Source organism: Demequina sp. (genome assembly GCF_047975725.1).
Taxonomy (GTDB): Bacteria; Actinomycetota; Actinomycetes; order Actinomycetales; family Demequinaceae; genus Demequina.
Genome location: NZ_JBKEED010000031.1, coordinates 1 through 109186 on the forward strand (window position 1 = coordinate 1; position 109186 = coordinate 109186).

General features: G+C 67.1%; 90 protein-coding genes and 2 tRNA genes. 40 read left to right on the top strand and 52 right to left on the bottom strand.

Going from position 1 to position 109186, the window contains the following annotated elements; translation table 11 throughout:
- Window positions 1-104 precede the first annotated feature (104 nt).
- Together ACK5NO_RS11390 and ACK5NO_RS11395 are read left to right on the top strand one after the other, a co-directional pair.
- Window positions 105-175, top strand: a tRNA-Cys gene (locus ACK5NO_RS11390).
- Between the two features lies 1 nt (window position 176).
- A tRNA-Val gene (locus ACK5NO_RS11395) sits at window positions 177-251 on the top strand.
- A gap of 61 nt (window positions 252-312) precedes the next feature.
- On the opposite strand, the gene ACK5NO_RS11400 is transcribed toward ACK5NO_RS11395, so the two are convergent.
- The gene (locus tag ACK5NO_RS11400; protein WP_416812797.1) at window positions 313-906 is read right to left on the bottom strand and encodes a DUF1684 domain-containing protein; all 594 of its coding nucleotides are present in this window, start codon (window positions 904-906) and stop codon (window positions 313-315) included.
- 162 nt (window positions 907-1068) lie between these two features.
- On the opposite strand from ACK5NO_RS11400, the gene treY reads away from it, so the two are divergent.
- Together treY and treZ are read left to right on the top strand one after the other, a co-directional pair.
- Window positions 1069-3582, top strand: a complete 2514-nt coding sequence (gene treY / locus ACK5NO_RS11405; protein WP_416812798.1) for a malto-oligosyltrehalose synthase — start codon at window positions 1069-1071, stop codon at window positions 3580-3582.
- Window positions 3582-5321, top strand: coding sequence for a malto-oligosyltrehalose trehalohydrolase (gene treZ / locus ACK5NO_RS11410; protein WP_416812799.1), 1740 nt, complete (start codon window positions 3582-3584; stop codon window positions 5319-5321). Before treY ends, treZ begins: the two co-directional genes overlap by 1 nt.
- A gap of 7 nt (window positions 5322-5328) precedes the next feature.
- Here the strand turns inward: treZ and ACK5NO_RS11415 are convergent, their stop codons facing one another.
- Genes ACK5NO_RS11415 through gndA form a run of 4 tightly spaced genes read right to left on the bottom strand, consistent with a single transcriptional unit; the run spans window position 5329 to window position 9600 of the window.
- The gene (locus ACK5NO_RS11415; RefSeq protein WP_416812800.1) at window positions 5329-5853 is read right to left on the bottom strand and encodes a class I SAM-dependent methyltransferase; all 525 of its coding nucleotides are present in this window, start codon (window positions 5851-5853) and stop codon (window positions 5329-5331) included.
- A 9-nt stretch (window positions 5854-5862) separates the two neighbouring features.
- The gene (gene zapE, locus ACK5NO_RS11420) at window positions 5863-6858 is read right to left on the bottom strand and encodes a cell division protein ZapE (protein ID WP_416812801.1); all 996 of its coding nucleotides are present in this window, start codon (window positions 6856-6858) and stop codon (window positions 5863-5865) included.
- Between the two features lie 43 nt (window positions 6859-6901).
- Window positions 6902-8143 (bottom strand): carboxylate--amine ligase, encoded by a 1242-nt coding sequence (locus ACK5NO_RS11425; protein ID WP_416812802.1) that lies wholly within the window; start codon window positions 8141-8143, stop codon window positions 6902-6904.
- 20 nt (window positions 8144-8163) lie between these two features.
- Complete coding sequence (gene gndA, locus ACK5NO_RS11430; RefSeq protein WP_416812803.1) at window positions 8164-9600, bottom strand: NADP-dependent phosphogluconate dehydrogenase; 1437 nt, start codon at window positions 9598-9600, stop codon at window positions 8164-8166.
- 105 nt (window positions 9601-9705) lie between these two features.
- Here gndA and ACK5NO_RS11435 point away from each other — a divergent pair, with 105 nt between their 5' ends.
- Complete coding sequence (locus tag ACK5NO_RS11435) at window positions 9706-10266, top strand: DUF3000 domain-containing protein (RefSeq protein WP_416812804.1); 561 nt, start codon at window positions 9706-9708, stop codon at window positions 10264-10266.
- Complete coding sequence (locus tag ACK5NO_RS11440; RefSeq protein WP_416812805.1) at window positions 10263-11510, top strand: HRDC domain-containing protein; 1248 nt, start codon at window positions 10263-10265, stop codon at window positions 11508-11510. Before ACK5NO_RS11435 ends, ACK5NO_RS11440 begins: the two co-directional genes overlap by 4 nt.
- A gap of 32 nt (window positions 11511-11542) precedes the next feature.
- On the opposite strand, the gene ACK5NO_RS11445 is transcribed toward ACK5NO_RS11440, so the two are convergent.
- The 5 genes from ACK5NO_RS11445 to ACK5NO_RS11465 form a co-directional block, all read right to left on the bottom strand.
- Entirely contained in the window at window positions 11543-13516 is a 1974-nt protein-coding gene (locus ACK5NO_RS11445) for a hypothetical protein (RefSeq protein WP_416812806.1), read from the bottom strand.
- A 132-nt stretch (window positions 13517-13648) separates the two neighbouring features.
- Window positions 13649-15505, bottom strand: coding sequence for a 1-deoxy-D-xylulose-5-phosphate synthase (dxs, locus tag ACK5NO_RS11450; protein WP_416812807.1), 1857 nt, complete (start codon window positions 15503-15505; stop codon window positions 13649-13651).
- A gap of 81 nt (window positions 15506-15586) precedes the next feature.
- Window positions 15587-18400, bottom strand: coding sequence for an aconitate hydratase (locus ACK5NO_RS11455; protein ID WP_416812808.1), 2814 nt, complete (start codon window positions 18398-18400; stop codon window positions 15587-15589).
- Window positions 18401-18465: 65 nt separating this feature from the next.
- Entirely contained in the window at window positions 18466-19665 is a 1200-nt protein-coding gene (locus ACK5NO_RS11460; RefSeq protein ID WP_416812809.1) for a class I SAM-dependent RNA methyltransferase, read from the bottom strand.
- A complete protein-coding gene (locus tag ACK5NO_RS11465) occupies window positions 19662-21563 on the bottom strand; it encodes an APC family permease (protein WP_416812810.1) in 1902 nt (633 codons plus the stop codon). The genes ACK5NO_RS11460 and ACK5NO_RS11465 overlap by 4 nt, the downstream gene beginning before the upstream one ends.
- Window positions 21564-21603: 40 nt before the next feature.
- Between ACK5NO_RS11465 and ACK5NO_RS11470 the strand changes: the two genes are divergently transcribed.
- Both ACK5NO_RS11470 and ACK5NO_RS11475 read left to right on the top strand, forming a co-directional pair.
- Entirely contained in the window at window positions 21604-22269 is a 666-nt protein-coding gene (locus ACK5NO_RS11470; protein WP_416812811.1) for a potassium channel family protein, read from the top strand.
- Window positions 22266-22952 (top strand): potassium channel family protein, encoded by a 687-nt coding sequence (locus ACK5NO_RS11475; protein ID WP_416812812.1) that lies wholly within the window; start codon window positions 22266-22268, stop codon window positions 22950-22952. Before ACK5NO_RS11470 ends, ACK5NO_RS11475 begins: the two co-directional genes overlap by 4 nt.
- On the opposite strand, the gene ACK5NO_RS11480 is transcribed toward ACK5NO_RS11475, so the two are convergent.
- From ACK5NO_RS11480 to ACK5NO_RS11500, 5 genes are all read right to left on the bottom strand, one after another.
- The gene (locus tag ACK5NO_RS11480; RefSeq protein ID WP_416812813.1) at window positions 22870-23571 is read right to left on the bottom strand and encodes a DUF3159 domain-containing protein; all 702 of its coding nucleotides are present in this window, start codon (window positions 23569-23571) and stop codon (window positions 22870-22872) included. The genes ACK5NO_RS11475 and ACK5NO_RS11480 overlap by 83 nt on opposite strands.
- Window positions 23568-23837: an OB-fold nucleic acid binding domain-containing protein gene (locus ACK5NO_RS11485; RefSeq protein WP_416812814.1), complete on the bottom strand. Its 270-nt coding sequence runs from the start codon at window positions 23835-23837 to the stop codon at window positions 23568-23570. The genes ACK5NO_RS11480 and ACK5NO_RS11485 overlap by 4 nt, the downstream gene beginning before the upstream one ends.
- Entirely contained in the window at window positions 23834-24280 is a 447-nt protein-coding gene (gene dut, locus ACK5NO_RS11490; RefSeq protein WP_416812815.1) for a dUTP diphosphatase, read from the bottom strand. The genes ACK5NO_RS11485 and dut overlap by 4 nt, the downstream gene beginning before the upstream one ends.
- 12 nt (window positions 24281-24292) lie before the next feature.
- Window positions 24293-24592, bottom strand: a complete 300-nt coding sequence (locus ACK5NO_RS11495; protein ID WP_416812816.1) for a DUF4193 domain-containing protein — start codon at window positions 24590-24592, stop codon at window positions 24293-24295.
- Between the two features lie 108 nt (window positions 24593-24700).
- On the bottom strand, window positions 24701-25525 hold the full coding sequence (locus tag ACK5NO_RS11500) for an inositol monophosphatase family protein (protein ID WP_416812817.1): 825 nt from the start codon (window positions 25523-25525) through the stop codon (window positions 24701-24703).
- A 98-nt stretch (window positions 25526-25623) separates the two neighbouring features.
- Here ACK5NO_RS11500 and sepH point away from each other — a divergent pair, with 98 nt between their 5' ends.
- A complete protein-coding gene (gene sepH / locus ACK5NO_RS11505) occupies window positions 25624-26652 on the top strand; it encodes a septation protein SepH (protein ID WP_416812818.1) in 1029 nt (342 codons plus the stop codon).
- Here sepH and ACK5NO_RS11510 read toward each other — a convergent pair.
- Genes ACK5NO_RS11510 through ACK5NO_RS11520 form a run of 3 tightly spaced genes read right to left on the bottom strand, consistent with a single transcriptional unit; the run spans window position 26649 to window position 28987 of the window.
- Window positions 26649-27218 carry an RBBP9/YdeN family alpha/beta hydrolase gene (locus tag ACK5NO_RS11510; RefSeq protein WP_416812819.1) on the bottom strand — a complete coding sequence of 190 codons (570 nt, stop codon included), beginning with the start codon at window positions 27216-27218 and terminating at the stop codon, window positions 26649-26651. The genes sepH and ACK5NO_RS11510 overlap by 4 nt on opposite strands.
- Window positions 27219-27260: 42 nt before the next feature.
- Complete coding sequence (locus ACK5NO_RS11515) at window positions 27261-28424, bottom strand: alkaline phosphatase family protein (protein WP_416812820.1); 1164 nt, start codon at window positions 28422-28424, stop codon at window positions 27261-27263.
- The gene (locus ACK5NO_RS11520) at window positions 28421-28987 is read right to left on the bottom strand and encodes a DUF5998 family protein (RefSeq protein ID WP_416812821.1); all 567 of its coding nucleotides are present in this window, start codon (window positions 28985-28987) and stop codon (window positions 28421-28423) included. Before ACK5NO_RS11520 ends, ACK5NO_RS11515 begins: the two co-directional genes overlap by 4 nt.
- Window positions 28988-29107: 120 nt before the next feature.
- On the opposite strand from ACK5NO_RS11520, the gene ACK5NO_RS11525 reads away from it, so the two are divergent.
- A complete protein-coding gene (locus ACK5NO_RS11525; protein WP_416812822.1) occupies window positions 29108-31552 on the top strand; it encodes a DNA gyrase/topoisomerase IV subunit A in 2445 nt (814 codons plus the stop codon).
- Window positions 31552-31965: a GNAT family N-acetyltransferase gene (locus tag ACK5NO_RS11530; RefSeq protein ID WP_416812823.1), complete on the top strand. Its 414-nt coding sequence runs from the start codon at window positions 31552-31554 to the stop codon at window positions 31963-31965. Before ACK5NO_RS11525 ends, ACK5NO_RS11530 begins: the two co-directional genes overlap by 1 nt.
- Window positions 31966-32049: 84 nt before the next feature.
- On the opposite strand, the gene ACK5NO_RS11535 is transcribed toward ACK5NO_RS11530, so the two are convergent.
- Genes ACK5NO_RS11535 through ACK5NO_RS11550 form a run of 4 tightly spaced genes read right to left on the bottom strand, consistent with a single transcriptional unit; the run spans window position 32050 to window position 38678 of the window.
- Window positions 32050-34737: a phosphoenolpyruvate carboxylase gene (locus tag ACK5NO_RS11535; protein WP_416812824.1), complete on the bottom strand. Its 2688-nt coding sequence runs from the start codon at window positions 34735-34737 to the stop codon at window positions 32050-32052.
- Window positions 34738-34785: 48 nt separating this feature from the next.
- Window positions 34786-36099, bottom strand: coding sequence for a threonine/serine ThrE exporter family protein (locus tag ACK5NO_RS11540; protein ID WP_416812825.1), 1314 nt, complete (start codon window positions 36097-36099; stop codon window positions 34786-34788).
- A gap of 46 nt (window positions 36100-36145) precedes the next feature.
- Window positions 36146-36568 carry a hypothetical protein gene (locus ACK5NO_RS11545; RefSeq protein WP_416812826.1) on the bottom strand — a complete coding sequence of 141 codons (423 nt, stop codon included), beginning with the start codon at window positions 36566-36568 and terminating at the stop codon, window positions 36146-36148.
- 10 nt (window positions 36569-36578) lie between these two features.
- Complete coding sequence (locus ACK5NO_RS11550; protein WP_416812827.1) at window positions 36579-38678, bottom strand: DNA gyrase/topoisomerase IV subunit B; 2100 nt, start codon at window positions 38676-38678, stop codon at window positions 36579-36581.
- Window positions 38679-38779: 101 nt separating this feature from the next.
- Here ACK5NO_RS11550 and ACK5NO_RS11555 point away from each other — a divergent pair, with 101 nt between their 5' ends.
- Window positions 38780-39616, top strand: coding sequence for a TspO/MBR family protein (locus ACK5NO_RS11555; RefSeq protein WP_416812828.1), 837 nt, complete (start codon window positions 38780-38782; stop codon window positions 39614-39616).
- A 9-nt stretch (window positions 39617-39625) separates the two neighbouring features.
- On the opposite strand, the gene ACK5NO_RS11560 is transcribed toward ACK5NO_RS11555, so the two are convergent.
- Window positions 39626-40120: a GNAT family N-acetyltransferase gene (locus ACK5NO_RS11560; RefSeq protein ID WP_416812829.1), complete on the bottom strand. Its 495-nt coding sequence runs from the start codon at window positions 40118-40120 to the stop codon at window positions 39626-39628.
- 1 nt (window position 40121) lies between these two features.
- Window positions 40122-40469 carry a hypothetical protein gene (locus tag ACK5NO_RS11565; RefSeq protein WP_416812830.1) on the bottom strand — a complete coding sequence of 116 codons (348 nt, stop codon included), beginning with the start codon at window positions 40467-40469 and terminating at the stop codon, window positions 40122-40124.
- A 115-nt stretch (window positions 40470-40584) separates the two neighbouring features.
- Between ACK5NO_RS11565 and ACK5NO_RS11570 the strand changes: the two genes are divergently transcribed.
- Both ACK5NO_RS11570 and ACK5NO_RS11575 read left to right on the top strand, forming a co-directional pair.
- On the top strand, window positions 40585-42039 hold the full coding sequence (locus ACK5NO_RS11570) for an alanine/glycine:cation symporter family protein (protein WP_416812831.1): 1455 nt from the start codon (window positions 40585-40587) through the stop codon (window positions 42037-42039).
- 388 nt (window positions 42040-42427) lie between these two features.
- Window positions 42428-42574 carry a hypothetical protein gene (locus ACK5NO_RS11575; protein ID WP_416812832.1) on the top strand — a complete coding sequence of 49 codons (147 nt, stop codon included), beginning with the start codon at window positions 42428-42430 and terminating at the stop codon, window positions 42572-42574.
- 551 nt (window positions 42575-43125) lie between these two features.
- Here ACK5NO_RS11575 and ACK5NO_RS11580 read toward each other — a convergent pair.
- The 4 genes from ACK5NO_RS11580 to ACK5NO_RS11595 form a co-directional block, all read right to left on the bottom strand.
- A complete protein-coding gene (locus ACK5NO_RS11580) occupies window positions 43126-44070 on the bottom strand; it encodes an HNH endonuclease (RefSeq protein WP_416812833.1) in 945 nt (314 codons plus the stop codon).
- 764 nt (window positions 44071-44834) lie between these two features.
- Window positions 44835-45119 carry a hypothetical protein gene (locus tag ACK5NO_RS11585; protein WP_416812834.1) on the bottom strand — a complete coding sequence of 95 codons (285 nt, stop codon included), beginning with the start codon at window positions 45117-45119 and terminating at the stop codon, window positions 44835-44837.
- A 139-nt stretch (window positions 45120-45258) separates the two neighbouring features.
- Window positions 45259-46623: an RNA polymerase sigma factor gene (locus tag ACK5NO_RS11590; protein ID WP_416812835.1), complete on the bottom strand. Its 1365-nt coding sequence runs from the start codon at window positions 46621-46623 to the stop codon at window positions 45259-45261.
- A gap of 131 nt (window positions 46624-46754) precedes the next feature.
- The gene (locus tag ACK5NO_RS11595; protein WP_416812836.1) at window positions 46755-47783 is read right to left on the bottom strand and encodes a DUF4192 family protein; all 1029 of its coding nucleotides are present in this window, start codon (window positions 47781-47783) and stop codon (window positions 46755-46757) included.
- A gap of 123 nt (window positions 47784-47906) precedes the next feature.
- Here ACK5NO_RS11595 and ACK5NO_RS11600 point away from each other — a divergent pair, with 123 nt between their 5' ends.
- Complete coding sequence (locus ACK5NO_RS11600) at window positions 47907-48998, top strand: polyprenyl synthetase family protein (RefSeq protein WP_416812837.1); 1092 nt, start codon at window positions 47907-47909, stop codon at window positions 48996-48998.
- Between the two features lie 30 nt (window positions 48999-49028).
- Here the strand turns inward: ACK5NO_RS11600 and ACK5NO_RS11605 are convergent, their stop codons facing one another.
- Complete coding sequence (locus ACK5NO_RS11605; RefSeq protein WP_416812838.1) at window positions 49029-49379, bottom strand: Rv2175c family DNA-binding protein; 351 nt, start codon at window positions 49377-49379, stop codon at window positions 49029-49031.
- A gap of 135 nt (window positions 49380-49514) precedes the next feature.
- On the opposite strand from ACK5NO_RS11605, the gene ACK5NO_RS11610 reads away from it, so the two are divergent.
- Both ACK5NO_RS11610 and pknB read left to right on the top strand, forming a co-directional pair.
- The gene (locus ACK5NO_RS11610) at window positions 49515-50858 is read left to right on the top strand and encodes a LysM peptidoglycan-binding domain-containing protein (RefSeq protein WP_416812839.1); all 1344 of its coding nucleotides are present in this window, start codon (window positions 49515-49517) and stop codon (window positions 50856-50858) included.
- Between the two features lie 61 nt (window positions 50859-50919).
- Entirely contained in the window at window positions 50920-52884 is a 1965-nt protein-coding gene (gene pknB / locus ACK5NO_RS11615; RefSeq protein ID WP_416812840.1) for a Stk1 family PASTA domain-containing Ser/Thr kinase, read from the top strand.
- Between the two features lie 82 nt (window positions 52885-52966).
- Here pknB and ACK5NO_RS11620 read toward each other — a convergent pair whose 3' ends face one another.
- The 4 genes from ACK5NO_RS11620 to ACK5NO_RS11635 form a co-directional block, all read right to left on the bottom strand.
- Window positions 52967-54313, bottom strand: coding sequence for a class II 3-deoxy-7-phosphoheptulonate synthase (locus tag ACK5NO_RS11620; RefSeq protein WP_416812841.1), 1347 nt, complete (start codon window positions 54311-54313; stop codon window positions 52967-52969).
- A 4-nt stretch (window positions 54314-54317) separates the two neighbouring features.
- Complete coding sequence (locus ACK5NO_RS11625; protein WP_416812842.1) at window positions 54318-55517, bottom strand: pyrophosphate--fructose-6-phosphate 1-phosphotransferase; 1200 nt, start codon at window positions 55515-55517, stop codon at window positions 54318-54320.
- A 70-nt stretch (window positions 55518-55587) separates the two neighbouring features.
- A complete protein-coding gene (locus ACK5NO_RS11630; protein ID WP_416812843.1) occupies window positions 55588-56289 on the bottom strand; it encodes a lysophospholipid acyltransferase family protein in 702 nt (233 codons plus the stop codon).
- Between the two features lie 32 nt (window positions 56290-56321).
- Entirely contained in the window at window positions 56322-57287 is a 966-nt protein-coding gene (locus ACK5NO_RS11635) for an ROK family glucokinase (protein ID WP_416812844.1), read from the bottom strand.
- Between the two features lie 88 nt (window positions 57288-57375).
- On the opposite strand from ACK5NO_RS11635, the gene ACK5NO_RS11640 reads away from it, so the two are divergent.
- The gene (locus ACK5NO_RS11640) at window positions 57376-59172 is read left to right on the top strand and encodes an AMP-dependent synthetase/ligase (RefSeq protein ID WP_416812845.1); all 1797 of its coding nucleotides are present in this window, start codon (window positions 57376-57378) and stop codon (window positions 59170-59172) included.
- 42 nt (window positions 59173-59214) lie between these two features.
- Here the strand turns inward: ACK5NO_RS11640 and ACK5NO_RS11645 are convergent, their stop codons facing one another.
- Window positions 59215-59409 (bottom strand): hypothetical protein, encoded by a 195-nt coding sequence (locus tag ACK5NO_RS11645; RefSeq protein ID WP_416812846.1) that lies wholly within the window; start codon window positions 59407-59409, stop codon window positions 59215-59217.
- Window positions 59410-59499: 90 nt separating this feature from the next.
- Here ACK5NO_RS11645 and ACK5NO_RS11650 point away from each other — a divergent pair, with 90 nt between their 5' ends.
- Entirely contained in the window at window positions 59500-61194 is a 1695-nt protein-coding gene (locus tag ACK5NO_RS11650; protein WP_416812847.1) for a DEDD exonuclease domain-containing protein, read from the top strand.
- 11 nt (window positions 61195-61205) lie between these two features.
- Here the strand turns inward: ACK5NO_RS11650 and trpD are convergent, their stop codons facing one another.
- Both trpD and ACK5NO_RS11660 read right to left on the bottom strand, forming a co-directional pair.
- The gene (gene trpD / locus ACK5NO_RS11655) at window positions 61206-62246 is read right to left on the bottom strand and encodes an anthranilate phosphoribosyltransferase (protein ID WP_416812848.1); all 1041 of its coding nucleotides are present in this window, start codon (window positions 62244-62246) and stop codon (window positions 61206-61208) included.
- A 29-nt stretch (window positions 62247-62275) separates the two neighbouring features.
- Window positions 62276-62713, bottom strand: coding sequence for a hypothetical protein (locus ACK5NO_RS11660; protein WP_416812849.1), 438 nt, complete (start codon window positions 62711-62713; stop codon window positions 62276-62278).
- Between the two features lie 109 nt (window positions 62714-62822).
- On the opposite strand from ACK5NO_RS11660, the gene ACK5NO_RS11665 reads away from it, so the two are divergent.
- The 6 genes from ACK5NO_RS11665 to ACK5NO_RS11690 all read left to right on the top strand — a co-directional run bounded on the left by ACK5NO_RS11665 (window position 62823) and on the right by ACK5NO_RS11690 (window position 68899).
- Complete coding sequence (locus tag ACK5NO_RS11665; protein WP_416812850.1) at window positions 62823-63455, top strand: cytochrome c oxidase subunit 3; 633 nt, start codon at window positions 62823-62825, stop codon at window positions 63453-63455.
- Between the two features lie 13 nt (window positions 63456-63468).
- Window positions 63469-64254, top strand: a complete 786-nt coding sequence (locus tag ACK5NO_RS11670; protein ID WP_416812851.1) for a c-type cytochrome — start codon at window positions 63469-63471, stop codon at window positions 64252-64254.
- The gene (locus ACK5NO_RS11675) at window positions 64251-65333 is read left to right on the top strand and encodes a Rieske 2Fe-2S domain-containing protein (RefSeq protein WP_416812852.1); all 1083 of its coding nucleotides are present in this window, start codon (window positions 64251-64253) and stop codon (window positions 65331-65333) included. The genes ACK5NO_RS11670 and ACK5NO_RS11675 overlap by 4 nt, the downstream gene beginning before the upstream one ends.
- The gene (locus ACK5NO_RS11680) at window positions 65333-67042 is read left to right on the top strand and encodes a cytochrome b (RefSeq protein ID WP_416812853.1); all 1710 of its coding nucleotides are present in this window, start codon (window positions 65333-65335) and stop codon (window positions 67040-67042) included. The genes ACK5NO_RS11675 and ACK5NO_RS11680 overlap by 1 nt, the downstream gene beginning before the upstream one ends.
- A gap of 387 nt (window positions 67043-67429) precedes the next feature.
- Window positions 67430-68050: a superoxide dismutase gene (locus tag ACK5NO_RS11685; RefSeq protein ID WP_416812854.1), complete on the top strand. Its 621-nt coding sequence runs from the start codon at window positions 67430-67432 to the stop codon at window positions 68048-68050.
- A 129-nt stretch (window positions 68051-68179) separates the two neighbouring features.
- Complete coding sequence (locus ACK5NO_RS11690) at window positions 68180-68899, top strand: potassium channel family protein (RefSeq protein ID WP_416812855.1); 720 nt, start codon at window positions 68180-68182, stop codon at window positions 68897-68899.
- Window positions 68900-69071: 172 nt separating this feature from the next.
- Here ACK5NO_RS11690 and ACK5NO_RS11695 read toward each other — a convergent pair whose 3' ends face one another.
- Genes ACK5NO_RS11695 through coxB form a run of 3 tightly spaced genes read right to left on the bottom strand, consistent with a single transcriptional unit; the run spans window position 69072 to window position 72058 of the window.
- On the bottom strand, window positions 69072-69473 hold the full coding sequence (locus ACK5NO_RS11695; RefSeq protein WP_416812856.1) for a cytochrome c oxidase subunit 4: 402 nt from the start codon (window positions 69471-69473) through the stop codon (window positions 69072-69074).
- Window positions 69474-69476: 3 nt separating this feature from the next.
- Window positions 69477-71162 carry a cytochrome c oxidase subunit I gene (ctaD, locus tag ACK5NO_RS11700; protein WP_416812886.1) on the bottom strand — a complete coding sequence of 562 codons (1686 nt, stop codon included), beginning with the start codon at window positions 71160-71162 and terminating at the stop codon, window positions 69477-69479.
- 50 nt (window positions 71163-71212) lie between these two features.
- A complete protein-coding gene (gene coxB / locus ACK5NO_RS11705; RefSeq protein ID WP_416812857.1) occupies window positions 71213-72058 on the bottom strand; it encodes a cytochrome c oxidase subunit II in 846 nt (281 codons plus the stop codon).
- Between the two features lie 56 nt (window positions 72059-72114).
- Here coxB and ACK5NO_RS11710 point away from each other — a divergent pair, with 56 nt between their 5' ends.
- Window positions 72115-73230 carry an aminotransferase class V-fold PLP-dependent enzyme gene (locus ACK5NO_RS11710; RefSeq protein WP_416812858.1) on the top strand — a complete coding sequence of 372 codons (1116 nt, stop codon included), beginning with the start codon at window positions 72115-72117 and terminating at the stop codon, window positions 73228-73230.
- A 77-nt stretch (window positions 73231-73307) separates the two neighbouring features.
- Here ACK5NO_RS11710 and erpA read toward each other — a convergent pair whose 3' ends face one another.
- Together erpA and ACK5NO_RS11720 are read right to left on the bottom strand one after the other, a co-directional pair.
- On the bottom strand, window positions 73308-73661 hold the full coding sequence (erpA, locus tag ACK5NO_RS11715; protein WP_416812859.1) for an iron-sulfur cluster insertion protein ErpA: 354 nt from the start codon (window positions 73659-73661) through the stop codon (window positions 73308-73310).
- A 78-nt stretch (window positions 73662-73739) separates the two neighbouring features.
- A complete protein-coding gene (locus ACK5NO_RS11720) occupies window positions 73740-74738 on the bottom strand; it encodes a glycerate kinase (RefSeq protein WP_416812860.1) in 999 nt (332 codons plus the stop codon).
- Window positions 74739-74778: 40 nt separating this feature from the next.
- Between ACK5NO_RS11720 and nadA the strand changes: the two genes are divergently transcribed.
- The 4 genes from nadA to ACK5NO_RS11740 are packed head-to-tail and all read left to right on the top strand — an operon-like array spanning window position 74779 to window position 78749.
- Complete coding sequence (gene nadA / locus ACK5NO_RS11725) at window positions 74779-75984, top strand: quinolinate synthase NadA (protein ID WP_416812861.1); 1206 nt, start codon at window positions 74779-74781, stop codon at window positions 75982-75984.
- Window positions 75985-76015: 31 nt separating this feature from the next.
- Entirely contained in the window at window positions 76016-76618 is a 603-nt protein-coding gene (locus tag ACK5NO_RS11730) for a DUF3043 domain-containing protein (protein ID WP_416812862.1), read from the top strand.
- A 27-nt stretch (window positions 76619-76645) separates the two neighbouring features.
- On the top strand, window positions 76646-77653 hold the full coding sequence (locus ACK5NO_RS11735; RefSeq protein ID WP_416812863.1) for an aldo/keto reductase family protein: 1008 nt from the start codon (window positions 76646-76648) through the stop codon (window positions 77651-77653).
- A gap of 25 nt (window positions 77654-77678) precedes the next feature.
- The gene (locus ACK5NO_RS11740; RefSeq protein ID WP_416812864.1) at window positions 77679-78749 is read left to right on the top strand and encodes a phosphoribosyltransferase; all 1071 of its coding nucleotides are present in this window, start codon (window positions 77679-77681) and stop codon (window positions 78747-78749) included.
- On the opposite strand, the gene ACK5NO_RS11745 is transcribed toward ACK5NO_RS11740, so the two are convergent.
- Window positions 78746-79756, bottom strand: a complete 1011-nt coding sequence (locus ACK5NO_RS11745) for a quinone-dependent dihydroorotate dehydrogenase (protein ID WP_416812865.1) — start codon at window positions 79754-79756, stop codon at window positions 78746-78748. The two genes, ACK5NO_RS11740 and ACK5NO_RS11745, sit on opposite strands and share 4 nt — an antisense overlap.
- A gap of 32 nt (window positions 79757-79788) precedes the next feature.
- Between ACK5NO_RS11745 and ACK5NO_RS11750 the strand changes: the two genes are divergently transcribed.
- Window positions 79789-81225 carry a leucyl aminopeptidase gene (locus ACK5NO_RS11750; protein WP_416812866.1) on the top strand — a complete coding sequence of 479 codons (1437 nt, stop codon included), beginning with the start codon at window positions 79789-79791 and terminating at the stop codon, window positions 81223-81225.
- A 408-nt stretch (window positions 81226-81633) separates the two neighbouring features.
- Here ACK5NO_RS11750 and ACK5NO_RS11755 read toward each other — a convergent pair whose 3' ends face one another.
- On the bottom strand, window positions 81634-81972 hold the full coding sequence (locus ACK5NO_RS11755; RefSeq protein ID WP_416812867.1) for an oxidoreductase: 339 nt from the start codon (window positions 81970-81972) through the stop codon (window positions 81634-81636).
- Between the two features lie 89 nt (window positions 81973-82061).
- Between ACK5NO_RS11755 and lpdA the strand changes: the two genes are divergently transcribed.
- Genes lpdA through ACK5NO_RS11770 form a run of 3 tightly spaced genes read left to right on the top strand, consistent with a single transcriptional unit; the run spans window position 82062 to window position 86199 of the window.
- The gene (gene lpdA / locus ACK5NO_RS11760; protein ID WP_416812868.1) at window positions 82062-83447 is read left to right on the top strand and encodes a dihydrolipoyl dehydrogenase; all 1386 of its coding nucleotides are present in this window, start codon (window positions 82062-82064) and stop codon (window positions 83445-83447) included.
- A 20-nt stretch (window positions 83448-83467) separates the two neighbouring features.
- Window positions 83468-85306: a 2-oxoglutarate dehydrogenase, E2 component, dihydrolipoamide succinyltransferase gene (gene sucB, locus ACK5NO_RS11765; RefSeq protein ID WP_416812869.1), complete on the top strand. Its 1839-nt coding sequence runs from the start codon at window positions 83468-83470 to the stop codon at window positions 85304-85306.
- A gap of 2 nt (window positions 85307-85308) precedes the next feature.
- Window positions 85309-86199 carry a TIGR01777 family oxidoreductase gene (locus ACK5NO_RS11770; protein ID WP_416812870.1) on the top strand — a complete coding sequence of 297 codons (891 nt, stop codon included), beginning with the start codon at window positions 85309-85311 and terminating at the stop codon, window positions 86197-86199.
- Here the strand turns inward: ACK5NO_RS11770 and ACK5NO_RS11775 are convergent.
- The gene (locus tag ACK5NO_RS11775; protein ID WP_416812871.1) at window positions 86183-87508 is read right to left on the bottom strand and encodes a protein kinase domain-containing protein; all 1326 of its coding nucleotides are present in this window, start codon (window positions 87506-87508) and stop codon (window positions 86183-86185) included. The two genes, ACK5NO_RS11770 and ACK5NO_RS11775, sit on opposite strands and share 17 nt — an antisense overlap.
- Before the next feature lie 48 nt (window positions 87509-87556).
- A complete protein-coding gene (locus ACK5NO_RS11780) occupies window positions 87557-89743 on the bottom strand; it encodes an MMPL family transporter (RefSeq protein WP_416812872.1) in 2187 nt (728 codons plus the stop codon).
- A gap of 62 nt (window positions 89744-89805) precedes the next feature.
- On the opposite strand from ACK5NO_RS11780, the gene lipB reads away from it, so the two are divergent.
- From lipB to ACK5NO_RS11795, 3 genes are read left to right on the top strand one after another with little or no spacing between them, the layout of a single operon-like run.
- Window positions 89806-90513, top strand: coding sequence for a lipoyl(octanoyl) transferase LipB (lipB, locus tag ACK5NO_RS11785; RefSeq protein ID WP_416812873.1), 708 nt, complete (start codon window positions 89806-89808; stop codon window positions 90511-90513).
- Window positions 90510-91529: a lipoyl synthase gene (lipA, locus tag ACK5NO_RS11790; protein ID WP_416812874.1), complete on the top strand. Its 1020-nt coding sequence runs from the start codon at window positions 90510-90512 to the stop codon at window positions 91527-91529. The genes lipB and lipA overlap by 4 nt, the downstream gene beginning before the upstream one ends.
- Window positions 91530-91586: 57 nt before the next feature.
- Window positions 91587-92279 (top strand): DUF4191 domain-containing protein, encoded by a 693-nt coding sequence (locus ACK5NO_RS11795; RefSeq protein WP_416812875.1) that lies wholly within the window; start codon window positions 91587-91589, stop codon window positions 92277-92279.
- Between the two features lie 16 nt (window positions 92280-92295).
- On the opposite strand, the gene ACK5NO_RS11800 is transcribed toward ACK5NO_RS11795, so the two are convergent.
- Window positions 92296-92940 carry an HAD-IA family hydrolase gene (locus tag ACK5NO_RS11800; RefSeq protein ID WP_416812876.1) on the bottom strand — a complete coding sequence of 215 codons (645 nt, stop codon included), beginning with the start codon at window positions 92938-92940 and terminating at the stop codon, window positions 92296-92298.
- Window positions 92933-93373 (bottom strand): RDD family protein, encoded by a 441-nt coding sequence (locus ACK5NO_RS11805; RefSeq protein WP_416812877.1) that lies wholly within the window; start codon window positions 93371-93373, stop codon window positions 92933-92935. Before ACK5NO_RS11805 ends, ACK5NO_RS11800 begins: the two co-directional genes overlap by 8 nt.
- Window positions 93374-93561: 188 nt before the next feature.
- On the opposite strand from ACK5NO_RS11805, the gene glnA reads away from it, so the two are divergent.
- Both glnA and ACK5NO_RS11815 read left to right on the top strand, forming a co-directional pair.
- Window positions 93562-94992 carry a type I glutamate--ammonia ligase gene (gene glnA, locus ACK5NO_RS11810; protein ID WP_416812878.1) on the top strand — a complete coding sequence of 477 codons (1431 nt, stop codon included), beginning with the start codon at window positions 93562-93564 and terminating at the stop codon, window positions 94990-94992.
- Between the two features lie 682 nt (window positions 94993-95674).
- Window positions 95675-98956: a SpaA isopeptide-forming pilin-related protein gene (locus tag ACK5NO_RS11815; RefSeq protein ID WP_416812879.1), complete on the top strand. Its 3282-nt coding sequence runs from the start codon at window positions 95675-95677 to the stop codon at window positions 98954-98956.
- Window positions 98957-99117: 161 nt separating this feature from the next.
- Here the strand turns inward: ACK5NO_RS11815 and ACK5NO_RS11820 are convergent, their stop codons facing one another.
- The 5 genes from ACK5NO_RS11820 to ACK5NO_RS11840 all read right to left on the bottom strand — a co-directional run bounded on the left by ACK5NO_RS11820 (window position 99118) and on the right by ACK5NO_RS11840 (window position 108821).
- A complete protein-coding gene (locus ACK5NO_RS11820; protein ID WP_416812880.1) occupies window positions 99118-103890 on the bottom strand; it encodes a PQQ-dependent sugar dehydrogenase in 4773 nt (1590 codons plus the stop codon).
- 86 nt (window positions 103891-103976) lie between these two features.
- Window positions 103977-104654, bottom strand: coding sequence for a helix-turn-helix transcriptional regulator (locus tag ACK5NO_RS11825; protein WP_416812881.1), 678 nt, complete (start codon window positions 104652-104654; stop codon window positions 103977-103979).
- Between the two features lie 4 nt (window positions 104655-104658).
- Window positions 104659-105012, bottom strand: coding sequence for a DUF2249 domain-containing protein (locus ACK5NO_RS11830; RefSeq protein ID WP_416812882.1), 354 nt, complete (start codon window positions 105010-105012; stop codon window positions 104659-104661).
- 42 nt (window positions 105013-105054) lie between these two features.
- A complete protein-coding gene (locus ACK5NO_RS11835) occupies window positions 105055-107700 on the bottom strand; it encodes a multicopper oxidase domain-containing protein (RefSeq protein ID WP_416812883.1) in 2646 nt (881 codons plus the stop codon).
- Window positions 107697-108821, bottom strand: a complete 1125-nt coding sequence (locus tag ACK5NO_RS11840) for a hypothetical protein (protein ID WP_416812884.1) — start codon at window positions 108819-108821, stop codon at window positions 107697-107699. Before ACK5NO_RS11840 ends, ACK5NO_RS11835 begins: the two co-directional genes overlap by 4 nt.
- Before the next feature lie 87 nt (window positions 108822-108908).
- On the opposite strand from ACK5NO_RS11840, the gene ACK5NO_RS11845 reads away from it, so the two are divergent.
- On the top strand, window positions 108909-109186 hold a 278-nt coding region (locus ACK5NO_RS11845), incomplete at its 3' end, for an alpha-amylase family glycosyl hydrolase (protein WP_416812885.1).

The window sequence follows — 109186 nt, forward strand, 5'->3', positions numbered from 1 at the left end:
GACGTGGCTCAGTTGGTAGAGCATCACCTTGCCAAGGTGAGGGTCGCGGGTTCGAGTCCCGTCGTCCGCTCGTAGGTTCCTTGCCAGCTTCAGTTGGCGACCACGGTGGGTTGGCCGAGAGGCGAGGCAGCGGCCTGCAAAGCCGTATACACGGGTTCGAATCCCGTACCCACCTCGGGCGATTGGCGCAGCGGTAGCGCGCTTCCCTGACACGGAAGAGGTCACTGGTTCGATCCCAGTATCGCCCACCAGACACGAGGCCGGCCCGGAAGGGCCGGCCTTTCGTGCATGCTGGCGGCAGGCGCATCGGCGCTACGACGGCATCAACTCCCCCACGGCCACCTCGGCGTCAAGTCGGTTGCCGGAGCCGGGAAGCGGACACACCCATTCGCTCGAGTACGCGCATGACGGCTGGTACGAGAAGTTCAGGTCGACGACGAGTTCCCGTCCAGTGCCGCCAAGGTCCGCCCCCTTCACGGTGTCGAGCACGTAGCGGCCGCCACCGTACGTCACCGCGCCAGCGCCACCGTCGCGCAGCGGCAAGAAGATGCCTCCGCCGTACGAGTCGAGCCACCACACGTCGAGGGTGCCGAGGCCGGGAAGTTCCACCTTGCCGATGCGCTCGAAGGGCACCAGGCCGTCCGTCGGCGTGGGCACCTCGCGCCTGTGCACGGGCGCCGGCTGCACCTCGACGACAAACCGGTAGGCCGGATCGTAAGTGGCCACGCGAGCACGAAAGCCATCCCGTTGGCCGAGAGGCACCGGGGATGCAGCGTGGCCCGCCAGAAGCGCGTCACGGCCCGCTATCCAGCGCCGATGCGCCTGCTCGGGTGCGCTCAAGGCGCGCACCTCGCGGTAGAGCTCGGCGACGCGCAGTCGCCAGTCGCGGACATCCCAGGTATCCATCTCACGACCCTAGTCGCGGCCGCGCGAAGGCGACGCGCGGGAATATCGACGTGGACACCGAGGTCTCTACCGCCTGACAGGGGCGGACGCCGCGGATCGGAGACCGCGGGACCGCCATCTGAGAGGATGAAGCGAAAACGCAACGATTGGGGCGGATACTCGATGACGGATGCCAGCCATGAACGTGCACGCAGAAGGGGTCACCGGGTAGACGCGCCGGTTCCCGGCTCGACCTACCGGTTGCAGCTCAGTGCAGACTTCACCTTCGCCGATGCGGCGGCCAGGCTGGACTACTTCGCTCGCCTGGGGGTGACGCACCTGTACCTCTCCCCCATCCTCGAGGCCGCTCCAGGCTCCACCCATTATTACGACGTGGTCGACCACTCGAAGGTCGCGCAGTCGCTCGGTGGCGAGGACGCGTTGCGCGACCTGTCGTGGAAGGCTGGCGAGCGCGGCATCGGGCTCATCGCCGACCTGGTGCCCAACCACATGGCCGTTCCTACCCCCGCCTTCCATAACCGTGCTCTGTGGGACGTGCTCACGCACGGGGAGGACTCCGACCACTCACATTGGTTCGACGTCGACTGGTCCAGCGGAGACCCGGTGCTCATGCCCGTGCTCGGACAGCGCATCGGCACCGTTCTGGCCGCGGGCGAACTGTCGATCGAAACCATGGTCGTACCCGGGTGCGAAGACGCCGGTGAGGTGCCCGTGCTGCGGTACTACGAGCACGTGTTCCCCATCAAGGAAGGCACTGAGAACCTGCCGCTCGCCGACCTGGTCGATCAGCAGCATTACCGCCTGGCCTACTGGCGGGTCGCCAACGAGGAACTCAACTACCGCCGCTTTTTCGATGTGGGTTCGCTCGTGGCCGTCCGCGTCGAGGACGAGGACGTCTTTGATGCCACGCACCGCGTGATCGTCAACCTCGTCAAGGACGGCACGCTCCAGGGCTTGAGGATTGACCACCCCGACGGCCTCGCGGATCCCGCTGGCTACCTGCAACGCCTGCACGACGCGACGGACGGTGCGTGGGTGGTCGTAGAGAAGATTCTCGAGGGAGACGAGCAGCTTCCCGGGTCGTGGCGCACCGCGGGCACCACCGGCTACGACGCTGCATGGCGGGTGGGGGCCCTGCTGCGCGACCCCTCAGGCTCGTCGCCCTTGGCCGCGACGCTGCACCGCGTGACGGGTGACGCCATGGGCACCTTGCCCGACCTCATCGCTGAGGCCAAGCGCGAGATTGTCAAGGAATCGCTGTCGAGCGAGGTGCACCGCCTCACCACCATCGCTCACCAGATCTGCCACTCCGATGTGCGCCTGCGTGACCACACGTGGCGTGCGCTGTACGACTGCCTGCGCACGCTCTTGGTGACCTTTGACCGCTACCGCGCCTACGTAGTCGCGGGCGTGACGCCCAAGCAGCCGTCGCTGGATGCCATCGACCACGCCGCCGAGCGTGCGCGTGGCGTGCTCGACGACGAGCGCCACGAGACTCTTGACGTGGTCGTCGACCTACTCAAGGGCGCCGAGGTGGGCTCCGCAGGGCGCACGGGCGACGCCAACCGGCGAGAGCTCATCACGCGCTTCCAGCAGGCGTGCGGCGCCGTGATGGCCAAGGGTGTCGAGGACACGACCTATTACCGCTGGACGCATCTTCTGTCGCTGTGCGAGGTGGGTTCGCCCGCAGGGCGCTTCTCGCTGCCGCCCGCTGGCTTCCATGCCTGGGCGGATGAACAGCAAGTGGTCTTCCCGCATGCCATGACGTGCCTGACTACCCATGACACCAAGCGCTCCGAGGACGTGCGGGCGCGACTGTCGGTGCTATCGGAGGCCGCTGAGGAGTGGGACGCGACGGTGGTCAGCCTGCAAGAGGCGACCGCACGCATTCGCCCGTCGCTCCTGGATGGCCGCACGGAGAACCTGTGGTGGCAGACCCTCGTGGGCACCTCCGACTCCCAAGGATTCATGGAGTGGGACCGTCTTGAGGGCTATCTCATCAAGGCCATGCGCGAGGCCAAGACCACCACAACCTGGACGGCGGTGGACGCCGACTACGAGTCCGCAGTGCTGTGGTTTGCCCAGTCCACCCACGCGGACCCCGAGGTGCGCACGATCGTGCGCGCCTGGCACAAGGAGACGGCAGCGGGTGTCCGGTCGGCGACCCTCGCGATGAAGCTCATTCAGTTGACGATGCCTGGCGTGCCAGACGTCTATCAGGGCACCGAGATGGTGGCGCCCTCGTTGGTTGACCCTGACAACCGTCGCGCGGTGGACTTCGAGACGTACGCGACCGCCCTGACGCGGCTCGACACCCGCGCCAAGCCGCGCACCTTGGCCGAAGAGAAACTCCTGGTCACGTCCCGTGCGCTGCGAGTGCGCAGGGACCACCCTGAGGCCTTCGTGGGCGACGAGTGCGACTACCACCCCCTGCCGTCGAGTTCGGGCCATGCGGTGGTCTTCTCACGCACGGCAGCAGGCATTCCCTTGGCCATCACGGTCGCCACTCGCTTGGGGCTCGACCTCGAGCGGCTGGGCGGATGGCGGGATCACACGGTGACGCTGCCCGAGGGAACCTGGATGGACACGCTGTCGGGGCGCACCTTTGAGGGCGGTGCGGTGGCGCTGTCCGACCTGCTCGCGGGCCTGCCGGTCGCGCTACTGGTGGCCGCCTGATGCGCCTGGCAGTCTGGGCCCCGACGGCCAATGCGGTGGTGGCCGTGATCGGTCCCGCCGACGGCGAGCGGGTCAAGGCCCGTATGGAGCGCGGCGACGACGGGTGGTGGCGGGGGCCGGACGTGCCTCACGGCACCGATTACGCCTACGAAGTCGAAGGGGATGGCCCCTGGCCCGACCCCCGTTCCGCCTGGCAGCCCGCGGGCGTGCACGGACCGTCCCGCACCTTTGACGCCTCACGGCACGCCTGGCGTGACGGTGACTGGACCGGCGTGGACGCGTTGGGTGCGGTGTTCTACGAACTACACGTGGGCACGCTCACGCCGACCGGCACCCTCGATGCCGCCATCGCACAGCTGGCGGACCTCAAGGCCATCGGCGTCGACATCGTCGAACTCATGCCCGTTGCCCCGTTCCCCGGCCGACACGGCTGGGGCTACGACGGCGTCTCGCTCTACGGCGTCCACGAGGCCTACGGCGGCCCCGAGGCCCTCCAGCGCTTTGTCGATGCCGCCCACCGTCGCGGCCTGGGCGTCTGCCTTGACGTGGTCTACAACCACCTGGGGCCCGACGGCAACTACCTGTCGAAGTTTGGCCCGTACTTCACAGACGCGCACGACACCCCCTGGGGTTGGGCCGTCAACGTTGACCAAGCCGACTCCGAGGGCATGCGCCGGTTCATCTGCGACAACGCCCTGCGCTGGTTCGAAGACTTCCACATTGACTGCCTGCGCCTGGATGCCGTCCACGAGATCCGCGACGACTCCGACCGGCACATCCTCGCGCAACTGTCAGACGAGACTGCCCACCTGAGCGAGCGACTGGGCCGCCCGCTATCGCTCGTGGCCGAATCCGACCTCAACGACGCGCGCATGGTCACCCCCACAGCCGAGGGTGGCCTGGGGATGACCGCCCAGTGGAACGACGACGTGCACCACGCCCTGCACGCCTACCTCACCGGCGAGCGGCACGGCTACTACGTGGACTTTGGCCCCATCGAGGTGCTCGACAAGACCTTCCGCGAGGTGTTCTGGCACAACGGCACCCACTCCCCCTTCAGGGGCAAGACATGGGGCGCTCCCGTGGCGCCAGAGGTCGACCGTCGCCGGTTTGTTGTGTGCGCCTCCAACCACGATCAGGTGGGCAACCGTGCCATCGGAGATCGCCCCGCCTCTACGCTCTCGCCTGGTGCCCAGGCCGCCTCGCTCGCCCTCGTGCTGCTGTCGCCCTTCACACCCATGATCTTTATGGGCGAGGAGTACGGCGAGACCCGCCCGTTCATGTTCTTCACCGACCACGACGAGCCGCTCGGCAGCGCCGTGTCTGAGGGACGCATGACCGAGTTCGCAGGCCACGGCTGGGAGGCGTTGTACCGCGGCGACGTGCAGGTGCCCGATCCCCAGGATCGGCTCACGTTCCTGCGTTCCAAGCTCGGCTCTGGGCTGGGCGCGACGACAGCCACGAACGACGTCATTGCGGCGTGGTTCTCAGAGCTGATCGCGTTGCGCGGCCGCATTGCGCCCCGTGCGGCCTGGCAGGCTCATCCCGCCGGTGTCGCAGAACTCGCGCCACGCGTGCTCGCCATGAACGGCCCACTTCGGGTCATCGCGAACCTGACGGAGCAGCCGTTCGAGGTGGAAGTCGGCCAGGTCCTCGCCGTGTTTGGCGAGTCGAGCGACACCTCGGGGAGCGTGCGACTCGCACCAGACACGGTGGTCGTCACCGAGCCGTTGCCCTGACCCGCTCTCAGGGGCGAGCCGTCACCGCGTAGCTCCACGGGGCGACGCGCGCTCCCCCACGGGCGATGTGCACCTCGGCGTAGTCGGCGAACAGGTGTCGCAGCCCATGTTCCGTGAAGCGCCAGAAGTCGATGGGCTCGTCGTGGAGCGGGTAGATGAACGGCACGGTCACCAGCGTGACGCCACCGGGCCGCAACGCCCGCGCAATCCCCGCAACCGCCGCGGCTGGCTCCGCCACGTGCTCGAGCACGTTGGCACACAGCACCGCGTCGAACTCACCGTCGTACTCCATGGCCGTCACGTCGACGACGGCATGGCCGAACGCAGGGTTGAAGTCTGACCTCACGACGTCACACGACGGATCAAAGAGCTCGGCACTGGAGTACGGGTACGCACCGTTGACCTGCTTGCCCGAACCAATCTCAAGGACCCGAGCGCCACGCAGCTCGCTCGCAAACTCGGCGATCCAGCGCCGTTGCCGTGCCCGGCCTCGCGTCACCGCATGAACCACGTGCCTTCCGAGCGTCTTCACGCTCACACGCTAGCGGTGCTCGGGCTCCCCCGCCACCATCGATAGCAGGCGTGACAGCGCACGGTAGTACTTCTTGCGGTAGCCACCACGGAGCATGTCTTGCGAAAAGATCTCGCCCAGCGAATGCCCAGACGCCACGATGCGCACGTCTCGGTCATACAGCCGGTCCACGAGCGCCACGACTCGGAGCGCCTGCGCCTGGTCGGACAGCGGCGCCACCCCTCGTAGCCCGAGCACACCGATCCCGTCGACGTACGGACCAAACCGGCTGGGGTGCACGTGCGTCAGGTCCGCCATCAGCGCAGCCCAGTCCTCACACGCACCGTCGGGCCCACCGGTCGCCTCAAGCACCCGATCCACCGTCGCCGGCGCAGGGAACGTCAGCGCCCCACGGCCGCGGTAGTCCGGGCCATCGATCGTGATGACCTCGAACACGCCCGACAACGCCTGAATCTCGCGCTTGAAGTCGTCGGCGGCAAAGCGCCCTTGCCCCAACGACCCCGGCACGGTGTTGGAGGTCGCTGCCAAGGCGACACCCGCATCGGCTAGTTCCCGCATGAGCCGCGCCATGAGCACGGTGTCGCCCGGGTCATCGAGCTCGAACTCGTCGATGCACACCAGGGAGAACTCCTGCAGCGCAGCCCTCGTGGCCTGGAAGCCCAGTGCCCCGACCAGGTGCGTGTACTCGACGAACGTGCCAAAGGCGGCCCGCTGTCCCACCTCGCGCGCGAGCGAGGCGAGCAAGTGCGTCTTGCCCACCCCAAAGCCGCCGTCGAGGTAGACGCCCCTGCCTCCGCTGGATCGCCGCAGCGCGCCAAGGCCCTTGCGCCCCACGCCCTTGCCGAACGCGCGCATCGCGGCCTGGGCCGCCTCTTGACTGGGGAAGTCCGGGTCCGGCACGTACGTGTCGAAAGAGGCGTCGGCAAAGTGCGGCGGTGGCGTGAGCGCCGCAATCAGTTCTTGCGGTTCCACACGGGGGCGCCGTCCGACAAGTCTCGACGTCATGCCCGCGTACTTCCGCTCAGAGTGCCCCTGCACCACACAGCGACTAGTGGCCCGTCGCCGTCGGCTCGGGGTAGTACTCGCGGTACTTGCGGCGGTAGTTGAACGTGAGCAACGCGATCGTCACGCGCCGCTTGAACGACGAGTCCGCGGGGTTGTGCAGCGGACGCGCCACTGAACGCTTGGCAGCCGCGATCACCCGCGCACGCAAGTCCGCGTCAGGCAAGTAGCGAGTCAGCAGTCCCAGCGGCACCACCGAGTAGAGCACCTCGCGCGTGGAACGCACCTTCTGAATGGGAGTGCCATCGAGGTCCGCCGCGACGTGATCGGCGGGGTTGGCTCCAGCAGCGGTGACGTACCAGTTGTTACGGCCAATACGCGGGTTGACCTCGAAGAACACGTGCTCGCCCGTGCGCGGATCGCGCTTGTAGTCGGCATTGGCAAAGCCCCGGTAGCCGATGCGCTCAAGGTAGCGCTCCATCGCATCCATCGCGTCCGTGTAGGGCTCCGTCAGGATGGCAGCGGGGACTCCAAGCGTGCCAGGGGTGTGTTCCTCGAGCAGCACTCGACCGGTGCTGAGCAGCGTCACCTCGCCCTTGGCATTGCGGTAAGCCGTCAGCGAGCGCATCTGGGTCTCATCGCCGGGGATGAAGTCCTGCAGTAGGTACGTGCCCGCATAGCCACTCGCGGCGATGTTTGCCAGCAGCGTCTGCACCTCGGCCTTGGTGGTCAGGTGCTGAACCTTCTTCTTGCCCGGGTACTCCACGCGGTAGTGCTCGGAGGACGAATTGGCTTTGCCGACCACGGGATACGTCAACGAGTCCAGGCTGCCGTCAGGGACAGCAGCGCCGTCCTCGAAACGCACCACGATCGTCCGAGGGACAGGAATCCCCAGGGCCTCACAGTCCGCTTGGAAGGCCGCCTTGGACTCGACACGGGCGAAGACCTCCGCCGAGCACATCGGGATCTCGTAGTGGGGCTCCAGTTGCGCCCGGCGAGCGATGATCGACTCGACGTACCAATCGGCGTTCGACAGCAACACCAAACGCTCGCCTGCGCGCTCCTTGGCGAGGTCGACCAACGCGGTGACGAGCGCATCGGCGTTGTCAACGTCAGCAATACGGACGTCCGCGATGCGCGTGTCAGCGAAAGCACGGGTCTGGAGCTTGGCGACCACCACACCACGCACGCCCGAGCGCTCGTGGAAGGCGCGCAGCAGCGCGTACGCGCCGATGTCGCCTCCCACGAGGACAGGAACCATGGGCTTGGCCTGGTTGTGCTCCCCCACGTGACTCTCCTCGCGTGCGCTCAGGCCTCGACCTCGGAGCGGTCATCCGACCACAGCGTGTGGAAGGTGCCCTCGACGTCGATCCGCTTGTAGGTGTGCGCGCCAAAGAAGTCACGCTGACCCTGGATGACTGCGGCAGGCAGGCGCTCGGCGCGCAGCGAGTCGTAGTACGACAGCGACGAGCCGAAGGCCGGCACGGGCACGCCCGCCAGGGCGGCCTGCGAGACCACCCGACGCCACGCGGACACGCCGTTGGCGACGGCACCCTGGAAGTACTCGTCCACCAGCAGGGTGGGCAGCTCGGGGTTGCGGTCGTAGGCCTCGGTAATGCGGTCAAGGAAGCGAGCACGAATGATGCAGCCCTCACGCCAGATCTTGGCCATGTCACCGCGGTTGATGTCCCAGCCGAACTCCTCCGAGGCCGCCTGAATCTGGTCAAATCCCTGCGCGTAAGCGACCACCTTCGAGGCGTACAGCGCCAGACGAACGTCCTCGATGAACCCGCTCTTGTCGCGGATGTGGAACTCGCCTGCATTCGCGGCAAGGACGCCACGGGCGGCCTCACGCTGCGCGGTCTGCGAAGAGATGGCGCGGGCAAACGTGGCCTCGGCGATTCCGGTGACCGGAACGCCGAGGTCGAGCGCGGACTGCACGGTCCAGCGGCCGGTGCCCTTCTGGCCGGCCTGGTCGAGGATGACGTCCACGAGTGCGTGGCCCGTACGGGCGTCCTCGTGACGGAGCACCTCTGCGGTGATCTCGATCAGGAAGGACTCGAGGTCGCCTTCGTTCCAGTCGGCAAAAATGTTGCCGATCTGCGCGGGAGTCAGGTCGAGGCCCGCACGCAACAGGTCGTAGGCCTCACCGATGAGCTGCATGTCGGCGTACTCGATGCCGTTGTGCACCATCTTGACAAAGTGGCCCGCACCGTCGGGGCCCACGTGCACGCAGCAAGGGGTGCCGTCCTCCGCCTTCGCGGCGATCTTCTCGAGGATGGGGCCAAGCGTGACGTACGACTCGGCGGGGCCACCGGGCATGATCGAGGGGCCCAGCAGGGCGCCCTCTTCACCGCCGGAGACGCCGGAGCCCACAAAGTGAAGGCCCTGCTCGCGCAGCGCGGCCTCGCGGCGGCGGGTGTCCGCGTAGTGCGCGTTGCCAGCGTCGACAATGATGTCGCCCTGGTCCAGCAGCGGGATCAGTGCGTCAATGACGGCGTCCGTGGGGCCGCCCGCCTGAACCATGATGACGACCTTGCGGGGCTTCTCCAGCGCCGCGACAAAGTCCTCGAGTGACTCGGCACCAATGAAGGCGCCCTCGTCGCCGTGCTCCTCGATCAGCGAGTGCATCTTCTGGGGGGAGCGGTTGTGAACCGCCACCGTGAACCCATTGCGAGCGAAGTTGCGAGCCAGGTTGCGGCCCATCACCGCGAGTCCTGTCACACCGATCTGAGCAAGCGCCATTATCGCGTCCTTATACATGCGGGGTCGGGGTACGCGGCCTAGCCTAGTGGCCGCAAACCGCGTGGCGAACCGTGGCGCACGGGGTCACGGCCATAGGCTCGACGCATGGCCCACGATGCTGCGCAGGCACCGCCTGTCTTCCTGGAGGCGCTCGCGTCCCTGGGACGCGCTCGCACACGGGGCGACGTCACCCTCGTGGAGACCGCCGCGCCGGGGCGCATCGCGCCCTATGCGGCAGCCATCGACGGCGAAGTGATCTCTGACGAGGGAAGCGCCTCAGGGAGGTTCGTGTTGTTGCACGACCCCGACGGGCAAGAAGCATGGGAAGGCGACTTCAGAATCGTGACAGTGGTGCGAGCACAAGTGGATGTGGAAGTGGGCGGAGACGACCTCTGGTCGGACGTGGCATGGTCGTGGCTCACCGATTCCCTTGAGGACACCCCTGCCCGCGCTGTCGCGGGGACCGTGACCAAGACTCACTCGCGCTCCTTCGGGGCTCTCGCCGAGCGTCCAGAAGAAGTCCAGGTGGAGATGCGCGTCTCGTGGACACCCCATGACAACGATCTCGAGCCTCACATTGTCGCGTGGGCCAACCTGCTCGCGATGTCCGCAGGGCTACCACCGGTGCCCCACGGCGTCTCGATGCTGCCGGGAGCGGCCCAGTGAGCGAGGCGGAGGAGTCCGTCGTCGCGCCCACCCCCCTCGTGGAACCGGCAGGAGGCGTACCTCCAGTCATCGCCGACCATGCCGCGCTCGAACAGATGGCTGCGGCGTTCGCAGCAGGACACGGGCCCGTTGCGGCGGATGCCGAGCGTGCGTCGGGCTTCCGCTACGGCCAGGCGACCTACCTCGCACAGTTCAAGCGTGCGGGCGCGGGGATTGCTCTGATCGACACCGACGCCCTCCCCGACCTCTCGATTCTCAATGAGGCCTTTGGTGACGCCGAGTGGGTCTTCCACGCAGCAAGCCAGGACCTTCCCGGCATGCACGACCTGGGCCTGACTCCCGCGCGGATCTTCGACACCGAGCTCGCGGCCCGTCTGCTCGGCTGGCCCAAGGTGGGGCTCGCGGCCGTGGTCGAACGTGAGTTGGGCCTGGCACTGGCGAAGGAGCACTCCGCTCAGGACTGGTCCACACGTCCTCTGCCTCACGAGTGGCTCGTCTATGCGGCGCTCGACGTCGAGGTGCTCATCGAGGTCAGGGACGGCCTTCACGGCCACCTGGTGGAGGCCGGCAAGCTCGAGTGGGCCCTCGAAGAGTTCGAGGCGGTGCGCAACGCCCCGCCTGCTGAGCCCCGAGTCGACCCCTGGCGACGCACTTCCGGCTCGCACCAGATCCGCGACCAGCGCGGCCTCGCCATCGTGAAGTCCTTGTGGGAGGCCCGCGACAGGGAGGCCCAGCGCCGCGACACCTCTCCCGGCAGAGTGCTGCGTGACGCCGCGATGGTGTCTGCCGCACAGGCCAAGCCCGCGAACCTGGACGCGCTTCTCCAGGTGCGCGAATGGCAGTCCAAGGGAACGCGCAGGCGCGCGTCGTTCTGGTACCCCGCCATCGAGGCCGCCATGTCGGCTCCCGAGTCGCAGCTGCCGCCCAAGCGTGGCCCGCAGGGCGACGGTCCGCCGCAGCCGCGCATGTGGAAGGACAAGCGCCCTGAAGCGGCCGCTCGTTTGGCTGCGGCCAAGGACGTCATCACTTCCCTGGTGGACGCGCACGAGATTCCCGCGGAGAACCTCCTCCAGCCCGATGCCCTGCGCCGATGCTGTTGGGAGTATCGCGATGGCGGTGAGGAGTGGATTCGTGGCTTCCTGACCGGCCGCGGCGCGCGCGCGTGGCAGGTGAACCTCGTCTCTGGACTACTGGCGCAGGCCTTCGAATCGGCCAGCGCGGCGCCGGCCGAGGACGCCAGCTAGGTCGACCCCCGCGCGCGCATGATGCGGCTCGTCTAGGACTCCAGGGAGAGCAGTTCGTTGCCTTCGACGATCATCAGGTGTGAGCCAAACGGGCTGACGCTCTGATCCTCATCGAGGTCCATTGCCCAGTTCTCTGACAGGTCGTCGAAGCCCACCGAGATGAACTCGTCTCCATCCAGAGCAAACAGCATCGACTTTCCGAGCCACACCCCCTCGACAGTGGCCCTGAACGAGTCGACGATCTCGCCGCTGCTCATCGAGACCTTGAGAATCTCGCCGTCACCGGAGATGTAGGCATAGCCGTCCTGCACGCCGCTCACGCCGGAGTGCTCCGCGTCGAGGTCCTTCTCCCACACCGGTTCGCCGGTGCGCAGGTCGATGTGGTTCATGCTCTCGTAGAACCAACCGTCGTTGCCGTCACCCACCCACAAGTAGCCATCGGTCGTCGACAGACTCTCGGCCTTGACGGGGCTGTCCCACGCGTCCTTGCCCTCGGCGTCGATCGCCATGATTTCGGCAGGGTCCTCGTCGTCGTACTCGATGCGCACCAGGACGCCTGACAGCTCGATCACCGTGGTGTTGTCATCGAGCTGTCGCGAAAAGGCCGTCGGCTCTCCTGTGACCCGGTCGAGTGCCACGTACTCGTCACCACGGACGGTGAGGAAGTCAGGCTCGAAGCCCACGTAGGCGTAGCCGTCGACGTCGACCTCCCACGACGGGTCGCCAGCGATGTTGGTGATGTCGTAGCGCGCGACCGTCGTCGATGTGCCGTCCGGATCCTCCTCGACGAGGTAGAACTCTCCACTGTCCACGTCGGCCCGCGCCAAGCCGCCATCGACCTTGACGGAGCCCACGATCGTGCCCTTGTCCACGTCCACCACGACGAACTCGTCGTACGGCTCGGCTCCCGCGACGGCCATCGAGACCACTGCATGCCTACCGTCACCCGCGTCGACGACCTCGAGGTCCACTGCGTCGCCGCCCCAGAGGTCGGCCAGCGACAGCGACCAGCGCTCCTGACCGGTCACCAGATCGACCATCGCGACGGTGGGTTCAAAGTCCGGCGAGACGGGCTTCGACAGTCGGTTCTCGCCGTACTCGAAGCCGCTTCGAGCATCGTTGTAGCCGTCAATCATGCCGCCGTCAGTGGCCGCATCCGGAGACCACACGTCCGACTCGCCGGGCCAGAACTCCTCTTCGTCCGGGTACTCGACTTCCCAGGTCGTGTCGTTGCTCCAGGCGTCGTACGCCTGCTCGTAGGCCAGTCCGGCATCCCACCCTGTGTCGTATTCGGCCTCGTAAGTGGACGTCCATGTCACGTCGTAGTTCCAGTACGGGAGCGAGGCGGTGTCCGCCTCAAAGGTCACAAAGTCGAAGTTGGGTGCCACGAGGACGCGGTCGTCCCCGACCACCGCGTACGACACGTATCCGGCGTAGCCCGGTTCGATCCCGAGCGCCATGTCGAAGGTCCACCCCACGGCGGGCTCCGTCGCCATGTCCGCCACTCGCAGTCCCGTGTCACGCTCCGCGCTGCGCCCACCAAGCAGGTGCATGCCGGCAAAGATCCCGACACCGAGAATCACCACCACACCCGCAGCGACACCAGCAATGAGCGCGGGCTTGCGTGCCGCTCCCGGCACCCGCGGCGCGCTCGGCGTTGCCACATCGGCGACCTCCGCATCTCGCGGTCCATGGCCCAGCCCGGCCGATGCGGCGGTTGAGCCCCACGCCCCTGTGTCCGGGGCGATCGGGGGCACGGTGGTCACAGCCGGTGGCACGTAGGAGCCGTCGGGTGCTTGCACCCATTCCTGGAAGGTCCCGTCAGGCAAGCGCCGGAAGTACGCAGGCGCTGCGGCCTCGCGCGGGACAAAGTAGCCGAAGGCACCGTCGGGGAGCTGCTGGAAGTAGAGCACCGACCCGTCCGGTTGGCGCTGCTCGCACAGGTAGCTGCCGTCCGGCTGGAGGATGTACTCCCCCGCACCCGCTCCGTTGCCACTTTCCGTCATCACGGACGACCCCCTCAAGTCGTATGCCGAGCGCACCCATCGGCCAGGCTCGTGGTGCGCAATCGCATAGGAACCTATCGGTGCATCACTGGGATGAGCAATGTGCGATATCCCACATCGTCCCTGGTGCCGCTACGACAATGCGCCCAGCGCGTCCTGAGCAATCACGGAAGCCTCGAGTCCAACGGCTTCGATGATCTGATCGCGTGAGGCGTGGTCGAGGAACTGCCGGGGAATTCCCCGGTGGAGCCACTTGGCGTCGACTCCAGCGAGGCGCGCGTACGCTGCCCACTCTTCGCCCATGCCCGCGTCGGTGAGTCCGTCCTCGACAGTGACCACGAGCTCGGCATCGCCGATGACCTCGAGCAGCGCCTGCGGCACGGGATGCACCCACGTGGCTGTCGCTGCGAGCGTCTCCACTCCCTCAGCGGAGATCTTCTCAGCCGTATCGATCGCCGTCGCGGCCATCGAGCCCAGGCCAAACACCACCACGCGAGGCTGGTCGCCATGACGTGCGAGCACGTCGATGTCCTGATGCGACTCGACCGCGACGAGGTCCTCGCCCACGGGCCCCTTGGGGTAGCGCACCACGGTGGGCGCGTCGCTGACGTCGACGGCCTCGCGGAACGCGCGGCGCAGGGTGCTCGCGTCGCGGGGTGCGGCCAGACGCAGGCCGGGCACGTGCCTGAGCAAGGCCATGTCCCACATGCCGTTGTGGCTGGGGCCGTCGTCACCCGTAATACCGGCTCTGTCGAGCATGAACGTCACGCCCGCGCCATGCAACGCCACGTCCATGAGCACCTGGTCGAAGGCCCTGTTCAAGAAGGTGGCGTAGACGGCGAACACGGGGTGGAGACCGGAGAACGCAAGGCCCGCCGCGCTGGTGACCGCGTGCTGCTCGGCGATCCCCACGTCGAGCACCCGATCGGGGAACTCTTGGGCCATGGGCTGGAGCCCCACGGGAGCGAGCATGGCCGCGGTCATGGCCACCACATCGTCGCGTTCGCGCGCAACCTCGAGCATCTCTTCGGCGAACACCTTGGTCCACCCGAACCGGCTCGGCTCGACAGGCAGCCCCGTCTCGGGGTGGATCTTGCCCACGGCGTGGAAACGGTCTGCCACGTCTTCCTCTGCAGGAACGTAGCCCCGACCCTTCTGGGTGAGCACATGGACGATCACGGGGCCGCCGTATTCGTGCGCGTGGCGCAGCGCGGCCTCCACCTGAGGCAAGTCATGACCGTCGACCGGACCCACGTACTTGAGTCCCAGGTCTTCGAACAGCCCCTGCTCGGCGATCAGACCTTTGAGGGCTCGCTTGCCGTGCAGGACTGACTGGTAGGTGAAGTGACGCAAGCGGCCGCGGTTTTCGAAGTTGCGCTTGCCCCAACCCAAGACCTGTTCGTAGCGGGGGTCAGTGCGGATGCCGTCCAACCTGCGGGCAAGACCGCCGATGGTCGGTGCGTAGGAACGGCCGTTGTCGTTCACCACGATGACCACGCGGTCCGACGTCTCGGCCACAGAGTTCAGCGCCTCCCACGCCATACCGCCTGTCAGCGCGCCATCGCCGATCACGGCCACCGTGGTGCGGTCGCGCTCTCCCCTCAGCGTGCGGCCACGAGCAATACCAGCGGCCCAGGAAACGGCCGTGGACGCGTGCGAGTTTTCGACCACGTCGTGCTCGGATTCGCTGCGCTGCGGGTAGCCCGCGAGTCCTCCGCGCTTGCGCAGGTCAGCGAAGTCACGCCTGCCGGTGAGCAACTTGTGGACGTACGACTGATGGCCCGTGTCGAACACGATCGTGTCGTGCGGCGAGTCGAACACTCGGTGCACACCGATGGTGAGCTCGACGACACCCAGATTGGGACCCAGATGTCCACCCGTCTTGGAGACCGAGGCCACCAGGTACTGCCGGATATCTTGGGCGAGTTCGGTCAACTCCGCGGCGCTCAGCCCGCGCAGGTCTCGCGGCGATTCAATGCGCTCGAGCACGGACCCTCCTTCGCGATCTGGTCTGTCCACTGTACGAGCATCAAGGCGGTGGGCGGTGCGGACACCGCCCACCACGCCTGGTCAGGCGACCAGCGACCTCAACACGTACTGGAGGATTCCACCGTTGCGGAAGTAGTCCGCCTCGCCAGGAGTATCGATACGGACAACCGCGTCGAACTCGACGACCGACCCATCGGTCTTGGTGGCCTTGACCGGCAGCGTGCGCGGGTGCTCCCCTGCGCTGAAGGCAGCCACGCCCACAATGTCGAAGGTCTCTGTGCCATCAAGTCCCAGCGAGGCCGCGCTCTGGCCCGTGGGGAACTGCAGCGGGAGCACGCCCATACCGATCAGGTTGGAGCGGTGAATGCGCTCGAAGCTCTCCGTGATGACCGCGCGCACGCCCAGCAGGCTCGTGCCCTTGGCGGCCCAGTCACGAGACGAGCCCGAACCGTATTCCTTGCCCGCGAGCACCACGAGCGGGGTGCCCTGTGCCGCATAGTCCTGCGCGGCGTCGTAGATCGTGTCTTGCTCGCCCTTGATGAAGTTGAAGGTGTAGCCACCCTCGACGCCGTCGAGCAGCAGGTTCTTGAGGCGAATGTTGGCGAAAGTGCCGCGGATCATGACCTCGTGGTTGCCACGGCGCGAACCGTAGGAGTTGAAGTCGCGACGCTCGACGCCGTTGTCGGCAAGGTACACGCCAGCGGGGCTGTCGGCCTTGATCGAGCCTGCGGGCGAGATGTGGTCGGTCGTGACGGAGTCGCCCAGCAGCGCGAGAACGCGGGCACCGGCGATGTCCTCGACGGGCGCGGGCTCCATCTCGAGGCCCTCGAAGTACGGGGGCTTGCGCACGTAGGTCGAGTCCGCCTCCCATTCGAACGTCTTGCCATCCGGAGTGGGCAGGCCCTTCCAACGGGAATCTCCTGCGAACACATCGGCGTAGTCCTTGGCGAACATTTCCTCGGTGATCGAAGACTGCACCACCGACTCCACCTCTGCGGCGTCGGGCCAGATGTCCGCGAGGAACACGTCGTGACCGTCCGCGTCCTGGCCGAGCACATCGGTCTCGAAGTCAAAGTCCATCGTGCCGGCAAGCGCGTAGGCGATGACGAGCGGCGGCGATGCGAGGTAGTTCATCTTCACATCGGGGTTGATGCGGCCCTCGAAGTTGCGGTTTCCGGAGAGGACGGACACGACTGCGAGGTCGTGCTCGTTCACCGTGTCCGAGACCTCCTGCGGCAGCGGACCGGAGTTTCCGATGCAGGTGGTGCAGCCGTAGCCCACCAGGTGGAAGCCGAGCGCCTCGAGGTCGGGCCACAGCCCGGCCTTCTCGTAGTAGTCGGTGACGACCTGCGAACCAGGCGCCATCGAGGTTTTCACCCACGGCTTGACGCTTAGGCCACGACGGTTGGCGTTGCGCGCCAGCAGCGCCGCGGCGAGCATCACCGAGGGGTTCGACGTGTTGGTGCACGAGGTGATCGAGGCGATCACGACTGCGCCGTGGTCAAGCTCCGTGACAGTGCCATCGGCGAGCGTGAACGGCACCTTCTTGGTGGGCCGGCTCGCCACCACTGCGGCCGATGCGGGCTGCGGCTCGGGCTCGTCTCCCGCGTGGGCCTCGGCGGCGATGGGGTCGGACGCGGGGAACGTCTCCTCGACGGACTCGTCGAGCCCGTGCAGTTCGTGCTCCTCGTGGCTCGCGTAGTCGAGGATCGAGCGGCCAAAGGACTCCTTGGCCACGGACAGCTCGATGCGGTCCTGCGGGCGCTTGGGGCCCGCGATCGAAGGCACCACGGTCGAGAGATCGAGCTCGAGGTACTCCGAGAACACGGGCTCGATGTAGCCCTCGGCGGCGGGGTCGTGCCACATGCCCTGGGCCTTGGTGTAGGCCTCGACGAGTGCCACCTGCTCCTCGGAACGGCCCGTGAGCTTGAGGTAGTCAATGGTGACGCCGTCGATCGGGAAGATCGCGGCGGTCGAGCCGAACTCAGGCGACATGTTGCCGATCGTGGCGCGGTTGGCCAGAGGCACAGCGCCCACGCCCTCGCCGTAGAACTCGACGAACTTGCCCACCACGCCGTGCTGGCGCAGCATCTGGGTAATGGTGAGCACCACGTCGGTCGCGGTCGCCCCCGCAGGGATGGCACCGGTGAGCTTGAAGCCCACGACCTTGGGGATCAGCATCGACACGGGCTGGCCGAGCATCGCGGCCTCGGCCTCAATGCCACCCACACCCCAGCCGAGCACGCCCAGTCCGTTGATCATCGTGGTGTGCGAGTCGGTGCCCACGCACGAGTCGGGGTAGGCCTGGACGGCGCCGTCGACGTCGCGCGTCATCACGCCGCGTGCCAGGTACTCGAGGTTGACCTGGTGCACGATTCCGGTGCCCGGGGGCACCACCTTGAAGTTGTCGAAGGCGGTCTGGCCCCAGCGAAGGAACTGGTAGCGCTCACGGTTGCGCTCGTACTCGAGGTCCGTGTTGCGCTCGAGCGCGTCGGAGCGTCCGAACACGTCGATCACGACGGAGTGGTCGATGACCATCTCGGCGGGCGCGAGCGGGTTGATGACGGACGGGTCGCCGCCGAGGTCGACCACGGCCTCACGCATGGTGGCGAGGTCCACGACACACGGCACACCGGTGAAGTCCTGCATCACCACGCGGGCGGGCGTGAACTGAATCTCGGTGTCAGGCTCCGCCTGCGGATCCCACGCGGCGAGCGCCTTCACATGGTCGGCGGTGATGTTCGCGCCATCCTCGGTGCGCAGGAGCGCCTCAGCAAGAACCTTGAGCGAGTACGGGAGCCGCTCCAGTCCGGGAACCGCGTCCAGGCGGTAGATCTCGTACTCCCGGCCCACCACGTCCAGTGTGGCCTTCGCTCCCAAGGTGTTCTCGCTCATGCACTCTCCTCCGTAGCAGTCCGCCGCCCATCCTATCGGCCCGCAAGGACCGTTCGATGCGGGGGTCAGGACAGCGTGAAGGTCGCGACAGTCTCGACGTGGTGAGTCATGGGGAACAGATCGAAGGCCTGGGCATCCACGAGCCGGTATCCGTGCTCTGCCAGCAGCGATGTGTCCCGAGCGAGGGCAACGGGATCGCACGCCACGTAGACGATGCGCTCGGTCCGCGTCCCGGCGAGTGCGTCGATCGTGCGCTTGCCTGCGCCCGAGCGCGGCGGGTCGAGCACGACAGCGTCCTGCTGGCCGATGCCCGACTCGAGCGCGCGGCGCGCGTCACCGTGGACGATGCTCGCGTTGGCGTGGCCGTGAAGGTTGCGCTTGGCCGCACGAGACGCGCCGCGATCGGTCTCGACGGACACCACCTCGCGCCCCGTCGCGGCGAGCGGGAGTGTGAACAGCCCCGCGCCTGCGTACAGGTCCGCGACCCGGCGGGCATCACCCACGCGTGCCAGCACCTCACCCGCGAGCACGCCGGGCGCGGCCCGGTGCACCTGCCAGAACCCGTCAGCGTCGACCTTGAAATCAAAATCCTCGCCGTCGAGCGTCACCCGCTCGTGCACCGAACGTGCCGCGTTGGGGCGTTGGTCGACCTTGCCGGCCCGCCAGGGCCGGCCATCGACGGTGACCCGTACGCCACCGTCACTTCCCTGCGCCACGCCAATACGCGCATCGGCCGGATACCGCGTGCCCAGCAGAGCCGCTTCCACCTCAGGCACCGCGAGCGGCATGGCGTTGAGCGCCAGCAAGCGCTGGGACCTGAACACATACATCGCTGCCCTGCCCTGCACATCCGCGGTGGCGGTCACTCGGGTGCGGTAGCCCAGCCCTCCGGTCTCGTCGTCCCCCGGTGCGGCCTTCACCGTGCCAGGAAACTCCTGCCGCGCAAAGCGCTCGAAGGCCTCGCGCAGCACCGCGAGTTTCCAGGCGCGCTGCGCGGGCAGCGCCACGTGTGACAACTCAGCGCCACCCACTCCCCCGGGACCGGCCAGCGGCCATGCCGGCTCGACCCGGTCGGTCGACGGCTCGAGGATCTCGACGGCATCCGCACGCCAGAACCGAGCATCGTCGCCACCCTCAGTGACCACGGCCTCGACCACTTCGCCAGGCAGCGCGTGCCGCACGAACACGGCGCGGCCGTCGTAGCGAGCGATGCAATGCCCGCCGTGTGCGGGCGCGCCAATCTCCAGGCGGATCGTGTGACTCACGGCAGTTCCTCATTCGGGGTGGGGGGCACCTCTTCCACAGCGGTGGCCTCACGCGCCGATTCCAGGTGCCATGGAACGGCGCTCACGACGACGGAGTTCAGCCCCAAGAGTTGGCCGCGCAGGCGTTCCGTGGACTTGTTGTGCAGCGACCGCTCCCACCAGCGGCCGACGATGTACTCGGGGACGTACACGACCACCACGTCGCGGGGACTGCGCCGGTGAATCGACCGGACGTACTCCATCACGGGCTCCACCAGGTCACGGTAAGGAGAGTCGAGAATCACGAGCGGAATCCCGGAATCCATCGTGCCCCAGGTGCGCTGGAGCTCCCTGGCCGCCTCGGGGTCCATGCGCACGCCCACCGCTTCGAGGGTCGAGTGGCGAGCCGCCTTCGCGTAGGCGATGGCGCGCATCGCGGGGCGGTGAAGTTGTGCCACGAGCACCACGCCGTGGGTAGCGCTCGGTAGCGCGACGTCGAGGTCACGCGGCTGGAGGGTGACGTCTGCACGCACCGCGGCGTAGTGACGGTTGATCGCGTGCATGATCGACACCAGGCAAGCGATCAGCACGATCGCGACCCACGCGCCGTAGACGAAGTTGAAGATCGCCACGATGAGCAGTACGGCAGCGGCGACCACTGCCGCCGTGCCGTGCAGGACGCGCTCGAGGGCGAGACTGCGCAAGACCTTGCGTTCGGTCGCCAACTGAAGCTTGTCGGTGCAGCGGTGCACCATCGCCACCTGACTGAGCACGATGGCGGTGAAGGCTCCCACCACGTACATGTGGATGAGTTGTTCGATATTCGCACCAGTGACAGCGACCACGATTGACGCCGCGACGGCCACCGTCAGGATGCCGCCGCGCACGACGATGCGGTCGTTCTTCATCGACAACTGGCGGGGCAAATACGCATCCTTCGCAAGTGCCGAGGCAAGCGTCGAGAAGCGCCGGAACACGGCCGATGCGGCGGCCCAGAGAATCGCACCCGCGGCGAGCGCGACGAACCACAGCCAGTACGGCTCGCGCACGATCCGCTCAGCCGTCTGCAACAAGATGGGCCCGTCTGCCCAGCCCGTGATGCGGTACGACCACGCGAGCATCGAGACGGCCATGAATCCCACGGCGGAGGTGATGACGGCAATCAGCAGGGTTCTGCCTGCACGCTTGCCCTGCGGCTCGGCGTGATTCGGGGCCGCCGAGGCGAGGTGCTCGATACCCGTGACCATCACGGCGCCGGAGGCGATCGCACCCGCGTAGGCGATGAGTACGGTGAGGGTGGTCGGCGGGTCTGCAGGAATGGGCGCCGAGGCGTCAGCGCCCTGGCGCGCGATGCCGAGCACCACCAGCAGGCCAAGCATGACCACAAAGCCGAACCACACGATGATCAGGACGCGTGCCCGGTCGCGCATCACGCGCAGGCTCACGAGCGTCATGAGCCCCAGGATCCCTACGCCGATGAGGGAGGCCCAGTCCTGCAGGGATGGCACCAAGAACAGGATCAGTTGCGTCAGCGCCGCCACCGAGACGGCAACGGTGAAGAGATAGTCGATCAGCAGCGAGGCGCCGGTGACCACACCCGCACGCCTGCCGAGGATGTCGCGCACGGTGCCGTAGTCCCCGAGCCCGTCGGGTCGCGCACGGACGTTCGCCCGGTAGGCGAAGCCCAGCAAGAGCATGATGAGCACCACGCCCGCCGCCATGTAGGGGATCGCTCCCTGCTGGCTGCCCCGGCGCAGGGCGTCCACCACGGCATCTGGCGCATAGGCCACCGCAGACAGCATGCCCGCCCCGAACACTGGCAGCGCCAGGCGCGTGCGCAGAGTGACAGGCGTCAGCGCATCGGTCGCGATGGGGTCGCCGAGGACCAACCTCCGCAGACCCAGCAGAATACGTCGCACGTCGCACCATCCTAGGCCGGCGGGTATAGCGTGGGGTCTCGTGCACATCGTGATCATGGGCTGTGGCCGTACCGGCGCCGCCCTCGCCTCTGAGTTCGAGGCTCGCGGCCACACGGTCGCCGTCATCGACCAACTCGGGGATGCCTTCCGCCGACTACCCTCCGATTTCCAGGGCCAGCGCATCACCGGCCTCGGTTTCGACCGCGACACCCTCGTGTCCGCCGGGGTCGAAGACGCCTACGCCTTTGCGGCCGTGTCGTCGGGAGACAACTCGAACATTCTGGCCGCGCGTGTCGTGCGCGAGACCTACGGAGTCGAGAACGTCGTCGCCCGCATTTCGGACCCCGGCCGCGCCGAGGTTTACGACCGGCTCGGTATCCGCACGGTCGCCCCCGTGCCATGGACCACCGCGCAGATCGTTTCTCACCTCCTGCCGGGCGGCACCGACGCCAAGTTCGTCGATGAGGCAGCCGGTGTGACGTTGAGGTCGTTCGGCTACAACGAAGGTTGGCTGGGCGCCACTGTCGAGCAGCTCGAGAAGGCCACCGGGGCCCGGGTGGCCTACGTTCAGCGCTTCTCCGAAGGAGTGATCCCCACGTCCGCTACCGTGCTGCAGCCTGGCGACGGACTGCACCTCATGATGTCGTCCGACGCCAGGGATGCGGTCACCCGCGTCCTGTCCAAGGCCCCCGGGACGCGCGCATGAAGGTCTTGATTGCAGGCGCGGGCTCCGTGGGCCGCTCGATTGCGCGCGACCTCCTCGACCACGGTCACGAGGTTGTCCTGATGGACAACAACCCCACCGGTATGCGGATCGCGCAAGTGTCCGAAGCAGAGTGGATGCTCGCCGACGCATGCGAGATGACTGCCCTTGCCGAGGCCCGTACCGAGACCATGGACGTCGTGGTGGCAGCGACGGGCGACGACAAGGTCAACCTCGTCGTGTCCTTCCTGGCCAAGACGGAGTTCGGCGTGCCGCGCACGGTCGCGCGCGTCAACAACCCCCGCAACGAGTGGATGTACGACGCTCAATGGGGCGTTGACGTCGCCGTCTCGACCCCGCGCATCATGACCGCCATGGTGGAAGAGGCCGTCGCCATCGGAGACCTGGTGAAGGTCTTCACGTTCCACCAGTCGGGAGCGTCCATCATCGAGGTCACGCTGCCCGCCGACGCCCCGGTCGTGGGTGCGATGGTGCGTCAGATCCACTGGCCCGCCGAGATCGTCCTGTCGTGCATCGTGCGTGCCGACCGCACCATTGCGCCCAGCCCTAACGACACACTCGAGGCGCACGACGAACTGCTGTTTATTGTGTCGGCTGAGGCGGATCCTGAGGAGCTGAATCAGGTACTGCGTTCCGTACCAGGAGCCACACCACCCACAACGTGAGCGCGAAGAGCGGCACCCCCATGATGAGCTTCGCCGTCCCCAGGGCGGCAACCGCATCGGCAAAGTAGAGCGGTGCCTGCACGGCCAGTCGCATCACGTACATCGCCGCGAACACGGCCGTGCCCAGTTGCATCGCGCGCATCGACCCAGGGTGGCGGCGCCACTCCATGCCAGTGCCCTTGAGCAATCCCACGACGACACCGACGAGCGGCCACCGCACGATCATTGACAGCACCAGGCCCAGTGCATAGGCGGCGTTGAGCCACAGCCCCGGCACAAAGTAGGCCCCGGCGTCCCCGGCGCGCCACGCCCAGATGGCTCCGATTCCCACGCCCACCACGCCCGACAGCGCCTGTTGGGTGCTCGAACGCTGAATCAGACGCACCACCACGAGCACGGCGACGGTCGCCACGGAGGCGATCACGGGTGCCCGGAACCCTCCCCAGATGAGGAAGGCGACGACGAACACCACGCCGGGGGCGACGGACTCGGCGAAGCCGCGCCAACCACCCATCGCCTCGGCGATGGAAAAGTCCTCCGACTGAGCCAGTTGGCTCATGCCCTCACGCGAGGTGCCCGGCTGGTCGTGAGGCGCGGTGCCGGGCGCGTCCTCGCTCATCGCAGCTCGAATGACGGGTTGTACAGGCACAACGAGGTCTCGGTCTCGCTGACCCGACCGGTGACGCTCACCCGGGCGCCGGGCTCGATGCCCGCGATCTCGCGACGGCCCATGAAGACCGCGTCGAGACGGCCCGTGCCGTCGTCGATGCGCGCGGTGAGTTGCGGCGCCGCGTCGCGCGGCTCCACGGTGATTGACACGATGCGTCCCTCAACGGTGCCGATCTCGCGCACCGCGAGGGAATCGATGGGGGTCGCCGTCTTCACTGCGACACTCCCGTCGAGCCGAACCCGCCCTCTCCCCTGTGTGAACCGGGGAGCGTGTCGACCTGGATGAAGGTCGCCCGCTCGACTCGCTGGAATACCAACTGAGCAATACGATCGCCGCGCTTGAAACGCACGGTCTCACGCGCATCGGTGTTCAGCAGGGTGACGGCGATCTCGCCGCGGTAGCCCGCGTCCACAGTGCCGGGCGCGTTCACCACGGTGATGCCGTGGCGCGCCGCCAGCCCCGAGCGGGGATGGACGAGCGCCACGTAGCCGTCAGGCAACGCCACCGAGAGACCCGTGGGGACGGTCATCCGCTCGCCGGGAGCGAGCTCCACGTCGATACGGGTGGTGATGTCCGCTCCCGCGTCTCCCGGATGGGAGTACGCGGGCAGCGGTACATCAGGGTCAGTCGTGCTGATGAGCACGTCTACGGAGGTCACGTCACCAGGCTCCTAGGCCGCGCACTCCGAGCAGATGGGCTGGTCCTTGTCGAAGGACGCGAGCTGGCTCCGGTGGTGCACGAGGAAGCAAGACATGCAGGTGAACTCGTCCTGCTGTGCGGGAAGCACGCGCACGGACAGCTCTTCACCAGACAGGTCAGCACCCGGGAGCTCGAAGCCCTCGGCCGCTTCCGTCTCGTCCTCATCGACCACCCCGGAGGCCTTGTCGTTGCGACGAGCCTTGAGCTCCTCGATGGAGTCCGCAGAGATCTCGTCGTCAGTCTTGCGAGGTGCGTCGTAGTCGGTTGCCATGTGGCATTGATCCCTTCACCGAACGTGTGTGAGTACTGAATGCACGTCACTGGGGTTTTGTTCCCCCGAGCGCAGGCATTGTGCCCCAAAAATCCGGCGAGCGCGACTCTAGAGGTTCGGCGGGTCCCATGTGCGGTCGGCGCCCGCTGAGACAAGGGCGTCGCGAAGCTCTTGCCACACCTCGGGCATGGCCGCAATCACCAGGCGTTCGTCCGGCGGTCCGCCGTCGATGTTGGCCACTCGCACCCCTGCTTCTTGCGCGATGAGGGCGCCCGCGGCGAAGTCCCACGCGTTGAGCCCGTGCTCGTAGTACGCATCCAGGTGCCCCGCTGCCACGAGGCACAAATCGACGGCCGCGGCGCCAAGCCGGCGGATGTCGCGCACCTGGTCGAGCATCGCGGCGGCGATCTGGCCTTGGCGTGCGCGGCGTTCGGGAACGTACTGGAAGCCCGTCGCGAGCAGCGTGCCTGCGAGCGCAGGCCCTTGCGTGCGGGTCAGCGGCTCGCCATCCTTGAAGGCGCCCAGCCCCGCTCCCGCTGACCACACGGTGCCGGTGCCGTCACACACCGCACCCGCTAACGCAGTCCACTGCCCTGACTGGGGCGGCCCAGACACGGCAGCCACTGACACTGCGAAGTGCGGCAGGCCGTACAGGTAGTTCACCGTGCCATCAATCGGATCCAGCACCCAGGTGATGCCAGAGGTACCCGGGGCGAAGTCGCCTTCCTCACCCAGGATCGCGTCGCCGGGGCGCAACGCGGCGAGCCGCTCCCGCAGCAGCTTCTCGGCCGCAAGGTCCATCTGGGTCACGATGTCGCTGTCGGAGGACTTCGTGTCGTGAACGGCGGCATTCGCACGGCCGTCGATGATGAGTTGGCCTGTCTCGCGCGCGAGAGCGCGTGCCGTGGTGAGTAGCGCGGTGGTGTCGGTCATGCTCACCATCGTGCCGCATCGGCGCTACGGCCCGTGAGGTGTCCGGCACGCCGGGGCCGTAGCGGGCGAAGCAGGGACCACCGTGGCACCCTGGGGGCATGACTCGAGTGTCCCTGGTGCGTGCCGCTGATGACGGCGAACACCTCATCCTGTCGACCGAGGACGGCGAGCAGTTCGAACTCGAACTCACCGACGACTTGCGCCGCACGGTCGCTCTGACGCGACCCCGCGTGGTGCAGGAGTCGGATGACCCCACGAAGTCGAGCCTCACGCCGCGCGAGATTCAGCAGCGCATTCGCGGCGGCCTGAACGCGCAGGAACTGTCCGAGCTCACCGGGGAGCCTTTCGAGGCCCTCGAGCGCTATGAGGCGCCCGTGCTCGCGGAACGCGCCTACATCGCAGAACTCGCTCGCTCGACGCGCATTGGGCGCGACGCTGGCGCCCCCGTGTTGTCTGATTTGGTGACGGACCGCCTCGCGAGCCGCGGCGTGGACCCCGAATCGGTGGTGTGGGACGCGTGGCGCGAGCCCGACGAGCCGTGGAAGGTGGCCGCGGACTATCGCGTCGAGGGGCGCAACGTGCGCGCTCTGTGGGTATTCGACCACTCTGCGCGAGCAGTGACGGCGCAGGATGACGAGTCCCGGTGGCTCACCGAAACTGAACTCCTCGACGTCCCGATCCCCAAGCGTCACTTGAGCGCCGTCAAGGCCGTCGCGGACGACGCCCCCCTCGACCAGTCGCGTCCGCTGATGCCTGTCGCGAACGATGCCGAGGACACGCCACCCACCGAGCCGTCTGCGACCGAGCTCCTGCTCGAAGACCTCCACGTGCGCCGCGGTCAGCGCGAGCGGATCGACGAGGACGACTTCGACTTGGACGAGGACGACGACGACGAGGAGTTCGAGGGCTTTGGCCCCGCACAGCGCGTGCGCGAAGCGGAAGTCGCCTTTGGAGAGCGCTCCTCCGGTGCCTCCATGCCGCACCCTGCGGGTTCAGCGCGTCGCGATGGCGCGGCCAACGACGACCAAGCGAAGGACGAACCCAAGGATGAGGCCCGCCCGGCCCGTCGAGGGCGCGCCTCCGTGCCGAGCTGGGACGAGATCGTCTTCGGGGCCAAGCAGGACTAAGCCCGGGCGAGTTCCTCGAGGAACGTCAGCCCCTGTGCCCACTCCCCCAGGCCCGAGTCAGCGTTGATATGCCCGGCCGCGCCCACACTGTGGAGCCTGACACCGAGTAACTCGGCGACGTGCTCGGCATGGGAGTACTCACCGTAGGGGTCGTCCTGACTCGCGATCAGGGTCGCCGGAACGCTCAGTGGTCCGCGCACCGCATCGGCAAAGGGCTTGATGACAGCGGGCGCCTGTGCACGCCCGGCGTCGGGCGGCGCGACGAGCAGCGCCGCTCGCGCCCCCGTGGGATGCACCGTCATCCAGGCCGAGGCCACGATGGTCCCCAGGCTATGCGCCACCAGGATCGGCGGCTCGTCGACCGCTCGTACTTCGCGGTCTAGCGCGGCAAGCCAATCGTCGAGCGAGGGGCGGTCCCAACTCGCGGGCGCGAATCGTGACGCCCGCGGGTGTGCGGCCTCCCACCTGGTCTGCCAGTGACCTTCCCCCGAGCCGCCGAGCCCAGGGACGATCACCAGTCGAGCATCCGCCGTGGCGACGCCAAAGGACACTGAGGATTCAGCCATGGCGCGAGTGTAAGACCCACTCGGCCCTGGCAGAAGAGCTGCCTAGTCGGCCAGCAGCAAGGGAACCTCGAGCTCCTCAGGGGTGAGGGAGCCGTGCATCCCCACGAGTTGAAGCGATTGCGGGGTCTGAGTGCGGGAATCGACCACCGTCGCACGTCCCGCCATCGCCACCACCACATCGCCGATGCGCGGCTCGAGTTCCGGGAGGATCTCGCCAAACAGCCCCAGTGCCTTGGCCTCGTCCCTGGTCCACACCGCCGCATGCCCCTCGAGGCGCTCACGCCAGCGGCTTGCCACTGCGACCGGGTCCGCACCCGGTTCAAGGTGGACGTGAACGGCCCGTGGCTCGCCCGCGATGATCTCGACATCGCGGCACAGAGCCGGGTCGGTCGCCACGTCCCAGCGGGGGGCGCCGGGAACGTCCACCATGCCGTGGTCGGCCGTGACCACCATGATGGCGCCCTTCGGAAGCGAGGCCGCGAGTCTGCGCAACTCACGGTCAGCGTCCTCGAGAGCGGCCACCCACTCGTGGGAGCCCCAGCCATGATGGTGCCCCGCCGCGTCGATCTCACCCCAGTAGCAGTACGAGACACCCGGCTTCGATGCGGCAGCAACGGCCACGTCGATGCGGTCGGCCAACCGCTCAGCGCCTATGAACTGGCCGCCGCGCAGCACCGCCTGGGTGAGCCCCGACCCCTGGAACCGGCGCTTGCCGAGCGTCGTCACTTGAAATCCCGATGCAGCGGCTCGCTCGAGCAACGACGGCTGCGGCTGCCATTCGAGCGCGGGATCGGCGCCCTCCCACGACACGAGATTGGCGAGTTGTCCCGTGCGGGGATTGCGCGCCGTGTAGCCCGTCATGCCCGTGCGACCGCTGGTCTGGCCCGTGCCAAACAGCGCCAAAGATGCGGCGGTGGTCGTGGGGTAGCCCGCGGTGATCGTGCCTTGCTCGGCGTTGCGCAAGAAGGGCGCATGGCCGCGCCTGGCCTCAAGGTTGTGATGCCCGACCCCGTCAAGCAACACCACGACGACGTGGCGCGCACGGGGAATGCCCAAGCGCACGCGGTCTTCGTCGGCGCGCCGGCCCGGTACCACGTGCGCCGCGCCCACGGCGGCCAGCGCGGCGGGCAGCACGGCGCCAAGTTCGCGCCCGCCGTAATCAGGCAGACGGAGCCCTAACGCGCTGAGCTCAGCCAGGGAGGTCACCCACGCGGCCCGATCGAGCGCTGCAAGACGGCAGCGAAGTCCTGCAGTGCGCGCACCGAGTCCTGGCCGTCTGCGATGGCGCTCACGCGCACCAGCGTGTCGTCCCCCGTGATGCCGCCCGTGTAGCCGTGGTCGGCCTCGCAGTTCTCGTCTCCGCAGCCCGCGGGTTCGAGCTCGATCCGCGAATGCACGCCCCAGCCCACGGCGAGCACCAACTCGGCAGGAACGTCGTTGTCGGCGAAGCGCTCCGGGTGATGCACCACGTGTGTCATGGCGAGGTTGGAGATGCCGCTCAGCAATGCGGTCTCCACCGTCGCCGACGCCTCGTGAGTGCCCTCTGCGCCGTGTCCAGCGCCGTCGTCCATGTGGACGCGCAGCAGGCGCGTGTCCGTGATCACCAGAATGGTCATGTGGCGGCGCACCGCGCGGTCGTCGAAAGTGGTCTCGGCGTGCACAAAGTGAGCCTTGACGGACTCGTCCGCGATCGCGTGGCGGAGCACTGACGTGGCCAGTGCGGGGTAGTATCCAGCGACCGCGACGGCCTGATCCAGCGTGTGAGACATGGTGGCCATTGTTCCACCTCACACGTGGGGTGACCACCCGCGCCGCGTGGCACCCCTGGGGTGTCAGCGTCTGGCGAGACAATGGCCCGCAGCTTTGACCGACCATCCTGAAGGAGAGACATGGCGGACGCCACCGACGGGCAGATCGTCGACATCGACGTCAGCGCCGAGATGGAGGCCTCGTTCCTCGAGTACGCCTACTCGGTGATCTACTCACGGGCGCTTCCTGACGCCCGTGACGGGCTCAAGCCCGTGCAGCGACGCATCGTGTACTCGATGGGCGAGATGGGCTTGCGCCCCGACCGCGCGCACGTGAAGTCTTCCCGCGTGGTGGGCGACGTGATGGGTAAGCTCCACCCCCACGGCGACTCCGCGATCTACGACGCCCTGGTGCGCATGGCGCAGCACTTCTCGTTGCGCCTGCCACTCGTGGATGGACACGGTAACTTCGGCTCGCTTGACGATGGCCCCGCTGCGTCTCGTTACACCGAGGCCCGCCTCGCCTCGGGAGCGATCGCCATGCTGGCCGACCTCGACGAGGATGTCGTCGACCGGGTCCCCAATTACGACAACAAGCTCACCCAACCCGAGGTTCTCCCGGCGGCGATCCCCAACCTGCTGGTCAACGGTGCCTCCGGTATCGCCGTGGGTATGGCCACCAACATGGCGCCGCACAACCTCATCGAGGTCGTCGCGGCCGCGCGCCATCTGCTCGCCAATCCCCGTGCAGAACTGTCGGAGCTCATGCGCTTCGTGCCAGGTCCCGACCTCCCAGGTGGCGGCAAGATCGTGGGACTCGAAGGCGTCCGTGAGGCTTACGAGACGGGTCGCGGAAAGTTCATCACCCGTGCGACCTCTCGCATCGAGAAGGTGTCGGCCCGCCGCCAAGGCATCGTCGTCACCGAACTGCCCTACCTGGTGGGACCCGAGAAGGTCATCGAAAAGATCAAGGACGGAGTGTCCGCGAAAAAGCTCGAGGGCATCATCGCTGTCACCGACCTCACCGACCGCAAGCACGGGCTACGGCTCGTCATCGAGATCAAGAACGGCTACAACCCCGAGGCCGTGCTGGAGCGCCTGTACAAGCTCACGCCGCTCGAAGAGTCGTTCTCGATGAACAACGTCGCGCTCGTGGATGGGCAGCCCCGCACCCTTGGCCTCAAGGAGATGCTGCAGGTCTGGATCGACCACCGCATCACCGTGGTGCGCCGCCGTAGCGCCTCGCGCCTGCGCGCACGGCAGGACCGCCTGCACCTGGTCGACGGTCTGCTCATCGCCATCCTCGACATCGACGATGTCATTCAGATCATCCGTTCGTCCGAGGACGCGTCCGAGGCCCGCGAGCGACTGCGCACCGCCTTCGACTTGTCCGAGCTCCAGGCCGACTACATTCTTGAACTCCGCCTTCGCCGCCTCACGCGGTTCTCTCGGCTCGAGCTCGAAAACGAGAAGGCGCAGCTGCTTGCGGAGATCGCCGAGCTGCAGGAGATTCTCGGGTCGGACTCCGTCCTGCGCGACGTGGTCGGGTCCGAGATGGACGCCGCTGCAGCCGCCTACGGCACGCCCCGTCGGACGATCCTGCTCGCGGAGGCAGGCGCGGTCTCTTCGGCCGCCGCGATTCCGGGCAAGGGCGCGAGCAAGGCAGCGGCGGTCTCGCTCGAGGTCGCCGACACGCCCTGCTTTGCACTCATGTCCGTCACCGGCCTGGTGGCGCGCACCGCCGACGAGACCGAACCCGTGCGCGACGGTCGCCGCAGCCCTCACGATGTCTTGCGCTCCGTCGTGCCTGCCTCTGCACGGGCCGACGTCGGCGTGGTCACCTCCGCTGGCCGTGTTGTTCGCCTTTCCCTGCTCGATGTGCCCGCGCTCGCGCCGACGAGCGAGCCGCCGTCACTCGGTGGCGGTAGTCCGCTGGCCGAACTGGTGACCCTCGACAAGGACGAGGAGGCCGTGGCGCTGGTCCCGCTGGACTCCCCCGAGCCTCTCGCGATCGGCACGGCGCAGGGCATTCTCAAGCGCGTCAAGCCTGAGCCCGCGCCCAGCAAGGATGCCTGGGAGGTCATCTCTCTCAAGGAAGGCGACCGGGTCATCGGCGCCGCCGTCGCACCCGACGGCGCGGATCTGGTGTTCGTGTCCGACCAGGCAGCGTTGCTGCACTTCGAAGCCACGCAGTCGTCTGCGCGCCCGCAGGGCCGCACCGGCGGAGGCATCGCAGGCATCAAGCTGCCCGAGGGTGGCACCGCCGTCTTCTTTGGCGTGATCACCAGCCCAGACGATGCGGTGGTGGTCACCATCGCAGGTTCGTCGACCGCCCTGCCGGGCACGGTGCCGGGCAGTGCGAAGGTCACCCCGCTCGCGGAATACCCCACCAAGGGTCGTGCGACCGGTGGCGTGCGCGCGCAGCGCTTCCTCAAGGGCGAAGATGGCCTTCTGAGCGCGTGGGTGGGCACCGCTCCCCCACGCGCCTCGTCGGGCGCGGGTCAGGCCGTCGACCTTCCCGAGGAGCACGGCCGCCGCGACGGCTCCGGCACCACGCTGGCCGCGCCGGTCGCCGGCATCGGCTGATGAGTGTCGTCTACGCGCGCGAGGACAACCTGAGCCTCGACGAGTACCTCGACCTGCTCGAGCGCTCGACCCTCGCGCAGCGTAGGCCCGTGCACGACCGTGCAGCGATGGAGGGCGCACTGCGGGGCTCCTCCATCGTCCTCACGGCCCGTCAGGACGGCGTGCTCGTGGGCGCTGCAAGAGCCGTCACGGACTTCCATCTGGCCTGTTACCTGGCCGATCTCGCGGTCGATGCGGCCGCCCAGGGCACCGGCATCGGCCTCGCGCTGCAGCGCGAACTCCGGGACCACTTAGCGGTGGGCTGCAAAATCTCCCTCACGGCCGCTCCCGCGGCCGCGGAGTACTACCCCCGCATCGGCTACGAGCCGAATGACCGGGCGTGGGTGTTGCCGCCAGAAGCCCCTTTGGGCTGACCAGCCGCCAGCCACTCACCCGCTCCCTTTTCGAGAAAATGGATCCATTTTCTCGAAAGAGGAGCGAGGGGGGTGGTCGCCGGATCAGCCCGTGTTCTGCAGGCCGGCGGAGACTCCGTTGACCGTGAGCAGCAGCACGTGGCGAATCTGCGCGATGGTCGTCTCGTCGATGCCCTCGGCGGCTCCCGTACGCAGCGCAGCAAGTGCGCGCACCTGGATGAGCGACAGCGCGTCGACGTAGGGCGAACGCAGCTGGACCGCTCGGCCCAGCACTCGACGGCCCGACAGCGGGAACTCAGCGCCGGTGATCTTCAGCACCCACTCGCGCGTCAGACGCATCTCGTCGAGCACCATCTGTGCCAGGTCTTCGCGGTCGCCGAGCGCGAGGTAGCGTTCGGCGATGTGCTCGTCGGTCTTGGCCAGCGACATCTCGATGTTGTCGATCAGGGTCGCAAACAACGGCCACTCAGCGTAGGCCCGCTGCAGCTCGTCCAGGTCGCCGTTGTCGGCCAGCGCGGTGCCCAGTCCGTACCAACCGGCAAGGTTGATGCGGGCCTGGCTCCAGGCAAACACCCACGGGATCGCACGCAGGTCATCGAGGGAGTTGACCGACAGACCTCTCTTGGCAGGACGTGAGCCGATGTTGAGCAGGCCCACCTCCTCGAGGGGCGTGACCTGCGAGAACCACTGCGGGAAGCCGTCGGCCTTGACCAGCTCGTGGAATCGCGCACGCGACGTGGCGTCGAGCCTGCTCGCGAGCCCGGCATACTGCCTGGTAGCACTGTCGTTGTGGGCTTCCACCGACGGAGAGGCCTGGAGCAACGTGGCCGCGGCCACCTCCTCGATGTGCTTCTCTGCAATCACGGGGTCGCCGTAGCGAGCGAGGATGACCTCACCCTGCTCGGTGAGCTTGAAGCGACCCTCGACCGAGCCCGGGGGCTGGGCGAGCACCGCGCGGTTGGCGGGGCCGCCGCCACGTCCCAGCGCACCGCCACGACCGTGGAACAGCGTCAGCGCGATGTCGTGCCGCGCGGCCCATGCGGCGATGCGCTCCTGAGCGGAATGCAGCGCGAGCGTCGCGGCCACCGGTCCGACGTCCTTGGACGAGTCGGAATAGCCCAGCATGACCTCTACCCGCCGGCCATTGTCCGCCAGTCGCTGCTGCACCACTGGCAGCTCGAGCATCGCTTCAAGGATGTCGACCGAGTTCTCGAGGTCCTCGAAGGTCTCGAACAGCGGCACCGCGTCGATGACGGGAGCGTCGACCTGGTCGCCGAAGGCATGCTCGGCGAGCTGATAGACGGCAGCGAGGTGCTCGGGGGCCTGCGTGAACGACACGATGTAGCGTCGTGCGGCGCGGATCCCATAGCGCTGCTGGACCGCGCCCACGGCACGGAAGGTATCGAGGACCTCTTTGGTGCGCGGCTGGAGTTCACCGTGCACGCCGTTGGTGGCGATGTCAGCGAGGGCCTCCTCGTGCACCTGCGAGTGCTGACGCACCTCGAGTTCCGCGAGGTGGAAGCCGAAGGTCTCGACCTGCCAGATCAACTGCTGCAGGTCACCATAGGCAGCTCGGGCGGCGCCGGCCTCCACGAGCGAGCTCTGCACCAGGGCGAGGTCGGCCAGCAGGTCGCCGGGCTGCGCGTACTGCAGGTCCGCGTTGCGGGCCTGCGTCGCAGCGATGCGCGCCGCGATAAACAGCAAAGCCGCGCGGTGCGACTCGCGGGGCGCCTCGTAGTCGCACTCGGCACTGAGCGAGGCGTCGATCTGCCCCTGGCGCTGGCGCAGCGCCAACAGCGCGGTTGACGGCACCGTGGACGAGTCGTCGAGCGTCACACGTCGTGCGACGCCACGGGCGGACTTCTCGAGAGCACGGAGCGCGTGCTCAGAGGCAAGCGCGGCAGCGGCTCGCGTGACCTCGGCCGTGACGTTCGGGTTGCCGTCCCGGTCACCACCGATCCAGCTGCCCAGGCTCACGAACGGGCGCGCCAGCGGCTGCACGCGCCCGGCGTCGCCGTCGAGCAGGAAGTCGTCCAGGCGGCGGTACACCCGGGGGAATGTCTCAAACATGGTCGAGTCGAACACCGCGAGAGCGGAGCGCACCTCGTCGAGCACCTCGGGCTTGGACGCTCGGATCAGCGACGTGCGCCACAGCGCATCGATCTCGGCGAGCAGTGCACGGTCGCTCTCGGCCCTGGTGGTGCCACCGAGCTGCGAGTGGTCGCGCTCGACCAGCAGGTCGGAGATCCGGCGCACGGCACCGGAGACGGCGCGGCGGCGAGCCTCAGTCGGGTGCGCGGTCAGCACAGGACGGAACTCGAGGGCCTGGACGCGCCGCAGGGCCTCGTCCCGGCCCACCTCCTCGGCAAGCTGCTCGAACGCGCGCGACAGCGAGTCGTCTTCCGTCAGCGACGAGGCCTGGCGCTGGCGCACCACGCGCACGCGGTGGTGTTCCTCAGCGAGGTTCGCCAGATGGAAGTAGCACGTGAAGGCGCGTGCGACCTGCTCGGCTCGCCACAGCGAGAACGTCGAGACCAGCTCGACTGCTTCATCGAGGGCGGCCGCGCCGTCGGCGCTGCGCACTCCATGAGCACGAATGGTGAGCTCGCGCAGGCGCTCCACGTCGTCCAGCAGGTCTTGCCCGCCGGATTCCATGATGACCTGGCCAAGGAGACCACCCAGCAGACGCACGTCGTCGCGCAAGGGGTCGGGAATGGCGTGGCGAGCGAGCTCGCGCTCCGGCGGGGTTTCGGGCGTCGGGTTCTCTGTCACGAAACCGAGGGTAGCGGTCGATACCCCCTGTTCCCCAACCGTTCGCGCTCAGCGCAGACGTTCAAAGGCCCATTCACGGTCGGTGACCAGCTTGGCTCCCACGAGACCGACCATGATCGACAGCATGATCAGGCTCACTTCGAGGATGGTTGCGGCTGCGCCAATGTAGTCGCCCGAGTTCAAGGACACGAGCGCCTCATGCGCGGACACCCCGGGGATCATGACCAGCACGGCAGGCACAGAGACCGTGATGTGCGGGAAACGACCCCCGCTCGCTGCGGCTGCGGCGAGCACGCCCACACCCAAGCATGACAAGGCGGTGGCGGCCTGGATGGGCGCGCCGGCATCCACCGCAAACAGGCGCGCCGCGTTGGCGACTCCGCCGATCGCCGTCGCGGTGAGCGCGATCGGTAGCGGACTATTGAACATCAGCGCGAAGCCCAGCACGCCGACGCCGCTCGCGACCGCCCACATGGTCAGTTGTAGCCACAGCGCCATCTGAGCATCGGGCCGCACGACCGTCGACAGCGGTTCGATGAGCGACACGCCCCAGACGCTGACGGCGGCGGCCATGGTGATCATGGTTCCGTAGGCGATGCGCTGAATCCCGGCTTTGAGATCCAGTTGCGCCATGTCGAGCGCGCCAGTGATGAGCGCGAAGCCTGGCAGCAGGAACAGCACGGAGGAGATGTAGCCCGCAGCGTGGGTCTCTACCGCCTCCCCTGTGGCGCCGATCGCCACAATGCCCAGCACGTACACCGAGGCCGAAACGGCGGCCGCCACGAGCGTGGTGCCAAAGGGGTTGAAGTGGCGGTGGGCGAGCGTGCGCCTGGCCCACTGCCCGAGCGCGGCGGCCACGAACACGATCGCGACCTCCCAGGCGAGCGCGTGGTTGAGCACCGCGAAGGCCGCACACGCGACGCCCGCGAACATCGAGTTGGCGAACCCGGGATACAGCGCTCCCCTGGCCTCGATCGCGTCGAGTGCGCGGTGGACCTCGTCCGCCGTCGTCCGCTCGGGCAGGGTGCGGCGCATGCGGTCCAGGTGTGCCAGGCGATCCGAGTTCACGGCAAAAGACCGGTTTTCTGCGACCTCGGTGCGGAAGATCTTGCCCCGGTGCGACGTCGCGGAAATGTCCGTCATCGACACGTGGTTGGTGTGGTGGTCGATACCGAGCGACTGCGCGACGGCCCGCATCGCTTGCTTCACGCGATAGCTCGCCGTGCCCGACGCGAGCATGAGCTGGCCGGTACGAATGATCACCCGCGACTGCTCGATCAGCGACACTGGCTCGAGGCTCTCTTCGACCTCGTGCACTGATCGCACGCGCTCCTCATCGTATGGCTGATCGGTGTGACTCACGTGGCCATTGTGTCAGCCGAGGTCCCAGACCTGGCGGTGGGAGGTCCTAGTGCAACCGGCCGATGCGCCCGCTAGCAGGGCTGCCGTGTTCACCTGGCGAGCCACTCGCCAGGGTGGTCAGGCGCGCGTCGATGACGGCCTCCCATTGGCGTGCGCTCCTACGAGCCTCCATCACGCCGAGTGCAGCAAGCGTGCCGAGCGCGACGGCGCCGAGTGCCAAGGCCGGCCTGCGCGCCGCAGTCGCCGCGACCACGCCGCCGGCGGACATGACGATCATGCCGCTCACCGCGAAGTACGAGCGCGCGTAGGCCTTCATTTCGGCGAGGGCCTGAGCGTCCGCGCACGCCATGATCGCGTCAACGTCCTCGTGCTCAAGAGCGCGGGGGCCCCGGACCGAAGCCCCCATGTGAGGCAGTCCAGCCTCGCGCTCCAGGTACGGGAGCGTGGGATACGGGGGCCTGAGGTCCATGCGCGGCCCGCTAGGCGTCGATCCGGCTCAGGTCGAGCGTCTCCGCTCCCGCGATGATGAAGTCGCGGCGAGGAGCCACTTCATTGCCCATGAGCAACTCAAACACGCGCTCTGCAGCCTCGGCGTGCTCCGCGGTGATGCGACGCAGCGTCCGGTGCTCGGGATCCATGGTGGTCTCAGCGAGCTGGTCGGCATCCATCTCGCCCAAGCCCTTGTAGCGCTGAATATCCTCGTTGTACTTGCGACCGGAGCGCTTGAGTTCGCGCAGCGTCTCCGTGAGTTCCTTCTCGGAGTACGTGTAGATGTACTCCTTTTCACGACGGGGCGAGCCCTTGACCTCGACACGGTGCAGCGGCGGCACAGCGGCGTACACGCGACCGGCGTCCACCATGGGTCGCATGTAGCGGAAGAACAGCGTGAGCAGCAGGGTGCGAATGTGGGCGCCGTCGACGTCCGCGTCCGTCATCAGAATGATCTTGCCGTAGCGGGCCTGCTCGAGGTCGAATGTACGGCCCGATCCAGCACCGATCACCTGGATGATCGACGCGCACTCGGCGTTGTGCAGCATGTCCGTGACCGAGGCCTTTTGGACGTTGAGGATCTTGCCTCGAATGGGCAGCAGCGCCTGGAAGTCGGAGCGGCGCGCGAGCTTGGCGGTGCCCAACGCACTGTCGCCCTCAACGATGAAGAGCTCGGATTGCTCGATGTCGTTGCTACGGCAGTCGGCGAGCTTCGCGGGCAGTGAGGAGGTCTCGAGCGCGTTCTTGCGTCGCGAGATCTCCTTCTGCTTGCGGGCCGCCACGCGTGCCCGCATCTCCGCGACGATCTTTTCCATCACGATGCTGGCCTGGGCCTTGGTGTCGCGCTTGGGCGAGCCCAGGATCGCGCCCAGCTCGGTCTCGACCACCTTCGACACGATGGCGCGCACGGGTGCGGTGCCCAGCACTTCTTTGGTCTGACCCTCGAACTGCGGCTCAGGGATGCGGACCGTCACGACGGCGGTCAGGCCCGCCATGATGTCGTCCTTCTCGATGCGTTCCGCACCGTCCTTGCCCGTGAGCTTCAGACGCCTCGCATTGGTCTCGATGACCTTGCGCATCACCTTGGTCAGGCCCGCCTCGAATCCCGCCTGGTGCGTGCCGCCCTTGGGCGTCGAGATGATGTTGACGAACGAGCGCACCTGCGTGTCGTAGCCGTTGCCCCAACGCAGCGCCACGTCGACCACGCATTCGCGCTCGACCTCTTCGGACACCAAGGTGCCGTCGTTCTTGAGCACGGGGACGGTCTCCCGGTAGGTGCCGGTTCCCTTGAGCTCCCACGTGTCGGTCATCGCGGTGTCGATGCCAATGAAGTCGACAAAGTCGCGCGGGCCGCCGTCAAAGCGGAACGACTCCTCGGAGGGCTCAAGCGGATTGCGCTCGTCGCGCACGGTGAGCGTCAGCCCGGGGACCAGGAAGGCGGTCTGGCGTGCCCTCGTGATGAGGTCTTCGAAGGTGAAACGCGCGCTCTTGTTGAAGATCTGGCGATCCGCCCAATAGCGAATCCGCGTGCCGGTGCGGTTCTTCGCCACCTTGCCGACCACGTCGAGCGAAGATCCTGTGACGAACGGCGTGAACTGAGAGTCAAGGCTCGGCGCGGTGACGGTGTCGCCCCAGCGCCCTGGCTCGCCACGGCGGAAGGCCATGTGGTGGGTCGCTCCCCCGCGGTCGACGTAGACGTCGAGCCGCTCGCTCAGGGCGTTGACGACGGATGCGCCCACGCCGTGCAGGCCGCCCGATGCGGCGTACGAGCCGCCGCCAAACTTGCCGCCAGCGTGCAGCTTGGTCATGACGACCTCGACGCCCGTCAGGCCCGTCTTGGGCTCGACGTCGACCGGGATGCCGCGCCCGTGGTCGCGGACCTCCACCGAGTCATCGGGGTGGAGGATGATCTCGATCGTGTCGCCGTATCCACCAAGCGCCTCGTCGACAGAGTTGTCGATAATCTCCCACAGGCAGTGCATGAGACCACGGGAGTCCGTGGTGCCGATGTACATGCCGGGTCGCTTGCGCACCGCCTCAAGGCCCTCGAGGACGGACAGGTGTCGTGCGGAGTAGTCGGATGCTGCCACCCGGAAAGGATAGGCGGCTGCACCGACACCGCTGACCGTGCCGCGCCGGGCGAGGAACAGCGCGACCCCGCTGAGTGTTGTCGCACGCGGGAGGCAACAGCATGACGACGACCCACACAGAAGCAACCACGGCGGATCGCACCAGGCAGGTCGTGGTTCTCGCGGGCGCTGCCCTCGCCATCGCAGGCGCGGCGTGGGGGTCCGGGGCCTTCGGCGGCACCCCCATTGAAGATGCCGCGGGAGGAGCGCTCGCCGCCGATGCCACCCTGCTGGCACCCGCATCGGCCGCCTTTGGGATCTGGTCGGTGATCTACGTGGGGCTTGCCGCCTTTGCGGTCGTGCAAGCGTTGCCCTCGCGCGCGAACGACGAGCGCATGCGAGCCGTCGCGTGGCCACTGCTGACGTCCATGGTGCTCAACGCCGCGTGGATCGCGACGGTCCAAGCGAACGCGCTGTGGGCGTCCGTCCTCGTCATCGCGGCGCTCGTAGCGACGCTCGGACTGGTGGTCCGGCGGCTCGTGGCCATCGCACGCACGAGCCTTCTCGATGCCGTGGTCACCGACGTCACCACTGGCCTCTACCTGGGATGGGCCTCCGTCGCGACCGCCGCCAACGTTGCCGCGTGGGGTGGCGCGATGCTCGATGCCTCCCCCGGTGACGGCACCGCGTGGGCGGTAGCGGTGCTCGTGGCTGTGAGCGTTATCGCTGTACTGAGCGCCCGCGCGACGCGGTTCGCGCCGTGGGTGTGCGTCCCCCTCGGGCTCGCGATGGCCTGGGGCCTCGGGTGGATCGCCTACGGTCGCGCCGAGGGTGAGCCGCAGAGCCTGGCGATCATGTGGGCGGCCGGCCTCGCGGCGTGCGTGGCCTTTGCGGCGCCCTTCGCCTCACAGGACTTTCGCTCCGACCGCAGGCTCGCCTCTGCCGACGACTCGCGTTAGCCAGCGGCGCTACAGTCCTTCACCCACAGGCCGAGGAACGTCCTCGCGGCCCCGCACGGTCATCATCGCGATGTTGTCGCTCTTGACCCAGAAGCCGAGCTCTTCGTACAGCTGCCGACCGAGTGGCGTCGCGTGCAGTTCGATGACCTCGATCCCCAGGCGATCCGTCTCCTCGAGGAGCGCGTCCATCACCGCGCGGGCGTAGCCCTTGCGCTGATGCTGCGGCGCGGTCGACACCCACTGGATGTAGCCCGCGAAGTGGGCGCGGGCACCCGGCTTGGGCAAGCGCGGCGCAATGTTGACCAACCCGCAACACGCGAGCCCGCCCTCGGGCGCGTCGACGACCATCCCGATGAGGTCTTTGCCAAGCCGGTCGCGCACCGTCTGCGTGGCGTCGACCGCCCACGTGGGCGTGGGCTTGGCACCCACAGCCTTATACATCAGGGCGCCCAGGTGGACGATCTCCGCGGCATCCGCAGAGGACGCTAGTCGCACCTGAGTCATGTCAGTGCCACACCACCGCGACGGCAATGTTGACGACGGTCAGGATGCCGGTGAGCAACCAGAACAAGCGGGCACTGTCACCGTCGCGCTTGGCGCCCACCTCGGCCAGCCCCGCGACGGCCAGCGCAACCGCGACCTTGACCGCGATCTTGACGTGGTTGAGATCGCCGTCACCCATCTCCGCAAGGCCCACCAGCAACAGGCCCGTCACAATCTGGGCGCGTGCACCCCACACCATGGTGGTGGTGACGCGCTTGGCGTCCGCCCTCCACTGCTCCAGGAAGGGCCCAAGAATGGCCGCGAGACCAATGAAGTGGGCAATGATCAGGATGTACCGTGCGACGTCCACGAGGGAAGCTCCTTGTCGAAGATGACCGGGTTCGATGCTACGGCACCTCCGTCAGGGCCGATGCGCACGCCGTGCACGCGCGCTGGCACCTTTCGTGGCACTACCGTTTCTTTCCATGGGCCAGTTCGAGCAATGGATCACCGCAGCCGACACCTGGCTATGGACCTGGCTGGTGCTGCCGCTGGTCGCAGTGCTGGGCATCTACTTCACGTTGCGCACAGGAGTGGTGCAGGTGCGCATGCTGCCGCGCATGTTCTCGGGCCTCACCGACCGTACCCCCACCGACGCCGACGGCAAGCCGCAGTCGCTGTCCGCGTTCCAGGCCTTCACCGTGTCTGCCGCCTCCCGGGTGGGGATCGGCAATATCGCCGGTGTGAGCACGGCGATCGCGCTCGGCGGTCCTGGCGCAATCTTCTGGATGTGGATGATGGCGTTCATCGGTGCCGCCACCAGCTTTGCCGAATCCACGCTGGGTCAGCTCTTTAAGGTCCGTGATGAATCGGGCTTCCGTGGAGGCCCCGCGTACTACATCGAGCGAGGTCTGGGGACGCGCAAGCTCGGCATCGTCGCCGCCGTCGTCCTCATCGTTGCGGCGCCCCTGGCCGTCACGTCGCTGCAGTCCTTCACGATCGCCGAGACCATGCACGCGGAGATCGGCTCCGACTCCCCCGTCGTCATCGGCGCCGTGGCCGTGGCGCTGGCCACGCTGACGGCCCTCGTCGTCATCGGCGGCGCACGCCGCATCGCATCGTGGACGCAGTCGCTTGTTCCCGCCATGGCGGTCCTGTACCTGGTGCTCGGGATCGTCGTCGTGGCGCTCAATGCGGAGGCCTTGCCCGGTGCCGTCAGCGCCATCATGACTGACGCCTTCGGCGCTCAGGAGGTCGCCGGCGGCGCCATCGGCACCGTCATTTTGGTGGGCGTCCAGCGAGGGATGTTCTCGAACGAGGCGGGGTTCGGCACCGCCCCCAACGCCGCTGCGGCCGCCGCGACCACCCATCCCGTCAAGCAAGGACTCGTGCAGTCGCTCGGCGTGTACTTCGACACGTTCGTGGTGTGCTCGGTGACAGCGTTCATCGTGCTGGTATCCAACCCCGACCTCGACAACGCGCCCGCCGGGATTGCCCTCACGCGCGAGGCAGTGATCGCCTCCCTGGGGTCGTGGTCGGGGGCGTTGCTCGCCGTCATCGTGCTGCTGCTGGGCTTCAGCACCATCTTGGGCCTGTACTTCTACGGTGACGCGAATGTCGAGTACATCACCACCCGTCCAGCCGCTCGACGGGTGTTCCAGGTGCTCGCAGTGGGCTCGGTGCTGGGGGGTGCGCTCGCATCGGCCTCCCTCGTGTGGACCTTGGCCGATGCTCTCCTGGGCCTGCTCGCGATCATCAACCTGATCGCGCTCGCGTTCCTCGCTCGCCACGTCTTTGCGCTCTTGAAGGACTTCAGCGCACAACTGCGCGAAGGGCGCGACCCGGTGTTTACTCGCGACCGGCTCCCCGGGGTCACCGGGATCGACTCGTGGGAAAGCGAACAGTCCGTCACCGGCCTGCCTGCGCAGACTCCTCGCTGAGGCCCGCTCGCTGGCGGCCGGCCGGGAAGCACGACGGCCGCCCCACGCGAACGTGGAGCGGCCGTCGGATCAAGCGTGATTAGTCGAGGTAGTCGCGCAGTCTCGGCGACTATGCGCTGTGCGTCGCGACCTACCCAGGGGACGTCACCCTGCAATCCACGGGTCTGCCCCAGCGACTGACCCGCACCGCGCCGAGAAACGCCACCACACAGCGGGACGTCACCGCGCGGTCAGTACCTGAGGGGCTACTTGTGTTGGCCGGACACGGCAATCCGGGATCGGTCCGTGGGAGTCCGGGGAGGGGTCAAGCCCGCACCTGCGCATGCACGGACCAATGTCACCGACTCGAGGTACGAATGACGCACCCGAGGAGCACCTAAGGGGAATCATGTCCAAGTCGAAGACTGCAACCGACCTGCTGATCGGGGTCGAGTACAGCCCTAGGACGGTTGAGGAAGTGGTGGCCGAGGTGCTGGCGCCGCATGGGCTCGCCGAGCGGCCCGCGCGGGCCACGAGACGCGATGACATCGACTAGGACGGCACGGGCAGTGCATGGGTGCGCAACCTCCCGACAGTCGCGCGTGGACGGTGCAAGACCTCGTCGCCCGCGCGGATAATCGCCGCACTCGATTGCAGCGGCAGTTCGACGGCGAGGATGCGATAGACACCGATCACATGGCAAGAATCGCATGCGCACTCGACGTTGGGGACGACGCGATCCTTGGCGGACTACCATCAGGGACCGAGCGCAACACCACGCCTGCGCCCGAAGTGGTTCTGGGGGCCCCGTATACCAAGCCGATCGCGACGGACGGGCCATGCCGGCCGCCTAGTGCGCCCACTGCGACCGACCAAGCGGGCCAACCAGGACAGAGCGCCAGGACACCCCTCACCCGGCGGCGACGGCTATGTGAGGGGCGTTGTTGTGAATCTGGCCGCCAACGACGCTGTATGCGCTTGCCTCGGGCGGGTAGTCGAAACTCCAGCCGCGACTTGCGCGGCCTCACCACCGTCGAGGAATGGCGGGCCAGGTAGGCAAAGAGCCCGCCCACAGGTCACAGTGGACGGGCCCCTCCGGCACGCGGGTTACACGGGCGGGATCTCGCTCGCCTGCGAGACGATCTTCGCCCCCTTGGACCTATTGCAGCGCCAGCAAAGGGTCTGCAGGTTCTCAGGCGTACTTAGTCCGCCCTTGGACACAGGCAAGATGTGGTCGACTTCAAGGAGCAGGTGTGGCTCGGCAGCAACTGACACCCCACACTGCTTGCAGGCGTACCCGTCACGCTCCTTGATCTGAGTGCGAATACGGGTCGTCATGAGTGCGCGCTGCCCTGCGGCCGACTTGGCCCAGCGAATTCGTTCTACCAGCGTCGCCGATAGCGCTTCAAGGGTCGGCGTGTCCAGCGTCACGCTCGTCGTTTGGCCCGTGTTGCCGCCCGCAGAGGTGTATTGGAACTTGTATTCCTGGTAAGGGACCTTCACGGGAGAAAGGTGGACGCCCACCCTCTTCCAGTACTCGTCGGCGTAACGCTGGAGGATGAACTTGGGCGGGTTGATGCGCGCCGTGATCGCCTGCTCGCGCACGTGGACGTTGCCTACCGCTTCCTCGAGTCGAGCCACACTCTCGGAGACCCGTTGGAGGTCAGCAAGGGTCTCCTGGGTGGGCTTAATCGAGAAGTACTTCATCAGGTACTTGATCGGATCTGCGCTGGCATTGCGCACCACCTGGAGGGATGCGTTGTGCACGTGCGGCGCATACTCGGCGACGTTCCGGTCGCGGCGATTATTCCACGCAGACGTGTTCTCGAACCTCGCAAGATGCGCATACTGACCGGTCGACGAGGCACCCAACTCAAAGGAGCCCGCACCCCGAATCTCGGACACGTAGTTGACGACCTCGTTGTGCTCAGCGACGACAGACTTGATGTCATCACGAAGCGCCTGGAACTCGTCAGAGTCGAAGTAGCGGTCCTTCCGAACCTTCCAAATGATCGGGTTGGCGATCAGGACGAGCGCGATGGCGAAGAGCATGACGCCGCCGTTGCCAGTCGCGCCTCCCAAGATGAAGGGGAGGCCAATTACGGCAACCCAAAACAACGGACGTGGCATGAGTATCCCCCTCGGGCATTGTTGCGTCGTACCGGACAATAGCGCACTGCCGTATCGAGATTCCCCGGCAAAAGTCCCAGCCAGCCCACGTAGGAGGCAGTGCAGCCGAGAAACTGCGCGATGGGCATGTCGGCGCCGTCACGCGCCGTCTACTGGAGACGTCCCTCGCTGTTCCTGATCGTCGGCCCATCTCCACCGTCGATGTGGTCGTACCGCGGACCGACACGGACAGCGCCTGCCAGAAGTTGTGCCAGCCGCTCGTATGAGTCCGCCACAGCCACGAGGTCCACATCAGACCCGCCGGTCGCGAGCCCTCGGTGCGCAGCCGTGTGGCTCAGCAGGTGAGAATAAGGTCCCTTGGTGCCCGCAGCTCGGGCGCGACCCTGCAGAGGCGTGTGGAGCGCGCGGTACGTGAATACGCGCTGATGCTCCCCAACCACAGGTCGGCGAGGACGGCAGGTTTGTGGCCCACGCGGGCTCGCTTGCGGCGGTCGATCGCCTGGGCGGTCTCGGGCCGGAAGGGCGCGCGGCGGTCTGTGCTGACTTTGCCGCGCTCGACTACGGCCAGCGTTTCGTGAGGTCCACGTCATCCATCCTGAGGCTCGCCGAGTCCCCCGCGCGGGGCACCAGTGTCGAGTATAAACATCACGATTGCGCCATCGCGGCAGTCTCGGAAGTCGCGCCCTTCAAGCTCTGAGCAGCGCTTCGATCTGCGCGGGTGCAAGTGGGTGGATGATCTTGTTGTCGAGCTTGGGCCGCTTGAGCCAGGCAGGCGGGTCGGTATCGACTTCGCCCTCATCGGGAAGCCAGGTTGAGACGCGTCGTGGCCCGAGTCGACGTTCGCGTGCGGTCGTGGACTGCCGCGCGAACACGAGTACGTTCGTCAGGTAGCCACTGACGTTGGCGGGAGAGAGATCGGTGTCGATCCCCTGTTCGGCGCACCGGCCGAGGACACCGGGAAGGCCCTGCACGTATGACCTGAATGTCTAGGGGGACTTGCACACTGCGCAGACTCCTCGCTGACGCCCGCGCGCAGGAGGCCGGCCGGCCGACCGTGAAGCACGACGGCCGCCCCACGGGAACGTGGAGCGGCCGTCGGGTCAAGCGTGATTAGTCGAGGTAGTCGCGCAACACCTGCGAGCGCGACGGGTGACGCAGCTTCGACATCGTCTTGGACTCAATCTGGCGGATGCGCTCTCGGGTCACCCCGAACACGCGGCCGATCTCGTCGAGGGTCTTGGGCTGGCCATCCGTGAGACCAAAGCGCATGCCGACCACACCGGCCTCGCGCTCGCTCAGGGTGTCCATCACCTTGGTGAGCTCCTCCTGCAGAAGGGTGAAGCCCACGGCGTCGGCGGGGACCACGGCCTCGGAGTCCTCAATGAGGTCACCGAACTCGCTGTCGCCGTCCTCGCCAAGAGGAGTGTGCAGCGAGATGGGCTCGCGGCCGTACTTCTGGACCTCGACCACCTTCTCGGGGGTCATGTCCAGCTCGTTGGCGAGCTCCTCGGGGGTGGGCTCGCGGCCCAAGTCCTGGAGCATCTGGCGCTGGACGCGGGCCAGCTTGTTGATGACCTCGACCATGTGCACGGGGATACGGATGGTGCGTGCCTGGTCGGCCATGGCGCGGGTGATGGCCTGGCGGATCCACCACGTCGCGTACGTCGAGAACTTGTAGCCCTTGGTGTAGTCGAACTTCTCGACCGCACGGATCAGACCGAGGTTGCCCTCCTGGATCAGGTCCAGGAACAGCATGCCGCGGCCGGTGTAGCGCTTGGCGAGCGAGACGACGAGTCGCAGGTTCGCCTCGAGCAGGTGGTTCTTGGCGTGACGGCCGTCGTTGGCGATCCACTGGAGCTCGCGGCGCATCTCGGGCTTGATCTTCTCGCCGCTGCCGAGCTTCTCCTCTGCAAAGAGGCCCGCCTCAATGCGCTTGGCGAGGTCCACCTCCTGCTCGGCGTTCAGCAGCGCGACCTTACCGATTTGCTTGAGGTAGTCCTTGACGGGGTCGGCGGTCGCGCCGGCCGTCATGACCTGCTGGACGGGGGCGTCATCGTCGGTGGTCCTGAGCACGAAGCCGGACTTGTCGTCCTCCTCCGTCTCCTCCTCGGCGGCCTCACCGTCGGTGGTGGCCGTCTCGGGCTCGGGTGTCGATGCGGCGGCCTTGGAAGCGCCACGCTTGGCCGGGGTCTTCGCGACCTTGGGCTCTTCGACGACCTCGACCTCCTGTGCCTCCTCTGCGGCCTTGGACGCGGCAGGCTTCTTGGCGGCGGCCGTCCGCTTGGGTGCGCTCTTGTTGGACTTGGACGCGGCTGCGGTAGTCGTGGCCTTCTCCTTCGGCTCGGCCGTCGAGTCGACGGGCGTAAGTGTCGTGGGACGAGAGGCGGCGCGCGGGCGCGCCTTACTCGGCCGTGGTGTGGATTCGTGCGCGTTGCTTGTCGCGCCAGTGTGGCGCTCAGGTGTACTGGGAAGCACGGGTTACCTCTCAGCTGACGTCGGGAGCCGGGAGGCTCCTTGTGCCTCGCGCAAATCCATTCAAGTATAACGACGAACTGCACGTCAGTGTTCCGCGCCTCGCGTACCAGCGAAAGTGCGAGCGCCCGCCGTCACGGGCGCATCCAGCCGGGGAGGACTCCCACCTCGCACATGCTGGCTATGAGCCGGGCGAGCGAGTACTGATCATCGCACGTCAAGGCGGTCGTGCACACGGCCGCGGCGCGTTCCTCGTCGCCACCCCACCAGTGGACGAGGGCCTCCAACGCGTGCAGAGCGGCGCAGTCGCGCTTGCGCGCGTGCGAGGCCACCCTTGCCGCCCACTGCGCCATGTGCTCGAGCGCGTCCCACGCCGGCGGTGCGGTGGTGTCCACTCCCCCTCGCAGTGCACCTGACATCACGTTCTCCACTTGCGCCGTTGACCGCCCTTCGAGCACGTCTCGCACCACCTGGCGTGGCGCGCCCAGCCAGGTCACGATCAGCGCATCACGCACCCGGATGTCCCTGAGCGCGACGGCGGCCTTGCCCATGTCGAGCGCCGAGTCGCTCTTGCGCGACCGGATCAACAGCGCCAGCGACTGATGCCGCCAGGCCTCGAGCCCCCGTTCTCGCCGCTGCCACCAGCGGTCGCCCGCGCGGCTTGCCGCTCGTCGCTGTGCAGCCTCGACCTTCGCGCACACGCCCACCGCTCCCCGTCGGACCCGCACTCCCTCCAGTGCCTCGGCGCTGAACCCCGTGGGCAGTGCCGTCCCGCCTGGAGGGCAACACCGCGCGTCGGCACACCCGGGCGACCAGTAGCGACGCCCGTCGCATGCCCAGACGTGGGGCACGATCCCCCTTGCATCAAGGGCGCCAGCCAGCACATCGGCCGCGTCACAGCCCAGCGCGACGTCTGCCGTCGTGTAGCTGACCACGACCGCGTGTGCGCCGCGCACGGCCGTTGCGTGCGCCGCAAGGGCCTGGGCGGGGCCACCGTCCAGGTCGGCCATGAGGAGCACGGCTCGGTCCAAGCTCAGCACCGTCGCAAGGCATCCGTCTGCCCCCAAGACCGCGACCACCACCTCCTCATGCGGCACGCGGCCCATGATCGCGGGCAGTGCAGAGATCAGTTCACCAGGGCTGCGCATCACGTGAGTCGTCATAGCGCCGATGCTCGAGCACCTTGGCACCTCCTGCCACCGCGGTGCGTGGACATCGGGGATGGCCCGCCGTGTCGCGGCCCTGGGGATGCGCTCACCTCGGAGCGCTGCGCCTAGGGTGGTGGCGTGACCGATCCTCTGGCCGCTTGGCGCACCTCCGTCGATTCCCGCATCTCACGCACCTTGGAAAGCACGATCGCTGCTACGTCCGAGGCCGGCGCCGAGGTAAGCGAGATCACCGAGCCCATGCTCGACGCTGCTGCCGGCGGCAAGCGCCTGCGCGCTCTCCTCTTGCTGGCTTCGCACGCGGCGCACGCGCCCGAGACGGCAGAGGGACCCGGTCACGAGGCCGCCATCGATGTCGCCGCCGCACTTGAACTGTTCCAAACCGCAGCACTGCTTCACGACGATGTGCTGGACGACTCCGATACCCGACGGGGTAAGCCCGCCGCCCACCGCCGTATTGCTCGCGTGCATGGCGAACGCGGCTGGCTCGGTTCTGCCCTGAGCTTCGGAGCCGCAGGCGGCATCCTCGCGGGTGATCTCACCCTGATGGCGTGTCAACGTGCCCTGGTGCGGGCTACCGCCGTGCTGGGGACCACTCGCGCCAGCACGGTCGCCGAAATGTTCGTCGACATGTCCGACCTCGTCACCGCAGGCCAGTACATGGACATGCGCGCAGCCGCGCAGCCCATCGACGCCCTCGACCGCCAGCACGACCAGATCATCGGTGTCATGCGCTCCAAGACGGCGTCGTACACGTGCGAGTTCCCCTTGGCACTCGGCGCAGCGATCGCTGGCGCTGACGGCGCGCAAGTGGCGACCATGCGCGAGGTCGGACTCGACCTTGGCATCGCCTTCCAGTTGCGGGACGACCTCCTGGGCCTGCACGGCGCTCCAGAGGTCACCGGCAAGCCCACCGGCGATGACATCCGCGAAGGCAAGCGCACTCTTGTGCTGTGGCGCGCGTGGACTCAGACCGACGAGATCGGCAAGGAAGCCATCCGGGACACCTTGGGCGTTCGGGACGCCTCCACCGACCAGGTGTCGCGGGTCCTCGAGGTCATCGCCGCAACGGACGCCGAGCAGTGGTGCGAGGCACACATCGACCTGCGCGCCACGCGCGCTCGGGCGACCTTGGACGGCGCGTCACTGCACCCCGAGGGCGCCGCTGTGATTGACGAGCTGATCGGCCACTCCGTCACGCGCTCCCACTAACGCGGGCGGGCCACGCCCGGGGAGAACGACTTAGAACAGCGTCTGCGCCGCACGGCGCACGGGCGCCCGCTTTCCGCTGCGCAACGCGGCCAGCGGGCTCTCGCCCAGTTCCTCGTGGACGCTTGAGAGCCACTCGATGGCCTCGTCGTCACCTAGCCCGGCGTCAGACAGCACCGTCAGCGTTCCCACCAAGGTGGGGAGCAGACGCGGACCGTCCTCGTCTTCGACGATGAACTCCCCAGGAATCTGCCACGTGTTCGACGGTCCACGTCGCACGGCGATGACCTGGCCCGTCCGGATCAACTCGCGCACGTCCGAAGCCTCGACGCCCAGCGCGTCGGCAAAGTCCGGGACGGTCAACCACTGCATCTCTTCGCTCACCCCCCAAGAGTACAAACCCCGCGCCCGCCTCCTTTCCCCGAGCCGGTGCCCTTGCACTTGTCATCCGCCCGGGGTTACAGTCACATCTGTCACATTTGTCACATGAGACACTTCCGTCTCAGCGAGGAGGCCGCCATGCGAGCTCGACCTGCCCCCCAGCGCGCGCTGCGCACCGCCGCGATCACCGCATCGGCCGCCTTGGCCTTCACGGCCTTCGCGGGCCTGCCTGCGTCCGCCGACGAGCGTCACCAGGTCAAGCCAGGCGAGACGGTCAGCGGCCTCGCAGTCCGTTACGACACCTCCGTGTCCTCGATCGTCAAGGCCAATGGGCTGAACTCGCGCGCACTCATCGTGATTGGTCAGACCCTCACCATTCCGTCGTCGTCCTCGTCGCAGGCAGCCTCGTCCTCGTCCGGTACCCACACGGTTGTCGAAGGCGACACCGTGTGGGATCTCGCCCGCAAGTACGGCACCACCGTGTCCACCATCGTGTCGACCAACAAGTTGGGCGCGAACGCCACCATCCGCACCGGTCAGCGCCTCTCCATCCCCGGCGCCACCAACGGCGCGAAGGCCACTGCCACGTCGAACACCGTTGGATCGAGTAGTGCCACGCACACCGTCGCCGCGGGCGACACTGTCTGGGACCTCGCGCGCAAGTACGGAGTGTCCGTGTCCTCCATCACGTCCGCGAACTCCCTCGGGTCGAAGGCGATCATCCGCGAAGGCCAACGCCTGAGCATTCCCGGTGCGAGCGGCTCGGGCACCACCTCGGCGTCCTCCGGCGGCGGACTGTCCCTCGCGACCGACGACAACCTGCAGGAGTTCGGCGGCACCACCCAGACGTACACAGTCAAGGGTGGCGACACGCTCGCTGCCATCGCCAACCGGTTCGGCGTGACCACCTCGAGCATCGTGTCGGCCAATGGCATCAAGAACGCCTCGCTCATTCGCATTGGCCAGAGCCTGACCATTCCCGGCGGTGTGCCGACGGGCCTGGTAGGCGACACTTTCGCGGGCCGCACCTATTCCGATGCCGTGGTGGGCGCCGCCAACCAGAACAAGGCCACCTTGAACGCCATGGACGTTCCCACGCGTGCGCAGATCCAGTCGATGATCGTCGCCAAGGCCAAGGAGCTGGGGGTCGACCCCGCGCTCGCACAGGCCATCGCCTACCAGGAGTCGGGCTTCAACATGCGAGCCGTCTCCCCCGCCAACGCCATTGGCGCCATGCAGGTGATCCCCTCAACCGGCGAGTGGGTCTCCGACCTTGCCGGACGAGAGCTCAACCTGCTGGTGCCTGAGGACAACATCACCGCCGGCGTGACGCTGCTGCGCCACCTCACCCGCGGTGGGCGCGACCTCGAGACGGCGATTGCCGGGTACTACCAGGGCGAAGCGGGCGTGGCCAAGTACGGCATGCACGCCGACACCCGTCAGTACGTCGCATCCGTGCTGGCACTCATGAACCGCTTCTAGTACGACGGCGCACCCGACAGCCTCGTCCAACCCCACGTGCAAGCCGCATAGAATGCTCACTGTGTCCGAGACGATGACCGACCCGTTGATCGGCCGTCTGATCGACGGCCGTTATGAGGTGCGCGAACGCGTCGCCGCAGGCGGCATGGCGACGGTGTACGTGGCCCACGATCAGCGGCTCGAGCGGGACGTGGCGCTCAAGGTCATGCACCCCCACCTCGCCGCCGATGCGACCGAGGCCGACTTTGTCGCGCGCTTCCAGCGCGAAGCCAAGGCCGCCGCACGCCTCACTCACCCGGGAATGGTGCGCGTCTACGACCAGGGCATCGATGGGCACCTGTCCTACCTGACCATGGAGTACGTCGAGGGCGAGAACCTGCGACAGCGCCTCAAGCGCGAGCACACGCTCACCGTCGGCCAGGCCATGGCGATCACGGAGTCTGTGCTCGACACGCTCGCCGCCGCCCACCGCACCGGTCTGGTGCACCGCGACGTCAAGCCAGAGAACGTGCTGCTCGACGACGAGGACCAGCCCAGGCTCGCCGACTTTGGCCTCGCGAGAGCCGTCACCGAAGTCACGTCCACGTCGACGGGGATGCTCATGGGCACCGTCGCATATCTGGCCCCCGAATTGGTGGTGGATGGCGACGCCGACGCTCGCGCAGATGTGTACGCCTGCGGCGTGTTGCTGTACGAGATGATCACGGGCCGTCAGCCCTTCACCGCCGAGACGGCGCTGGGCGTTGCGGCGCGGCACGTGCACGAGGACATCCCCCCGGCATCGGCCCTTGTGCCGTGGTTGCCCCACGAAATCGACGACCTGATCTCGTCCCTTGCCGCTCGCAATGCGGGCGGCCGGCCAGTCGATGCGGGCAGCGCCCTTGCCATGGTGCGCGACACTCACTCGGTGCTCGACGACCCCACGCTTGCACGGCGCGCCGCACCACCGACAGGCGCGACACCCATCGCGCACGACGAGGGCGCCACCACCGTCTTGGACGATGCCCCCTCGGGCTCGACGGTCGCGTTGCCCATCGGTTTGGGCGGAACTGCCACCGCCGTCGACGTCCTCGATGCCGAGTTGCTTGACGACGACCCCGACGCTGTGGAACCCGTCCAGACCAAGACCCGCGTGGGCTGGTGGCTCGGCGCCATCCTTGCCACCTTGTTGGTGCTCGGCGGCCTGGGGCTGTGGTGGTACCACTCCGTGGGCCCCGGCGCTTTCACGACCGTCCCCGACGTGCGCGGCGAGCCCGCGGCCGACGCGGAGGCCGCACTCACGGCCTTGCAGTTCGAGGTCGCCAAGGAGACGGCCTACGACGACACCATCGCCCAAGGGCTGGTCATCGACACCGACCCTGGTGCGCAGACCCGTGCTCCTGACGGCTCCGAGGTGACGATCGTCGTCTCGCTGGGCGCACGCCAGGAGACGATCCCCGAGGTGGTCGGTGGCACGGAACAGGATGCGATCAGCGCGCTAGGAGACATCGGCTTCCCGCTTGGCGACACTGTGCTCACCTACTCCGACACCGTGCCCAAGGGTGAGGTCATGTCGGTGACCCCCGCCGAGGGCAAGACGGTCCGCCACGACTCCACTGTGACGCTCGAGGTCTCCAACGGCCCCGCCCCGATCGAGGTCCAGGACGTCGTTGGCATGACCGAGGCCGACGCCATCGCGGCCCTCGGCGACGATGCCATGGACGTCTCCGTCAAGTACGAGCGCACCAACGAGCAGCCGAAGGGCACGGTGTTCCGCCAGGACCCGGGCGCGGGCGCCGAAGGCACGCGTACCCAGGCGATCACCATCTGGGTCTCAGAGGGTCCGCCACTCGTCGCCCTCAACGACTACACCTACAACACGGTCGAGCGCGCGCAGCAGGAACTTGCGGACCTCGGGCTCGAGGTCGAGCTCGAAGCCGCCAACGCCTGGCCCTGGACCACACCCGACTTCGTCGTCGGCCAGCGCCCCGACCCCGGCACGGAGGTCGAGGTTGGCTCGACCGTCACGCTGATCTACGACAGCTGAGTCGCTCAGCCCCCACAGACAAAGCTGAAGGGCCGATGCGCGGGTGACCCGCGCATCGGCCCTTCAGTGTTGCTGTGGTCGCCTAGCGAGCGCTCAGCAGCTCAGAGACGAGGAACGCCAACTCGAGCGACTGCTGGTGGTTCAGGCGCGGGTCGACCTTGGTCTCGTAACGCAGCGCGAGCGACTGGTCGTCGATCTCCTCGGTGCCACCCATGACCTCGGTGACGTCGTCGCCGGTGAGCTCCACGAGCAGGCCACCGGGGACGGTGCCCAGTGCGCGGTGCACCTCGAAGAAGCCCGTGACCTCATCGAGGATGGTGTCGAACTTGCGGGTCTTGTAGCCCGACTCCGAGGTGAAGGTGTTGCCGTGCATCGGGTCGGACAGCCACGTGACCACGACACCGGCATCACGCACGGCCTCAACGAGCGGAGGCAGGTTGTCACGCACCTTGTCCGCACCCTGGCGCACCACGAGCGTGAGGCGACCAGGGATGTTGTCGGGGTTGAGGCGCTCGGCCAACTCGATAGCCTCGTGGGCCTGGGCCGTCGGACCCAGCTTGACGCCAATCGGGTTGTGGATCTTCGACATGAACTCGACATGCGCACCGTCCAGCTGGCGCGTGCGCTCGCCGATCCACACAAAGTGGGCGCTCGTGTCGTACGCCATCCCCGAGCGCGAGTCGATGCGCGTCAGCGCCCGCTCGTAATCGAGCAGCAGCGCCTCGTGGCTCGCAAACAGGTCGACGGTCTTGAGGGCATCGAAGTCGCCGCCTGCTGCGCCCATGAAGCGCACCGCGCGATCGATCTCGGTGGCCATCTGCTCGTAACGCCGGTACGCGGGGTTGGCCGCGAAGCCCTTGTTCCACGAGTGCACGCTGCGCAGGTCCGCGAACCCACCGTGCGTGAAGGCCCGGATGAGATTCAGGGTCGACGCCGACACGTGATACGCGTCGAGCATGCGCTGCGGGTTGGGAATGCGCGCCTCTTCGGTGAAGGCTGCGGAGTTGATGATGTCGCCACGGTAGGCGGGCAGCGTCACGCCGTCGCGGGTCTCGGTGTCCGAGGACCGCGGCTTCGCGTACTGGCCTGCCATGCGGCCGATCTTCACCACGGGCGTCGAAGCGCCGTAGGTGAGGATCACCGACATCTGCAGAATCGTCTTGATCTTGTTGCGGATCCGGTCGGCCGTAGCCTCCTCGAACATCTCCGCGCAGTCGCCGCCCTGAAGGACGAAAGCCTCTCCCCGTCCCGCCGCTGCGAGGTGCTCTCGCAGAACGTCCGCCTCTCCCGCGAACACCAGCGGTGGCACCGCGGCAAGCCTGGCCGTCACCGACGCGAGTGCGTCGGCATCGGGCCAGGCCGGCTGCTGCAGTGCCGTGAAGGAGCGGTACGAGTCGACGCCTGCCGCCTGTAGCGCTTCCTCACTCATAGGCTCAGACCTGACCGATCTCGCTGAGGGTACGGGTGTACCACTCGGTGGTGACGTCGAAGGGCTTGTGGCCAGCGATGCGGGGGAACTCGATGGCCTTGAGACGGCCGCCGTCCTCCTCGTCGTGGCCGATCACACCGGCCTCGCCGCGCAGGGCGCACTCCACCGCGTAGTCGGTCATCGACTTGATCAGGCGCAGGTCCTCGGCGTTGGCCTTGGCCGCACGCGAGAAGTAGCCCGACTTCTGGACCATGACCTTCTCGGCGCCAAGGCGCTCAGCGAACTGCTTGGCGAACCACTGGCCGGGGTTGATGGTGTCGAGTTTGACGTGGCCGAACGGGTCGCGCTCGACCTCGCCGCCAGCCTCCTCGATCTCCGCGATGATCTCGGGCACACCGGCGCCCTCGGACAGGAAGATGTTGACGTTGCCGACCTCGTCCATGACGGCCTTGAGGCGCTCAGCCTCGGCGTCAAGGTCGAGCTTCTGCTCGGGAACGTACAGGGCGTGGATGTCCCAACGCTCCTTGGACAGGCCGATCTCGGGCAGCCATTCCTGGGTCTCGAGCCACTCGCGGTACTTCATGCCGGCGGCGGCGGTCAGCCAGCCACAGGCACGGCCCATGACCTCGTGGATGATCAGCATGCGCGGGCCGGAGCGGTGCTCGCCGATGACGTTCTGCGCGAACACGGAGGCCTGCTCAGCGGCCGACCAGGCACCCAGCGACTGCTTGATGGGCACCACGTCGTTGTCGATCGTCTTGGGCAGACCCACGACGGTGAGCTCGTAGCCGTTGTCGTGCAGGTAGGCGGCGAGGTCGGCGGCGGTCGTGTTGGTGTCGTCGCCACCGATGGTGTGGAGCACGTCCACGCCGTCTGCCTTGAGCTGCTCAGCGGCCACCTTCAGCGGGTCTTCACCCTCGGCCACGAGACCGCGCTTGAAGCAGTCGTCGTAGTTGGTGAGCTTGACGCGCGAGTTACCGATGGGCGAGCCACCGAAGTCGTGCAGGATCGCGGCCTTCTCACGGACCACATCGGTCACCGTGACGTACTTGCCCTGCAGCAGGCCCCAGTAACCGTGCTGGTAGGCGATGATCTCAACCTCCGGCGCGATCTCGGTGTAGCGACCGATCAGGCCGCCCACAGCAGAGGACAGGCACGGGGCAAAACCGCCCGCAGTGAGCAGGGCGACGCGGCGAACCGACATGGTGAACCTTTCATGGTGGTGGTGTGACCCGCCCATCATAGGGCGCGGTCTGGCCTCGAGCGGAGGGACCTTAGGTGCCCTTGGATCCGCGTTCGAGTTCGCGCTTGTACTGCGCTGAGTCCCGATCGACATACTCCTGGCCGGATAGTTCGGCGATGGCCTTCATGACGGAATCCGTCGCTTCGCGCAAAGCGGCCCGGTCGTCCTGACGACCAGCAAAGGCATCGAGGCGCACAGCAGGGCCGATGCGCACGCCAATGTCCGTACGCTTGGGCACCGCCTGGCCAATGGGCTGAGCGACATCAGTGCCGATCATGGCCACGGGAATGATGGGCACGCCCGCTTCGATCGCCATGCGCGCCACACCGGTCTTGCCGCGGTAGAGCCTGCCGTCGGGGCTGCGGGTGCCTTCGGGGTAAATGCCGAGCAACTCCCCGCCCTGAAGCACCTGCAGGCCCGTGCGCAGCGCCGCCTCGGACGCGCGGCCGCCGCCGCGGTGGACAGGAATGGTGCCCACGCCTTCCATGAACGAACGCGTCACATAGCCTTTGACGCCTTTGCCGGTGAAGTACTCGGACTTGCCCAGGAAGACGACTTTGCGCTTGAGCACGAGTGGAAGGAAGAACGAGTCCGACACTGCCAAGTGGTTGGAAGCGAGGATCGCACCGCCGCTGTCGGGCACGTGCTCTGTTCCCTCGACCCAAGGACGGTAGTAGCCCTTGAGCGGGGGGCCGATCAGCACGTGCTTGAACAGCGTGTAGTAGGCGCTCATCCTGGAAGGGTTCTCCGCTTCTGTTTCTTCAGTCAGTCTCGAACGCCAGCGGCCTCGCGCGCAAGTGCGGCCGCACCCACGATGCCTGCGTCGTTGCCCATCGCCGCAGCGATGATCGGTGCCACGGGACGGTGTCCACGCGCCGGCAGGTGCTCGGCATATGCCGCACGTGCGGGCGCCAGCAGCATCTCGCCAGCGCCGATCACGCCCCCACCCACCACGTAGGACTCGGGATCGAGAACTGCGGCGAGCGACGCGGCGCCTGCACCGATCCAGGAGCCGAGTTCGGCGAGCAGTTCGATGCCGAGCTCGTCGCCCTCGGCCGCTGCAGCCGTGACGTGGGGTCCGATGATGGCGGCGGGATCGCCGCCTGCGCGCTCGATCAAGCCAGCGGCCCGCACGGTGCGCTCTGCCGCCGCACGACGGGCTTCGCGCACGAGCGCGGATCCCGACGCGTACTGCTCCCAGCAACCGCGGTGCCCGCAGCCGCAAGGGTGCCCGCCAGGCTGAACCCGCACGTGTCCGAGCTCTGCGGCAAAGCCATAAGCGCCACGCACGAGCTGACCCTCGACAATGATGGCCGCGCCAAGGCCGGTGCCAATCGTCAGCATCACCATGTCGCGCACGTCGCGGCCAGCCCCGTAGCGGAACTCTCCCCACCCCGCAGCGTTCGCGTCGTTCTCGACCACGACGGAGACGTCGTCGCGTCCAATCAGCGCCTCGACCTTGGAGGCAAGGTCGTACTCGCGCCACGCGATGTTGGGGGCAAAGAGGACACGCCGACGGTCCGACGACACGAAGCCAGCGGCCGCCAGGCCGATGTGGTGGAACTCGTAGCGCTGGCCGAGCTCGTGAACAGCGTCCGCGATAGCGGCGTCAATGCTCTCCGCATGCTCGGGCTGCGTGGGGCGACGGATCGTTTCGACAATCGCGCCCTCGTCGTCCACCACACCGACGGCGATCTTGGTTCCACCGATGTCTACGCCGATCGCATGCATGTGCTAGCGCTCCTCAAGCTGTTGGGTGATGGGACTCTCAAGAGGGTATCGTGAGCCGAACCTGCCGAGACGACGGAGACGAAAACACATGCCCACTTTGGACGCAACGTATGCGCCCCACATTGTCTCTCTGGTCCGCAGTGCTTGGGAGAGCCGAGGGTCCCAGACCGTCGTGCGCAACCCGCAGCCGGACAACTCCTGGGTCGACGTCACCGGCGACCAGGCGCGTGCGACGGTCGATGCGGTCGCCAAGGGCCTGATCGCACACGGAGTGAAGCCCGGAGACACCGTGGCCATCCAGTCGCGTACGCGCTGGGAGTGGACGGTCTTTGACCTTGCCTCCATGACGGTCGGCGCGATTCCCGTCCCCATCTACGACACCTCGTCGGTGGACCAGATCCAGTGGATCTGCGAGGACGCCGCCGTGGAAGTGCTCATCGCAGAGACCGCGGCTCACGCCGAGCTCGCACAGCAGGTCAAGGACGCTGCCACCACTCCCCTACGCGAGATCCTCGTGATCGACGAGGGCGCCGTCGCGGCCCTGACGGCCGATGGCGCGTCGGTGAGCGACGAGCAGCTGGAGGCGGCACTCGCCACCGTCAACCACGACTCCCTCGCCACGATCATGTACACGTCCGGCACCACGGGCCGCCCCAAGGGTGTGGAACTCACCCAGTTCTCCTACGTGCGCCACATCAAGGGCATGTCGGACGAGATGCACGAGGTCATCAACGAGGACGGCGCATCGACCGTGCTGTTCTTGACGCTTGCCCACTCGCTCGCACGACTCGTCCAGCACATTCTCCTCGCAGGCGGCGTCGTCATCGGCTACTGCCCCGATTCCTCACGCTTGGTCCCGCTGATCGGCACCATGCGCCCCACCCTCTTGCTCGCGGTTCCCCGCGTGTTCGAGAAGGTCTACAACGGGGCCGAGCAGAAGGCTGCCGCGGGCGGCAAGGTGAAGATCTTCCGTTGGGCGGCCAAGCAGTCGATCGCCTACTCCAAGGCGCTCGACACGGAGCACGGCCCAAGCGCCGTCCTCAAGGCAAAGCACCAGGTTGCCGACCGTCTGGTGCTACGCAAGATCCGCGAACTGCTCGGCGGCAAGGCCCACTGGGCTGTCTCCGGCTCCGCCCCGCTGGGTGAGCGCTTGGGCCACTTCTACCGTGGACTCGGCCTCGTCGTCCTTGAGGGTTACGGCCTCACCGAGACCAACGCCGCGACCCACGTCAACCGCACCACGCTGTCGAAGATCGGGACCGTCGGCCCGCCGCTGCCTGGCTTCGAGGTGAAGATCGCACGCGACGGCGAGATCCTCATGCGCGCGGAGCAGGGTTTCCGTGGCTACCACAACAACGAGGCTGCCACCGCTGAGGCCGTCGTTGACGGCTGGATCCACACCGGCGACATTGGCACCGAAGATGAGGACGGCTACCTCACCATCACGGGTCGCAAGAAGGAGATCATCGTCACGGCAGGCGGCAAGAACGTCGCCCCCGCCGAACTGGAGGACCGGATCCGCGCCTACGCCCTGGTGAGCCAGTGCGTGGTCGTCGGCGACTCGCAGCCCTTCATCGCGGCGCTTCTCACCCTCGACGCGGAGGCACTTCCCGGCTGGCTTAAGGGCAAGGGCTGGGAGCCCATGACCGTTGAGCAGGCGCTCGAGGATCCGCGCATCCTGGAGCACCTACAGAAGGCCGTCGACCGCGCCAACAAGGCCGTGTCGCGTGCGGAGTCCGTACGCACTTTCCGCATCCTCCACGGTGACCTGACGATCGACAACGGCATGCTGACGCCATCGCTCAAGGTCAAGCGTGCCAAGGTGCTCGCCAAGTACTCCGACGTGATCGACGAGATCTACGCCGGCACCCACAAGCGCGACTGAGAGCCGGACCCCCTGCTGGGCGATCCGCTTCTCGTCGGAGGCTCAGCTCGCGCGGTGGTCGTGCACCAGGCGCAGTGGAGGCACAAGACCCCCCTGCACCAGTGCGTCGACGGCTGCAGCCTGGTCGTCGTCCATCTCCACGGTCGTGTTCGGCCGCACGGGGATGGTCAGGAACGACACGACGCAGTCACCGCACGCCTTGCCGCGTACGTCGCATGTATCACAGTCGATGATCATGTCTGCGACGCTAGAACCACGGTCTGACATCGACGCTCCACCGCCTCTGTCGGATCCGCGTTGTCGGTGGCGGGGCGTACCGTCTACACCATGACCACGACCGTTCAGGCGACGCTTGCTGACATAGGCGAGCCGCTGTCGGCCACCACTTTCGTGGTCGTGGACCTCGAGACCACCGGCACCTCCCCACAGGACTGCGCCATCACCGAGATCGGCGCGGTCAAGACCCGGGGCGGTGAGGTGATCGGCGAGTTTCAGACGCTCGTGGACCCCGGGGGTCCCATCCCACCCATGATCGTCGCGCTCACCGGCATCACGGATGCCATGGTGGTGGCAGCGCCGCGCATCGGCCAGGTGCTCCCTGCCTTCCTGGAGTTCCTGGGCGATGCCGTCTTGGTGGCACACAATGCGCGGTTCGACGTGAGCTTCCTCAAGGCAGCATGCGCGGCCGAGGGCTACTCATGGCCACGGCCTGAGGTCGTGGACACCTTGACCCTTGCCCGACGCGCTACCACCAAAGAAGAAGCGCCCAACAAGAAACTCAGCACCCTCGCGCGGGTCTTCGGCACCGTCGTGACGCCTAACCACCGCGCGCTCGACGATGCCCGGGCAACCTCCGAGGTGCTCCACGGCATGCTTGAGCGGCTTGCGGCCTTTGGCATCACCCACCGCGAAGACCTCGACGCCCTGCGCAATCCTGTGCCCTCGAGCCTGCGTCGCAAGGCGATCATGGCCCACAAGGTGCCGTCCAAACCCGGCGTCTACGTTTTCCGGGGTCCGCAAGGCGAAGCCCTCTACGTGGGCACGTCCCGCAACCTGCGGTCGAGGGTGAAGTCCTACTTCACTCGGGGCGAGACTCGCCGCGCTGTCCGGGAGATGCTCGAACTGGCCGTCGACGTCGACACCACAGTCTGCGCAAGCGAACTCGAGGCCAACGTGCTCGAGATCCGCATGATTGACCAACTGCGACCGCGCTACAACCGTCGATCCGCGCGCCCAGAACGCGCTGCGTGGGTCCGCTTGACCGACGAACGCCACCCCCGACTCGCGCTGTCCAAGGCTGCCCAGGGAGGCGAGGGATGGATGGGGCCCATGCGCTCCGGCTCCGACGCCCGCGCCGCCATCGTCGCACTGCAGGACGCGCTCGGCGTGCGCACGTGCACCACCCGCTTGACCATCGAGCCGCGCGCCCACGCTCGCGCATGCATCCTCAAAGACACGGGCCGCTGCGCGGCTCCATGCGTCGGCGGAACCGCGGTGGGCTATGACGACACGATCGCGTTGACCCGCGACGTGCTGGCCGGGGACGTCTCCCCCGTTGTCGAGGCGTTAAGCGCAGCCGTCGCTTCGTATGCCCAACGACTGGAATACGAGCGTGCCAAAGAGGTCCGTGACGGGCTGAGCGCGGTGGTCGATGCTGCAACGCGGCAGGCGCGCCTGCGCTCCTTGACGGCGTGCAGCTTGGTCGCAGTGAGAGAGATCGACGATCGCTGGGAGCTCCTGGCGGTCGCGCACGGCAGGCTGACCGGCGCAGCACGCGTCGACAGCGGCGTGTGGGTAGCGGCCGACCGATTGCGCGAGGCTTGGGCCTCGCTCGATCTCGACATTCCCACCCTTATCGAGGAACAGGAACTCGTGCTGCGCTGGCTAGAGCGGCCAGGTACTCGATTGCTCTACGTCGATGGCCAGTGGTGCTCACCAATCAACGGTGCCGGTCGCCATGGGCGCTGGGTCGAGGCCCGGCGTGCCGACGGTGGTCCGTTTGGACACGAACGCCGATTCTGACGGGCTCGGTTCTACGCGCGGGAAGCAACACTCCAACGCTCGAGGACGTCAGCCGCCGCCCCCGAGTCGATGGCCTCGACGGCATGGTTCAGCGCAGCGTTAAAGCGCTCGGTGAGCGTGCCTGATGCCGTGCCAGCAAGCGTGCCATCTGCGACGATGCCCGCCGCTGCATTGAGCACGACGGTGTCGCGCACGTGGCCCTGGTGTCCGGCAAGGACCTCGCGTACCACCGCCGCGTTGTGCTCAGGGGTGTGCCCACGCAGGTCTTCGATCGTGCATGCCGGTACGCCAAGGTCGACCACGGGATCGAGCCGGTGTTCGACAGCACCCTCTCCCCTGACCTCCCAGACAGTCGCGGCGGCGGTGGGAGCCAGCTCGTCCAGACCATCGTCTCCGTGGAAGACCAGACCCTGACGACCCTGCCGGGCGAGTACGCCGGCCAAAACCGGCGACACCCGCAGACTCGAGGAACCGATCGCGGTGGCCGCAGGCTGGGCGGGGTTGGTGAGCGGGCCAAGGATGTTGAAGGTCGTGGGCACGCCGAGTTCCTTGCGGATCGGCATCGCGTGACGCATCGAGGGGTGGAACACCTGAGCAAAGCAGAACGTGATCCCGACCTCCGTGGCGAGTTCGGCCACCCGCTCAGGAGGAAGGTCAAGACGCACACCCAGGACACCGAGCACGTCGGCCGAGCCGGACATCGACGTCGCACCGCGATTGCCGTGCTTGACGACAGTCAGCCCGGTGCCCGCGATCACCAGCGATGCCATCGTCGAGATGTTGACGGTATTGAAACCGTCACCGCCCGTACCCACGATGTCCACGCATCGGCCCGGAACCTCGATGCGGATGGCGTGCTCGAGCATGGCGCTCGCAAGCCCCTCGACCTCCTCGGGGGTCTCGCGCTTGACGCGCAACGCCGCAAGGAAGCCAGCAATCTGTACCGGAGAGGCCGCGTCCGTCAGCACCGAGTCCATCACGGCCGCGGTTTCGGCGGCGGTCAGGTCCTGGTGCTCGACCAGGCGCGACAACAGTTCCTGCAGAGTGGCCACGGTGCCTCCTCGGGCGATGTGGGGGCGGGTCAGTCAGCGACAGGCGCGGGCGCGAAGAAGGCGTCGACAGTCTCGCGCACGGCAAAGGGGTCGAGCGGGTGGGCAACCGCCGCATCGGCCTCCGACCATGTGGCGAGCCAGGCGTCGCCAGGGCGTCCCACGAGCAACATGATCGGCGGGCAGTGGTAGACCTCGTGCTTGATCTGGCGGCAGATCCCCATACCGCCGGACTTGGCGGCCTCGCCATCAAGGATCAGCAGGTCGAAACGCTGCCCGTCAACCGCCGTGATCACCGCGTCATGCGTGGCCGTCTCAAGCCACTCGATCTGCCTGCCGTGCGTCGTGGAACCCACCGCGAACCGCACCTTTTCGCGCACATTGCGGTCATCGCTGTAGAGCAGAATTCGGGCCTTGGCGCTCCCCACGGCATTGTCGCCGCGATTCGCCACGTCACTCGTGCCAGTCATGTGGTTATTCTGGCACGAAGCCACAGGTCTCATGCCCGCGTGGGGAACTTCCTGGCAATCGCGCGCGTTCTGGCCTCTAGGACCAAAGTCTTAGGCAATAATGGGACCCATGTCCCACGCGACGACTACTGTGCCGTCTCCGATCCATGCCACGCGACCCAATCAGGTCGCGGTTGGAACCATCGTTTGGCTCGCATCTGAACTCATGTTCTTTGCGGGTCTTTTTGCGATGTACTTCACCCTCCGCGCAGAGGTGCCCGAGGTATGGGCCGAGCAGACGCAGCTTCTCAATGTCCCCTTCGCCCTCGGCAACACCATCATCCTGGTCCTGTCGTCCTTTACCGCGCAGTTCGGAGTGCTCGCCGCTGAGCGCTACCAGCGTCGGCGCGAGGGGTCGATCTGGCAGGTCAAGCGCTGGGGCATGCACGAGTGGTTCGTGCTCACCTACATCATGGGCTCGATCTTCATCGCCGTTCAGGTGTATGAGTACGCCGTCCTGGTGTCCGAGGGCCTGACCATCTCGTCCAGCCCCTACGGCTCGGTCTTCTACCTCACCACCGGCTTCCACGGCCTGCACGTGCTCGGCGGACTCATCGCGATGCTGTTCGTGCTGGGACGCTCGTTCACCGCCAAGAGGTTCGGTACTCACGAGGCCACCACCACGATCGTCGTGTCTTACTACTGGCACTTTGTCGACGTCGTGTGGATCGCCCTGTTCGCCATCATCTACTTCGTCCAGTAAGGAGGACCGCCCGATGAATGCCATTGCACGCAAGCGCCATCACCGCGCTGCTCCCCTCTTGCTGGTCCTCGCGCTGCTCGCGCTGATCACCGGCGTTGCCGCCATCGCGGCCCCGAGCCCCGCCACGGCTTCCACCGAAGCGTCGGCCGACGACATCGCCACCGGCGAGCGACTCTTTGCCGCCAACTGCGCCTCGTGCCACGGCCTCGACGCCCAGGGCACTGAAGGCGTCGCGCCGTCTCTCGTGGGAGTGGGAGCCGCCTCCGTCGACTTCCAGGTCGGCACTGGCCGCATGCCCATGCAGGCGTCCGGCCCGCAGGCTCCCGCCAAGCCCGCCCAGTTCTCGCAGGACGAGATCGACCAGTTGGCCGCCTGGGTGGCCTCGCTCGGCGCCGGCCCGGCTGTGCCGACTCCCGAGCAGGTGGACCCCGAACTGGGCGACGCCGACAACGGCATGCTCGTGTTCCGCACCAACTGCGCGATGTGTCACGGTTCCATCGGTGGCGGTGGAGCACTGACGCAGGGCAAGTTCGCCCCGTCACTGCTCGACACCACCCCCGAGCACGTCTACGAAGCCATGCTCACCGGCCCCCAGTCGATGCCCGTCTTCAACGACGCGAACATCACGCCCGAGGCTAAGCGCGACGTCATCGCCTATCTCGCCGCGCAGCAGGCGGGCTCGCCCGGCGGACTGAGCCTGGGCGCCATCGGCCCTGTTTCCGAGGGTATGTGGGCGTGGCTCGTCCTCCTCGGCCTCATCATTGCTAGCACCATCTGGGTAGGAGCCCGTTCCTCATGAGCGCCCCCGAGCACCACACTGACCACGCCGAGGAAGTCGACAACAAGAACGGTTTCGACAACCCCGGTCTGCCCTACCACCGGCCCCGTCGCGCGGACGTCGACCCCAAGGCGAGCAAGCGCGCCGAACGCCAGGTCGCGGCCCTCTTCGCGGTCTCGGTCCTCGGCACCATCGTTTCCATTGGCGCCTACTTTGTCCTCGACATTGGCGACGGCGGCGACGTCGGCACCATCCAGAACGTCAACATGTGGATTGGCCTGGGCCTCTTCGCGTCGATGATCGGCATCGGTCTTGGTGCCATTCACTGGGCCAAGACCCTGATGCGCGACCACGAGATGGTCGAAGAGCGCCACGAGCTTCGCAGCTCCGATGAGAGCCGTGAAGGCGCGATCCAGAACCTCAAGGATGGAGCGGAAGACTCCGGTCTGGCAGGCAACGGCGTCCCGCGTCGCAGCCTGCTCAAGGGCTCGCTGATCTCGGCCCTCGCGATCGCTCCCCTGGCCGTCCTGGTTCCTCAGATTGGCAACATGGGAGCCGACTGGAACATCTCTAAGTTCCGCCACACCTTGTGGGGACCGGGTGTTCGCCTTGCCCGCGACCCTGACGGTGCGCTCATCCGCGCAGCGGATGTCTCCATCGGCTCGGTCTTCCACGTCATCCCCGAAGGCTTGAACGAGCTCGATCACCACCACCTCATGACTGAGAAGTCCAAGGCCGTGGTGCTCCTCGTGAGGCTCGACCCCGCCGACCTCAAGGTCCAGAAGGGTCGCGAGGACTGGTCCTTCGACGGCATCGTCGCCTACTCCAAGATCTGCACGCACGTGGGCTGCCCCGTGGCTTTGTACGAGCAGCAGACGCACCACTTGCTGTGCCCGTGCCACCAGTCGACGTTCGACGTCTCCGATGGCGCCAAGGTGGTCTTCGGGCCCGCCAAGCGCCCGCTGCCTCAGCTACCGATCGCCGTGGACGACGACGGTTACATCGTCGCCAAGGCGGACTTCGATGAGCCCATTGGCCCGTCGTATTGGGACCGCCTCAAGGGCGGCCATGAGGCCACAGTCGAGGAGGAGAGCCACTGATGGGCACCAAGGTGAACACCGCCGCAGCTGGCACCGCCAACTGGGCCGACGAGCGCACGTCCATCGGCGGCTTCGTCAAGTTCTTTGCTCGCAAGCTGTTCCCCGACCACTGGTCGTTCATGCTTGGCGAGATCGCGTTGTACTCGTTCATCGTGCTGCTGCTGACGGGCGTGTTCCTCACGGCTTTCTTTGTGCCGTCGATGACCGAGGTGCACTACGAGGGCCCCTTCGAGACGATGCATGGCGTCGCCATGACGGAGGCCTTCGCGTCGACGCTGAGGATCTCGTTCGAGGTGCCCGGCGGTCTGCTGATCCGTCAGATGCACCACTGGGCAGCACTGCTGTTCATCGCGTCGATCATGGTCCACATGTGCCGTGTGTTCTTCACCGGCGCGTTCCGCAAGCCCCGCGAGCTCAACTGGCTCGTGGGCTTCACCCTCATGATCATGGGTCTCGCGGCGGGCTTCTCCGGCTACTCGCTCCCCGACGACGTGCTGTCCGGCAACGGTCTGCGCATCATCGACGGCGTGGTCAAGTCCATCCCGATCCTCGGCAGCTACATCTCCTACTGGATGTTCGGCGGCGAGTACCCGGGCGGCGACATCATTCCGCGCCTGTTCACCATGCACATCCTGCTGGTGCCGGGCCTGATCCTCGCCCTCGTCGCACTGCACCTGTTCCTGGTGTTCTTGCACAAGCACACCCAGTACCCCGGTGGAGGTCGTACGGACAAGAACGTCGTGGGCCTGCCCCTGTTCCCCGTGTACATCGCCAAGGCCGGCGGGTTCTTCTTCGTGGTGTTCGGCATCATCGCCCTCGTGGCGTCGGTGTTCACCATTAACCCGGTGTGGAACTACGGTCCCTACGACCCGTCGCCGGTGTCCGCGGGAACGCAGCCTGACTGGTACATCCTGTTCGTCGACGGCGCGCTGCGCCTGATGCCCGGCTGGGTCTTTGGCCTGCCGCTTGAGTGGGAGCTGTTCGGCTACACGCTGTCCATGAACATCCTGTTCCCCGCCGTCATCCTGCCCGGACTGTTCTTTGGCTTCATCGCCCTGTACCCCTGGCTCGAGTCGTGGGCGACGGGCGACAAGCGCGAGCACCACGTGCTCGACAGGCCACGCAACGTCCCCGTGCGCACGGGTATCGGTGTGGCAGCGATCGTGTTCTACGTCATCTTGGTGCTCGAGGGCTCCAACGACATCGTGGCGAACCTGTTCCACCTGTCCCTCAACGACATCACGATCTTCTTCCAGTGGGCGATCTTCCTCGCTCCCCCTCTCGCGTTCTGGATCACCAAGCGCCTGTGCCTTGGCCTCCAGCGCAAGGACCGGGAACTCGTGCTCCACGGGCACGAGACCGGCACGATCGTGCGCCATGAGCACGGCGAGTACATCGAGGTGCACCGTCCGCTGAACGAGCAGGAGGTGTGGCTGCGCGTGTCCTACGACAACCACAAGCCGCTCGAGATCGAGCCCGAGCTCAACGATCACGGTGTGCGCCGCAAGGGCTACCGCTGGGATCGCTTCAAGCAGGCGCTGTCGCGCTTCTACTTCGAAGAGCGCATCGAGCCCGTGACGCCGCAGGAACTCGACGAGGCCCGCCACCACCACGATGGTCACGGCACTCACGAGGCGATCGAGGCAGAGCAGGCCGATGCCCGTCTCGACTCTGAGTGGGAGCGTGTCGACGACGGCGCAGCCAAGTAGTCCCGAGACGCGCCAAGGGCCGGTCACCGCAAGGTGGCCGGCCCTTGGCGCGTTTCGACATCCCAGTGCCTCCCAGGATGCACCGGCTCCCTGAATACCGACCATGGCGTCCTGCTGGGACGCTCAGACACGGATGTCGGAGGCTTCCCCCATTCCCCGGCTCTCTCCGGCCTCCCCTGCCTGAGCGCGCTGGAAGGCCATGGTGGTCGGTTTTTGGCGGTCGCGTGCATCCTGGAAGGCGCTCAGGTTCGCGGCCGCAGGAATCCCCTGGCAACCGACCGCGTTCACCCCCACGGGAGCCTCGAGCCTCGCCTCTTGGCGATAGGCTCGTATCACCCGGAAACCCCACGTGCGGTGCCGCGCGCCGCGCCCTAACCAGGAGGAACAATGGCTGACTACGCCTTGCCCGACCTCGCCTACGACTACGGCGCCCTCGATCCCCACATTGCTGGCGAGATCATGGAGCTGCACCACAGCAAGCACCACGCGGCCTACGTCGCCGGCGCCAACACCGCCCTCGAAAAGATGGCCGATGCCCGTGAGTCCGGAGACTTCGGCTCGATCGCCGGCCTCGAGAAGGCCCTCGCATTCAACCTGGGCGGCCACACCAACCACTCGGTGTTCTGGACCAACATGTCCCCCGACGGCGGCGACAAGCCCACGGGTGAGCTGGCGGCCGCGATCGACGAGCACTTTGGCTCCTTCGACGGCTTCCAGGCGCACTTCACCAACAACGCCATGACCATCATGGGTTCGGGTTGGTCGATCCTCGCGTGGGATTCGATCGGCAACAAGCTGATCATCGTCCAGCTGTACGACCAGCAGGGCAACGTCCCCGTCGGCCTGGTCCCGCTGCTCATGCTGGACATGTGGGAGCACGCCTTCTACCTCCAGTACAAGAACGTCAAGGCTGACTACGTCAAGGCGTGGTGGAACGTCGTGGACTGGGCCAACGTCCAGCAGCGCTTCATCACCGCGACCGCGACCAAGGGCTTGATCGTCCAGTAGCGATCAGCACGACACGCCATTCAAGGGGCGGGCCTCCGACTCAGGGGGCCCGCCCTTGCACGTTTCGAGTGGGAATCAACGAAGGCCCAATCCCTCATCACGCACCCCCGCCGCGCTACTTTGTGAAACATGAGCTCGTCCCTGCTCCACGCGCCCCGGACGCTCCACCAACGCCGCACTCTGTTGTGGGTCCTGCTGTGTACCTTGGTGGTCCTCCAGTTCGGCTATCCCGTGACCCTTGGCGGGCCTGGCTGGACCATCGCGTACCTGTGCGTGTACGTGGGAGTGATCTGGTACGCCATCCGCACCGCTGCCAGCAACCCTCGCCACTACTGGCCAGTGCTGGTGGGCGCCTGCGGCCTGATCGCCGGCGGCGTCTGGTTCGCCGCCCAGCAGGACAGCCGCACCGCGACGGCAGGCATGCTCGCGGGGATGGCGATGCTCCAGGCGGCGCTACTCGTGACCCTCGCCGAGGTACTCGTGCGACCCCCTGTCGACGCACGCACCATCGATCTGTTGCTCGTGGCCGTGTGCGCCTATCTCCTGCTTGGAGGTGTTTTTGGAGCCGTCGGGGCATTGCTCGAGCTGGGGGCACCCGGCAGCTACGTCGACAACATTCTGACCAGCACTGAGCCCCTCGCATGGCAGAGCTTGCTCTACGGCAGCTACGTCACGCTCTCCACACTCGGCTTCGGAGACGTGGTACCCGCGAGTGCCTGGGCGCGTTCGCTCGCGTCGCTTGAGGCCGTGGTGGGGACCCTCTTTCTCGCCGTCGTCATCGCCCGCCTGGTCGGCGTTGCCGGCTTCGCCGACCGCGACAAGCGCCTCTCCCAGACCCGCAAGGACTAAGCCAGCCAGCCCTAACCCCGGGGGGCATGACACACGGCCACAGGTCCGATGCGCACAGGTCCGATGCGCACAGCCCTGCCACGCTTCACTCACCTCTAGACGGCCCACCAACGCCACTGGCCGGCTTCCCGTCACGGGAAGCCGGCCAGTCAAAGCGCCTGCGTGTGACGGCTTAGTGCGCGTGGATTCCGCGAGAGAACTCGAAGACCCAGCCGACCAAGCCGATCACGCTCACGATGAGCGCGGGCACCATGATCCACCAGCCCACCGCCATCGCGGTGAAGGCGAGCGCCGCACCGGCGGCGATGACCAGCGGCCACCAGCTCCACGGCGCGTACACGCCCTGCGAGCCCGACAGGTCGGCGATCTCGGCCGACTCGTCGTCTTCGGGGCGCTGACCGTGGCGCTTCTCGAGCATCCGGAAGTACACGGCCACCATGATGAACATGCCGAACGACAGCAGAATGCAGGTGATGCCGACCCACTCTGCCCAGCCCGTCAAGAATCCGTAGACCACTGCCGCGAGCAGGAAGAAGAACGAGGGGAACCAGAAGACGTTCGCTTCAAGACGCATGACTTAGCCCTCCTTGCCCGACGCCGTCGTCACCGGGGCGTGGTCGCTGTCAGTGCCGTGGTGCGCAGCGTGGTCGCGTGCAGCGGCCTCAGGGTGGTGAAGGTCGAACGCGGGACGCTCTGAGCGGATCCGCGGAATCGACGTGAAGTTGTGGCGCGGTGGCGGGCAGGACGTCGCCCACTCGAGCGAGTTGCCGTAGCCCCACGGGTCGTCAACGGTGACCTTGGGTGCACGCTTGGCGGTGATGTAGACGTTCCACAGGAACGGCAGCGTCGACAGCGCGAGGATGACTGCTCCCACCGTCGAGACCTGGTTCATGAAGGTGAACCCGTCCTCGGGAAGGTAGTCGAAGTAGCGACGCGGCATGCCTTCGACGCCCAGCCAGTGCTGGATGAGGAACGTGGTGTGGAAGCCGATGAACAGCAACCAGAAGTGCACCTTGCCCCACGTCTCGTTGAGCATCTTGCCGGTGAACTTGGGCCACCAGAAGTAGAAGCCAGCGAACATCGCGAACACGACGGTGCCAAACACGACGTAGTGGAAGTGCGCGACCACAAAGTACGAGTCGGACACCGCGAAGTCCAGCGGCGAGGACGACAGGATCACGCCGGTGAGACCACCGAAGAGGAAGGTGACGATGAAGCCCAGCGACCACAGCATCGGCGTCTCGAAGGTGAGTTTGCCTCTCCACATGGTGCCGATCCAGTTAAAGAACTTCACACCCGTCGGTACCGCGATCAGCATCGTCATGAACGAGAAGAACGGCAGCAGCACCGCACCTGTCACGTACATGTGGTGTGCCCAGACGGTCACCGAGAGGGCGGCGATCGCGATGGTCGCGTACACCAGTCCGTGATAGCCGAACAGCGGCTTGCGGGAGAACACCGGGAAAATCTCGGACACGATGCCGAAGAATGGCAGCGCGATGATGTAGACCTCGGGGTGGCCAAAGAACCAGAACAGGTGCTGCCACAGGATGGCGCCGCCATTGTCAGGGTTGAACACCTGCGAGTGCAGCACGCGGTCCGAGCCCAGCGCGAACAGCGCGGAGGCCAGGGGCGGGAAGGCCAACAGCACCAGCATGGACGTCACGAGGATGTTCCAGGTGAAGATCGGCATGCGGAACATGGTCATGCCGGGCGCACGCATGGTGACGATGGTGGTGATGAAGTTGACGGCACCGAGGATGGTGCCGAAGCCACCGAGGGCGAGGCCAAATACCCAGAGGTTTCCGCCGACGCCCGGCGAGTACACGGCGTTCGACAGCGGCGCGTAGGCGAACCAACCGAACGAGGCCGCGCCCTGCGGGGTGAAGAAACCGGCCGATGCGATGAGGCCACCGAACAGGTACAGCCAGTAGGCGAACATGTTCAGACGCGGGAACGCGACATCTGGCGCACCGATCTGCAGCGGCGTGATGATGTTGGCAAAGCCGGCGAACAGCGGCGTCGCGAACAGCAGCAGCATGATCGTGCCGTGCATGGTGAACAGCTGGTTGTACTGCTCGGGAGACTGGACAACGTCCATACCGGGCGTGAACAGCTCGGCTCGAATGACCAGCGCCATGACGCCGCCGATCATGAAGACCAGGAACGACGTGATCAGGTACATGTACCCGATGGTCTTGTGGTCGGTGGAGGTGATCCACTTGACCACCACGGAACCCGATCGCGCGGGGGCCACAGGCATGGCCGCCGGGCGGTCCACGTCGACGTCAGATTCGAAGGTTGCGGTGGCCATTACTCGGTCTCCCCGTGCTCGTACGTGAAGTCGACCACCTGGTCGCGGCTGTATTCGAGGCCCAATGCGCCTTCGTAGCCCTTGTCGCGCAGTTCCTGCATCTTCGCCTCGTACACGTCGCGCTCGACGACCTCGACGTTGAAGAGCATGGCCGCGTGGTACTCGCCACACAGCTCTGCGCACTTGCCCTTGTAGGTACCCGTCTTGGTGGGGGTCACCTGCCACTCGTTGGTACGACCGGGAACCGTGTCCTCCTTGTAGAGGAACGCGGGGATCCAGAACGAGTGGATCACGTCACGCGAGTCGAGGTAGAAGTGGACGGTCTCGTCGACGGGCAGGTACAGGGTCGGAAGAGTCTCTTCGACACCCTCCTCACCGGTCAGGTTCGCCTGGACGCCCGGGTCGAACACGTCGTCCGTCAGGTAGTTGAAGTCCCAACTCCACTGCTTGCCGACGACCTGGATCTCGATGTCGGGCTCGGCCGACACGTCTGTCAAGAAGTCGATCTGCTCTGCGGTGAACTTGAACAGCACGCCCACGGCCATCAGCGGCACCAGGGTGTACATCAGTTCGAGCGGCAGGTGCACGCGGGTCTGCACCGGGAGCTTGTCGTCGCCCTTGCGCTTGCGGTACACCGCCACGCACCACAGGATCAGACCCCAGGTGATGACACCGACGACCAGCGCGGCGATCCACGACCCGTTCCACAAGGTAATGATGGGGCCGGTCTGGTTGGTGATCTCGGGGGTCGACGGCAGGGCGCCATTTTCAATGCCCTGAGAGCAACCAGAGAGCGCAAGTGCGACACCAGCGACGCCGGCGCCCACGGCGGCGTTTCTGGGCATACGTGTGACTATGTTTGGGGACACGCGGTCAGTCTAGCGCGCGATACCGTGGCGGCATGTCAGTTCGCCGCGTGTTCCTCGACAGTTCCGGCCGCTCTCCGATAACGAGCCGCACTGCCCAGGCGTTCCAGGCAGGACTCGCCGACGGCTGGGCCGATCCCGCCCGCCTGACTGCCGAGTCTCGCAAGGCCCGAGCCATCCTCGATGGGGCGACGGAGGCGATCGCCGATGCGCTGGGCGCCCACCCCGCGCATGTGCATTTCACGATGGGTTCCCATGTCGCTTTTGACCGTTCTTTGGCGGGCGTCGCGAAGGCACGTCGCGGGCGTTCCACCATTGTCGCGGGGGCGATTGAGCGGCAGGCCGTTCTTGAGAGCGCCAGGCACGCGAGCGACACCCTGGTGCGCGTCGACGTCGACCGCGACGGACACCTCCTGCTCGACGACTTTGCGCAGGCGGTCTCTCACCCCGATGTGTCTGTTGCCGCCGTGCAGCACGGCAACCACGAGATTGGCACCGTGCAACGGCTTGACGCGTTGGCCGACGCCGCTGCCGCCGCGGCGGTTCCGCTTGTCGTTGACGCCTCCGCGACGATCGGCCACACCGAGGCTCCCGAACGCTGGGACGTGCTCGTGGCAGACCCTGCGGATTGGGGCGCCCCGCTCGGCCTCGGCGTGATCGCCATGCGGCCCCGCACGCGCTGGCTCGCTGCCTGGCCAGGCGAGGGCTTCTCCCCCGGCGGCGTCTCCATCCCGCTCGCACTCGCCGCCGCCGTCGCCCTACAGGAACGGCTCGAAAACCTCGAGGACACCCGCACCAGGCTCACGGCGCTGACGGACCGCATGCGCCAGGTGCTCGCTCAGCTCGAGGGCGTCACCGTGGTGGGTGACCCACACGAGCGCCTCCCGCACCTCATCACCGCCGCCTTCATGTACCTCGACGGCGAGCCCTTGGTGAGCAGTCTTGACCGTGCTGGCTTCGCCGTCGGCAGCGGCTCGGCCTGCGGCTCCGACACATTCGAGCCCTCCCAGGTGCTCGCCGCGATGGGAGCTCTCACCCATGGCAACCTGCGCATCGGCCTCACGCCCGACGTACGCGAGGAAGACATCGAGCGTTTCTTGGTCACTCTGCCACGGGTCATGGAGGACGTGCGGCGCTCGATGACCGCCTGACGGCAGGCGCCAACAACGCGAACGGGCGGCCAGATCCACTGGGGATCGGGCCACCCGTCGGCGTAAGGATCAGTTGCTCAGCTGAACGAGTCTCCGCAAGCGCACGAGCTGGCGGCGTTGGGGTTGTCGATAGTGAAACCCTGCTTCTCGATCGTGTCGGCAAAGTCGATGGTCGCACCGTCCAGGTACGGCACCGACATCTTGTCGACGACGACCTCGACGCCGTCGAAGCCGCGCACGGCGTCTCCGTCCAGCACCCGCTCGTCGAAGTACAGCTGGTAGATGAGGCCGGAGCATCCTCCGGGCTGAACCGCCAGACGCAGGCGGAGGTCGTCGCGACCCTCCTGCTCCAACAGGCTCTTCACCTTGGCTCCAGCAGCGTCAGTGATGACGACTCCGTGAGCAACAGCCTCAGTGGCAGTATCAGTCATAGACCGCCTCCTTTCCTCGTTCCTGTTCCCTAGGGTACGCCCGACGAGCAGGGTTTCTTCAACCCCTCGTGGAGAAAGTCACGACAGGGCCTGCCAGGTCTGCGCCACACGCGCGATGCCGTCCCCCAGCCCAGCGGCTCCTGCGGCCCCCTCGTGGGCGGCCGCCACTCCCGCATTCATCAGGTCCCGACGGCCGATGCGCGAGCGCGGGGCGAGGATCACGCACGGCACGCCGGCCGCGCCAGCCGCCGCAGCCGCCGCTGGCACGGCACCTTCATCGAGGGTGCGGGGCTCGAGGCTCGGCACCACCGCCAGCGCGAGGTCGAGGCCCTGCGCATCGGCGACCTGGGCCCGGCCCAAGTCGGCAAGCACCTGACCCGCCGGAAGCAGCCGGGCGCCCGCAGCCGCGAGGCAATACGCCAAGCCGCTCGCGGCCCCGGTGCCCGGAGCATCCGACAATCGTGTCGAGCCCAACAATGACCGGGTCGTCGCCACGGGGTCACACTCGCGAGCGATGGCGCTCCACCGCTCCTCTTGGGCCTGGGCCGCCACCGCGATAGCTGTATCGGACTCACGCCGATCGCGCAGCGCAGCACTCATCCCGCGCATGCCCAACAACGGACGCTGCGAGGACACCGCGGCGACCAGCGCTAACGGCTTGAGAGAGTCACGGAACTGCGCGAGGTCGTCCCGCCACAGTTCCACAGCGTCGCCCGCAGGCGCCAGGTCTCCCACAGGGATCGTGACCGGTAGCGGCGCCGAGGTGTCACCGTGCTCGGCGGCAAGCGCGAGCAGGGCCTCGCCAAGAGCCTCGGGGTCCCACCGAAGGTTGCCATCCGGTGGAGACAGGACGAGCCCACGCCCCACCTCGACCGCCTCGATCCCTGCCACCTGCGTACGGGCGCCAGCGAGCGCATCGGCGCTGCGCGGGCCTCCATCGCCCATGGGGACTGCGATGACCTGTGCCGAGGGGCGTGTCTGGGTCCAAGCCTCGGCAACGCGCTGAGCCACCTCGGGCGCGGCCATGGTCACGTTGGGGCCCACGGGCCACGACTGGGCGAGGACGAGGATGCGCATGGCCTCTAGTGTGCCGCGCCGTCCATGCGACAATGACCGAATGACCACCACGTTCACCGAGCCGTCCGCGTCCCCTGCACTGTTGCTGCTGGGCCAACGCCGCGACCCGCTGTCCGAGCGCGGCGTCGACTGTCCGGGCGACCTGCCCGCACCGTCCGACCCGTTCCTTGTCGAGCGTGCCGAGCGTGCCAAGGCGGCGCTGGGCGATCGCGTGTTCATCCTGGGTCACCACTACCAGCGTGACGAAGTCATCCAGTTCGCCGATGTGACCGGCGACTCGTTCAAGCTTGCGCGCGAGGCCGCAGCACGGCCCGACGCCGAGTACATCGTGTTCTGCGGCGTGCACTTCATGGCTGAGTCGGCGGACATCCTGACGTCGGACGACCAGGCAGTGGTGCTGCCCGACATGGCGGCCGGCTGCTCGATGGCCGACATGGCCAACATCAATCAGGTCGAGGATGCGTGGGAGCAGCTGGCAGAGGCCGGCATCGCCGACCGCACCGTGCCCGTGACCTACATGAACTCCACCGCCGCGATCAAGGCCTTCTGCGGTCGCAACGAGGGTGTCGTGTGTACCTCGTCCAACGCCGAGGTCGCCCTGCGCTGGGCCTACGACCAGGTGGGCGGCGTCGAGGGCGACGGCAAGGTGCTGTTCCTGCCCGACCAGCACCTAGGGCGCAACACCGCCGTGCTCCAGCTCGGCCTGTCGCTCGACGACTGCGTGGTTTACGACCCTCGCAAGCCGCTCGGTGGCAACACCGCTGAGGAACTCCAGGCCGCCAGGATCATCCTGTGGAAGGGCCACTGCTCCGTGCACGGCCGATTCCGCAAGGAAAACGTCGAAGCCGCGCGCGAGCGGGTGCCCGGCATCAACGTGCTCGTGCACCCCGAGTGCACCCACGAGGTCGTCACCCGCGCCGACTACGTGGGCTCGACGGAGTTCATCATCAACACGCTCAATGCAGCCGAGCCCGGCTCGTCCTGGGTGATCGGCACCGAGCTGAACCTCGTGCGTCGTCTCGCCAACGCCCACCCCGACAAGGACATCCACTTCCTTGAAGACACCGTGTGCTTCTGCTCGACGATGAACCGGATCGACCTTCCCCACCTGGTGTGGGCGCTCGAATCTCTCGTGGCGGGCGAGGTCCCCAACCGCATCGTCGTGGATGACCGGACTCAGGTCGAGGCCAAGGTGGCCCTCGACCGTATGCTCGCCCTGCCAGCCAACACCCCCGCTGCGCCATAAGCGGCCCCGTCGCCTTTGCACTGAGGAATACATGAAGAAGAACGATTCTGACCCCGTTGTGCCCGAGTCCACCGTGAACGTGCCAGGCGAGGTGGTGGGCGAGTCCGCGCCGGCCGGCAAGGGCCGCCCCACCCCTAAGCGCAAGGAGCAGGAAGCGGCCAAGTACCGCGGCCTGATGGCAGACCCCAAGTCAGATGCCAAGGAACGCCGCGCGAAGCAGCGTGAATTGCGCAACAAGGAGTACGAGGCGATGCGCGCGGGCGACGAGCGCAACATGCCGCTTGAGCACCGCGGTCCCGAACGGCGCTTCTTGCGCGACTGCGTGGATGCTCGCACCTCGCTTGGCGAGTGGCTGCTGCCGATGGCGATCCTGTTCGTGATCCTGTCGCTTGGATTCGGAAGCCTCTCCCCCGTCCTGAGTTTCCTCATCGTCGTCGTGTTCTACGTGATCGTGCTTGCCGCGGGTCTCGACACGTTCTTTGCCGTGCGCCGCATCAAGAAGCGCTTTATCGCCAAGTTTGGCGAGATGAAGTTGCCGCGCGGGTGGACCTTCTACGTGATCTCCCGCGCGCTCAACATGCGCCGTTTCCGCGTACCCAAGCCCAAGGTCGCCCGCGGAGAGCACCCGGTCTAAGCCCCTACGCGCCTTAGGGTGGTAGCCATGATCAACTACCGCTACCTGGGCAACTCCGGGCTCAAGATCACCGAACTCACCTACGGCAACTGGCTCACCCACGCCTCGCAGGTGGCCAACGAGCAGGCCGCCGCCTGCGTGAAAGCCGCCCTCGACGTCGGCATCTCGTCCTTTGACACCGCCGATGCCTACGCCAACACCGCGGCGGAGTCGGTGCTGGGCGACATCCTCGCTGGCGAGCGTCGCGAGAGCCTCGAGATCTTCACCAAGGTGTACTGGCCCACCGGCCCCAAGGGCGCCAACGACACTGGACTGTCGCGCAAGCACATCATGGAGTCCATCAACGGCTCGCTGCGTCGCCTCAAGACCGACTATGTCGACCTCTACCAGGCACACCGCTACGACCACGAGACCCCGCTCGAAGAGACGATGATCGCGTTCGCCGACATCGTCCGTCAGGGCAAGGCGCTGTACATCGGCGTGAGCGAGTGGACCGCTGAGCAGATCAGCGCCGGCGTGGCGCTGGCCGACGAACTCAACATCCAGCTCATCTCGAACCAGCCCCAGTACTCGATGCTGTGGCGCGTCATCGAGGACGAGGTCGTCCCCGCCTCCGAGGTCAGCGGTGTGAGCCAGATCGTCTGGTCGCCCGTTGCGCAGGGCGTGCTCACGGGCAAGTACAAGCCGGGTCAGGCGCTGCCCGAGGGATCGCGCGCCACCGACGAGAAGGGTGGCGCGGACATGATCAAGCGCTACCTCAACGACGACGTTCTGACGCGGGTGCAGAAGCTCCAGCCCATCGCCGAGGAGCTCGACCTCACCATGGCGCAGCTCGCGATCGCGTGGGTGCTGCAGAATCCGAACGTGTCTGCGGCCATCATCGGTGCCTCGCGCCCCGAGCAGGTCAAGGAAAACGCCAAGGCCTCCGGTGTGGAGATCCCCGCCGAGCTCATGACGCGTATCGACGAGGCCCTTGGCGAGATCGTCGAGCACGACGCGGCCAAGACCGTCGAGACCAACCCGCAGGGCCGCTAGGCCCCACACCACCGCGCGGCGCATCGTGCCCTCCGAGCCTCAGGATTCCTCCCTGGACTGGGAGGCGATGCGCCGCGCGGTGCATTCCCTTGGCGTACCGCTCGATGAGCTGGTACTCGCGGGGTCTGCACCGCTCGTGGCGTGCGGCGCCATTGAGGCCGCCGGCGATCTCGACCTCGTGGCCTTAGGGTCCGCCTGGGCGATGCTCGCGGCCCGCGGAAAGGTCACCGAGGGTGCTCTCGGCGACCGCGTGGTGGACCTGCCCGGTGGGATCCAGGTGTTCTCCGGGTGGCACGGCGAGGACGCCGGGGCGGTGACCGCGGCGGCCCGGACCGTCGACGGACTACACGTGCTGGATCTTGCACCGGTGATCGCGTACAAGCGTCGGCTCGACCGCCCCAAGGATCGTGTACACCTCGCGGCCCTGACTCGATGGGCACGGTCGCCCTCGTGTCTGGCCCGCGCCCGAAGGCTCGCCGACCGTCGCGAGGCGGGCACGCTGCTCGCTTGCACGCTCGCCGATGCGCAACTCGGTAGTCCGATCGTGCTGGCGTTGCCGCGAGGCGGCGTACCCGTAGCCGCTCCCCTGGCGCGGGCCCTGGACTCACCCCTCGGCGTACTCGTGGTGCGCAAACTTGGCGTCCCGTGGAACCCGGAGTACGCGTTCGGTGCTCTCGGCGAGGGCGGAGCGACGGTGATCGACGACTCCGTGGTCGCCGCGGCCGGCCTCAGCGCCGATCAGATCGCCACCGTGGTGGCGGAGGAAACCGCGGAACGTGACCGGCGCATCGGCCTGTACCGGCCCGACCGCGCGCCACTTGATCTCACCGGCCGCACCGCCATCATCGTCGACGACGGCGCCGCAACCGGCGCCACCGCCCTCGCCGCGATCGCCGTCTCGCGCGCCCTCGGTGCCGCGAAGGTCCTGGTAGCCGTAGGGGTCGCATCGCCTGAGACGCTCGAGACCCTATCCAGCACGGCCGATGCGGCCATCGCCGCCGTCACGGCGTCACCCTTTCATGCCGTCGGGCAGTGGTACGAGGACTTCGCGCAGACCACCGACGACGAGGTCAGGGCTCTGCTCGGCCTGACCTAGCCCTCGTCGCCCAGGCTGGCGTTGAGCTTCGCGACCCAGCCGGGCCCGTTGTACACGAAGCCCGTGTAGACCTGCACGAGCCTGGCACCGGCGGCCACCATGGCACGTCCATCGGCAAGGGAGTCGATGCCGCCGACGCCGATGATCGTAAGTTGCTCGCCTGCCCGTTCGCGCAGGCGCGACACCACCTCGAGAGCGCGGGCGTGGACCGGAGGCCCGGACAAGCCACCCTCGCCGCGCTCATGCGCGATGGTCGTGTTGGTCGCGATGATGCCGTCAAGGCCCAGCTCGAGGGCAAGGTCCGCGACAGAATCGACGTCCTCGTCCGCAAGGTCAGGCGCGATCTTCACGAGCAGCGGCACCCGGGTGGTGGTCGACTCGTCTGCCGCCTGACGCACGGCCGCGAGGATCGGCCGCAGCGCCTCGGTGGACTGCAAGTCGCGCAGGCCGGGCGTGTTGGGCGACGACACGTTCACCACGAGGTAGTCGGCATAACGCGCGAGGGCACGGGCCGAGTAGGCGTAGTCCTCAGCAGCCTCATCGGCGGGGGTCACCTTGGTCTTGCCAATGTTGACGCCCAGCACGACCTCGTTGCCGGCACGAGTGCGGCGCAAGCGTGCGAGCCTGGCGGCCACCGCATCGGCCCCATCGTTGTTGAAGCCCATGCGATTGCGCAGGCCCCTCACGTCGCGTTCGCGCCACGAGCGAGGCTTGTCATTACCGGGTTGCCCCTGAGCGGTGACGGTACCGATCTCGACAAACGCGAAACCGGCCGCCGCGAGGCCCACGACGGCCTCGGCGTTCTTGTCCATCCCTGCGGCCAGACCCACGCGGCCAGGGAAGTCGATACCCATCGCCTGCACGCGGTACGACGGCTGTCGCGTGAGGTTCACGGAGCGCGCGAGGCGGAACGCCCACCCGCCCCAGCGGAAGGCCCCGACACCGAACAGATGGGCCTTCTCGGCATCGACGCGAGTCAGCACATGGTCATAGAACAGGCGATACACGGCACCAACGTAGCGCGGGATAGGCTCGAGACATGACCTCATTGAACGCCACGAGCGACCTTGTCTCGACCATCGACGCCGACGCCCTGATCCTGGGCTTCGACGGCGACGTCACCGTCCACCCCCAGCTGCCCGAGGAGGTGCGTGCCTCAGTTGCCGAGAGCGCATCGGCCCTCGACCCCTCCGCCAAGCTCGGCGCCACCACCGTGATCCCCGGCGCTTCCGTCTCCGCCAAGCGCATTGTGCTGGTGGGTGTGGGCGACGCGACCGAGGGTGACCTGCGCTTCGCCGCCGGCGCCGCCGCGCGCGCCGTGGGCAAGAAGCCCGCGACCGTCGTGGTCGCGCTGCCCGCCGAGGGCGACGCCCTTACCGCCGCTGTCGCCGAGGGTGCGCTGCTGGGCGCCTACACGTTCACCGATTACAAGTCGGGCCAAGACGACGAGCCGCACCCCACCGCGTGGCTGATCGCTGGCGCCTCGGACGCCGCGATCGAGCGGGCATCCATCATCGCCGGCGCGGTCGCCTCGACGCGTGACCTCACCAACACCTCCCCGCTTGACTTGTACCCCGCCTCGTTCGCCGAGATCGCCGAGGGCTACGCCAAGCAGTTGGGCGTCGACGCGAAGACCTGGGAACCCCAGGAACTTGCCGACGAGGGCTTCGGCGGCATCCTCGCCGTGGGCATGGGCTCCTCGCGCCTGCCCCGCCTGGTGCGCCTGGCCTGGAACCCGGAGGGTGCGACGCAGACCATCGCGCTCGTGGGCAAGGGCATCACCTTCGACACGGGCGGCATCTCGCTCAAGCCCGCCAAGTCGATGGAGACCATGAAGTCCGACATGACCGGTGCTGCCGCCGTCATGAACATCGTGTTCGCCGCCGCGCGGGCCAAGCTCCCCATCGCCGTCACCGGCTGGCTGTGCCTCGCGGAGAACATGCCTTCTGGCACCGCGCAGCGCCCCTCCGACGTGATCCGCATGTACGGCGGCACCACCGTCGAGGTGCTCAACACCGACGCCGAGGGCCGCCTGGTCATGGGCGACGGACTTGCGCGCGCCATCGAGGAGAACCCCGACGCGGTGCTCGACATCGCAACCCTGACCGGCGCCCAGGGCGTCGCGCTCGGCACCCAGACCTCCGCGGTCATGGGCGACGAGACGCTGCGTGCGCAGATCGTGGATGCGGCCGACGACGTGGCCGAGCCCTTCTGGCCCATGCCGCTGCCCGCGCACCTGCGCGAGGGCCTCGAGTCCAAGATCGCCGACCTGCAGAACATCGGCGAGCCCAGCGGCGGCATGCTGTCCGCAGGCCTGTTCCTCAAGGAGTTCGTGGGCGACACCCCCTGGGCGCACCTCGACATTGCGCGCCCCGCGTTCAACGAGGGCAAGGCCTACGGCTTCACGCCCGCGGGTGGCACCGGAGCCTCGGTGCGCACGGTGTTCCGCTTCCTCGAGCAGCGCGCTGGTCTCTAAGCGCTGACCTCCTCAGTGGCGAAGGCCCGGTTCCCTTGGGGGGCCGGGCCTTCGTGCTGCTGCGGCGCAGGTCCGGTGGCTCGCTGGTGCGGTGGCTCGCTTCCACGCTCTCCGCTCGAACTGCGAACCACTTTCGCCTGCGACACCCCGGCAGCGCGCGCGGGGTGGGCGGGCGTCGCGGCGTGTCGCGTCCGGATCGGTTCGCAGTTCGAGGGGCGGAGGCCCGCCCGCGCGCTGACAGTTCCGAACCTTCTTGACCCGACACGCCGCGCGCATCAGCCGCACAGCGCATCGGGCACGGCGTGTCGCGCGCCCGATGTTCGAAACTGTCGGGTGGAGACGGGAAGCGGGCGACGCGGGGTGGGGCTACGCGACGCGGGCGACGGGACGCAGGGGTGGGCGCCCGGCTCAGCGGGACTTGCGCTGCTTCTCGTTCCATTCGCGCATACGCGACGGATACCCCGAGAGGTTGACGTCGAACGCGGGGACGCCAAGCTGCTGGGCCACCTTGCGAGCCGTGGCCGTGTCAGGCACGCGCCTGCGGGTCCACTCGCCGGTGTCGGCCACCACCACCATGGTGGTTTGCGTCACACGCGTGGGCGGTTCGATGAAGGCCTCGCAACCCTGGTGGGTCTGGACGAACGCCTTAAAGTGCGAAATCGTCTCGGAGCGGGCCTCCTTCGAGGCAGTTCCCGTAGTAGCTGCGTTGCTGCGGCCCGAGCCGAAGATACGCGAGAAGAAGCTCATGGAGCCAGGGTAGTCGCGCAGAGGGTTCGCGTCACCGCTGACAGGTGGCAAGATGGGCAGTACCGATATCCCCACAAGGAGAGCTCATAGTGACCGAGTCCACCCCACGCTCGTTTGATCTGATTGTTCTTGGCGGAGGTTCGGGTGGCTATGCAGCCGCCCTGCGTGCCGCACAACTCGGCCTCACGGTGGGCCTCGTGGAAGAGTCGAAGGTGGGTGGCACGTGCCTGCACAACGGCTGCGTCCCCACCAAGGCCCTCTTGCACACCGCAGAGCTCGCCGACAACGCCCGCGAGGGCGCCAAGTACGGCGTGAACTCCACCCTCGAGTCCATCGACATGACCGTGGTCAACCAGTACAAGCAGGGCGTCATCGACCGCCTGTACAAGGGACTCCAGGGCCTCATCAAGCTGCGTAAGGTCACCGTCATCGAAGGCCACGGCACGCTCGTGGGCCCCGACGCCGTTGAGGTGCGCGGTGAGCGCTACACCGGCAAGCACATTGTGCTTGGCACCGGCTCCTACGCCCGCTCGCTGCCCGGCCTCGAGATCGGCGGTCGCGTGATGACCTCTGACCAGGCTCTCGCGCTCGAGCATGTTCCCTCTTCTGCCATCGTCCTAGGCGGCGGCGTCATCGGCGTCGAGTTCGCCTCGGTGTGGAAGTCGTTCGGTGCTGACGTGACCGTGGTCGAGGCGCTGCCTCACCTGGTCCCCAACGAGGACGAGTCGCTGTCCAAGGGACTTGAGCGCGCCTTCCGCAAGCGCAAGATCGACTTCAAGCTCGGCGTGCGTTTCCAGGGCGTGGAGCAGACCGACTCAGGCGTGCGCGTCTCGCTTGAGGACGGCACCGTGCTGGAGGCCGAGGTCCTGCTCGTCGCCGTGGGCCGTGGCCCCCGCACCTCGGGACTTGGCTACGAGGAGCAGGGAATCCGCATCGATCGCGGGTTCGTCCTGACCGACGACAAGCTCCACACTGGCGTGGCCAACATCTATGCCGTGGGTGACATCGTCCCCGGCCTGCAGCTCGCGCACCGCGGCTTCCAGCAGGGCATCTTTGTCGCTGAGACGATCGCCGGGCTCTCGCCGCAGCCCATCGTCGAGGCGAACATCCCGCGTGTGACCTACTGCGACCCCGAGGTCGCGTCCGTGGGTCTCACCGAGGCCAAGGCCAAGGAGGCCCATGGCGCCGAAGCTGTGGAGACCGTCGAGTACAACCTCGGTGGCAACGGCAAGAGCCAGATCCTCGGCACCCAGGGCTTCATCAAGCTCGTCCGCGTCAAGAACGGCCCCGTGGTCGGCGTTCACATGCTCGGCGCCCGCGTCGGCGAGCAGATCGGCGAGGCGCAGCTCATCGTGAGCTGGGAGGCACACCCCGAGGATGTCGCCCCCCTCATCCACGCTCACCCCACTCAGAACGAGGCGATGGGCGAAGCCCACCTGGCTCTGGCCGGCAAGCCGCTTCACGCTCACGACTGATATCGGAGACAATTCCCACCATGAGCAATGACGTCACTCTCCCCGCCCTCGGTGAATCTGTCACCGAAGGAACCGTCACCCGCTGGCTGAAGTCCGTCGGCGACACCGTCGAGGTCGACGAGCCCCTGCTCGAAGTCTCGACCGACAAGGTCGACACCGAGATCCCCTCGCCCTTCGCAGGAATCCTCACCGAGATCCTGGTCCAGGAGGACGAGGATGCAGAGGTCGGCGCAGTCCTGGCCCGCATCGGCGACGCCGGCGAGCAGCCTGCGGCACCGTCCGCTCCGGCAGAGGCTTCGGCCCCCGTCGCGGCATCCGCACCCGCAGAGGCTCCTGCGCCTGTGCAAGAGTCCGCTCCTGTTCAGGAGTCGGTACCTGCTGCGGCCGCTGCCCCCGCATCGGCACCTGCCGCAGCAGGTGGCCAGGACGTGACCCTGCCCGCCCTGGGCGAGTCGGTCACCGAAGGCACCGTCACCCGCTGGCTGAAGTCGGTCGGCGACACCGTCGAGGTCGACGAACCCCTGCTCGAAGTCTCGACCGACAAGGTCGACACCGAGATCCCCTCGCCCTTCGCCGGAACCCTCACCGAGATCCTGGTCCAGGAGGACGAGGATGCAGAGGTCGGCGCAGTCCTGGCCCGCATCGGCGAGGCAGGCGCGGCCCCCGCACCCGCATCGGCGCCTGCAGAGGCTCCCGCACAGGCATCCGCTCCTGTTCAGGAGTCGGCACCGGCCCCCGAGCCGCAGGCCACCGCGGCCGCTCCTGCTCAGGCAGAGCCCGCATCGTCGCCTGCTGCCGAGGCCGCAGCGCCCGCCCAGCAGGAGCAGGCTGCCGACCCGGCACCGGCTTCCGCTCCCGCGTCGGCCCCCGCACCCGCACCCGCATCGGCTCCCGCCGCTGCCGCGTCCGCGGAGGCTTCGACCGGCTCCGGCTACGTCACGCCGATCGTGCGCAAGCTCGCGCGTGAGCGCGGCGTCGACCTGGGCGCCGTCGTCGGCACCGGGGTGGGCGGCCGTATCCGCAAGGAGGACGTGCTGAGCGCTGCCGAGGCTCCCGCCGCCGCTCCGGTTGCACAGGCCCCGACGGCACAGGCCCCCGCGGCCGCTCCCGCCGCATCGGCCAACGAGGTCACGGTCTCCGAGCTGCGTGGCACCACGGTCAAGATGACCCGGATCCGCAAGATCACGTCGGACAAGATGATGGAGTCGCTGCACGGCATGGCGCAGCTCACCTCCGTCGTCGAGGTCGACTGCACCAAGATCTTCGCGCTGCGTGCCAAGAACAAGGCCGCGTTCTCCGACAAGCACGGCGTGAACCTCACGTTCCTGCCGTTCTTCACCCGCGCGGTGTCCATCGCGCTGCAGGAGCACGCGTTCCTCAACGCCTCGGTCGAGGGCGACTCGATCGTCTACCACCCCACGGTCAACCTGTCCCTCGCGGTCGACACTCCGAAGGGCCTCATGCTGCCGACGCTGCGTGACGCCGACTCGAAGACGATCGTCGACCACGCCAAGGGCATCGTGGATCTCGCGGGCAAGGCGCGCGATGGCGGCCTGAAGTCGGACGAGATCTCGGGCGGTACGTTCTCGGTGACCAACACCGGTTCGGGCGGCACGCTGTTCGACACGCCGATCGTCCCCTCCCCGCAGGTGGGCATCCTGGCGACGTGCGCGATCGTCAAGAAGCCTGTCGTGGTCAAGGGCCCCGACGGCGAGGACGTCATCTCCGTGCGCCCCATGTGCTACCTGCCGCTGTCCTACGACCACCGGATCGTGGACGGCGCCGACGCGGCCCGCTTCCTGCAGACCGTCAAGCGCATTATTGAGGCCGGCGAGTTCGAGTCCGAGCTCGGCCTGTAACGATGAAGGTCGTGATCGCCGGCTCGTCCGGTCTCATCGGCACAGCGCTCAAAGAGTCGCTCAACGCTGACGGTCACGATGTCATCGCCCTGGTGCGGCGGGAGTCGCGGGGTCCTCAGGAGTCATCCTGGGACCCCGCCTCCGGCCGCATCGACCACGACCTGCTGGCAAGCGCCGATGCCGTGGTCAACCTGGCAGGAGCATCGATCGGTCGCAAGCGCCTCACCGACTCCTACGCCAAGGTAGTTCTTCAATCTCGGCTCGACGCGACCGGCACCATTGCTCGCTCGCTCGCCGATCACGACTTCGCTGGCGTCCTTGTGCAGGGTTCCGCCATGGGCTATTACGGCGACCGTGGCGAGGAAAAGCTCACCGAACGCTCGGGGGCAGGCTCAACGCTGCTCGCCTCCATCGTGACCCAGTGGGAGGCCGCCGCCCAACCCGCAGTCGACGCGGGAGTGCGCACCGTCTTCACGCGCACCGGCCTGGTCCTCGCGCCCCACGGGGGCTTCGCCGAGCGTCTGTTGCCGCTGGTCAAGCGAGGGCTGCTGCGCTCGCTCGGCAAGGGCGATGCCTGGCACGCCTGGGTCGCTCTGCCCGATCACGTGCGGGCGTTGCGTTTCCTGATCGATAGCGAGCACCGAGGCCCGGTCAACTGCATCGCCCCGGCCGCGGTGCGTGATGTTCAGTTGATGCGCGCCCTGTCCGAGGCCGCAGGACGCTCCCCTGGCGTGAGTGTGCCCGCCTGGGCGCTGCGCATCGCAATCGGACCCGCCATCGAAGACCTGTTGTCGAGTCAGAATGCGACTCCGGGCGTGCTCAGCAGGCTCGGATTCCAGTGGGATCTGCCCTTCATCGACGCTGCCGCGCGGTACGTCACCGAGCAGCGCTGACCTCGCTGACCCACCAGCGTCCGTCCCACCTGAGCGTCATCATGACGCTCTCCTCGTGGGCCTCCACCTGGTGTCGGCCGTCCTGATCGTTGACCGTGTGCGCGCTGAGCACGTACGACAGTCGGACGGTGCTGAGATCGTCACTCGTCGACACCAACTCCGCTTCGATGTCGGACACTGCTAACCCCTCGTAGGAGCGCTCCCCCTGCTCGATCGCCTGCGCCAACTCGTGGAGCCCCCTCACCACGCGCGCCTCGCCCTCACTTAACTCCGCGCTCCCAGACTCGCTTGGCGCGACCAGGTCGCGCAGCGCCTGGCTATCGCCCTGCGCCAGGGCCTCGACCCGCACGAGGGTGAGGTGCTCGGCAGCTTGAGCGGCGTGCGCACGGTCACCAAGCACCTGGGCCGGCTGAGGGAGGGCCGATGCAGTGGCCAGCTCGGGTGCGTCGGTGGGCAAGGCGCTTGCTGACATAGCCGGAGCGGGCACCGCAGCATGCGCAGGGGCGAGCACGGCGTCGACGGCGCGCGGTACCGCGATGACGATGCCGAGACCGGCACCGAGCGTCGCCACCGCCGCACCGGCCCTCACCACGATCTTGCGCACGCGCCATGGCCGTCCCGCCCCGATCCGCTCGGTCCGACCCGCTGCGCGAGAGCGGGCTGCAGCCACCACGTCGAAGCTGTCCGGGATGCTGATGGGGACCGCTGGGGCAAGAGCCTGGAGCGCTGACGTCGCCACAGTGATGGGTGGCCTGGCCGCGGGATCGCGTGCCAGCAGCGGCTGTGTCCAGGCGTCGACCCGAGCCTGTTCCGACGGTTCACTCGCCCAGCGCAGTAGCGCGCCGAGGCTGTACACATCCCCCGGGAGGGTTGCCCCCGCGGGCCGCTCCGGCGCGCGAAAGCCCACCGTGCCGAGCTCGTCCTCGAGGCACCCCGACAGCGTGTCGACAAGGACGACGCCGGTCCCGCTCACCACCACGTTCGCGGGTGAGAGGTCGCCGTGAACGAGCCCCGCCTTGTGCATGTGTGTGAGCGCCGTGCCGATCTGTGCGGCGAGCCACGCGCACTCGCCCCCGCTCAAGGGTCCGCGGCGCATGGCAATGGCGCCAAGGTCGGTGCCATCGACCCACGGGACCTCCACCACGACCGTGCCGTCGGGCTCGTGCGACACCCGCCGTGGCACCAGCACCGAGTCGCATGACAACGCCTCGAGGGCAGCGGCGCGTACCTTGACGCGCTGGAACAAGTCCTCGCCCCGGCCCACGGCACGGCGCAGTCCCCCAGCCGCGATGGCGGTGTCGGTGCTCATGCCCCCACGGTGCCCGGATCCCGGGCTCCATGGGCGCTGTCCACAGGGTCAGGAGGGAATGCGCGACCTCCACGGCCACCACGAGTTGCGACCCACGTCTGCGACAAGGCCAGGCACGAGCAGCGATCGCACGACGAAGGTGTCGACCAACACGCCCAGGCCCACGATGACGGCGATCTGCGCGAGGAAGATGAGCGGAATCACTCCCAGTGCCGCAAAGGTCGCCGCGAGCACGATGCCCGCCGAGGTGATCACGCCACCGGTCACGGCCAGCGCGCGTCGCGTTCCCGCACGCGTGCCGTGGGCGAGCGACTCCTCCCGTGTCCGCGACATGAGGAAGATCGAGTAGTCCACTCCGAGCGCGACCAAGAACACGAATCCCAGGAGCGGCACCGCAGGATCCGACCCGGGGAAGTCGAACACGTGGTTGAAGAGGATCGCTGACACACCAATGGTGGCGGCGTAGGAAAGGATGTTCGCGACCACGATGAGCGCGGGGGCGACCACGGAGCGCAACAGCATCACGAGCACCACAAAGATCACCGCGAGGATGGTCGGGATGATGACGAGCGTGTCGCGCTGAGTCGTCAGTCGCGTGTCGAGCTGCTCGGCAGCCTGTCCACCGACAAGGATGTCGTCACTGATGGGGTGAACGGCATCGCGCACGTCCTGAACGATGTCGGCGGCCTCAGCGGAGCTTGAGGACACCTGCGTGATGGCGACCACCTCGACCAAGCCGTCCACCACGATGGGGTCTTCGGGCTCGAAGCCGCCCCCGGCCCCCGTGGCCGCCATGGTGGGCGTCAGCAGAGTCGCGCTCTCGACTCCACCGACTCCGGCAGCAGCGTCGACCACGGCCTGGCCGTCGGCCTCGGGGGCAATGATCCTGATCGGCGAGGTCGCGCCAGCATCGAAGTGGTCCTCGAGCACCGCCGTGCCCTGGACGGAGTCCACGCGGCCGGTGAAGACGTCGCCTTCACCGAGGCCGCCGGTCTTGAAGGTCGGCAGGAAGGCAGCGGCGATCACCAGTCCGAGCGCGGCGAGCGCCCACGTCCGGCGCGGGTGCGCGTCGACGTTGCGGGCGAGGCGGGGCCAGAAGCCGGCACCCTGCGAGGGATCCTGCTCCAAGTGGTCGACCTCACCCTGGTAGCGAGGCATCGCGGGCCAGAACACTCCCCTGGCGTGCTTTCCTCCGATGAGCAGCAGCGCCGGCAACAGCGTGAGGGCCGCCAGCAGCGCGCTGGCGATACCGATCGCGCCAGCAGGGCCGAGCGCGGCATTGGACTTCAGGTCGCTGAGGAGTAGCACGAGCAGACCAAGGATCACGGTGCCGGCCGATGCGGCAATGGGTTCGAGTGAACGGCGCCACGCGTGCGCCAGAGCCGAGTAGGGCGACTCCGTCCGCAGCAGTTCCTCGCGATAGCGTGCCACGAGCAGCAATGCGTAGTCGGTGGTCGCTCCCACCACGAGGATGAACATGATGCCCTGCGACTGGCCGTTGAGCGTGATGACGTCCGCGTCCGCCAGCGCAAACACGGCAAGGATCGCACCCGTCAATCCGATGAGTGCCGTCGTGAGCACGATGAACGGCAGTACCGGGCTGCGGTAGACAAACAGCAGGATAACGAGCACCACGGCTAGCGCGACCAGCAGCAGGATGCCGTCGATGCCCGCGAAGGCCTCGAGAAGATCGGCCAGGACGCCGAGTCCTCCGGTCAGGTGTCCCTCGAGTTCGGTGTCGACACCGGCCCACACGTCGCGGATCGTGTGGGCGACCAGTTCACCCATGGACTCTTCGCCCACGTTCTGCTCGACCAGGTCCGCGTCGATGCTGAACGCGATGAAGACTGCTTCGCCGTCCTCTGACGGCACGATCGGGGGCGCGGCTTGGCTCGCGGGCGGTGACAGGACGTCGCCCACGGTGCGGCCCTCGGGGTCACCGTCGATCGGGGTCGCGATGACCTCCTCGACGTACGCCTGCACCGTCACGAGGTCGTCCTCGCCCTCAATGCCGTCGACCACGAAGATGCCGGGGACCGCCTGGGCGGGCATGAACTCGGCGTGGAGTTCAGCGGCCCGCGTGGACTCCGCCGATGAGGGCAGGAACGCCGCAGCATCGTTCTCCTGGACGTCGGAGAGCTTGCCGAAGGTCTGCCCCCCGACTGCTCCGACGGCTAGCCAACCTGCGATGACAAGAAGAATGAGGACGGGCCTAAGCCACGCGCGCGAGGACATGCTCATATGGTGCCCTAACGCGCTGACATCGCCGGTATTCCTGCACGTTAGCCTGGGTCTCTATGGACGTCCTCGATCTCGACCTCGGCTCCCGGTTGGTCCCCTATCAGGAAGCGTGGGATCGGCAACGCACCCTCCACGCCGAGCGGGTCGACGAACGCCGCCCCGACACCGTCATCCTGGTAGAGCACGAAGACGTGTACACCGCCGGTCGACGCACCGCCTCGTGGGACCGTCCCGTCGACGGCACTCCCGTGGTGGACGTCGACCGCGGCGGCCGCATCACGTGGCACGGGCCCGGTCAGCTCGTGGGCTACCCCATTGTCCGACTCACCGAACCTGTCGACGTGGTCCGCTACGTGCGCGCGCTCGAACAGGCCGTCATGGACCTGTGCGGTTCCCTAGGTCTGGAGACCATGCGCGTCGAGGATCGCTCGGGCGTGTGGCTGGCCGCCGACGGCGAGCGGCGCGAGCGCAAGGTATGCGCCATCGGCGTGCGGGTTGCCAAGGGCGTGACCATGCACGGCTTCGCCCTCAACTGCAACCCTTCTATGGCCAGGTTCGAGCGCATCGTCCCTTGCGGCATCTCCGATGCCGACGTCACGTCGCTGTCCCTTGAGTTGGGGCGCGAGGTCACGATTGGCGAGGTCGCGGGGCCGATGCTGGGGTACCTCGAGGCCGCGCTCGCTCCCGTACGCTGGGACGCAGCCCCGCACCCCGGCGGCGCCCTCGACCACACAGAGTCCGATCACCCCAAGGAGACCGTGTGACTATCGCACCCGAAGGCCGGCGCATGCTGCGCGTCGAGGCCCGTAACGCCGAGACCCCCATCGAGCGCAAGCCCGAGTGGATCCGTACCAAGGCGACCATGGGCCCCGAGTATCGTGACATGAAGGCGCGGGTGCACGGCCAGGGCCTGCACACCGTGTGCGAAGAGGCGGGCTGTCCCAACATCTTCGAGTGCTGGGAGGACCGCGAGGCGACCTTCCTCATCGGCGGTGCCCAGTGCACGCGCCGTTGCGACTTCTGCCAAATCGACACCGGCAAGCCCACCGCGCTTGACCGCATGGAGCCCCTCAAGGTGGCCCGCTCCGTCGAGCAAATGGGATTGAAGTACTCGACCGTGACCGGAGTCGCCCGCGACGACCTTGAGGATGGTGGCGCGTGGCTGTACGCCGAGACCACCCGCAAGATTCACGAGGTCAACCCCGGCACGGGTGTCGAGCTGCTGATTCCCGACTTCAACGCCGACCCCGACCAGCTCGCCGAGGTGTTCTCCTCGCGTCCCGAGGTGCTCGCGCACAACGTCGAGACCGTGCCGCGCATCTTCAAGCGCATCCGTCCCGCCTTCCGCTACGAGCGGTCCCTGCAGGTCATCACTGAGGCTCAGAAGGACGGCCTTGTCACCAAGTCGAACATCATCCTCGGCATGGGTGAGACCTTCGATGAGGCCGTGCAGGCGCTCCAGGACCTGCACGATGCGGGGTGCGACCTCATCACCATCACGCAGTACCTGCGCCCGAGCCCGCGCCACCACCCCGTCGAGCGCTGGGTCAAGCCCGAAGAGTTCGTGGAGTTGTCGGAGGCGGCCGACGAGATGGGCTTCCTTGGCGTGATGTCGGGGCCACTCGTGCGCTCGAGTTACCGCGCCGGCCGCCTGTGGGGCCAGGCGATGACCCGCAAGGGCCGCCCCATTCCCGATGCGCTGGCTCACCTGGGAGAGCCCATGGAGGCTCGCCAGGAGGCCTCCTTCCTACTGAACCGGACTGCCCGGCCCTCCTGCTGAACTGACTCCACCCGCGCATCGGCCCTGTGCCTGCGTACGACTAGAATGGGCGCCATCATGGCTAAGGAACCCGAGAAGAAGCCCCGTTGGTACAAGCTTGTCGCCCAGGCGTACCGCTTCACCCAGCCCCACGACAAGTGGCTCATCCCGCTGCTGATCGCCATTCCGGTGGGCGTCATCGGACTCTCGGTGGTCATTGGCCTTCAATTCTCGACCATCGTGCTGGTCTACTCGATCATCATGGGTGTGCTGCTCGCAGCCCTTGCCGCGATGTACACGCTGACCCGGCGCTTTGAGAAGGTCATGTACGCCCGCATGGAGGGCCAGGTGGGTGCCTCGCTGTCGATCGCCCAGAGCATCCGAACCGGATGGCAGTTCGCTGACGACCCGATCTCGATCGACCCCAAGGGCCGCCACGTGGTGTTCCGCGGTGTGGGTAAGGGCGGCGTCGTGCTGCTCGCCGAGGGCGGTAGCGCCGCCCAGAAGGCCGTCACCGCTGCCACGCGTCGCATCACGAAGCTCGTTCCCGGCGTTCCCGTTCACGCAATCTACGTGGGCACGCACGAGGGCGAAGTCGCGCTCAAGAACGTTCCCAAGGCCGTGCGCAAGCACAAGAAGGCCCTCAACCGTCACCAGCGCACCGCTGTGGCGCAGCGACTCGACGCCATCGGCGGTCAGAGTATCCCGATCCCCAAGGGCATTGATCCCACGCGTGCCCGTCCCGACCGCAAGGCGATGCGCGGCCGCTAAGCCGCTGCGGTGGTGGTTACGGGAGGGTAAGGACCAGGTCCTCGCCCTCCACCTTGATGCTCACCTGCGTCATGTCGTCGACCCTCGCGAGCCCCTGCGTCATTGCTGACCGGTTGGCTCCCACCACGACCACGGTGCAGCCAGCGGCCTGACCCGCCTGTATACCGGCATCGGTGTCCTCAAACACCACACACTGCTCGCCGGCGTAGCCCAGCGTGGCGGCCGCCCTGGCGAACCCTTCGGGGTGCGGCTTGCCGTGGGTGACATCGTCGGCGCCGATGAGGACCGTGGGCGGCTCAATGCCGACTGCCCGCAGGCGAGCGCGCGCCGGATCGGCCAACGCGGATGTCACCACAGCCCAGCGGCCCTGCGGCAGCTGCGACACGAACGCCGCCGCGCCGGCAATCTCGACCACGCCGTGGAAGTCGCTGCCCTCTGCAGAGTGAATGCGTTCGGTCCAACGCTCGATCTCACCGGCGTCGGACACGTACCGCGCGATGGTGTCGCGCGAGGGCCTGCCGTGGGCGAAAGACCTGACCTGGGTGCCGTCGAGGCCGTGCGCGTGGGCGAAGCCGTTCCACAGGTCGTCGACCAATGCCGTCGAGTCGACGAGCGTGCCGTCCATGTCGCACAGCACTGCACCGACGCGCAGGTCAGGCACCGCTACCGCCGAAGTTCTTGGTCCCGCGCGTGGACAGGATGCGGGTGCCGACGGCCCGGTCATGCAGGCCGCGTCCCTCGCCGTCCCACACGACGGCGGGAATCACGAGCGCAAGCAACAACGTGCGGCCCAGCGCCCTGACCGGTCCCACCATGGGGGCGCCGTCGTCGCGTACGACCCTCAGCCCTACGATCCGGTGACCAATGGTGGTGCCGATGGTCGCGACCAGAATCAGGTGCTGCACCATCCAAATCCCCACCGTTGCGAGGGGGTCTCCCCCGACGAGCACGCGTTCGATGGTGGTCACCGTGGCGGGGTCGTGCGCCGGGAAGAACGCGGAGGCGATGAGCATGCACATCACCCAGTCGATTCCTACGCCGATGAGCCTGCGCCCCGGGTACGCCTGCGTGCTGATGGGGGTCTCGTCGGTCACTGTGCCATCGTATCGGCGCCTGCAGTAGGGTCGTTTCGTCTCCGTTGTCCGCATCGATGCGGCCCCCTGCGCCTCAGGCGCGGCGCGAAACAGTTTCGTAACACGCCATGAACGTGGGGGAAACTGCACGCCCCTATGGTGGGCGTTGCTAGCCCGAGCACCCCACTGACATTGCAAGGAGCAATCGGATGTTCAAGACTGCCGATGAGGCACTCGCTTTCGTGAAGGATGAGGCGGTCGAGTACATCGACATCCGCTTCTGCGACCTCCCTGGCGCGATGCAGCACGTCAACGTGCCCGCGTCCCAGTTCGAGACCGTCCTCGAGGACGGCGCCGCCTTCGACGGTTCGTCGATCCGCGGCTTCCAGGCCATCAACGAGTCGGACATGAAGCTCATCGCCGACCTCCAGACCGCCTACGTGGACCCTTTCCGCAAGGCCAAGACGCTGGTCGTCAACTTCTCGGTGGTTGACCCCTTCACCGACGAGCCCTACTCGCGTGACCCCCGCAACGTTGCCTGGAAGGCTCAGGAGTACCTGAAGTCCACCGGCATTGGCGACACCGCGTTCTTCGCCCCCGAGGCCGAGTTCTTCATCTTCGACTCCGTGCGCTTTGACACCAACCAGCACGAGGGCTACTACCACATCGACTCCTCCGAGGGTTGGTGGAACACCGGCGTGGAGAAGGAGCTCGACGGCTCGCCCAACCTGGGCTACAAGACCCGCTTCAAGGGTGGCTACTTCCCCGTCTCCCCCGGCGACCAGATGGCAGACCTGCGCGACGAGATCTGCACCGTGCTGGGCGAGGTCGGCCTCGACCTCGAGCGTGCGCACCACGAGGTGGGCACCGCCGGTCAGCAGGAGATCAACTACCGCTTCAACACGCTGCTGCACGCCGCTGACGACATCATGAAGTTCAAGTACGTCGTCAAGAACGTGGCATGGAAGAACGGCAAGACCGCGACCTTCATGCCCAAGCCCCTCTTCGGCGACAACGGCTCGGGCATGCACGTGCACCAGTCGGTGTGGAAGGACGGCGAGCCGCTGTTCTACGACGAGAACGGTTACGGCGGCCTGTCCGACCTGGCCCGCTGGTACATCGGCGGCATCCTCAAGCACGCGCCCTCGCTGCTCGCGTTCACCAACCCCACGGTGAACTCCTACCACCGCCTGGTGCCCGGCTACGAGGCCCCCGTGAACCTGGTGTACTCGGCCCGCAACCGCTCCGCCGCGGTCCGCATCCCGATCACCGGCACCAACCCCAAGGCCAAGCGCATCGAGTTCCGCGCTCCCGACTCGTCCGGCAACCCGTACCTCGCGTTCGCGGCGCTGCTCATGGCGGGCCTCGACGGCATCAAGAACAAGATCGAGCCGCCGTCCCCCATCGACAAGGACCTGTACGAACTGCCCCCCGAGGAGCACGCACAGATCGCTCAGGTTCCCGACTCGCTGTCGAAGGTGCTCGACGCCCTCGAGGCAGACCACGGCTTCCTCACCGAGGGTGGCGTGTTCACCGAGGACCTCATCGAGGAGTGGATCGACTACAAGCGCACGCACGAGATTGACCCGCTGCGCTTCCGTCCGCACCCCCACGAGTTCGAGCTCTACTACGACTGCTAAGAGCGCGTAGCGCAAAGCCCCCGGTATCCGTCAGGATGCCGGGGGCTTCTGCGTTTCTACCTGCGACTGTCTGTCTGTGCCGGTCCAGCCCAGCGAGGATGGGGAAGTCCTGCCCTCGGGCCCAACCTTCCCTCACAGCCCCGCCGTCACCAACCTCATGGGACGCAACAACGAGGACGGCTCGTGCACGCCAATGGTGGTGCCCCGTGGCTTGCGCCGCCTGGACGGGTTGGACGAGATGATCAACAGCCTCGATGCCAGCGGGATGACGATCCGCGGCATGGGCACTCTTAGTAGCCCGACGAGGCAGAAGGCGGAAGCCGGAGCGCCTCAGTTGCCTACGCACACGCGTGCCCTTTACTACGTACCGCAGCGTCCTCCGTTACGTTGAACCCCGCCCACGCGCCCGCATCCGAACCTCAAGCACTGCAATGTCACGCGCGCGCCCCTTACCCTCCCACAACGGAATTGCTCTGTCCGACGCACGTCAGATGAGCGGCTAGTCAATGGGATGAGTCCTGGACGGAGGGTCAGTGGTGAGTAGACCCCTGCAGGCGTTGGCAGACCCACCACACCCACCTTGGAGGCCGAGGGAATCTCGCCAACTCGTGGGAGCAGGCATGTTCCAGCACGATGACGTGCACACGGCCCCGTGCGTGGAAAAGAAGGAGACGCGATAGGTATGCGAGCCGCCACTGAGAGCGCCAGCATTGTTGTACTAGCCGTAGCCCTCGTGGCCGGCACTGCAGTCACTGTCGCGGCCGATCCCACCCCCAACACCGGCCCCACCACCGGCGGCACCGTCGTCACTGACAGCACCTCCTTCAGTCCAATCGAGTTCACGCAGGTCGAGGCCGGCTCGTCCCATTCCGTGGCGTTGGGCAAGGACGGCAACTGGTACGCCTGGGGCGAGAACGGCTCTGGCCAACTGGGCGACGGGACGACCACGGATCGCACCACGCCCGTCGTGGTGGACGTGCCCACCGGTGTGGCATTCACCCAGATCGATGTCGGCGTTGGCCATGCGGTGGCGTTAGGCGATGACGGCAACTGGTATGCCTGGGGTGAGAACGGCTACGGTCAGTTAGGTGATGGGACGACCACGGATCGCACCACGCCCGTCGTGGTGGACGTGCCCTCTGGCCTGACGTTCACCCAGATCGAGGCCGGCTTGCAACACACGGTGGCGCTAGGCGATGACGGCAACGCGTATGCCTGGGGCAACAACAGCCAAGGTCAGTTGGGTGATGGGACGACCACGGCGAGCGCATCGCCTGTTCTGGTGGAGATGCCCTCTGACGTGACGTTCACCCAGATCGAGGTGGGAAACGTGCACGCGGCGGCGTTGGGTGATGACGGCAACACGTATGCCTGGGGCGGCAACAATTCCAATTCGTTGGGTGACGGGTCGAGGGCCCCCTACCGGACAACGCCTGTTCGGGTGAATGCACCCGCTGACGTGACGTTCACCCAACTGAATACCGGCGCACTCCACACGATGGCACTGAGTGATGATGGCACCTGGTATGCCTGGGGCAGCAACAGCCAAGGTCAATTGGGTGATGGGACAACCACGGAACGCCTCAGCCCTGTCCTCGTGAATGTTCCCTCTGGTGTGACCTTCACCCAGATCGTGCCTGGCGGTCACTACTCGGTGGCGTTGGGCGATGACGACAACACGTATGCCTGGGGCGACAACAGCTCCGGTCAGTTGGGGGTTGGTCAGTTGGGTGGAGGATCCATAGCGAGCCCCACGCCCGTCGTGGTGGATGTTCCCTCTGGCGTGACCTTCACCCAGGTCGCGGCGCGCTGGAAACACTCGGTCGCATTGGGCGACGATGGCAACACGTACTCCTGGGGCGAGAACCGGTCTGGCCAGTTGGGTGATGGGACAACCACGCAGCGCGATACGCCTGTCTTGGTGAAGGCACCGCCGACGCTGACAGAGGTCCTGTTCGGCTCGATAGCCGGCACAAACCTGTCCCAAAGCGGTGCCACCTACACCGTGGAGACTCCTGCGGGAGTGTGTGGCGTAGTGGACGTGACGGAGAAGTACTCCAACGACGAAACTGTGGTCCACGAGAATGCGTTCACGTTTGGCAGCGCGCCTGTGGTGAACCTCCAACCCGTCAAACCCGATGCCGTGGAAAATGGCGACACTGTCACCATCAGTGCTGGTGCGCTCGGTGATCCCACCCCTGGCGTGAAGTGGCAGAGCGCACCCGGGAGTTCCGGTCCGTGGAGCGATATTCCCGGTGCCACCTCTGACACGTTGACGTTGCCGGTGGAGGACGAGCAGTATGTGCGGGCCGTGTTCGACAACTGCTTCAACACGGCTGCCACCAGCGCCGTCCCCGTGAGTCTGCTGGACACGTTTGAGGTCTTGGTGCAGAAGACTGGGGAAGACACCACCGGCGCGATCGTGCCCATGGATGGTTCCGCATGGACGGCCTTCGACGCCGCAACTGGTGGCAATGAGGTAGCGACGATGACCGGTGCGGTGGACAACGACTCCGCCCCCATTACCGGCCTGTTCACCACCGAACTGGTTCCGGGTGAGTACTGGCTTGAGGAGACCAAGGCTCTTGAGGGGTTCGCACTGTTGGCAGAGCGGGTGAAGTTCACCGTCGCCACTGATGGAGAGGTCACCCTCGATGCGGGAGTGTCAGCGAACATCGCCGTCAGTTCCACCAGCGAGACCTTGACCAAAACCGGACAGTTCACCCAGATCTCGCCCGGCGTTGAACACACGGTGGCGTTGGATGATGATGGCAACGCGTACGCCTGGGGCACCAACAGCCAAGGTCAATTGGGTGACGGAACAACCTCACAGAGCACCTCGCCTGTCATGGTGGACATGCCCTCTGGCGTGACGTTCACCCAGGCCGCGGCGGGCTATCTCCACACCGTGGCGTTGGCGGAGGATGGCAACGCGTACGCCTGGGGTCTCAGCCCATATGGACAGTTGGGTCTTGGAGCAACAGTGGAAAGCCCTACGCCTGCCATGGTGGAGATGCCCTCTGGGGTGACATTCACCCAGGTCGATGCCGGCCATTTCCACACCGTCGCCCTGGGGGATGACGGCAACACGTATGCCTGGGGCTACAACAACTACGGTCAGTTGGGTACCGGAACAACCCCTCAGAACACCACGCCGGTCGCGGTGGAGATGCCCTCTGGCGTGACGTTCACCCAGGTCGCTGCCGGCATGTTCCACACCGTGGCGTTGGGGGATGACGGCAATACGTATGCCTGGGGTGAGAACCGGAATGGTCAGTTGGGCGACGGAACAACCTCACAGAACGCCACGCCTGTCATGGTGGACATGCCCTCTGGTGTGACGTTCACCCAGGTCGATGCCGGACACTCATACACTGCAGCGTTAGGGGATGACGGCAATACGTACGCCTGGGGCTACAACAACGTTGGTCAGTTGGGCGATGGGACGACCACGGATCGCACCACGCCCGTCGTGGTGGACATGCCCTCTGGCGTGACATTCACCCAGATCCGGCTCGGCGCATCCCACACATTGGCGTTGGGGGATGACGGCAACACGTATGCCTGGGGTGTGAACCGGAATGGTCAGTTGGGTGATGGGACGAACGAGGACCGCACCACGCCTGTCGTGGTGGACACGCCCTCAGGAGTGACGTTCACCCAGATCGATACCGGCGCAAGCTTCACGGCAGCGGTCGGCGATGATGGCAACGTGTATACCTGGGGTTCGAACACTCGCGGTCAGTTGGGTGATGGAACAACGACGCAGCGCGATTCGCCGGCCTTGGTTGAGGCGCCGGAGAGATCGTGGACGGTGATGACGTCGACGGTGTCAGTGCGTGACGTTCCGGTGTTCACGATGCCCGCCACCGGTACCGCCCGATACGACTGGGTTGCCCTTGTCGGTGCTATCACGCTCCTCGCTGCTGGACTGGTCATGGGTGCCGCCCGACACCGCATCTAGGCCTACACGCGTGCCCCTCGCCGCGACTCACCCCTCCGCGGTTTCTCGCCGCTTCGATGCGGGAGGACTGTTGATAGCGCGTAGCGCAAAGTCCCTGGTATCCGTCAGGATGCCGGGGACTTTCGCATGTACGCAGGCCCAGCCCGCATCGGCTTGGCGGATTACCCCGCTCCCAGGTACGTGGCCTGCAATGCCGCGCTCACCGTCTGCACCTGCGCGGCGCTCAGCACCCTGTCGAACACCACAACGGCCGCGACGTCCATCGCGATGAAAGGGTTGCCGTCGATCTCTGCGCCCAGCCAGATCGCGTCGTCGGCCGTGGTGAACGTTGCAGCCCCTGTCGCCAGCTGCACGCCGTCGCGGTATTGGGTCAGTTGCCCTTGCCCGTACGTCGCGGCCTGCACCAACCATCCCGCACCCGTGCCATCCGTGGTCGTCTCGTGGTCCCAGCACCACCCTTGGACCGCAAGGTCGCCGTCCAGGGACACCGTGGTGCCAAAGGTGTAGCCGCAGTAGGGCGCACCCCACGAGAATCCTCCCCATCCCGTGCCCGCATAGCGGGCAACGGTCACGACGGTTCGGGCCGATGCGCCCAAGGGCATCGCTTGCAACCCACCCAGCCGTCGGAGGGCATCGCCGTTGCCGTCGAGCGCGATTGCTTGGACGCCGGTGGGGGTGGTCGTCAGCGTGGGATTGCCGATGGCGACAAGGTCGTTGCCTTGTCCCGACAGGTCCGCCCACGCGGTGACGTTCGCGCCCGCACTCACGCCACTCTGGGCCAAGAGGCACAGGACGGAGTCCGCGCCAAAGGGCACCGCGCAGTCGCTGGTTGCTGCCTCCGGCGTGGCGACTACCTGGTTGGACGCGTCTGACTGGTGTCCGGCCGCGTCGTACGCCACCACGGCATAGCGGTAGGCGGTCCCGTTCGCCACCGAGGTGTCGACGTATTCGCGTGCGGTGACCGTCGCCAAGGGCGCATCCGTGGCAGGGTCGATGGTGGCGTCGGCCGGCGCCCTGAAGACCCGGTAGCCCGTGAGGTCTCCGTTGGGATCGGACGACGCCTTCCACGTGAGGGACACCGCCCCATCGCCTGCACTGGCCGCGAGCGCGGTGGGCGTGGTCGGGGGCGCCTGCTCGACGGTGCCTTCGAGGTACTTGCTCTCGAGGAACGCCGTGGTCTGCGCGAGTTCCGCGGCAGACAGCTCACGGTTGTACACCAGGATCGCGGCGACCTGCATGTCGATGTCCGGGCTGCCGTCGATCTCGGCTCCCAGCACGATCTTGTCGTCGGCCGTCGAGTACGGGACGGTCCCAGTGTCGATGACCTCGTCCCCCCGATAGTGGGCGAACTCTCCCCCGCCGTACACGATGGACTGCACCAGCCACCCGGCGTCCGTGCCATCGACCCCGGAGTCGCGGTCCCAACACCACCCCTGGAGGGCGAGGTCCCCGTCGAGTGCGACAACCGCTCCGAAGGTCTGACCGCAGTAGGGCGCTCCCCAGGAGAACCCTCCCCACCCCGTCGAGCCATAGTTCGCCGCCATCACGACCGTGCGCTCACTGTCGCTCGTCGGCATGCCGTTGAGTGAGCCGATGCGCTGCAGAGCATCGCCGTCGCCGTCGAAGGACAGCGCCGCCACCCCGCTGGGCGTCGTCGCGACCCCCACCGTGGGATCCCCGCTCGCCTTGTCGAGGTCGTTGCCCCTGCCCGACTGGTCCAGCCATCCCCCGACGTTGTTGCTTCCGTCGCGGATGACATTGAGGTCGGACTCGAGGTGGAGCACCAACCCGTCGAGAGGAAAGTCGCCCGTGGCCGGAGCGGTATCCACAGTGAACTCCACCGTGTCGATCGCCTCGGGATTGTCATAGAGGACGTGGTCCTCGCTCGCGATCTGGACCGTGACCTGGTGAACGCCGTCGGCAACATTGGCGAACGTGTGAGAGCCGTCGAGTTCCATCACCGTGACGTGCTCGCCATCGTCGAGCGTGACGTGCGCGTGGTCGCCCGGCGCGAGGTCGCCGGCGGTGCTCCACGCCACCTCGACGTCTCCGTTGCGAAGGGTGCGCCCGTCCTGGGGCGACGTGATGGTGACCGCGCGAGGCTCGGTGATATCGGAGAAATACTGTGCGTTGAGGTAGTCCTCGATCTGCTGGCGTTCTGCCTCTGTCACGGCCCGGTCGTAGACGAGGATCTCCGCGACCTCCATGTCGACGAACCGGCCACCGGCCAACTCGGTGCCCAGCCGGATGCGGTCGGTACCCGTCTGAAACTGATGCTCCCCGGTATCGATCACGTTTCCGTCGCGGTACTGCGTGAACGCGTTCTCGGCCATGACGATGGAGTGCACGAGCCACCCCTCGCCGTCGGCGGCGGCATCGGAGGTGAAGTCGTTGCCACCGCCCCAACCCTGCAGGCCCAGGTCTCCGTTGCCCGTGCGCACCGGGCCCCATACCTGGTTGTTGTAGGGCGCGCCGTAGGTGAAGCCAGCCCAGCCGCCGAGGGCCGATGCGGACGCGCCGTCGTACTTGACCACCGCGAAGACCGAGCGGTCGGCGTTGCTCACGGGAAGGTCGGTGAAGCCGGTGCGCCCCAGGCCGTCGTCCACTCCGTCAAAGCTGATCACGTCGTGGCCCGACAACGCCGCGGACTGCACCGTGGGTGTGCCCGAGATCGCACCCAGATTGTTGCCCTTGCCGCTGAGGTCGCTCCAGGCGATCACGCCGCCCTCGGAGGTCGTCACCCCCTGGTCTCCTTGCAGGCGCATCACCAGGCCGTCGGTGACCGGAGCGTCACAACTGCCGTTGGCCTCGAACGTGGCGGTCAGCGTCGCATCCGCATCGGGCACCGTATAGGTGTGGCTGGCGGCGCCACCGTCGGACCAGTGGTCGAACACGTATTGGGTGCCATCGACGCACTGCGGTGACCTCGCCGTGATCTGGTGCTCGAAGTCGATCAGGGTGTCGTGGACCCACGGCGCTGGCTTGGGCACCGTGTCCAGGTGCAGCACCAGACCTTCGGGAGCGGTGGCGAACGTCACGTCCACCTTGTCGGGCCGAATGTCGACGTAATCCGTGGTGACCAGGCCGTCCTCATCGGTGACTGCCAGCGTCACCCGGTACCACGTGTCGTTGCTGTAGTCGTGCCCGCTTTCGGAGACGTGGAACGACCCCGTGGTGCCGTTCGGGATTGTGTCACCCGGATGGAAGTGGTTGTCATGGCCAAACTGGACGGTCCAGGCGTAGTCCGCCGGATCGAGCGGACCGTCGTCCGTGGCGGTGGCCGCGACCTGGATCTGCTGCCCTGCACGGAACAGGCTTTCGGCGACCGGCGAGGTGATGGTCACGGTCGGCGCCGTCCCGACCTGGACACGCACTGACGCTGACACCACCGTATGGCTGCCATCGGAGACGCTGACATAGGCGTGATAGGGGCCGTCAGCCGTGTACGTGTGCTGGACCTGTGCACCCACCGCGCTCGTGCCATCACCAAAGTGCCAGGTGTAGGCCAGCGGATCGCCATCAGGATCCGTCGCTTCGGCGGAGAACTCCACCGCGAGCGGAGCAGTGCCTTGCGTCACGTCGGCCTGAGCGCTCGTTACCGTCGGGCCGCGATTGCCGCCCTCGTAGACAATGCGCCGAATCTGGCCGTTCGCGATCTGGGCGTAGTACAACGCCCCGTCCGTGCCCTGCTCGATCGCCACCACCGTGGTGGCGTTACCGCTCATCTGCCCCGACGGCTTGAAGTCGAAGTCGCCAATGACGTTTTCGCCTGACTCGTCGAACACCAGGTAGCGGATGACGTGTCGGGTGTAGTCGCCGTAGAAGAACACCCCGTCCCATTCGCTAGGGAACTGCGTGCCGCGATAGACGAACCCTGCGGTGATAGACGCGTTGGGGCCCAGCGGACTGTGATGCGGGTACGCGAAGATCGGCTCCGCAGGCGAGCCATCGGCAATGGTGCACGCAGGGAAGTCCGTGTACGGGTGCGGGCCTTCACAGTTGGGCCACTGATAGTTGAGCCCCTTGTACTCGTCGTCGTAGCGCGCGACGTGGAGGTCCTCCCACGATTCAGGGATGTCGTTGCCACCCACCTCGCCAATGAAGAAGCGGTTGGTCTGCGCATCCCAGCTCGCTCGGAACGGGTTGCGCAAGCCCGAAGCCCACACGTACGGGTGAGCACCCCCCGCGCCGCTGGCGTAGGGGTTGTCCGCCGGCACGTCACCGTCGGGCTCCACGCGAATGATCTTGCCGCTGGGATCGCTCAGATCCTGAGCGCGATCTCCATCGAACTTGTCGCCCACGGTGAGCCACAGGTTGCCGTCGGGACCAAAGTCGAGCCCGCCACCGTAGTGGCAGCACGCCCCATAGCCCTCGACGTCCTGCCACACGATCGCTTCCGACGCCGCCTCACCACGGCTCGAGGTGCCGCCCGCGTTCTCGGCGTGGGTGAAGCGCGCAATCCTTCCCCGCTCCGTCGAGCCGGGGTGGTAATAGAGGTAGAAGTACCCGTTGGTGACAAAGTCGGGATCGAGGGCAATATCGAGCAGACCGCGCTCGGCCCCCGTGTTGATGTCGGTGAGCGTCAGATAGACCTCGGTCGTCATGGGCACGCTCGACGGGTCGCCGATCTTGATCTGGCCACCCTTCTGCAGCACCAGCATGCGGCCGTCCGGAAGGAACTCCATCGCGATGGGTTCGGCCAGCCCTGTGGTCAGGACCGCCTCGTCGGAGAACCCCTCGAGCGACAGCGGTGCGGCCTGAACCGCCGCCGCGGCGGCGGTCGTCTCCACCGCATCGGCCCGCTGCGCACCTGTGTGCGCGACCAGGATGAGTGCCACGAACGCCATCAGCAGCGCCGATGCGCACGCAAGCCGGATCCCCCTCAGTCCGGCCCGCGCCCGCGCACGTTTGCCGCCCCACCCCGCTGCCACCATTCGATTCCCCTCCATCGAGTCGGTGAGACACGCACGATGGTTCGCATGCTAGCGGTGTGGGGGGTTTGTGAAAAGAGTCCGATTCGTCAGGGGCTGGCGGGAACGCCCAGGCCGAGGATGATGCACTCGCCGCCGACGTTGGGTTGCACGCTGATCCGGTCGATCCCGGCGCCCTCTTCGAGAGCGGCCGCGAGCATGCGCGCATGGATGGGACAGACCACCTCGGGGTGCAGGCGTGCCACGTCAGCCAGGGGGCAAGTCTTGACCAGCGCTGCGCCGTCAACTCGCCAGGCGATCTCCACGCCTGCTGCCGCCAGGCACGCGGTCACCGTGTCGTCGGCACTGGCATCGTCAGCGGCGACGTCGCCGCCCATGCGACCCCCCACGCGCTCGGCCGACGTCGCGGCACGCGCGACCGCATCGGCCGCCTGCCTTCCGAACCCGGCCAGCAGCGCTTTGGCAAGCTCGGCGTAGATGTCGTTCGTCTGCCCAGCTTTGGGCCCACCTGTGGGCCTGATCAGGGTGAAGACCTGGCGAGGGCGACCGCGGCGACCGGAGCGGTCGAGCGAGGTCCGCACCAGGCCCACCTCCTCGAGAAGTTCGAGGTGGGCGCGCACGGTGTTGGCGTGCAGTCGCACCGCCCGCGCGAGGTCCGAGACGGACGCCGACCCACCCGCGTCGGCCATCGCACTCAGGATGCGCTGCCTCGTAGCGGAGGCGAGCGCGGCATGGCGCCTGGTGTCGACGGGGGTGGTGGCAGTCATCGTGTCAACAGCATTCGGTGCGAGTGATCGCCACTCGCCACAAGTCAGGGCCAGCGGCGAGGTAGTCGAACGAGAAGGCGCCGTGCACCTCCGTCTGAATCTCGCTGAGCAAGCGCAGCGGGTCGTGCGGCGCGGCAACAACCACGGCCTCGCCGGGAACAAGGGCGCTCACCTGCGAGATGACGTGCGCATGGCGTGAGCCGTGGGGCAGCGTACGGACGTCGATGTCGCCCGCCTGCACCGTCACAGGAGCGGACTCAGACTTGCTTCCACAGCCACAGCCTCCGCAGCCACACTGCCCGGACGCCTTGCGTTCAGTCGCGGCCTGCTGCTCCTCAAGAGTCGAATAGATCTCCAACGTGGTGCCTTCCTGCTTGGTGCACGACCCACGGTCATGCTTCTAGTGTGAACCCTGCTGTGACACCGAAAGCAGGCCCTTAGCCCCGCGCTCGGCGTCGATCATGATGTGTGACACGAAGGGGAACGTCCCCTCGTTGTCCGCGGTGAACTCCACGAAGCCGCCCTGGCCCGGCTGGAGGGCGAGCGCCTGGGCGCCACCCGCATCGGCCCCACCATCGGGGCCTCCCAACTGGTAGGCGCCCTCGTAGTAGACGGTGTCGAACTGCTCGCCCACGACGTGGAACGACGTGGCACGGCTGGGGCCTGCGTCGACAACCCAGAAGCGCACGCGTTCTCCCACGGTGGCCTCGAGAGGGTTCTCGACGTACTGCGTGGCGTGCCCGTTGAACGTCACCAGGTCGGCGTCCTCGGCAAAGACCTTGTCGCTATCGACGATCCCGCCCTGCTCGCCCAGGTACATCTCTTGCTGCACGACGACGTACTCACGGTCCACGGGCTCAAGGTCCGGCGGGTCGATGATGACCGCCCCATACATGCCGTTGGCGATGTGAGTCGACATGGGCATGGTCGAGCAGTGATACAGCCAGGCGCCGGCGCTGCGCGCCTCGAAACGGTAGGTGAGGCTCTCCCCCGGTTCGATGCTGCGCATCACGTCGTCGGGCGCGATCTGGCTCGCGTGGAAGTCGATCGAGTGCGCCATGTCACCGTTGTTGACCAACGTGATCTCGAACGTATCGCCGATCTTGCCGCGCAGCGTTGGCGCGGGCACCGAGCCGTTGAAGGTCCACATGGTCTGGGTGTAGCCAGGAGCAACTTCGAGGAGCTCGTTGGTGACCTCAAGCGTGACCCGATGGACCGTGGCATCAGAGGCGGGCGCGAGGGCGGCGTCGTAGGGCTCGACGTCGGTGGAGGCGTGCAGATTGATGTCGTCGGCGGTCGCTACTGTGCCGTGGTCCATGTCGCCGTGGTCCATGCCCGTGTGGTCGGCGTCGCTGTCGCCCTCATCAGGTTCCGCGACGGCACCGCCCTGCCTCCCGACCACCTCGATAGACAACGTCATGCCCATCTGGCGGTGGCCGGCGATGGAACACCAGCCTTCGACGTCTCGCCCGACCACGCCCACGTCGAGGGTCGCGCTGTCGCCCGCGGAGATGCGTCCGCTGGACTGCCCCGTATCGAGCACCAGGTCGTGGGCCACGGTGTCGGTGTTCATCACCTCGATGACGAGGTGATCACCCGCTGCGACCTCGATGTCGCCCGGCGTGAAGGCCATGTCTTTGGCTTCCACCTCGACCACCACGGTCTTGCCGGTGGCCGTCACCTCGGCCGATGCGCTGGCACCGATCCCTGTGGCCGCCGGGTCGGCAGCCACGGCGGCTGCCGTAGCGAACAGCAGGACGCAGGCGGCTACCACCGCCCCGCCGGAGCCGCGCAGGCGCGGGCGGTCGGCGAGGTGGTCTGCCGGCACGAACTGTGGCGCGACGGGTGCGTTGGCGCGCGCCTTGCGCGATACCACGACCGCGCGCACGAGTGCGGCGATCATCCACAGCGCCGCGACGAGCGCAAGCGTGGAGCCCACGACGCGCACCAGGCTGGGCGCGGGCAAGACCCACAGTGCCACGCCGCCGTTGACCAACACGAACCGTGCGAACGCACCCTTCTCTACCGTGGCACGCGAGGCGCGCACCGCGTGAGGTCCGCCGCCGAGCACCATCGGCATCAGGTGCGTCAGAGAACCCAGCAGCACCTGCGCCGCTGCCCCGGCCACGATCGCCGCGACCACTCCGCCGAGCCGCTTCTCAAGGGTCGCGAAGTCTGGGCTCACCGCGGCCATCGCGCCCCAGGTGAGCACGCTGCCAAGCAACCATGCCACCGCCGCCGCCAGGTGCAAGGCGGCCACCGACTGTGGGCCTCGCTCGCGCAACGCGAGCACCATGGGCACCGCGGCCCAGGCAATGCCTGCCGCGGCGATCACGACGCCCGCGGCATACCCCAGTCGCAGGCCAGCGCCCAGGCAGCTCACCGCGACGACGAGCCCGCCGCCCATCACGATCAGCCCGCCCCGCGCATGCTCGGTCGCACCCGGCGCCACTCGCACGGCCAGCACGGTGGGCCACAGGGTCAGCAGCGTCGCCATGACCGTGAGCGCCACCCATCCCAGGATCATGAAGGACACATGGGCCAGATACATGCGCGCGGAGCCTTCCGCGGTCGCCAGGCCTCGCGACAGCAACACCCCACACACCACGCCCGCGCCCAAGGCGCTCGCGGACGCGACGTAGCCCCAGGTGCTCCATCCCAAGTGGTTGCCCAGCGCTCCGCGCGACGCGGCGGCAATCACGCTCGCGTGCCACACCGCGACCGCGACGAGCACCGCCCCTCCAGCGAGGACGAGCGCCCGGTACGCGCCCACCACGCCGACGATGACGGCGATGGCCGCCACACTGTGCGCGACGAGCCGGATGGCCTGGCCCCGCCTGCCGCCGGGCAGTTCGCGTCGACGCAGTGCCTCCGTGAAGTGCGCACTCCAAATGAGGATCGCGGCGCTTACCGCGCCCAGCATGAGCAGGTGCACCATCAGCCACGACGACGACGGCAGCACGCGGTGCACCATGGTCGCCACGGCGGCGGCGAGCATCCACGCGACAACGACGACATTGGCACGCAGGTGCCACTGGGCCCTCACGATGCCACCTGCGCGACCGGGGCTGACTGCTGACGGCCCTGCGTCGGCGCTTGGTCCCGGTGCGAGTGCACCGTTGCGCGGACCGCACTGCCCACGGCGATGGCGACGAACAGGACAAGCGCGATCACCCCCAACACCGAGCCCATCTGATGCGCCGCGTCGACGCCAGCGAAGTCGCCGAGCACAACCCTGAGCACGAGTGAGAAGTGCAGGAGCCCCAGGGGCAGGTACATGAGCGGCACGTAGGGCAGATTCACTCCCAGCACGGCGGGCAAGATGATGGGCGCGTGGGCGAAGATCATCGACATGGTGAAGCCCACAAAGACTGTGTGGATGACGGCGTCGTAGGCGCCACCGCTGTCTGGCGCACCGGTCAGCCACACGGAGCCCGCCACCGCGAGCCACCCGTACCCGGCGAGCATGGCGAGCGCTGCGAACCTAGGCAGCCCGGCAGTACGCACGGTCCGGCGCGCCATGTCGGTGGCCACCAGCACTCCGGTGAGCGCCAGGATCGACACCCCGAACAGCACCGAGCCCAGGGCCGGCCACAGCACCGCCGTCACGGCAGCGCCTGCCACCACGGCCGATGCGATCAGCACCCACATACCCATGCGAGCGTGGGAAAGGCGCGCCAAGTCAGCACGCTCCCCAGCGATGGTGAGCACCACGAAGCCCGCGAGCCACGGCAAGATGCGTGGCACATCGGCCCCACCCGCCCACATCAGCGCGGCACCTGCGCCGAGGACAGCGCCCAGTGCCTGAGCAGCGATCTCTGGCGCCGGAACGCGGGCCCACAAGCGCGAGTAGACGCACGTGAGCACCAGCATCCCCACGGCCAGAAGCGCACCTCCCACGACCCGCGCATCGGTCAATACCAGGACAAGGGCGCCGGCGCCTGTGGCGGCAGGCGCCGCGAAGGCCCACGCCGTGCGGGCCGCGACGGCGCGCTCGAGAGCGATGAGCGTGCCCACAAAGCCCAGCACCATCACCACGCCGTGGTGGGCCCCCAGGCGCTCGAGCATGTCACCCGGCCACAGACCGAGCAGGTGCAACGCCCCGGCGAGCCCGGCCACCAACGCCACAGCGGCCGGCAGCAAGAAGGGCACTCGGGATTTCTTCACGGTCTGAGCGTAGAAAAGCAACCGCACGAATGAAGGGACCTAGGTCCCGAGCCGCCTGGAGAGCCCGCCGTGCTTACGATGGAGAACATGCACAACAACGGTGAGACGGACCAGTGGTGGCGTACTGCGGTGATCTATCAGATCTATCCGCGGTCGTTTGCGGATTCCTCTGGGGACGGCATCGGGGACCTGGCAGGCATCACCTCGCGCCTTGATCACCTGGCGGCGTTGGGCGTGGACGCGATCTGGCTGTCGCCGTTTTACACCTCGCCGCAGAAGGACGCCGGCTACGACGTGGCCGACTTCACCGACGTTGACCCGCTGTTTGGCACGCTCGAGGACGCTGACCGCATGATCGCGCGCGC

Bases quoted from the DNA above. Each gene is read 5' to 3' on its own strand.
- ACK5NO_RS11650 (WP_416812847.1), top strand. From the start codon at position 59,500: ATGACCACGACCGTTCAGGCGACGCTTGCTGACATAGGCGAGCCGCTG.
- ACK5NO_RS11640 (WP_416812845.1), top strand. From the start codon at position 57,376: ATGCCCACTTTGGACGCAACGTATGCGCCCCACATTGTCTCTCTGGTC.
- ACK5NO_RS11675 (WP_416812852.1), top strand. From the start codon at position 64,251: ATGAGCGCCCCCGAGCACCACACTGACCACGCCGAGGAAGTCGACAAC.
- ACK5NO_RS11770 (WP_416812870.1), top strand. From the start codon at position 85,309: ATGAAGGTCGTGATCGCCGGCTCGTCCGGTCTCATCGGCACAGCGCTC.
- ACK5NO_RS11625 (WP_416812842.1), bottom strand. From the start codon at position 55,517: ATGTCGGTTCGCCGCGTCGCCCTGCTCACTGCGGGCGGTTTTGCCCCG.
- nadA (WP_416812861.1), top strand. From the start codon at position 74,779: ATGACCACCACGTTCACCGAGCCGTCCGCGTCCCCTGCACTGTTGCTG.
- sucB (WP_416812869.1), top strand. From the start codon at position 83,468: ATGAGCAATGACGTCACTCTCCCCGCCCTCGGTGAATCTGTCACCGAA.
- ACK5NO_RS11435 (WP_416812804.1), top strand. From the start codon at position 9,706: ATGGCCCACGATGCTGCGCAGGCACCGCCTGTCTTCCTGGAGGCGCTC.
- ACK5NO_RS11580 (WP_416812833.1), bottom strand. From the start codon at position 44,070: ATGCTCTTCGCCATCGCGCTCGTCCTGATCGCCAACCCGATCATTTGG.
- ACK5NO_RS11735 (WP_416812863.1), top strand. From the start codon at position 76,646: ATGATCAACTACCGCTACCTGGGCAACTCCGGGCTCAAGATCACCGAA.
- lipB (WP_416812873.1), top strand. From the start codon at position 89,806: ATGGACGTCCTCGATCTCGACCTCGGCTCCCGGTTGGTCCCCTATCAG.
- ACK5NO_RS11610 (WP_416812839.1), top strand. From the start codon at position 49,515: ATGCGAGCTCGACCTGCCCCCCAGCGCGCGCTGCGCACCGCCGCGATC.
- ACK5NO_RS11630 (WP_416812843.1), bottom strand. From the start codon at position 56,289: ATGAGCGCCTACTACACGCTGTTCAAGCACGTGCTGATCGGCCCCCCG.
- ACK5NO_RS11525 (WP_416812822.1), top strand. From the start codon at position 29,108: ATGGCGGACGCCACCGACGGGCAGATCGTCGACATCGACGTCAGCGCC.
- ACK5NO_RS11680 (WP_416812853.1), top strand. From the start codon at position 65,333: ATGGGCACCAAGGTGAACACCGCCGCAGCTGGCACCGCCAACTGGGCC.
- zapE (WP_416812801.1), bottom strand. From the start codon at position 6,858: ATGACGTCGAGACTTGTCGGACGGCGCCCCCGTGTGGAACCGCAAGAA.
- ACK5NO_RS11665 (WP_416812850.1), top strand. From the start codon at position 62,823: ATGTCCCACGCGACGACTACTGTGCCGTCTCCGATCCATGCCACGCGA.
- ctaD (WP_416812886.1), bottom strand. From the start codon at position 71,162: ATGCCTGTGGCCCCCGCGCGATCGGGTTCCGTGGTGGTCAAGTGGATC.
- ACK5NO_RS11820 (WP_416812880.1), bottom strand. From the start codon at position 103,890: ATGGTGGCAGCGGGGTGGGGCGGCAAACGTGCGCGGGCGCGGGCCGGA.
- ACK5NO_RS11520 (WP_416812821.1), bottom strand. From the start codon at position 28,987: ATGTCTCACACGCTGGATCAGGCCGTCGCGGTCGCTGGATACTACCCC.
- ACK5NO_RS11720 (WP_416812860.1), bottom strand. From the start codon at position 74,738: ATGCGCATCCTCGTCCTCGCCCAGTCGTGGCCCGTGGGCCCCAACGTG.
- ACK5NO_RS11645 (WP_416812846.1), bottom strand. From the start codon at position 59,409: ATGATCATCGACTGTGATACATGCGACGTACGCGGCAAGGCGTGCGGT.
- ACK5NO_RS11495 (WP_416812816.1), bottom strand. From the start codon at position 24,592: ATGGCAACCGACTACGACGCACCTCGCAAGACTGACGACGAGATCTCT.
- ACK5NO_RS11400 (WP_416812797.1), bottom strand. From the start codon at position 906: ATGGATACCTGGGATGTCCGCGACTGGCGACTGCGCGTCGCCGAGCTC.
- coxB (WP_416812857.1), bottom strand. From the start codon at position 72,058: ATGCCCAGAAACGCCGCCGTGGGCGCCGGCGTCGCTGGTGTCGCACTT.
- ACK5NO_RS11445 (WP_416812806.1), bottom strand. From the start codon at position 13,516: ATGACGGAAAGTGGCAACGGAGCGGGTGCGGGGGAGTACATCCTCCAG.
- gndA (WP_416812803.1), bottom strand. From the start codon at position 9,600: ATGGCGCTTGCTCAGATCGGTGTGACAGGACTCGCGGTGATGGGCCGC.
- ACK5NO_RS11795 (WP_416812875.1), top strand. From the start codon at position 91,587: ATGGCTAAGGAACCCGAGAAGAAGCCCCGTTGGTACAAGCTTGTCGCC.
- ACK5NO_RS11575 (WP_416812832.1), top strand. From the start codon at position 42,428: ATGTCCAAGTCGAAGACTGCAACCGACCTGCTGATCGGGGTCGAGTAC.
- ACK5NO_RS11780 (WP_416812872.1), bottom strand. From the start codon at position 89,743: ATGTCCTCGCGCGCGTGGCTTAGGCCCGTCCTCATTCTTCTTGTCATC.
- ACK5NO_RS11475 (WP_416812812.1), top strand. From the start codon at position 22,266: ATGAAGGTCTTGATTGCAGGCGCGGGCTCCGTGGGCCGCTCGATTGCG.
- ACK5NO_RS11825 (WP_416812881.1), bottom strand. From the start codon at position 104,654: ATGACTGCCACCACCCCCGTCGACACCAGGCGCCATGCCGCGCTCGCC.
- ACK5NO_RS11755 (WP_416812867.1), bottom strand. From the start codon at position 81,972: ATGAGCTTCTTCTCGCGTATCTTCGGCTCGGGCCGCAGCAACGCAGCT.
- ACK5NO_RS11815 (WP_416812879.1), top strand. From the start codon at position 95,675: ATGCGAGCCGCCACTGAGAGCGCCAGCATTGTTGTACTAGCCGTAGCC.
- erpA (WP_416812859.1), bottom strand. From the start codon at position 73,661: ATGACTGATACTGCCACTGAGGCTGTTGCTCACGGAGTCGTCATCACT.
- ACK5NO_RS11690 (WP_416812855.1), top strand. From the start codon at position 68,180: ATGAGCTCGTCCCTGCTCCACGCGCCCCGGACGCTCCACCAACGCCGC.
- treZ (WP_416812799.1), top strand. From the start codon at position 3,582: ATGCGCCTGGCAGTCTGGGCCCCGACGGCCAATGCGGTGGTGGCCGTG.
- ACK5NO_RS11595 (WP_416812836.1), bottom strand. From the start codon at position 47,783: ATGACGACTCACGTGATGCGCAGCCCTGGTGAACTGATCTCTGCACTG.
- ACK5NO_RS11510 (WP_416812819.1), bottom strand. From the start codon at position 27,218: ATGGCTGAATCCTCAGTGTCCTTTGGCGTCGCCACGGCGGATGCTCGA.
- ACK5NO_RS11455 (WP_416812808.1), bottom strand. From the start codon at position 18,400: ATGAGCGAGAACACCTTGGGAGCGAAGGCCACACTGGACGTGGTGGGC.
- ACK5NO_RS11545 (WP_416812826.1), bottom strand. From the start codon at position 36,568: ATGGACCTCAGGCCCCCGTATCCCACGCTCCCGTACCTGGAGCGCGAG.
- glnA (WP_416812878.1), top strand. From the start codon at position 93,562: ATGTTCAAGACTGCCGATGAGGCACTCGCTTTCGTGAAGGATGAGGCG.
- ACK5NO_RS11635 (WP_416812844.1), bottom strand. From the start codon at position 57,287: ATGCATGCGATCGGCGTAGACATCGGTGGAACCAAGATCGCCGTCGGT.
- treY (WP_416812798.1), top strand. From the start codon at position 1,069: ATGACGGATGCCAGCCATGAACGTGCACGCAGAAGGGGTCACCGGGTA.
- ACK5NO_RS11530 (WP_416812823.1), top strand. From the start codon at position 31,552: ATGAGTGTCGTCTACGCGCGCGAGGACAACCTGAGCCTCGACGAGTAC.
- ACK5NO_RS11660 (WP_416812849.1), bottom strand. From the start codon at position 62,713: ATGACTGGCACGAGTGACGTGGCGAATCGCGGCGACAATGCCGTGGGG.
- ACK5NO_RS11730 (WP_416812862.1), top strand. From the start codon at position 76,016: ATGAAGAAGAACGATTCTGACCCCGTTGTGCCCGAGTCCACCGTGAAC.
- ACK5NO_RS11555 (WP_416812828.1), top strand. From the start codon at position 38,780: ATGACGACGACCCACACAGAAGCAACCACGGCGGATCGCACCAGGCAG.
- ACK5NO_RS11500 (WP_416812817.1), bottom strand. From the start codon at position 25,525: ATGACCGACACCACCGCGCTACTCACCACGGCACGCGCTCTCGCGCGC.
- ACK5NO_RS11670 (WP_416812851.1), top strand. From the start codon at position 63,469: ATGAATGCCATTGCACGCAAGCGCCATCACCGCGCTGCTCCCCTCTTG.
- ACK5NO_RS11750 (WP_416812866.1), top strand. From the start codon at position 79,789: ATGACCTCATTGAACGCCACGAGCGACCTTGTCTCGACCATCGACGCC.
- ACK5NO_RS11695 (WP_416812856.1), bottom strand. From the start codon at position 69,473: ATGCGTCTTGAAGCGAACGTCTTCTGGTTCCCCTCGTTCTTCTTCCTG.
- ACK5NO_RS11620 (WP_416812841.1), bottom strand. From the start codon at position 54,313: ATGAGTGAGGAAGCGCTACAGGCGGCAGGCGTCGACTCGTACCGCTCC.
- ACK5NO_RS11685 (WP_416812854.1), top strand. From the start codon at position 67,430: ATGGCTGACTACGCCTTGCCCGACCTCGCCTACGACTACGGCGCCCTC.
- ACK5NO_RS11710 (WP_416812858.1), top strand. From the start codon at position 72,115: ATGTCAGTTCGCCGCGTGTTCCTCGACAGTTCCGGCCGCTCTCCGATA.
- ACK5NO_RS11775 (WP_416812871.1), bottom strand. From the start codon at position 87,508: ATGAGCACCGACACCGCCATCGCGGCTGGGGGACTGCGCCGTGCCGTG.
- ACK5NO_RS11570 (WP_416812831.1), top strand. From the start codon at position 40,585: ATGGGCCAGTTCGAGCAATGGATCACCGCAGCCGACACCTGGCTATGG.
- sepH (WP_416812818.1), top strand. From the start codon at position 25,624: ATGACTCGAGTGTCCCTGGTGCGTGCCGCTGATGACGGCGAACACCTC.
- ACK5NO_RS11480 (WP_416812813.1), bottom strand. From the start codon at position 23,571: ATGAGCGAGGACGCGCCCGGCACCGCGCCTCACGACCAGCCGGGCACC.
- ACK5NO_RS11560 (WP_416812829.1), bottom strand. From the start codon at position 40,120: ATGACTCAGGTGCGACTAGCGTCCTCTGCGGATGCCGCGGAGATCGTC.